103 protein-coding genes, 1 tRNA gene and 1 pseudogene (2 of these 105 only partly in view) are annotated in these 113,944 nt (G+C 68.0%); 59 read left to right on the top strand and 46 right to left on the bottom strand.

Features of this window, described 5'->3' with window-relative positions; genetic code table 11:
* Together G6N23_RS16190 and G6N23_RS16185 are read left to right on the top strand one after the other, a co-directional pair.
* Positions 1–1,184, top strand: the 3' portion of a protein-coding gene (locus tag G6N23_RS16190) for an ABC-F family ATP-binding cassette domain-containing protein (protein WP_085258997.1). The gene continues 403 nt to the left of window position 1, outside the view; only the last 1,184 of its 1,587 coding nucleotides appear in the window; its start codon lies beyond the left edge, outside the window; it ends in the stop codon at positions 1,182–1,184.
* Positions 1,185–1,193: 9 nt separating this feature from the next.
* Entirely contained in the window at positions 1,194–1,613 is a 420-nt protein-coding gene (locus tag G6N23_RS16185; protein ID WP_085258998.1) for a hypothetical protein, read from the top strand.
* A 17-nt stretch (positions 1,614–1,630) separates the two neighbouring features.
* Here G6N23_RS16185 and G6N23_RS16180 read toward each other — a convergent pair whose 3' ends face one another.
* A complete protein-coding gene (locus G6N23_RS16180; protein ID WP_085259029.1) occupies positions 1,631–2,380 on the bottom strand; it encodes a 3-oxoacyl-ACP reductase family protein in 750 nt (249 codons plus the stop codon).
* A gap of 115 nt (positions 2,381–2,495) precedes the next feature.
* On the opposite strand from G6N23_RS16180, the gene G6N23_RS16175 reads away from it, so the two are divergent.
* Positions 2,496–3,047 (top strand): TetR/AcrR family transcriptional regulator, encoded by a 552-nt coding sequence (locus G6N23_RS16175; protein WP_085258999.1) that lies wholly within the window; start codon positions 2,496–2,498, stop codon positions 3,045–3,047.
* 10 nt (positions 3,048–3,057) lie between these two features.
* Here the strand turns inward: G6N23_RS16175 and G6N23_RS16170 are convergent, their stop codons facing one another.
* The 3 genes from G6N23_RS16170 to G6N23_RS16160 are packed head-to-tail and all read right to left on the bottom strand — an operon-like array spanning position 3,058 to position 6,042.
* Complete coding sequence (locus G6N23_RS16170; protein ID WP_085259030.1) at positions 3,058–3,876, bottom strand: TIGR03621 family F420-dependent LLM class oxidoreductase; 819 nt, start codon at positions 3,874–3,876, stop codon at positions 3,058–3,060.
* A gap of 9 nt (positions 3,877–3,885) precedes the next feature.
* Entirely contained in the window at positions 3,886–4,956 is a 1,071-nt protein-coding gene (locus tag G6N23_RS16165) for a poly-gamma-glutamate hydrolase family protein (protein WP_085259000.1), read from the bottom strand.
* A gap of 60 nt (positions 4,957–5,016) precedes the next feature.
* Entirely contained in the window at positions 5,017–6,042 is a 1,026-nt protein-coding gene (locus G6N23_RS16160) for a DUF1214 domain-containing protein (protein ID WP_234808458.1), read from the bottom strand.
* A gap of 313 nt (positions 6,043–6,355) precedes the next feature.
* Here G6N23_RS16160 and G6N23_RS16155 point away from each other — a divergent pair, with 313 nt between their 5' ends.
* Together G6N23_RS16155 and G6N23_RS16150 are read left to right on the top strand one after the other, a co-directional pair.
* Complete coding sequence (locus G6N23_RS16155) at positions 6,356–8,311, top strand: hypothetical protein (protein ID WP_085259002.1); 1,956 nt, start codon at positions 6,356–6,358, stop codon at positions 8,309–8,311.
* 113 nt (positions 8,312–8,424) lie between these two features.
* On the top strand, positions 8,425–10,269 hold the full coding sequence (locus tag G6N23_RS16150) for an alkaline phosphatase family protein (RefSeq protein ID WP_085259003.1): 1,845 nt from the start codon (positions 8,425–8,427) through the stop codon (positions 10,267–10,269).
* A gap of 63 nt (positions 10,270–10,332) precedes the next feature.
* Here G6N23_RS16150 and G6N23_RS16145 read toward each other — a convergent pair.
* Together G6N23_RS16145 and G6N23_RS16140 are read right to left on the bottom strand one after the other, a co-directional pair.
* Positions 10,333–10,408, bottom strand: a tRNA-Arg gene (locus tag G6N23_RS16145).
* Positions 10,409–10,482: 74 nt separating this feature from the next.
* A complete protein-coding gene (locus G6N23_RS16140; RefSeq protein WP_085259004.1) occupies positions 10,483–11,010 on the bottom strand; it encodes a CGNR zinc finger domain-containing protein in 528 nt (175 codons plus the stop codon).
* 80 nt (positions 11,011–11,090) lie between these two features.
* Between G6N23_RS16140 and G6N23_RS16135 the strand changes: the two genes are divergently transcribed.
* Genes G6N23_RS16135 through G6N23_RS16125 form a run of 3 tightly spaced genes read left to right on the top strand, consistent with a single transcriptional unit; the run spans position 11,091 to position 13,740 of the window.
* A complete protein-coding gene (locus G6N23_RS16135) occupies positions 11,091–11,963 on the top strand; it encodes an alpha/beta fold hydrolase (RefSeq protein ID WP_085259005.1) in 873 nt (290 codons plus the stop codon).
* 5 nt (positions 11,964–11,968) lie between these two features.
* Complete coding sequence (locus G6N23_RS16130; protein ID WP_085259006.1) at positions 11,969–12,667, top strand: haloacid dehalogenase type II; 699 nt, start codon at positions 11,969–11,971, stop codon at positions 12,665–12,667.
* A 32-nt stretch (positions 12,668–12,699) separates the two neighbouring features.
* Positions 12,700–13,740: a zinc-binding dehydrogenase gene (locus G6N23_RS16125; RefSeq protein ID WP_085259007.1), complete on the top strand. Its 1,041-nt coding sequence runs from the start codon at positions 12,700–12,702 to the stop codon at positions 13,738–13,740.
* A 38-nt stretch (positions 13,741–13,778) separates the two neighbouring features.
* Here G6N23_RS16125 and G6N23_RS16120 read toward each other — a convergent pair whose 3' ends face one another.
* Entirely contained in the window at positions 13,779–16,784 is a 3,006-nt protein-coding gene (locus tag G6N23_RS16120; RefSeq protein WP_157997508.1) for a PGRS repeat-containing protein, read from the bottom strand.
* A 335-nt stretch (positions 16,785–17,119) separates the two neighbouring features.
* Complete coding sequence (locus G6N23_RS16115) at positions 17,120–17,683, bottom strand: ester cyclase (protein WP_085261204.1); 564 nt, start codon at positions 17,681–17,683, stop codon at positions 17,120–17,122.
* 125 nt (positions 17,684–17,808) lie between these two features.
* Here G6N23_RS16115 and G6N23_RS16110 point away from each other — a divergent pair, with 125 nt between their 5' ends.
* The 4 genes from G6N23_RS16110 (at position 17,809) to G6N23_RS16095 (ending at position 21,612) form a co-directional block, all read left to right on the top strand.
* On the top strand, positions 17,809–18,561 hold the full coding sequence (locus G6N23_RS16110) for an SDR family oxidoreductase (RefSeq protein ID WP_085261203.1): 753 nt from the start codon (positions 17,809–17,811) through the stop codon (positions 18,559–18,561).
* Positions 18,562–18,605: 44 nt separating this feature from the next.
* Complete coding sequence (locus G6N23_RS16105; protein WP_085261202.1) at positions 18,606–19,022, top strand: hypothetical protein; 417 nt, start codon at positions 18,606–18,608, stop codon at positions 19,020–19,022.
* A gap of 111 nt (positions 19,023–19,133) precedes the next feature.
* Entirely contained in the window at positions 19,134–20,810 is a 1,677-nt protein-coding gene (locus G6N23_RS16100) for a GMC oxidoreductase (protein WP_085261201.1), read from the top strand.
* A 160-nt stretch (positions 20,811–20,970) separates the two neighbouring features.
* Positions 20,971–21,612: an SOUL family heme-binding protein gene (locus tag G6N23_RS16095; RefSeq protein ID WP_085261200.1), complete on the top strand. Its 642-nt coding sequence runs from the start codon at positions 20,971–20,973 to the stop codon at positions 21,610–21,612.
* Positions 21,613–21,723: 111 nt separating this feature from the next.
* Here the strand turns inward: G6N23_RS16095 and G6N23_RS16090 are convergent, their stop codons facing one another.
* Genes G6N23_RS16090 through G6N23_RS16070 form a run of 5 tightly spaced genes read right to left on the bottom strand, consistent with a single transcriptional unit; the run spans position 21,724 to position 27,822 of the window.
* Positions 21,724–23,091 carry a TIGR01777 family oxidoreductase gene (locus tag G6N23_RS16090; RefSeq protein WP_085261199.1) on the bottom strand — a complete coding sequence of 456 codons (1,368 nt, stop codon included), beginning with the start codon at positions 23,089–23,091 and terminating at the stop codon, positions 21,724–21,726.
* Between the two features lie 29 nt (positions 23,092–23,120).
* A complete protein-coding gene (locus tag G6N23_RS16085; protein WP_085261198.1) occupies positions 23,121–24,266 on the bottom strand; it encodes an acyl-CoA dehydrogenase family protein in 1,146 nt (381 codons plus the stop codon).
* Positions 24,267–25,496, bottom strand: a complete 1,230-nt coding sequence (locus tag G6N23_RS16080) for an acyl-CoA dehydrogenase family protein (RefSeq protein ID WP_085261209.1) — start codon at positions 25,494–25,496, stop codon at positions 24,267–24,269. It lies immediately after the preceding gene.
* Positions 25,497–25,504: 8 nt separating this feature from the next.
* Positions 25,505–27,043, bottom strand: a complete 1,539-nt coding sequence (fadD5, locus tag G6N23_RS16075) for a fatty-acid--CoA ligase FadD5 (protein WP_085261197.1) — start codon at positions 27,041–27,043, stop codon at positions 25,505–25,507.
* The gene (locus G6N23_RS16070) at positions 27,040–27,822 is read right to left on the bottom strand and encodes an enoyl-CoA hydratase (RefSeq protein ID WP_085261208.1); all 783 of its coding nucleotides are present in this window, start codon (positions 27,820–27,822) and stop codon (positions 27,040–27,042) included. Before G6N23_RS16070 ends, fadD5 begins: the two co-directional genes overlap by 4 nt.
* Before the next feature lie 119 nt (positions 27,823–27,941).
* Here G6N23_RS16070 and G6N23_RS16065 point away from each other — a divergent pair, with 119 nt between their 5' ends.
* The 3 genes from G6N23_RS16065 to G6N23_RS16055 all read left to right on the top strand — a co-directional run bounded on the left by G6N23_RS16065 (position 27,942) and on the right by G6N23_RS16055 (position 31,256).
* On the top strand, positions 27,942–29,153 hold the full coding sequence (locus G6N23_RS16065) for a TetR/AcrR family transcriptional regulator (protein WP_165758703.1): 1,212 nt from the start codon (positions 27,942–27,944) through the stop codon (positions 29,151–29,153).
* Between the two features lie 259 nt (positions 29,154–29,412).
* Complete coding sequence (locus G6N23_RS22620) at positions 29,413–29,613, top strand: 30S ribosomal protein S18 (RefSeq protein ID WP_133055483.1); 201 nt, start codon at positions 29,413–29,415, stop codon at positions 29,611–29,613.
* Positions 29,610–31,256, top strand: a complete 1,647-nt coding sequence (locus tag G6N23_RS16055) for a PPE family protein (RefSeq protein WP_085261195.1) — start codon at positions 29,610–29,612, stop codon at positions 31,254–31,256. Before G6N23_RS22620 ends, G6N23_RS16055 begins: the two co-directional genes overlap by 4 nt.
* A 294-nt stretch (positions 31,257–31,550) precedes the next feature.
* Here the strand turns inward: G6N23_RS16055 and G6N23_RS16050 are convergent, their stop codons facing one another.
* Positions 31,551–31,928, bottom strand: coding sequence for an ArsR/SmtB family transcription factor (locus tag G6N23_RS16050; RefSeq protein ID WP_085261207.1), 378 nt, complete (start codon positions 31,926–31,928; stop codon positions 31,551–31,553).
* Between the two features lie 182 nt (positions 31,929–32,110).
* Here G6N23_RS16050 and G6N23_RS16045 point away from each other — a divergent pair, with 182 nt between their 5' ends.
* The 6 genes from G6N23_RS16045 (at position 32,111) to G6N23_RS16020 (ending at position 39,599) form a co-directional block, all read left to right on the top strand.
* The gene (locus G6N23_RS16045; protein ID WP_372508935.1) at positions 32,111–36,391 is read left to right on the top strand and encodes a cation-translocating P-type ATPase; all 4,281 of its coding nucleotides are present in this window, start codon (positions 32,111–32,113) and stop codon (positions 36,389–36,391) included.
* Positions 36,392–36,411: 20 nt separating this feature from the next.
* Positions 36,412–36,825 (top strand): nuclear transport factor 2 family protein, encoded by a 414-nt coding sequence (locus tag G6N23_RS16040; protein WP_085261193.1) that lies wholly within the window; start codon positions 36,412–36,414, stop codon positions 36,823–36,825.
* Between the two features lie 231 nt (positions 36,826–37,056).
* Positions 37,057–37,527 carry a fluoride efflux transporter FluC gene (locus tag G6N23_RS16035; RefSeq protein ID WP_085261192.1) on the top strand — a complete coding sequence of 157 codons (471 nt, stop codon included), beginning with the start codon at positions 37,057–37,059 and terminating at the stop codon, positions 37,525–37,527.
* Entirely contained in the window at positions 37,524–37,874 is a 351-nt protein-coding gene (locus G6N23_RS16030; protein WP_085261191.1) for a putative PII-like signaling protein, read from the top strand. Before G6N23_RS16035 ends, G6N23_RS16030 begins: the two co-directional genes overlap by 4 nt.
* Positions 37,871–38,239: a fluoride efflux transporter CrcB gene (crcB, locus tag G6N23_RS16025; protein WP_085261190.1), complete on the top strand. Its 369-nt coding sequence runs from the start codon at positions 37,871–37,873 to the stop codon at positions 38,237–38,239. The genes G6N23_RS16030 and crcB overlap by 4 nt, the downstream gene beginning before the upstream one ends.
* Positions 38,240–38,387: 148 nt before the next feature.
* Entirely contained in the window at positions 38,388–39,599 is a 1,212-nt protein-coding gene (locus G6N23_RS16020) for an acyl-CoA dehydrogenase family protein (RefSeq protein WP_085261189.1), read from the top strand.
* Here G6N23_RS16020 and G6N23_RS16015 read toward each other — a convergent pair.
* The 3 genes from G6N23_RS16015 to G6N23_RS16005 all read right to left on the bottom strand — a co-directional run bounded on the left by G6N23_RS16015 (position 39,596) and on the right by G6N23_RS16005 (position 41,865).
* A complete protein-coding gene (locus G6N23_RS16015) occupies positions 39,596–40,336 on the bottom strand; it encodes an SDR family NAD(P)-dependent oxidoreductase (RefSeq protein WP_085261206.1) in 741 nt (246 codons plus the stop codon). The two genes, G6N23_RS16020 and G6N23_RS16015, sit on opposite strands and share 4 nt — an antisense overlap.
* Positions 40,337–40,519: 183 nt before the next feature.
* A complete protein-coding gene (locus G6N23_RS16010; RefSeq protein WP_085261188.1) occupies positions 40,520–40,975 on the bottom strand; it encodes a nuclear transport factor 2 family protein in 456 nt (151 codons plus the stop codon).
* Positions 40,972–41,865, bottom strand: a complete 894-nt coding sequence (locus G6N23_RS16005; RefSeq protein WP_372508937.1) for a class I SAM-dependent methyltransferase — start codon at positions 41,863–41,865, stop codon at positions 40,972–40,974. Before G6N23_RS16005 ends, G6N23_RS16010 begins: the two co-directional genes overlap by 4 nt.
* A gap of 98 nt (positions 41,866–41,963) precedes the next feature.
* Between G6N23_RS16005 and pdxR the strand changes: the two genes are divergently transcribed.
* The 3 genes from pdxR (at position 41,964) to G6N23_RS15990 (ending at position 44,923) form a co-directional block, all read left to right on the top strand.
* Positions 41,964–43,334 carry a MocR-like pyridoxine biosynthesis transcription factor PdxR gene (gene pdxR / locus G6N23_RS16000; RefSeq protein WP_085261205.1) on the top strand — a complete coding sequence of 457 codons (1,371 nt, stop codon included), beginning with the start codon at positions 41,964–41,966 and terminating at the stop codon, positions 43,332–43,334.
* 56 nt (positions 43,335–43,390) lie between these two features.
* On the top strand, positions 43,391–43,819 hold the full coding sequence (locus tag G6N23_RS15995) for an SRPBCC family protein (protein ID WP_085261186.1): 429 nt from the start codon (positions 43,391–43,393) through the stop codon (positions 43,817–43,819).
* Positions 43,820–44,002: 183 nt separating this feature from the next.
* Positions 44,003–44,923: an acyl-ACP desaturase gene (locus G6N23_RS15990; protein ID WP_085261185.1), complete on the top strand. Its 921-nt coding sequence runs from the start codon at positions 44,003–44,005 to the stop codon at positions 44,921–44,923.
* 8 nt (positions 44,924–44,931) lie between these two features.
* On the opposite strand, the gene G6N23_RS15985 is transcribed toward G6N23_RS15990, so the two are convergent.
* The 3 genes from G6N23_RS15985 to G6N23_RS15975 are packed head-to-tail and all read right to left on the bottom strand — an operon-like array spanning position 44,932 to position 48,039.
* Positions 44,932–46,161, bottom strand: coding sequence for an Nramp family divalent metal transporter (locus G6N23_RS15985; protein WP_085261184.1), 1,230 nt, complete (start codon positions 46,159–46,161; stop codon positions 44,932–44,934).
* Positions 46,161–47,237, bottom strand: coding sequence for an NAD(P)H-dependent amine dehydrogenase family protein (locus G6N23_RS15980; protein WP_085261183.1), 1,077 nt, complete (start codon positions 47,235–47,237; stop codon positions 46,161–46,163). The genes G6N23_RS15985 and G6N23_RS15980 overlap by 1 nt, the downstream gene beginning before the upstream one ends.
* A gap of 10 nt (positions 47,238–47,247) precedes the next feature.
* Positions 47,248–48,039: an SDR family oxidoreductase gene (locus G6N23_RS15975; RefSeq protein ID WP_085261182.1), complete on the bottom strand. Its 792-nt coding sequence runs from the start codon at positions 48,037–48,039 to the stop codon at positions 47,248–47,250.
* A 123-nt stretch (positions 48,040–48,162) separates the two neighbouring features.
* On the opposite strand from G6N23_RS15975, the gene G6N23_RS15970 reads away from it, so the two are divergent.
* From G6N23_RS15970 to G6N23_RS15955, 4 genes are all read left to right on the top strand, one after another.
* A complete protein-coding gene (locus tag G6N23_RS15970; protein WP_095173738.1) occupies positions 48,163–49,650 on the top strand; it encodes an HNH endonuclease signature motif containing protein in 1,488 nt (495 codons plus the stop codon).
* Between the two features lie 103 nt (positions 49,651–49,753).
* Positions 49,754–50,359: a TetR/AcrR family transcriptional regulator gene (locus G6N23_RS15965; RefSeq protein WP_085262621.1), complete on the top strand. Its 606-nt coding sequence runs from the start codon at positions 49,754–49,756 to the stop codon at positions 50,357–50,359.
* Positions 50,360–50,470: 111 nt separating this feature from the next.
* Positions 50,471–50,875 (top strand): MmpS family transport accessory protein, encoded by a 405-nt coding sequence (locus tag G6N23_RS15960; RefSeq protein ID WP_085262620.1) that lies wholly within the window; start codon positions 50,471–50,473, stop codon positions 50,873–50,875.
* Positions 50,872–53,754 (top strand): MMPL/RND family transporter, encoded by a 2,883-nt coding sequence (locus tag G6N23_RS15955; protein WP_085262619.1) that lies wholly within the window; start codon positions 50,872–50,874, stop codon positions 53,752–53,754. Before G6N23_RS15960 ends, G6N23_RS15955 begins: the two co-directional genes overlap by 4 nt.
* On the opposite strand, the gene ku is transcribed toward G6N23_RS15955, so the two are convergent.
* Positions 53,687–54,577 carry a non-homologous end joining protein Ku gene (gene ku / locus G6N23_RS15950; RefSeq protein WP_085262618.1) on the bottom strand — a complete coding sequence of 297 codons (891 nt, stop codon included), beginning with the start codon at positions 54,575–54,577 and terminating at the stop codon, positions 53,687–53,689. The genes G6N23_RS15955 and ku overlap by 68 nt on opposite strands.
* A 62-nt stretch (positions 54,578–54,639) precedes the next feature.
* Here ku and G6N23_RS15945 point away from each other — a divergent pair, with 62 nt between their 5' ends.
* Entirely contained in the window at positions 54,640–56,925 is a 2,286-nt protein-coding gene (locus G6N23_RS15945) for an ATP-dependent DNA ligase (protein WP_085262617.1), read from the top strand.
* Positions 56,926–56,928: 3 nt separating this feature from the next.
* Positions 56,929–57,873, top strand: a pseudogene (locus G6N23_RS15940) (fumarylacetoacetate hydrolase family protein); the annotation flags it as partial.
* A gap of 8 nt (positions 57,874–57,881) precedes the next feature.
* Here the strand turns inward: G6N23_RS15940 and G6N23_RS15935 are convergent.
* The 5 genes from G6N23_RS15935 to G6N23_RS15915 form a co-directional block, all read right to left on the bottom strand.
* Positions 57,882–59,996: a cellulase family glycosylhydrolase gene (locus tag G6N23_RS15935; protein ID WP_234808717.1), complete on the bottom strand. Its 2,115-nt coding sequence runs from the start codon at positions 59,994–59,996 to the stop codon at positions 57,882–57,884.
* 113 nt (positions 59,997–60,109) lie between these two features.
* The gene (locus G6N23_RS15930; protein ID WP_157997509.1) at positions 60,110–60,259 is read right to left on the bottom strand and encodes a hypothetical protein; all 150 of its coding nucleotides are present in this window, start codon (positions 60,257–60,259) and stop codon (positions 60,110–60,112) included.
* Between the two features lie 152 nt (positions 60,260–60,411).
* Positions 60,412–61,281 carry a TIGR03619 family F420-dependent LLM class oxidoreductase gene (locus G6N23_RS15925; RefSeq protein ID WP_085262614.1) on the bottom strand — a complete coding sequence of 290 codons (870 nt, stop codon included), beginning with the start codon at positions 61,279–61,281 and terminating at the stop codon, positions 60,412–60,414.
* Between the two features lie 73 nt (positions 61,282–61,354).
* Positions 61,355–62,086, bottom strand: a complete 732-nt coding sequence (locus tag G6N23_RS15920; protein ID WP_085262655.1) for a DUF4873 domain-containing protein — start codon at positions 62,084–62,086, stop codon at positions 61,355–61,357.
* Positions 62,083–62,985 (bottom strand): AurF N-oxygenase family protein, encoded by a 903-nt coding sequence (locus G6N23_RS15915; protein ID WP_085262613.1) that lies wholly within the window; start codon positions 62,983–62,985, stop codon positions 62,083–62,085. Before G6N23_RS15915 ends, G6N23_RS15920 begins: the two co-directional genes overlap by 4 nt.
* 198 nt (positions 62,986–63,183) lie before the next feature.
* On the opposite strand from G6N23_RS15915, the gene G6N23_RS15910 reads away from it, so the two are divergent.
* The 5 genes from G6N23_RS15910 to G6N23_RS15890 all read left to right on the top strand — a co-directional run bounded on the left by G6N23_RS15910 (position 63,184) and on the right by G6N23_RS15890 (position 68,412).
* Positions 63,184–65,946 (top strand): helix-turn-helix transcriptional regulator, encoded by a 2,763-nt coding sequence (locus tag G6N23_RS15910; protein WP_162291747.1) that lies wholly within the window; start codon positions 63,184–63,186, stop codon positions 65,944–65,946.
* A 35-nt stretch (positions 65,947–65,981) separates the two neighbouring features.
* Positions 65,982–66,266, top strand: a complete 285-nt coding sequence (locus G6N23_RS15905) for a hypothetical protein (RefSeq protein ID WP_085262612.1) — start codon at positions 65,982–65,984, stop codon at positions 66,264–66,266.
* Between the two features lie 62 nt (positions 66,267–66,328).
* Positions 66,329–66,730, top strand: a complete 402-nt coding sequence (locus tag G6N23_RS15900) for a phage holin family protein (protein ID WP_085262611.1) — start codon at positions 66,329–66,331, stop codon at positions 66,728–66,730.
* Between the two features lie 18 nt (positions 66,731–66,748).
* Positions 66,749–67,612: an Fpg/Nei family DNA glycosylase gene (locus tag G6N23_RS15895; RefSeq protein WP_085262610.1), complete on the top strand. Its 864-nt coding sequence runs from the start codon at positions 66,749–66,751 to the stop codon at positions 67,610–67,612.
* A 50-nt stretch (positions 67,613–67,662) separates the two neighbouring features.
* Positions 67,663–68,412, top strand: coding sequence for an SDR family oxidoreductase (locus G6N23_RS15890; RefSeq protein WP_085262609.1), 750 nt, complete (start codon positions 67,663–67,665; stop codon positions 68,410–68,412).
* Here G6N23_RS15890 and cysW read toward each other — a convergent pair.
* The 4 genes from cysW to G6N23_RS15870 all read right to left on the bottom strand — a co-directional run bounded on the left by cysW (position 68,393) and on the right by G6N23_RS15870 (position 72,724).
* Positions 68,393–69,214: a sulfate ABC transporter permease subunit CysW gene (gene cysW / locus G6N23_RS15885; protein WP_085262608.1), complete on the bottom strand. Its 822-nt coding sequence runs from the start codon at positions 69,212–69,214 to the stop codon at positions 68,393–68,395. The two genes, G6N23_RS15890 and cysW, sit on opposite strands and share 20 nt — an antisense overlap.
* Positions 69,211–70,113: a sulfate ABC transporter permease subunit CysT gene (cysT, locus tag G6N23_RS15880; protein ID WP_085262607.1), complete on the bottom strand. Its 903-nt coding sequence runs from the start codon at positions 70,111–70,113 to the stop codon at positions 69,211–69,213. The genes cysW and cysT overlap by 4 nt, the downstream gene beginning before the upstream one ends.
* A 631-nt stretch (positions 70,114–70,744) precedes the next feature.
* The gene (gene pgi, locus G6N23_RS15875) at positions 70,745–72,409 is read right to left on the bottom strand and encodes a glucose-6-phosphate isomerase (protein WP_085262606.1); all 1,665 of its coding nucleotides are present in this window, start codon (positions 72,407–72,409) and stop codon (positions 70,745–70,747) included.
* Positions 72,410–72,460: 51 nt separating this feature from the next.
* On the bottom strand, positions 72,461–72,724 hold the full coding sequence (locus G6N23_RS15870; protein WP_234808716.1) for a chorismate mutase: 264 nt from the start codon (positions 72,722–72,724) through the stop codon (positions 72,461–72,463).
* A gap of 248 nt (positions 72,725–72,972) precedes the next feature.
* On the opposite strand from G6N23_RS15870, the gene pcrA reads away from it, so the two are divergent.
* Positions 72,973–75,291 (top strand): DNA helicase PcrA, encoded by a 2,319-nt coding sequence (gene pcrA, locus G6N23_RS15865; protein ID WP_085262604.1) that lies wholly within the window; start codon positions 72,973–72,975, stop codon positions 75,289–75,291.
* Here the strand turns inward: pcrA and G6N23_RS15860 are convergent.
* Positions 75,288–75,848: a hypothetical protein gene (locus G6N23_RS15860; protein WP_085262603.1), complete on the bottom strand. Its 561-nt coding sequence runs from the start codon at positions 75,846–75,848 to the stop codon at positions 75,288–75,290. The two genes, pcrA and G6N23_RS15860, sit on opposite strands and share 4 nt — an antisense overlap.
* A gap of 9 nt (positions 75,849–75,857) precedes the next feature.
* Complete coding sequence (locus G6N23_RS15855) at positions 75,858–76,904, bottom strand: M23 family metallopeptidase (protein ID WP_085262602.1); 1,047 nt, start codon at positions 76,902–76,904, stop codon at positions 75,858–75,860.
* 269 nt (positions 76,905–77,173) lie between these two features.
* On the opposite strand from G6N23_RS15855, the gene sucC reads away from it, so the two are divergent.
* The 3 genes from sucC (at position 77,174) to G6N23_RS15840 (ending at position 80,876) form a co-directional block, all read left to right on the top strand.
* Positions 77,174–78,349, top strand: coding sequence for an ADP-forming succinate--CoA ligase subunit beta (gene sucC, locus G6N23_RS15850; RefSeq protein ID WP_085262601.1), 1,176 nt, complete (start codon positions 77,174–77,176; stop codon positions 78,347–78,349).
* A 2-nt stretch (positions 78,350–78,351) separates the two neighbouring features.
* Positions 78,352–79,254 (top strand): succinate--CoA ligase subunit alpha, encoded by a 903-nt coding sequence (gene sucD, locus G6N23_RS15845; protein WP_085262600.1) that lies wholly within the window; start codon positions 78,352–78,354, stop codon positions 79,252–79,254.
* Between the two features lie 89 nt (positions 79,255–79,343).
* Positions 79,344–80,876 carry an acetyl-CoA acetyltransferase gene (locus G6N23_RS15840; protein ID WP_085262599.1) on the top strand — a complete coding sequence of 511 codons (1,533 nt, stop codon included), beginning with the start codon at positions 79,344–79,346 and terminating at the stop codon, positions 80,874–80,876.
* A 21-nt stretch (positions 80,877–80,897) separates the two neighbouring features.
* On the opposite strand, the gene G6N23_RS15835 is transcribed toward G6N23_RS15840, so the two are convergent.
* Positions 80,898–81,743, bottom strand: a complete 846-nt coding sequence (locus G6N23_RS15835; protein WP_085262598.1) for an LLM class F420-dependent oxidoreductase — start codon at positions 81,741–81,743, stop codon at positions 80,898–80,900.
* A gap of 156 nt (positions 81,744–81,899) precedes the next feature.
* Between G6N23_RS15835 and G6N23_RS15830 the strand changes: the two genes are divergently transcribed.
* From G6N23_RS15830 to G6N23_RS15795, 9 genes are all read left to right on the top strand, one after another.
* Complete coding sequence (locus G6N23_RS15830; protein WP_085262597.1) at positions 81,900–82,796, top strand: DUF5336 domain-containing protein; 897 nt, start codon at positions 81,900–81,902, stop codon at positions 82,794–82,796.
* A 45-nt stretch (positions 82,797–82,841) separates the two neighbouring features.
* Entirely contained in the window at positions 82,842–84,254 is a 1,413-nt protein-coding gene (locus G6N23_RS15825; RefSeq protein WP_085262653.1) for a cell division protein PerM, read from the top strand.
* 74 nt (positions 84,255–84,328) lie between these two features.
* A complete protein-coding gene (locus G6N23_RS15820) occupies positions 84,329–84,784 on the top strand; it encodes a hypothetical protein (protein WP_085262596.1) in 456 nt (151 codons plus the stop codon).
* 34 nt (positions 84,785–84,818) lie between these two features.
* The gene (gene purN / locus G6N23_RS15815; protein ID WP_085262595.1) at positions 84,819–85,445 is read left to right on the top strand and encodes a phosphoribosylglycinamide formyltransferase; all 627 of its coding nucleotides are present in this window, start codon (positions 84,819–84,821) and stop codon (positions 85,443–85,445) included.
* Positions 85,442–87,019 (top strand): bifunctional phosphoribosylaminoimidazolecarboxamide formyltransferase/IMP cyclohydrolase, encoded by a 1,578-nt coding sequence (gene purH, locus G6N23_RS15810; protein WP_085262594.1) that lies wholly within the window; start codon positions 85,442–85,444, stop codon positions 87,017–87,019. Before purN ends, purH begins: the two co-directional genes overlap by 4 nt.
* Before the next feature lie 148 nt (positions 87,020–87,167).
* Positions 87,168–87,353, top strand: a complete 186-nt coding sequence (locus G6N23_RS15805) for a hypothetical protein (protein ID WP_085262652.1) — start codon at positions 87,168–87,170, stop codon at positions 87,351–87,353.
* Between the two features lie 138 nt (positions 87,354–87,491).
* Entirely contained in the window at positions 87,492–87,812 is a 321-nt protein-coding gene (locus G6N23_RS22750; protein ID WP_095173742.1) for a CDGP domain-containing protein, read from the top strand.
* A 111-nt stretch (positions 87,813–87,923) separates the two neighbouring features.
* Positions 87,924–89,699: an N-acyl-D-amino-acid deacylase family protein gene (locus G6N23_RS15800; protein ID WP_085262593.1), complete on the top strand. Its 1,776-nt coding sequence runs from the start codon at positions 87,924–87,926 to the stop codon at positions 89,697–89,699.
* Between the two features lie 3 nt (positions 89,700–89,702).
* On the top strand, positions 89,703–90,290 hold the full coding sequence (locus G6N23_RS15795; RefSeq protein WP_085262592.1) for a TetR/AcrR family transcriptional regulator: 588 nt from the start codon (positions 89,703–89,705) through the stop codon (positions 90,288–90,290).
* On the opposite strand, the gene G6N23_RS15790 is transcribed toward G6N23_RS15795, so the two are convergent.
* A complete protein-coding gene (locus tag G6N23_RS15790) occupies positions 90,270–91,304 on the bottom strand; it encodes an alpha/beta hydrolase (protein ID WP_085262591.1) in 1,035 nt (344 codons plus the stop codon). The genes G6N23_RS15795 and G6N23_RS15790 overlap by 21 nt on opposite strands.
* A gap of 90 nt (positions 91,305–91,394) precedes the next feature.
* On the opposite strand from G6N23_RS15790, the gene G6N23_RS15785 reads away from it, so the two are divergent.
* Together G6N23_RS15785 and G6N23_RS15780 are read left to right on the top strand one after the other, a co-directional pair.
* Positions 91,395–92,786 (top strand): sigma 54-interacting transcriptional regulator, encoded by a 1,392-nt coding sequence (locus G6N23_RS15785; RefSeq protein ID WP_085262651.1) that lies wholly within the window; start codon positions 91,395–91,397, stop codon positions 92,784–92,786.
* Positions 92,779–94,764, top strand: coding sequence for a vWA domain-containing protein (locus G6N23_RS15780; RefSeq protein WP_085262590.1), 1,986 nt, complete (start codon positions 92,779–92,781; stop codon positions 94,762–94,764). Before G6N23_RS15785 ends, G6N23_RS15780 begins: the two co-directional genes overlap by 8 nt.
* A gap of 1 nt (position 94,765) precedes the next feature.
* Here the strand turns inward: G6N23_RS15780 and G6N23_RS15775 are convergent, their stop codons facing one another.
* Positions 94,766–96,124 (bottom strand): PPE family protein, SVP subgroup, encoded by a 1,359-nt coding sequence (locus tag G6N23_RS15775; RefSeq protein ID WP_085262589.1) that lies wholly within the window; start codon positions 96,122–96,124, stop codon positions 94,766–94,768.
* Positions 96,125–96,466: 342 nt separating this feature from the next.
* On the opposite strand from G6N23_RS15775, the gene G6N23_RS15770 reads away from it, so the two are divergent.
* The 8 genes from G6N23_RS15770 to mnhG all read left to right on the top strand — a co-directional run bounded on the left by G6N23_RS15770 (position 96,467) and on the right by mnhG (position 104,471).
* A complete protein-coding gene (locus tag G6N23_RS15770; protein WP_085262588.1) occupies positions 96,467–97,483 on the top strand; it encodes a sensor histidine kinase in 1,017 nt (338 codons plus the stop codon).
* A complete protein-coding gene (locus G6N23_RS15765) occupies positions 97,483–98,139 on the top strand; it encodes a response regulator transcription factor (protein WP_085262587.1) in 657 nt (218 codons plus the stop codon). The genes G6N23_RS15770 and G6N23_RS15765 overlap by 1 nt, the downstream gene beginning before the upstream one ends.
* A 229-nt stretch (positions 98,140–98,368) precedes the next feature.
* Positions 98,369–101,269 carry a Na+/H+ antiporter subunit A gene (locus G6N23_RS15760; RefSeq protein ID WP_085262650.1) on the top strand — a complete coding sequence of 967 codons (2,901 nt, stop codon included), beginning with the start codon at positions 98,369–98,371 and terminating at the stop codon, positions 101,267–101,269.
* On the top strand, positions 101,266–101,730 hold the full coding sequence (locus G6N23_RS15755; RefSeq protein WP_085262586.1) for a Na(+)/H(+) antiporter subunit C: 465 nt from the start codon (positions 101,266–101,268) through the stop codon (positions 101,728–101,730). Before G6N23_RS15760 ends, G6N23_RS15755 begins: the two co-directional genes overlap by 4 nt.
* On the top strand, positions 101,727–103,325 hold the full coding sequence (locus G6N23_RS15750) for a Na+/H+ antiporter subunit D (protein WP_085262585.1): 1,599 nt from the start codon (positions 101,727–101,729) through the stop codon (positions 103,323–103,325). Before G6N23_RS15755 ends, G6N23_RS15750 begins: the two co-directional genes overlap by 4 nt.
* A complete protein-coding gene (locus G6N23_RS15745; RefSeq protein ID WP_085262584.1) occupies positions 103,322–103,849 on the top strand; it encodes a Na+/H+ antiporter subunit E in 528 nt (175 codons plus the stop codon). The genes G6N23_RS15750 and G6N23_RS15745 overlap by 4 nt, the downstream gene beginning before the upstream one ends.
* Positions 103,846–104,127 (top strand): monovalent cation/H+ antiporter complex subunit F, encoded by a 282-nt coding sequence (locus G6N23_RS15740; protein ID WP_085262583.1) that lies wholly within the window; start codon positions 103,846–103,848, stop codon positions 104,125–104,127. Before G6N23_RS15745 ends, G6N23_RS15740 begins: the two co-directional genes overlap by 4 nt.
* Positions 104,124–104,471, top strand: a complete 348-nt coding sequence (gene mnhG / locus G6N23_RS15735) for a monovalent cation/H(+) antiporter subunit G (RefSeq protein ID WP_085262582.1) — start codon at positions 104,124–104,126, stop codon at positions 104,469–104,471. The genes G6N23_RS15740 and mnhG overlap by 4 nt, the downstream gene beginning before the upstream one ends.
* Here the strand turns inward: mnhG and G6N23_RS15730 are convergent.
* The 6 genes from G6N23_RS15730 to G6N23_RS15705 all read right to left on the bottom strand — a co-directional run bounded on the left by G6N23_RS15730 (position 104,456) and on the right by G6N23_RS15705 (position 108,566).
* Positions 104,456–105,073: a class I SAM-dependent methyltransferase gene (locus G6N23_RS15730; RefSeq protein WP_085262581.1), complete on the bottom strand. Its 618-nt coding sequence runs from the start codon at positions 105,071–105,073 to the stop codon at positions 104,456–104,458. The genes mnhG and G6N23_RS15730 overlap by 16 nt on opposite strands.
* A 26-nt stretch (positions 105,074–105,099) precedes the next feature.
* Positions 105,100–105,606 (bottom strand): LpqN/LpqT family lipoprotein, encoded by a 507-nt coding sequence (locus tag G6N23_RS15725; protein WP_157997510.1) that lies wholly within the window; start codon positions 105,604–105,606, stop codon positions 105,100–105,102.
* Positions 105,607–105,625: 19 nt separating this feature from the next.
* On the bottom strand, positions 105,626–105,874 hold the full coding sequence (locus tag G6N23_RS15720; protein ID WP_157997511.1) for a hypothetical protein: 249 nt from the start codon (positions 105,872–105,874) through the stop codon (positions 105,626–105,628).
* A gap of 73 nt (positions 105,875–105,947) precedes the next feature.
* Entirely contained in the window at positions 105,948–107,261 is a 1,314-nt protein-coding gene (locus G6N23_RS22095; protein ID WP_085262579.1) for a putative alpha/beta hydrolase, read from the bottom strand.
* Complete coding sequence (locus G6N23_RS15710; protein WP_085262578.1) at positions 107,258–107,575, bottom strand: DUF2563 family protein; 318 nt, start codon at positions 107,573–107,575, stop codon at positions 107,258–107,260. The genes G6N23_RS22095 and G6N23_RS15710 overlap by 4 nt, the downstream gene beginning before the upstream one ends.
* 76 nt (positions 107,576–107,651) lie before the next feature.
* On the bottom strand, positions 107,652–108,566 hold the full coding sequence (locus G6N23_RS15705) for an oxygenase MpaB family protein (protein ID WP_085262577.1): 915 nt from the start codon (positions 108,564–108,566) through the stop codon (positions 107,652–107,654).
* 68 nt (positions 108,567–108,634) lie between these two features.
* On the opposite strand from G6N23_RS15705, the gene G6N23_RS15700 reads away from it, so the two are divergent.
* Positions 108,635–109,276: a TetR/AcrR family transcriptional regulator gene (locus G6N23_RS15700; protein ID WP_085262576.1), complete on the top strand. Its 642-nt coding sequence runs from the start codon at positions 108,635–108,637 to the stop codon at positions 109,274–109,276.
* Between the two features lie 9 nt (positions 109,277–109,285).
* Here the strand turns inward: G6N23_RS15700 and G6N23_RS15695 are convergent, their stop codons facing one another.
* The 5 genes from G6N23_RS15695 to G6N23_RS15675 form a co-directional block, all read right to left on the bottom strand.
* Positions 109,286–109,885, bottom strand: a complete 600-nt coding sequence (locus tag G6N23_RS15695; protein ID WP_085262575.1) for a DUF1707 SHOCT-like domain-containing protein — start codon at positions 109,883–109,885, stop codon at positions 109,286–109,288.
* A 56-nt stretch (positions 109,886–109,941) separates the two neighbouring features.
* On the bottom strand, positions 109,942–110,730 hold the full coding sequence (locus tag G6N23_RS15690) for an enoyl-CoA hydratase family protein (protein ID WP_085262574.1): 789 nt from the start codon (positions 110,728–110,730) through the stop codon (positions 109,942–109,944).
* The gene (locus G6N23_RS15685; protein ID WP_234808726.1) at positions 110,730–111,833 is read right to left on the bottom strand and encodes an acyl-CoA dehydrogenase family protein; all 1,104 of its coding nucleotides are present in this window, start codon (positions 111,831–111,833) and stop codon (positions 110,730–110,732) included. The genes G6N23_RS15690 and G6N23_RS15685 overlap by 1 nt, the downstream gene beginning before the upstream one ends.
* Positions 111,834–111,904: 71 nt before the next feature.
* Entirely contained in the window at positions 111,905–113,896 is a 1,992-nt protein-coding gene (locus G6N23_RS15680) for an acetyl/propionyl/methylcrotonyl-CoA carboxylase subunit alpha (RefSeq protein WP_085262572.1), read from the bottom strand.
* Positions 113,897–113,904: 8 nt separating this feature from the next.
* A protein-coding gene (locus G6N23_RS15675) for an acyl-CoA carboxylase subunit beta (protein WP_085262571.1) crosses the window boundary here: on the bottom strand, positions 113,905–113,944 show its final stretch. 1,556 nt of this gene lie beyond the right edge of the window; 40 of the gene's 1,596 nt are visible here — the last part of the coding sequence; its start codon lies beyond the right edge, outside the window — the gene reads right to left on this strand; its stop codon occupies positions 113,905–113,907.

The raw sequence follows: 113,944 nt of genomic DNA, 5'->3' as shown, positions 1-113,944 counted from the left end.
TCGGCCTGGGTTCGGCCGACCTCGATCGGCGAGCCGGCGAGTTGTCCGGTGGGGAGGCGATGCTGGTGGCGTTGACCGGTCTGCGCCTGAATGCCGCCCCGATCACCCTGCTCGACGAACCGACCAACAATCTCGACCGCGCCGCCCGTGAACGGTTGGCGCAGCTGGTCGGATCGTGGCCGGGAGCGCTCATCGTGGCCAGCCACGACACCGCGTTGCTGGAGCAGATGAACAATATCGCCGAGCTGTACGACGGGCGGTTGGTCAGCTTCGGCGGCCCCTACAGTGCATGGCGGGCGCATCTGGACGCCGAGCAGGCCGCCGCACGGACCGCCGCCCGCGCCGCCGAACAGCTCGTCAAGGTGGAAAGGCGGCAGCGTGTCGACGCCGAGACCAAGCTCGCCCGACGCAGCAGGGCGGCCCGGACCTCCTTTGCGAACAAGCGTGCCGCGAAGATCGTCATGAACCAGAACGCTTCGAACGCACAGGTTTCGGCCGGCCGGCTGCGCACCGACCTCGACAGGCGGGTGCGCGACGCGCAAGCCGGCTTGGATGCCGCGTCGGCCCGGGTCCGTCACGACGAGCACATCCGCGTCACGCTGCCGGACCCGGACGTGCCGTCCAACCGTCGGCTGGCCGAGTTGCCGGGCAGCGATGGGCCGGTGATCGTGCAGGGGCCGGAACGGATCGCCCTCGACGGCCCGAACGGGGTCGGCAAGACCTCACTGCTGGAGGCGCTGCTGGCCGGTGCGGACGGACGGCTGCTGACCGACCGGGTCGGCTACCTTCCGCAGCGACTGGATCACCTCGATGACACGGTGTCCGCGTTCGACGCCGTGGCGGCGGTGTCCGGCAGCGCGCCGCGGGCGGTGCGCGCCCAGCTGGCCCGGTTCCTGCTGGACGCCGCCGGTGTGGCGCGCCCGATCGGCACCCTGTCCGGCGGTGAGCGGTTCCGGGTGGCACTGGCCCAGCTGCTGCTCGCCGATCCACCCCCGCAGTTGCTGCTGCTCGACGAGCCCACCAACAACCTCGATCTGGCCAGTGTGGATCAGCTGGTGGGCGCGCTGGCCGGCTACCGGGGAGCGTTCATCGTGGTCAGCCACGACGACGCCTTCCTGGCCCGGCTCGGCCTGACCAGGAGACTGAGAATGCCGCACCGCGGTGAACTCATCGAGGCGAGTTAATGTCACGGCATGACTCACTCGCGACCCGGTTGGCTCATCGCGCTGTTCGCCGTGATCCTGTCGGTCAGTGTGTGGCTGCCGTGGCTGGCCACCTCGGCCAACGGTGGCGGGCATGCCAGTGCGATCGGCGGCAGTGTCGGCAGTATCGCGCTGCCGCCGCGCTTCGGCGTCGGCCAGCTCATCGTGCTGCTGGCCGCAGTCCTGCTGGTGGCCGGCGCGATGATCGGCCGGGGGCTCTTCAGCGGGTTGGCATCGGTTGCCGCCCTGGTGATCTCACTGGGTATCGCCGGGCTGGGCTTCTGGTATTACCGGTTGAATGTCGTCGCGCCGATCACGGCCGGATACGGGCTGTACCTCGGCGCGGTCAGCGTGGCCGGGGCGCTGGGCTGTTCGCTGTGGGCGTTGGTGTCAGCAGGGCGTCGCGGTTAGCTCACCGCCACCGGGCGCTACACGGTGAAGCCGCCGTCGACGTTCCAGTTCGCGCCGGTGACGAATCCGGACTCCGGACCCGCCAGGAAGCTCACGATGGCGGCGACGTCACCTACCTGCCCGTAGCGGCCGAGCGGCATGAGCTTCTTCAAGCTCTCGGGGAAGGCGCCGCCGTTGTCGGGGTTGGCATCGGTGTCGATCGGGCCCGGTTGCACGTTGTTGACGGTGATGCCGCGTGGGCCGAGTTCGCGTGCCAGGCCCCTGGTGAACGACGCCACCGCGCCCTTGGTCATGCCGTATACCGAGAACCCGGCGGTCGGAATCCGATCGGCGTTGATGCTGCCGATGTTGATGATCCGCGAGCCCTCGCCCAGGTGCTTCACCGCGGTGCGTGTCGCCCAGAACATTCCGCCGATGTTGACCGCCACGAGGCGGTCGAACTGCTCGGCCGGGAAGTCATCGACCAGCGCCCCGTGCGCGACGGCGGCGTTGTTCACCAACACGTCCAGCCCGCCGAGTTCGGTGGCGGCCTGCTCGACCGCGGCCACCACCTGGGCGGGATCGGCGGAGTCGGCCTGGATGGCAACGGCGCGTCCGCCGCCGGCGGTGACTTCGGCGACGAGCTTGTCGGCCTCGGGCGCTGAGGCCGAATACGTGAAGGCCACCGCGGCCCCGTCGGCAGCCAGTCGTCGTACGGTCTCCGCGCCGATCCCGCGGGAACCTCCGGTGACCAATGCCCGCCGTCCAGTCAGGGGAGCTGTGCTCATCTCGCGGCCTTTCAGGTAATTACGAACCAACATGTTACTTAGTACGATGAGGTCAAAGCTCGACGGCGGCGAATGCATTCCCGCTGTGACCGGAGTCACAGGAGGTGGGGGCGCGATGGCGGTGGGACGGCCGCGCGAGTTCGATCCCGATCAGGTCGAGCACGAGGCGATGAAGCTGTTCTGGGCGCACGGCTTCGACGGCGTCTCGATCTCCGACATCAGCGCCGCGACCGGGGTCAACCGCCGCAGTATCTACGCGGAGTTCGGCTCCAAGGAGAAGCTGTACGAGCGAGCGACGCAGCGGTACGTCGCGGGGCCGGGCGGCTACCTCGTCGAGGCGCTCGCGCTGCCGACCGCGCGCGATGTCGCCGCAGCGATGGTCCACGGGGCGGCCGACACCGTCAGCGGCGACCCGCGCGGATGTCTCACCGTCGACGACGGCCCGGGAGTGGCCGAAATACGCGAGGCATCGGTGCGCCGGCTCGCTGAGCGATTCGACGCGGCGGTCGCCGACGGCGAGCTGTCCGGCGTCGACACGCTGCTGCTTGCCCGCTGGATCGCCACGGTGTGTCAGGGCATCGCGGTCCAGGCGCGAAGCGGAGCGAGCCGCGGGGATCTGCACGCGCTGGCCGGCGTCGCATTGGCGGGTTGGCCGGGCCCGCGTTGAGGCCGGGTGGTCATCGCAGTGCGGCAATGACTTTCGCGAAGGCTTCGGCGTGATTCTGCTGGACGGTGAAATAGCTCAATCCGTACCTGCGGCGGTATTCCCGCAACGCGTCGGCCATCTCATGCGGTGACCCGGACAGCACGGCGGGCATGGCCAGCAGTTCCCGATCCGACAGGGTCGGGGCGAACTGGCGGGTCAGCGACAGGTCGGGCATCCCGGAGGCATCGGTGGGCACTGCCGTGATGGCCAGGTTCAGCTCCAGGGCATCGAACCGATCACCGGCGGCCGCGCGGACAAACGAGACGCGTTCTGCCAGTGCGTCATCCGCGCCGGCTACTCGTGCACCGGTCAGTCCGATGATATCGGCGTGCCGGGCCGCCACGGTGAGCAGCCGATCCCCGCTGCCGGCGATCAGGATCGGCACCCGCGGCTGGTGGGTGGCCAGGTAGGTCGTGACGTGTTCCAGGTACTCGATGCGCCGGGCGCCGCTCGGGAACGGCAGCTCGGCGGCCTCGAACTCCGCGCGGACGTAGCCGGCACCCAGTCCGATCTCCAGTCGGCCACCGGACAACAGGTCCGTGTCGGCGATGTCGCGGGTCAGCAGCGCCGGCTTGTAGAAGCAGGCGTTGAGCACGTAGGTGCCCAGCCGGATCGTCGTGGTGGCCGCCGCGGCCGCGACCAAAGCCGGGAAGGGGGCCGGGGCGCCGAGATGATCGGGCACGTGCAGCACATCGAACCCGGACCCCTCCAGCCGCCGTGCGGTCTCGGCCAGCGCGGCAGCAGACCGGACCGCGTGCAGACCCACGCCGAAGCGAAACTGCTTGTCCACCACTACCTCCTAGGTCTCAAATTGCCAAAGACCGGCCGCGGCCGACAGACCGCGCACCAGCGCCGATGTGACCGGCGACAGGCCGTCCGCGCCGGGTGGCTGGCTGCGGGGACTGATGCCCCGGACCCGTGGTGACAGTTCCAGCTGGGTCCCGCCGCCCCGAACCTGGTTCACCGGATTGGCCGGGTGCAGACCCCGCAAGCCCATCGGGATCGCGTTCAGATCGGTGATGACCTGATAGCCCGGCAGATCCAGGCATCGGGCGACGTGCGCGGCCAGGCTGCGGTTGCGCCCGCCCGCCAGCAGTTGCGTGCTGCGTCCGATCCGGCCGTATCCGTGCAGCGACACCACGACGTCGACATGGTCGAGGAATTCGGCAAGCCGTGCCGACTCGGCGGCGAGGTAGCGGACCGAGGGCAGGTGTCGCGAATATCCGTGGGGATGCCGCACCAGATACACCGAGGCGTCGGCGGCTTCGGCGGCGCGTTCGGCGATCACGTCGGTCATCTGCTCCAGGCCCCCACCGTGAATGGCCAAAAAGCCGAACCGCGACCGTAGTCGGCTCTCCTCTATGACCTCGGGGTCGGCCAACAGTTCCGAGAGTGACTGTGGTGCATTGTCTTTGGCGGGCAGGGTACGCAGTGGCCACTGGGCCGGATCCCAGCGGCGCAGGAATTCGATCCACGACGGGGGCAGCCCATGCTGGACGGCGGCGCTGATGATGCGCTCCAGATAGCCGTCCCGTGGCGCACCGGGCCGCACCCGATGGTCGATATAGACCCACGCCGGGGACGACCCGTCGGTGGTGTGCACCGTCAGCCGATCTCGGCGGTAGCGCACCGGGACGCCCTCGGCGCTGTCCAACGCGGCCAGGTCGCGGTCGGACACCCGCCACAGCACCCCGTGCACCCGCGAACCCGGAAACGGCTCGACGGTGGCCACACCGCGCTGGTTGATCAGCCAGTCGTGGTCGGCCAGCATCGCCGGGCGGGGATCGGACGCCTCGGGGCAGCGGCGCGCCATCTGTTGTGCGCACAGGTTGGACCCGTACGCGAAGTAGGCATGCTGCGTCGCCGGCATTTAGCCCGGTGTCCGCCCGATGAACGCCACAATCAGCAGAGTAACGGTGCTGCGGTGCCGTCACCGTGGCGGACGTGCCGGGGGAGTCGCAGACGGAGGTGGCGGAGGCGGCCGGTTGTCGACGCCGGCCGACTCCTCCGGCTGGGCCGCCGGGAAGACCCATTTCCCGGACAGAATCTCCTGTTGCGGCTGGTAGAGCCGGACCAGGTAGTTCCATCCCGGCGTGATCGGCAGGCAGTTGGTCGCGTTGACCATGTTGGCCGAGCACCCGCCGAACTGGACGGTCACCGATCCGTCCTGCGCCTTCTCCGCGGTGATGTCGTTGACCGAGTATGCCTGCTGTGGATTCTCGGTGAAGTAGCCGTTCTTGTTGTAGACACTGACCGACCAGAAGGCTTTCACCGGAACGTCTTTGACGGTCACCCGGTACACGGTGTTGCCGTCGTTGCGGGCTGGGGTGACGTTGAGGTACAGCGCGTCGGTCTCGGGGTTGCCGCCCCAGGCCGCAGCGGCGCCGATCAGGTGCCGCACCGGGTCGGTGTCGGCCAGGCTGCCGAACATGCCCCGGGTGTCGGGGACGGTCTCGGCCAGCACCAGTAGCGCGTCGCTGACCTTCTTCTGGCTGACCGGATCCCACCGTGGGACCTCGAAGCTGCCGGAGTCCTGCTGGGTCACGGTGATCTGGTCCTGCAACCGGCGGGCCGCGGCCAGATCTGCCGGGTCGTTGGGGTCGGCCAGGATGCGGACGGCGACCATGACGTAGCGGGTGCCGACCCGCTGTCGGTCCAACGTGTGTTCGCCGCTGCCGTAGAACATGTCGGTGACGTATTCGTCCTGGTTGATCACCTGCGCCGACATGTACCGCTGACCGGGATCGGGCAGCGTGATCGTCACCGGAGCGGTCTGCAGGTCGAACACCGCCGCGGAATACAAGGTGTCGCGGTTGGACCGCACCACCAGCTGCCGGTCGATCGGGGTGACATCGCGCTGGTGGAAGAACCGACCGAAGCCGTTCTCGTTGACGACATTGGTGAATTCCTGGTCGGTGACGGCCCGCACGAAGTTGTCCGGCGAGACCAGCACCATGCCGTTGGGCGTGCTGCGGGGCGGCTGGTTCGCCAGCGGGTCCGGACCGGCCTTCGTCACCGTCAGTCCACATCCGGAAAGTGCCAGTACCGCCGCCGTCAGGCCGAACGCAGAAACCCATCGCTTCGACATGCAGCGCAACCTACCTGGCGGCACCGGGCTATGTCGGCAAAAGGTTTCGCGACATGGGCACCCGGAATTCGCGTCGGGCTGTTGCACGCCTTGATCTCCGGACGTATGGTCGCGAATGAGATTTTGCCATTAATTCGATGTGCAAATGGTTAGAGTCTGAATCTAGGGAGCGGCCGTGGCTATGTCCGGGAGCGCCGAGGGCGATCATTCCAGCCGAGTTCGTCGGTACGGGATCGCCGCAGCAGCACTGGGCAGCGCGCTGTCGATGGTGATGAGCACCCCGGCCAGTGCGGGGCCGGCACCCGCGGTGGCATTGACGTCGACGTATGGGTTCCAGCCGGCCATCGATGAGCTGATCGACGCGATGAAGCAGGCGGTCGCCTACGACATGGCACTGCCGTATGCCGTGCCCGGCAGCGAAGACAATCTGATGACGATGCTGCAGAACACCAACTACCAATTGTTCAGCGCCGGCCTGTCGCGCGTCACCGAACTGTTCAACGGCGTGTTTTTTCAATCGCCCGAGGCGATCGCGGGCAATGCCACCGACCCCCGGCAGTATTTCGACTACTTCACCCCCGACATCTACTACCACGTGACCGCCGGCCTGGCGCCCGGCGCGACCTATGCGCTGCACGGAACCCTGGGCGGGGGCACCGAGCACTTCACGGTCAGCACCCAGGCCATCACCGGCGGCTCCGCGCAGACCGTCGAGGACCTGGAACTCGGCCACGGCCTGGTGCTCAATCCCGACGGCACCTTCACGGTGTACATCGGGCCCGAGGCGCCTCCCGGCGCCCTGAACTTCATGGACTCCACCGACGCCACCGTCGGCGGCGCCGCGTCCCTGCTGATCCGGGACATGCTCGGCGACTGGGCGAAGGGGCCCGGCACCGTCACCCTGCAATGCGTCTCCGACTGCCCGCCGTTCTTCGCCATCCCGGAGGGCGGGTTCTTCCCGACCGACGACCCGGTCGCGGCGGCGGTGGGAGGATCCGGCGGCATCACCTCGGTCGACTCGATGCTCACCACGCTGTTCAGTGCCTTCGCCCAGATCATCGGCCCGTTCAACCAGCGGAGCATCGAGGGTGGGGCGTCGGTGGGCATGAACATTCCCGCCAACACCATGCACGACCTGGGTCCGGAGACCAGTTACGGGGCCGGCCTGGCGAGCGCGGTCGTCACCGGCGGCAATTTCGACTTGGATCCCGGTGAGGCGCTGGTCATCAAGGTGCCGAACGTGGATGCCGCCTACGGCGGCATCGAGCTGATGAACGTCTACGGCGGCGCGCTGCCGTATGTGATGGCGCAGACCACGCTCAACCACACCACCACCTACCACGACGCCGACGGCTACACCTATTACGTTGTCAGCGCGACGAATCCGGGTGTGGCGAACTGGCTGGACACCGGTGGCCTCACCCGCGGCGAGATCTTCGCCCGGTTCGAGAACGTCACCGACCCCGATTCCGCGATCGGCCAGGGCGTCACGGCGCAGGTGGTGCCGATCGAGGATTTGGGCTCCTACCTGCCGACCGACACGCCCACCGTCAGCCCCGAGGAATTCGCCGCCGACATGGCCCAGCGGGTGTTCTCCTACGACTACGCACTGGACGTGTCCCGGATGAGCGCCCAACCCGGCTGGGTGATCCAGCATCTGCTGATGAACGGGCTGGCGGGCCTGATGGGCGACGAGAACTACGACGCGGTCTTCGGCAGCGAGCCTTTCACCCCGATCGCCCTGCGGTTCACCGAAGCCTTGAGTCCCAACTGGGATGCGGTGATGAATAGCGTGTTCGACCACCCGATGGAAAGCCTGACCGCGGTGTGGAACGCGTTGCCGCTGCTGGCCAGCGACATCAACCTGCCGATCACGCTGGCGCTGGCCCAGACCGCGCTGTCGGTGGTGATGCCCCAACTGCTGATGCCGGCCATCAACGGCGCGCTGTTCGATCCGAACACCAGCATCCTGGCCGGGCTGCTCAACGCCCGCGACGACCTGGCGACGGTGATCCTGACCGCCAACAACTCCTGGCCGACCGAACTGGGTGAGCAAGCGGCCCACCAATGGGCGAACATGGCGGACCTGATTGCGAACACGCCGAATTGGGACCTGTCGGACCTGTTCGGGGGCTGATCGGCGGGTCAGCCTGTCAGGGTGCTGTGTATTGAGTCTTTTCCGCCGATGAGCAGCTTCCCTGCTTGGTAACTTAAGCCGTTTTATTGCCTCTGCCTGGGGAAGGTTAGGCCATGACTCGTCGACGTCTCAGGTTGCAAGACCCAACGACACGCAAGGCGATGGCCCGCCGGCGGCGGCGCGCGGTTGGGAGGTCGGGCGCGGTCAGCGCGTTTTTGACGGGGGGACTGGCGCTGCTGTCTGCGCCCGAAGCCCAAGCCGACGAGTTCGACGTGATGATCGACCAGGTCCTCACTTCGATCATCGGTTTCTTGGAGCAGGATTCGGTCAGCGCCGTGTTGGGTACGCAGCTCGACACCGAGCTCGTCACCTGGCTCAACGGCCTCGATCCGGTTGCCAGCGTTGACGCGCAGCTGATGAGCCAGAACTTGCTGGTCAACCCCGGCTTCGAAACGGCCGATCCATCCGGGTCGGGCTACAGCGGGGTGACCATACCGGGCTGGACCGAGACCGGCACCCCGACCGTGATCGCCTACGGCACGCCGGTCGGTTATCCGTCGCCGACGGCCTTTCCGCTCCCGACGGCGACGGGGTTGTTCGGCTTTCCACAGGACGCGCCTCCGGGCGGCGGCGATAATTTCGCCGGCGGCGGGCCGGTGGGCACCTCCAGCATCAGCCAGACCGTCGACGTCACCGGCGCGGCCGGAACGCCGTACGCGCTGAGTGCGGATCTCGGCGGCCAAACCTGGAATCCGTCGTACGCGACAGTGCAGGTCAGCTTCCTCGACGCCAACGGCAACGTGGTGGGCACCGGCTCGCTCAACCCCGTCACGGTCTGGGATCGCTGGGGTTTCACCGGGTTTGAGGAACGCGAGATCACCGGGACCGTCCCGGAGGGCGCGGTGGCCGCGAAGGTGACCACCACCTTCACCGACGAAAACCAGTACCTCGGCAACTACAACGGCGCCTACGCCGACAACGAGTCATTCACCGTCGGCGATCCCAACCTCGCCCCGGCACCGCTGACACCACCAACCTCCAATGTCGGCCAACTGGATCACGTGTTCGTGATCTACATGGAGAACAAGGGCACCGACGACATCGTCGGCAGCCCCAACGCCCCGTACATCAACAGCCTGATCAACACCTACGGCTACGCGGACAACTACTACGCGCTGGGCCACCCCAGCGATCCCAACTACTTCCGGGTCCTGGGCGGCTCGGACTTCGGCATCGACTACAACTCCGCCCTGAACTCCATCAACGCACCGAGTCTCATGCAGGAGATGGATCAGGCGGGCATATCGTGGGCCGGCTACGCACAGAGCATGCCCTCGGCGGGCGACCTCGTGTCATCGGGTGACTACTCCGCCGACGAACTGCCCTTTGCCCAGTTCGGCTACGTCTACGGCAACACCCCCGACTACCTGCAGGAGCATTTGCTGCCGCTGCCGCAGTTGTCCACCGATCTGGCTGACCCGAGCACCTTCCCGGGATTCACCTGGATCGCCGCCAACGAGGACAACAACATGGAAGGCCCGGTCGACACGCTCAGCGGCGTTCTCCAGTTCATTGCCACCCAGCTCACCGACCATCAGTACAACGTCGCGGCGGGCGACCAGTTCGTCCAGCAAGAGATCTCCACCATCGAGAACTCGGCACTGTGGACTGACCCGACGCAGAAGGACGCGATCATCCTCACGTTCGACGAGGACAACAACAACCTGTCATTGGGCTTCGGTAACGACGGCAATCACGTTCCGATGATCGTCATCCCGAGCGAGGGCGCCATAACTCTTGGCGGGATGCAATCCGGCCACTTCACCACCGACGACTACTACAACCAGTACAGCCTGATGGCCACCATCGAAGACGCCTTGCGTGGTACGCCCGGAACTCTGGCCCCGCTCACCGACAACGACATGTACGCCTCTCCCATGAACGCCTTCTGGAAGTAAGGGCCACGTGTCAAGGATCAACCGAAGTAACTGTCAACCATCAGCCGAGGTAATACAACGAGTTGGTGCCCCCGGGCAGATTCGAACTGCCGACACCGGCTTTAGGAGAGCCGTGCTCTATCCCCTGAGCTACGGGGGCGCGTGACCAGCAGGGAGAGGCGTTGAGAACTCTAGTGCATGGCGGCGGGGGTGGGCGCCAGGTCGTCGTCGAACTCAATCGCCGGTCGTGGTCTTAGTCCGCTGGTAGTGCCGACGTGCCTTCATGCGGTTGCCGCAGATGGCCATCGAGCACCACCGTGCGGTGTTGGGCTTGCTGCGATCGATCAGAAACAGCCGGCATTCGTCGTTGGCGCACGGGCGAAGGCGTCCGGGACTGGCGATCCGCAACGCATCCCAGGCCAGTAATGCCCGCGCCGCGGCCGGCGACGTCCCGCGGGTGGTCAGTGACCAGGTGAGGCCCTCGTCGCTGAGAGCGGGGGACAGGCCGACTCCGCTGAGGAACGGCGCCAACGCCTGCGGCGTCCGGTCCCCGCGCACCACGTCCTGCAGTGCAGTCCGGATGTCGATGAGGTCCTGTAGCTGCTGTTCGTTTGCCGTGCCGACGTTGTGGGAATCCAACCAGGCTTGTGCTGTGACCGGATCCTCGAGTTCGTCGCGAGCCACGCCGTCGATGACGGGGGTGGAGTTGAGCAGGTCCAAGAGCAGCGCCTCGTCGCCTGGTCCGGCCGCAACGATATCCATATAACCTCCATAAATCCATTGACAGGTTACACCAGAGGTGCTTGACTCCTAACTATCAAAACCGATTTAAGGAGTTAGTCATGGTTTCTGGGGTGCGACACCACTACGCCACCGTCGACGGACACCGGTTGTTCTACCGCGAGGCGGGCAGCAACGATGCACCGGCGATCGTTCTGCTGCACGGTTTTCCCACCAGCTCTTACATGTTCCGGGACCTCATCACCCGCTTGGCCGACCAGTATCGCGTGATCGCCCCCGATCATCTCGGCTTCGGCTACTCCGACATGCCGCTGGTGGCCGAATTCGACTACACCTTCGACAATCTCGCCGACCTCACCCAGCAGCTGTTGGACCAGCTCGGGCTGGACCGCTACGCGATCTACGTTCAGGATTACGGCGCGCCGATCGGCTGGCGGCTGGCGCTGAGCCGTCCGGGATCGATCAGCGCGATCGTCACGCAGAGCGGCAACGGTTATGACGAGGGCTTCATCGAGGGCTTCTGGAAGACCGTCTGGGACTACCAGCGGGAGCAGACCCCCGAGACGGAGGCGGCCATCCGCACGGCGCTGGAGCCGGAGTCGGTGGCCTGGCAGTACCTGACCGGTGCGCCCGATGAGTCGCTGGTCAGCCCCGATACCTGGACCCTGGACAGTGCCCTGTTGTCGCGGCCGGGCAATGACGAAATTCAGCTCAAGCTGTTCCGGGACTACGCCACCAATTCGCCGATGTATCCCGCGCTGCACGACTACCTGCGCACCAGCGGAGTCCCGGTGCTGGCGACCTGGGGACAGGGCGACCCGATCTTCGGGCCGGACGGCGCCCGGGCGTTCAGCCGGGACGCGCGCGACGCCGAAATTCATTTGCTCGACGGCGGCCACTTCTTACTGGAGACCGCCGCAGATGAAGTCGCGCAGTTGATCAAAGACTTCTTGCACCGAGTCAACGGGCGCTGAGCGGCATGGCCGGCGCAGCGCGGCCCGCGGTGCTGGTGTTCGACGTCAATGAGACGCTCATCGATATCGAAGCGTTAGAGCCGCTGTTCGCAAGGCTTTTCGGCCGTCCAGGGGTGCTTCGGGAGTGGTTCGGCCAACTTGTCATCTACTCGATGACCGTCACCCTGGCGGACTGTTACACGGATTTCTTCTCCCTCGGGCAGTCCGCGTTGCGAATGCTCGCCGAGATACACGGAGTCGAGTTGGCCGATGACGACGTGACGGCCGTGGCCGACGCGATGGCCACCATGCCGGCACATCCCGACGTCACTGAAGGGCTGTCGCGACTGCGCGACAACGGCTACCGGTTGGTGGCGCTGACGAACTCGCCGGCCTACCCCGGTCGCCCGACGGCATTGGAAAACGCGGGTCTGGACGGCTACTTCGAGCGCCGGTTCAGTGTCGACGAGCTGCGGGTCTTCAAGCCCGCGACGATGCTGTACCAGCACACCGCGCACGAACTGGGTGTGCGGCCTTCGGCCTGCATGATGGTCGCCGCGCACGCCTGGGACACCATCGGCGCGCAAGCCGCCGGATTCAGCGGCGCCCTCATCACTCGTCCCGGTAACGCGCCGTTGCGGGCGGACGGCATCTACCAACCCGACATCGTCGCGGGCGACCTCGTCGATCTAGCTCGGCAACTGGCGCAGCTTTTCGAAAAATAGTCCATAACAACAATATTCAGAGGAGATCCATCATGGCTACCACGTCCACGACCCCGACTCACCCCGCGGTGGTGCGAGAAGCCGCCGGTGGCCCGACCATGCGGGCGATTGTGCTCGACGGCTTCGGGGGACTGGAGGCCTTGACCTACACCGAGATCCCCAAGCCGCTGCCCAAACAGGGTGAGGTGGTGATCAGGGTCAAGGGGTTCGGCGTCAACCACGCGGAGATGCACATGCGTCGGGGTGAATGGGCCGAAGCCGCAGAAGTCAGCGGTATCGAATGCGTCGGCGTCGTCGATGCCTGCCCGGGAGGGGAATTCCCGGTCGGCGCCAAAGTCGCGGCCCTGATGGGCGGACTCGGCCGCACCATCAACGGCAGCTACGCGCAGTTCACCCGGGTGCGCGCCGACAATGTCGCGCTGATCGAATCGGAGCTGCCGTGGGATCAGCTCGCCGCGTTGCCGGAAACCTACGCCACCGCATGGACCTGCCTGTTCCGCAACCTCGGCCTGACTGCGGGGCAGACCATTGTGATTCGCGGGGCGACATCGTCTTTCGGTCAGGCGGCAGTGAAACTGGCCGTGGACGCGCAAGCGCAGGTCATCGCGACCACGCGTAACCGGGATCGGTTCGGCTTGCTGACCTCCCTCGGCGCCGACCGTGCCGAGCTGGAGACTCCGGACCTGGGCGCCCACATCGCCGAGGCCAAGCAGGTGGACGCCGTTCTGGATCTCGTGGGCAACAGCACGATTCTTGATTCTTTGGACATGCTGCGCCGGGGCGGCACGGCGTGTCTGGCCGGCTGGCTCGGCGGACTGGACCCGATCGCCGACTTCAACCCGCTGCTGCAGATGGCCAGCGGTGTCAACCTCAGCTTCTTCGGCAGCTTCGTGTTCGGCAGCCCCGGCTTTGCGCTGTCGGACGTCCCGCTGCAGGGCATCGCCGACAAGGTGCGCGACGGTCACCTGGAGGCCAGACCCACACATGTCTTCTCCTTCGACCAGATCCGCGAGGCGCACCGGGTCATGGAAAACGGGGAAGCCGCCGGGAAAATCGTCGTGGTCGTCGACTGAGAACTCGCTTGGATTGGTCTGCCCCTCGGCGGGCGGCCTTAACCGTTGTTGGTGCCGGGTTCGCCCGGGGTGCCGGGGGTACCGTCGTCACCTCCGCTAGTGCCATCGGCGCCATCTCCGCCGGTTTGACCGTTACTGCCGGTGCCGCCAGCGCCGCCGACGCCGCCGGCAGCGTTGCCACCGTCGCCGACGAAGCCGCCACCGCCGCCGATGCCACCGTTACCGCCGGTGCCGCCGGTCATCCCGACGCCTCCGGCCCCGCCGGCCGCACCATCCCCGCCGACAGCACCCTGGCCACCGGTGGCGCCGGTGCCTCCGTCACCCCCGTAACCCCCTTCGCCGCCAGTGGTGCCCAGGCCGCCGGCGCCGCCGGCCCCACCATCACCGCCGGCACCGTCGCCGTCGTTGCTGCCGCCGCCTGAGCCGCCAAAGCCGCCGATGCCGCCGTAGCCGCCGTCGGTGCCGTCGCCGCCAGCGCCGCCGGCCCCACCGTCACTGCCGGTCGTGTAGTAGTTGTCGCCGCCGTAGCCGCCCTGACCACCAGAGCCGCCCCCGCTGCCCGCGGAGCCGTTGCCGCCGGCCCCGCCGGCCCCGCCGGCACCGCCCACGCCGCCGGTGCCGATGCCGGTGCCACCCTGCCCGCCGTAGCCTCCGCCGCCGCCACTGCCACCGAAGGCACTGCCGGGCGGGGGGTTCCCGCCGGTGCTGCCGCTGCCAGAGTCGCCGCCTACACCGCCGGCCCCGCCTACACCGCCGTCTTGGGCCGCACCGCCACCGCCACCTCCGCCACCACCGCCGCCGCCACCGCCGGCGGCGGCGTCGGTGGTGGTGCCTCCGGTGCCTCCGTTGCCGCCGACGCCGCCGACGCTACCGGCGCTGCCGTCGGTGCCTCCGTTGCCGCCGACGCCGCCGACGCCGCCGACGCCGCCGGTGCTGCCAAATCCACCGAGACCGCCCCAACCACCGGCCGTCGGGGTGGCGCCATCGGAACCGTTGCCGCCGGTACCACCGCGGCCGCCGTTACCACCGATGCCATCGTGGCTGCCGTCGGTGTTCAGGTAATGGGACCCGCCGCCGCCTCCAAAACCACCCTGAGCAGCAGTGCCGGCGCCCGCGCCGGCGCCGGTGGCATTACCCCCTGCACCGCCGGCACCGGCATCGCCTCCGGCGCCGCCGCTGAAGCCGCCGTAACCGCCGTAGCCGCCGTTACCGCCTTGGCCGCCATCGCCGCCGTTACCGCTGCCGCTCATGTCGCTGGCACCGGCCGCGCCGTCGCCGCCTTTACCGCCCGCGCCGCCGTTGCCGTAGTAGTCGCCGGCACCGCCGTCACCGCCGTTGCCGCCGGCTTGCCCGGTGCCGTCGGCCAGGGTGACACCCTTGCCGCCGTTGCCGCCGGCCCCGCCGTCACCAGGGGTGCCCTCAGCACCGTCTGCGCCATTCGCGGCGCTTGTGTCGTCAGGGCCGACTCCGCCGGCCCCGGCGAGTCCGCCGTACCCGCTGAACCCGCTGTCCCCGCCGTTGCCGCCATTTCCGGCCGCATCGTTGGTGCCTCCGTCGGCACCGTTGCCGCCGTTGCCGCCGTTGCCGGCGTTGCCACCTGCCCCACCGTCGCCGCCGGCCCCGCCGGCGCCATGGTTACCGGCGGCGACGCCTGCGGTCGTGCCACCGGCACCGCCGTTACCGCCCCCGCCGCCGTTACCGCCGAAACCGCCGCCGGTGCCGTCGGTGCCGTCGGCGCCATCTTCGCCGGGCGTAGTGCCATTGGCGCCATCAGTTCCGCTGGCGCCGGCACCCGCGCGGCCGCCATCGGCGCCGATGCCGCCAGCGCCGCCGTCACCGTTAGAACCGGTTCTGCCGTCACTGCCGAAGAGGGCCGCGCCGGTGCCCCCCTTACCCGCGTTGCCGCCGTTACCGCCGTCAGCACCGGTACCGCCGGCGCCGCCGGAGCCGCCCAGGGCGTCCGCAGAGAGCGTGTCCGTTCCGGCACCGCCGACCCCGCCGTTACCGCCGTTGCCGCCGACCCCGCCGTTGCCGCCGTTGCCGCCGTTGCCGAGCCACAGCGAACCGGCGCCGCCGTTCCCGCCGTTGCCGGCGTTGCCGCCTGTCTGGCCGTTGCCGCCGTTGCCGCCGTCGCTTGCGGGGCCGGTGCCTGCGTTCCCCGCCGAGCCGTTGGCGCCGGTGTAGCCGGCTCCGCCGTTGCCGCCGTTGCCGCCGTTCCCAAGCGCTCCTATGCCGAAAAAGTCTTGGACATGGCCGGCGCTGCCGCCGCTACCGCCATTGCCACCGTCGACGACTGTGCCATTGACCAGGCCGCCGGCTCCGCCGTCGCCGCCCCTGCCGCCGTTGCCCATCCACTCGCCGCCGGCGCCCCCGTTGCCGCCGTCGGCGCCGAGGCCGCCCGCTCCGCCGTCGCCGCCGTTGCCGATACCCCCGGCAACTCCGCCGTTGCCGCCGGCCATACCCGGGTCGTTGCTGGCGTCGTAGCCGTCACCGGCGTCGCCGAAGAACAACCCCCCACCTTGACCGTCAGGGTCGGCCATCGTCCCGTCGGCGCCGTCACAGATCAAGCCACAAAAGCCCGGCAGGATCAGCGGCGCAAACAGCTGATTGATAACAGGATTGATCGCTTCACCGAGCGGGCTGTTTATGTAGGCCTCGAGGGCCGCGTGCAGGGGCAGGTAGAAGTCGTTCTGGAAAGCCGTAGCGATAGGGTTCGGATCGCCTGCGGCAGCGACACCCGGCAGTGCAAGGGCAGCGGTGTCCACACCTGACGAGCCGGTAGAGCCGAAGCCAAGAGCGTTCATCAAAGCGTCCCAGCCGGAATCCCCGGTCGGGCCGACGGCGCTCGCCGCGGCGCCGGGTTCGAAGAGGTCGTCAAGCCAGTCCAACCCGAAGAAGTCGGCGCTCGCAGTCGGCGCCAGAGCCAGCGGGGTCAATCCGAACGCCAGGAAGGCACTGGCCGTGGCTCCGAGACCGGCTGCGCGGCGACGGCGTGCCTGGGTCTGACGTGACTTGCCCTGCCGCGTGCTGGGGTGCTGAGCCATGGTCGATCTCCTTAAAGCGACGCGAACAGTGGTGGGTTTTCAATGTGGAACAGGTTCGAGAATCAAAGCATTACGTAAGTCTTTGCCTAATTTACGGAGATGTCAATGTTTTTCCGGAAATGGAACTTGTCGCGTTTCTACGGGCTGTCGCCGCCGCTAGGTGACGTGTCGCTTCGCTGTTGATGGTCGCGCCGAGGTTGCCGTTCACGCCGATCAACGCTTAGAAAATTCTTAGTATCAGCTTCGCTGGTGATGGTCGACCGTCAGGCCCGCCCGGCACTGCTGGAGCACGTCCAGACGGCGGGCCCGCTCGCCGGTCGTCGCGTCGAACACACTCAGGGCGGTGATAAGCCGGCGGCTGGGGTGTTCACCAGAAGCGGGTCGGGCTCGGCGGACATCTTGAGTAGGCCGCGTACCCCGCGGATCACCAGCGGCCAGGTACGCGGATCGCGCAGGTTGAGCCCGCCGAGGAGCTGCTTCAGCATCGACAAGGTGTCGAAGTAGATCCGCTCGGCGATCAGGTTCTCGTTCTCGTCGAAGACGAAGTAGGCCGTCATCCGGGTGCGGTGCCGCGATCCGGTGGCCGGAATACCGCCCAGCGGACCCAAATGTGTTCCTAGGAGCCAGAACTCGACAATCACCGCGTCGGCACTGTGCCGCAGCGCGATGATCTCGTGGTCCTGGTCAGGGAAGGCGACTCGGGTATCGCGATAGTAAGCGCGGACGTCGGTGTCACCGTCGTGCACGGTCAGAGTCGGAATGATCTCGTAGTGCGGGTGGGGGAACGTGGCCAGCACGTCGTCCCAGTCCTGGCGGACCTCGTCATGGAAGTGGTCGAGGACGAGCTTCTCGCGCGCCCGCAGCACGTCCGCGGGCGGAATGGCGAAGCGGTCGGTCATGACGTCCTCCAGATCACTGATTCGCCCGGCTGTGCATCCGATCGTGCCCGTGCGTCCAGCCGTTTTCGGCCAGAATGAACCTGATCGCTCGGGTACGCCGTCAAAATCGGGGAAGGACACCACTCATGAAAGTCGCGGTTGCCGGCGGAACCGGCAAGACCGGGCGCAAGGTCGTCGACCATCTCCGCAACCAGGGACACCGGCCGGTGATACTCGCCCGCGCGCACGGGGTCGACCTACTGCAAAACACCGGCCTCGACACCGCACTCGACGGCGTCGAGGCCATCATCGATGTCACCGATTTCGCGACCATGAACGCCACAAAGGCACAGGCCTCCTTCGGTGCAGCGACCACCAACCTGCTGGCCGCCGCCGAGCGTGCCGGAGTCCGCCACCACGTCGCGCTGTCGATCATCGGCATCGACCGGGCCACCACCGGCTACTACCAAGGCAAGTTGCGCCAAGAGGAAATGGTGAAGGCCGGCCCCGTGCCGTGGACCATCCTGCGGGCCGCCCAATTCCACGAATTCGCCGGCCAAGTGCTCGCGCAGGTGCCGGGCCCGGTCGCGCTGGTCCCGAAAATGCGCTCGCAACCCATCGCTGTCGACGAAGTCGCCGCGCACCTGGCCGGCCTGGCCGCTGGTGAGCCCCAGCACATGGCGCCAGAACTCGCCGGCCCCCGCGTGGAGTCGGTCGTCGATATGGCCCGGCAGTTGATCCGGCGGCGTGCAGAGCACCGCCTGGTCATTCCGCTGCGGCTGCCCGGCGCGGCCGGAAAGGCCATGGCCACTGGCGCACTGCTGCCCACCGAGCCCGGCCCGAGGGGCCGGCAAACCTTTGCCGAGTGGCTGGACGCGCTCACACCGGACGGCAGGTGACCGGCCGGATGTCACAAACTCGTTCGCCGCGTCGTCAGGTGAGTATGAAACCCATCGTGCATCGCATATGTCTGATCTTCCTGACGATCGTCGGAGTCGGCGTCGGAGGGTGGGCGTACTTCGCCCCGCTGAATTGGTACAACACGTTTCCCGGTCTGGGGATGACCTGGCTGCCGGTGCTCGGCCCTTACAACGAGCACTTCGTCAAGGATGTCGGTTCCATGTACCTGGGGCTGGCGGCCCTCAGCGCCCTGGCGCTGTATTACGTGGGCAACCGCGCCGTCGTGGTGGTCACCGCGATCTGCGTGTCGGTTTTCAACATGCTGCACCTGATCTACCACCTCGGCATGTTGCACATGTACGGCCCGCGTGACGCGGTACTCAACGTAGTCGCCCTCAGCCTGGTCCTGGTGGCGTCGCTGCTGTTGCTGGTGCCCGCCCGCAGTCGCGACGGGGGATAGCTCCCCGACCCGGGCACCGCCGCGCCAAAGCTGAGCGAGACCGGTCGGCGACGTGCTTCACTACGCCATAGGACCGCGCCCATTTCGGGCGAACGCATCAGGAGCCCCCACATGACATTTGACTACGACGTGGTGGTGATCGGTTCGGGATTCGGCGGCAGCGTAGCGGCACTACGTCTCACCGAGAAGGGCTACCGCGTCGGTGTGCTGGACATGGGCCGGCGGTGGGCGCCCACCGATTTCCCGCCCAACAACTGGCACGTCCGCAAGGCCATGTGGGCACCGAAACTGGGCTGCTACGGCCCGCAACGCCTCACCGTGCTCGGCAAGACGTTCATCGCCAGCGCAGTCGGCGTAGGCGGTGGGTCGCTGATCTACGGCAACACCCTCTATGAACCGTTGGAGCGGTTCTACACCGATCCGCAGTGGGCGCACATCACCGACTGGAAATCCGAGCTGGCGCCGTACTACGAACAGGCCCGGCGGATGCTCGGGGTGACGCCCACCCCGCACACCACCCCGGCCGACGAGGTGTTGCTGGCGGTGGCCCGTGACCTCGGTGTCGAGGACACCTACCACCCCACCAACGTCGGGGTGTTCTTCGGCGATGAGCCCGGCAAGACCGTCGACGACCCGTTCTTCGGCGGCGCCGGGCCGGCTCGCACCGGCTGCATCGCGTGCGCGCAATGCTTCACCGGCTGCCCGCACAACGCCAAGAACACCACCGAGACCAACTACCTGTATCTGGCCGAACACGCCGGCGCCCGGATCCATCCACTGACCATGGTCACCGACGTGCGACCGCGCGACGGCGGTTATGTCGTCAGCACGGAGCGCACCGGCCGGTGGTTTCGCAAGCACAAACAGGACTTCACCGCGCGCCAGGTGGTCTTCGCCGCGGCCTCGCTGGCCACCCAGCGGCTGCTGCACAAGCTGCGCGACACCGGATCACTGCCGCATCTCTCGCCGCGGTTGGGGGAGTTGACCCGCACCAACTCCGAAGAGGTGCCGGTGGTGCTGGCGCCCGACCGGGACGATTTCGCCCAGGGGGTGGCGATCACCTCGTCGATCCACCCGGAGGCCAACACCCATGTCGAGGTGTGCCGCTACGGCAAGGGATCCAACCTGCTCTCGATGATGGGCACCCATCTGATCGACGGCGGCCCATGGCGTTTCGCCCGGTTGCTGCTGACCATCATGCGGCACCCGGGGCTGCTGCTGCGCAGCATGTTCCCGCGCGGCGCCTCGGAGCATTCGATCATCATCCTGGTGATGCAGTCACTGGACAACTCGCTGACCACCTATCGCAAGCGCGGCCTGTTCGGCACCAGGATGACCACCAAGCAGGGGGGCGGGGAGCCGAATCCGGACTGGATCCCGGTCGCCCACGATGTCGCGCGCCGGATGGCCGAAAAGGTGGGTGGGTTCGCCGGTGGCACCTACCTCGACGCACTCAATATCCCGCTGACCGCGCACTTCATCGGCGGCTGCCCGATCGGTGAGTCCGCGCAGAGCGGTGTCATCGACCCGTATCAGCGGGCCTACGGACATCCCGGAGTCCACGTCGTCGACGGGTCGGCGATCACCGCCAACCTGGGTGTCAACCCCTCGTTCACCATCACCGCGCAAGCCGAACGCGCCGTGGCGTTTTGGCCCAACAACGGCGAGCCGGACCCCCGCCCGCCGCTCGGAGAACCCTACCGGCGCATCGCGCCGGTGTTTCCCCAACACCCGACGGTGCCCGGGCACGCCCCCGGCGCGCTGCGGTTGCCGCTCTCGCCGGCCTGACGCATCGGTCGCTGACCGAACGGAGCCGAGATGACCGGCTTACCCGGCACTCCCATTGACTGACCGAATAATTTGGTGGCCGAACGGGTACCCGGCTCCCGGCTGCAATTGGTGCGCCGGGGAGGGCCACCGTGTGGGTCCGGATGAGCGGAGGCCGTAAATGAGTGGAATCTTCGCGATGGCGAGCGCTGCTCTGCAGGGCGTCGGCTCCCTGGTCGGGTTCCGGAACGGAACCGAGGAACCTTCCTACACGGTCGAACAGCGCACTCGTGATGTGGAGATTCGCCGCTATGGCGAGCGAATCGTCGCTGAGACGATTGTTACCGGTGACGAGGAAGCGGCTCGCAATATTGGGTTTCGGCGGCTGGCCGGATACATCTTCGGCGGCAATCACTCCCGAACGAAGTTCGCGATGACTGCACCGGTCGCCCAAGGCACTGCCTCCCCGGCGGGCGAGCGGATCGCGATGGCCTCTCCGGTGGCCCAACAATCCGCCGTCCCGGGACAATGGGTAATCCGCTTCTTCATGCCGGCCGGCATCACCCTGGAATCACTGCCGGACCCCGACAACTCGGCTGTGCGGCTGGTGCGCTTGCCTGCTGAAACCGTCGCGGTACACACCTTCGCCGGTGATCGCGGTCGTCGTGCTGTGGAAGCACACAGCGTGCAGCTGTTGAACGCCTTGGAGGAATTGGCTTTCCAGCCGGCCGGCGCGCCGCAGGCATGGTTCTACGACCCGCCGTGGACCATTCCGTTGTTTCGCCGCAACGAGATTGCGGTACCTGTCACGAAAAATAATTGACCCCAGGGAGTCACGTGCAGATTTCTACCTTGCTGGGCACCGGTTCGGCGGTGGTCTGGCCAACGCTGTAGGCCGACATCGCCACCGTGCTGTCCGGACACATTGCGGTACTCAATCGCCGCCCGTAGCGGAACGGCCCAACAGATGCCGCAGCAACGGTTCGAGGTCGGGCATGCGGAACCGGTGTCCCGCATCGTGCAGCCGCTCGGGCAGTACTCGCTGGCTCGCGCAGGCGAGTTCACGTGCACCTTGGTCGCCTAGTAGCAGTCGTGGCCCCAGCCGTGGGACGGGCAGGAGGGTGGGCCGGCGCAGCACCCGACCGAGTGTCTTGGTGTACTCGCTGTTGCGCACCGGATCCGGCGCGACGGCATTGACGGCGCCGCGAAGTCCGGTGTCCCACAGGGCGCGATGGTAGATGTCGACCAGGTCGTCGATCCCGATCCACGACAGCCACTGTCTGCCGTCGCCGAGCCGGCCACCCAACCCGGCGGAGAACAGCGGCCGCATCAGGCGCAGTGTCCCGCCTCGCGGTGATTGCACAATGCCGGTGCGGATCCGAACAACCCGCTGCCCGGACTGCTCAGCCGGGGCGAGCGCGTCTTCCCAGTCGGCGACGACCTCGGCGAGAAATCCGTCCCCGCGTTGACTGTCTTCGGTGAGGACTTCGTCGCCGCGGTCATAGCCGTAGTAGCCGACCGCCGATGCGCAGACCAGGGCCGTGGGTTCGCCGGCCTTTCGGGCCACCAACTCGGCGAGCTTGCGGGTCGGCCCGATTCTGCTGTCACGGATCGCACGGCGGTGCTCGGCGGTGAACCGTCCCGCGATCGAGGTGCCGGCCAGGTGAATCACCGCATCGACACCGGCCAACAGATTGCGATCGGGAGCGTCGGGGTTCCACTGCCGCTCGCCGGGATGGCCTGTCGCATGTCGCACCAGGCGGATCACCCGATGGCCCCCGGTGCTCAAGAACGCGGTCAGGGCCGAACCGACGAGCCCCGATGACCCGCTGACCGCTACCGTCATCGGCCCCAGGCCATGTTCTTCGGCGCGCTGGTGGGCGGCGAGATCGTCGGCGAGCTGGCGGTGCCGGTAGATGAACATCGGCCGCAGCATCGACTCGGGTATTGCGGTGTCGACCGTGTCGGTCACGCGCGTTCTGCCGCCACCGAGATCGTCGAACTCGTGGGTGTGCCGCCACTTCAGCGCCAACCGGGTCGGTAGTGACGCCAGGCTGCGGCCCCCGAGCGCATCGACGAAACGCCGCGGCGGGTCGTAGCCGGCCACCTGGTGTTCGGCGACCCAGCGAAGCCCGCCCGGAAGGGCCAGTTCGGCCGTGCCGTCGCGCAGCGAGCCGGCTTCGGCGATCAGATGCATCGGCTGCCACGGCGGGCTCAACCGAGTGAACGCACCCGGCCTCTCGTGCCAGGCGAAGACTTCCGCCTGCGGCGCCGCCACCGTGCTGGAGAAAACCACACCCATGCGTCGACGTTACCGGGAGAAACCTGCTGTCAGCGGGCCGCCGTCAGGCCTGCGTACCGGGCCAGGTGCCGGTCGCGGGAACCGAACTGGTACTCGATCGCGGTGAGCCGTTTGAAGTAGTGCCCGATCGCCAGCTCCTCGGTCATGCCCATCGCGCCGTGGGTCTGAACCGCGCTCTGCCCGATGAACCGGGCGGCACGAGCGACCGTCGCCTTGGCCGCCGATACCGCCCGGGCGCGTTCCCGCGGGTCCGCATCGAGCTTCATGATCGCCAGGTGCTGTGCGGCGACGGCCTGTTCGAGCTCCAGGTACATGTCCACCATCCGATGCTGCAACACCTGGAACGTGGAGATGGGCTGGCCGAACTGCTGACGCTGCTTGGTGTAGTCGACCGTGTCGGCCAGCACCCGTCGCAGGCAGCCCACCGCCTCGGACACGATCGCCGCGGTTGCCACATCAACGGTGTGCTCCAACGCCGGCCATGCCTGGTCCTCGGTGCCCAACAGCGCGTCAGCGGGCAGACGTAGACCGTCGAGCACCAGGTCGGCGGCGCGACGGTCGTCGATGGTGCGCATCGACTCCACGCCGAGACCCGGTGTCGCGGCATCGAGTTCGAACAGGAACAGCGAGATGCCGGTGGTGTCGCGCTGGGCACCCGAGGTCCGCGCGGTCACCAGCAGGTGGGTGGCGATCGGTGCTGCGGCCACCGCGATCTTGGCGCCGTCGAGCACCCAGTGGTCGCCGTCGCGGCGCGCGGTGGTGGCCACGTCGTGCCAAGTGCCCGCCGATGCGGGCTCCTCGGCGGCCACCGCAACGACGGCCTCCCCGAGAGCGATTCGCTCCAAGAGCTGTTCGGCCCGCGGGCCGCCGGCGCGTTGCAGCAGCCCGCCGGCGACAACGACGGTCTCCACGAACGGCTCGATCACCAGGGCATGCCCGAGCGCCTCGGTGATGATCATCAGCTCGACCGCGCCACCACCGAGCCCCCCGACACTCTCGGGCAGAGTCGCGCCCAGGATGCCGAGATCTTCGGCGAAGGCACGCCAGATGTGCGGCTGCCAGCCGGCACCCGTTTTGGCCGCAGCCCGGCTCTTCTCCAAGTCGTAGCGTTCGGCGAGGAACTTGGCGACGGTGATGCGCAGCAGTTCCTGTTCGTCGGTGAACGAGAAGTCCATCTATAACCCCAATGCTGCTTTGGCCAGAATGTTGCGTTGGATCTCGTTGCTTCCGGCGTAAATCGAGCCGGCGCGATCGTTGAAGTAGCGCAGTGGGGCCACCGCCTGCCACGGCTGGCCGCTGACGTAGCCGCTTTCCGGCGCGACGAAGTCGGGCACCGGTCCACCGGGCATGGTCGCGTGCGGCTGGTAGACCCGGCCGCGCGGGCCGGCCGCCTCCAGCGCCAGTTCGGTGATGGTCTGGCTCAGCTCGGTGCCCAGGATCTTCAGCATCGAGGCAGCCGGGCCCGGGTTGTGGCCCTTGGCCAGCGCGGCGATGGTGCGGAATTCCAGGATCTCCAAGATATCGGTGCGAACCCGGACATCGGCCAGCCGCAGCCGGAATCCCGGATCCTCGGCCAGCGGGGTGCCATCCGGACCGGGTTGTCCCGCGGCCTGTTCGGCGACCGCGTCGGCCCATACCTGCAGCATCGGGGCCATCGCACCACCCCGCTCGAAGTTGAGCAGGTATTTCGCGACGGTCCACCCGTCGTCGATCCGGCCCAGCACGTTGGCCTTCGGCACCCGCACCGAGTCGAAGAACACCTGGTTCTGCACTTCCTCGCCGGAGGTCATGACCAGCGGCCGGACCTCGATACCCGGAGTGGTCATGTCGATCAGCACGAAGGTGATGCCTTCCTGCTTCTTCCCGGTGCGCGACGTGCGGACCAGACAGAAAATCCAGTTGGCTTGCACGGCGTGGGTCGTCCAGATCTTGCTGCCGGTGCACACCAGCTCATCCCCGTCATCCACCGCCGCCATGGACAGGGAGGCCAGATCCGAACCGGACTCCGGCTCGGAGTAGCCCTGGCAGAAGAACACCTCACCGGTGAGGATCCGCGGCAGGAACCAGTCCTTCTGCTCGTCGGTACCGAAGCCGATGATCGCGTGGGCCACCATCCTGATCCCCATCGGGGACAGCATCGGCGCGCCGGCCAGCGCGCATTCACGACTGAAGATGTAGTGCTGCAACGGCGTCCAGTCACAGCCGCCGTATTCGACCGGCCACGCCGGTGCGGCCCAACCCCGTTCGTGCAGGATCTCCTGCCAGCGCATGCTCGCCTCATGATCGGCGTACACGCTGGTCATCAGCTGCCCGGCACGACGCAGGTCCGGGGTCAGGTGCTCATCGAGGAACGCGCGAACCTCGTCGCGGAAAGCTGCCTCTTCGGCCGACCAATCCAGATCCACTGCCACTCCTAGGCGTAGGTCTTGCGCAACAGCGGTTTGATCACCTTACCGCTGGCATTGCGGGGCAACTCGTCTACCAGCACGAGATCCTTCGGGTGTTTGTAGCGGGCGAGTCGCTCATTGAGAAAGGGCTCCAGGTCGGTCAGCGTCAGTGACTCCGCAGCGGCGGCTACGGCGTCCAAGACCACAATGGCCACCGGGACCTCACCCCACCGGTCGTCGGCACGACCGATCACGGCCGCCTCCCGAATCGCCGGGTGCTCGAACAGCACGTTCTCCACCTCGGCGCAGTAGATGTTCTCTCCGCCGGAGATGATCATGTCTTTTTTGCGGTCGACGACGTAGACGAATCCCTCGTCGTCGACTCGCACCAGGTCACCGGAGTGGAACCAGTCACCGGCGAACGCCTCGGCGGTGGCCTCCGGCTTGTTCCAGTAGCCCTGCATCATCGTCGGTCCGCGATAGACGATCTCGCCGATCTCGCCGGGGGGCACGTCGTTCATGTCGTCGTCGACCACCCGCGCCGCGATGGTCGGGATCACCTTGCCCACCGAGCCGAGTTTGCGGATGGCGTCGGCGCCGTTGAGTACGCAGGTGATCGGCGACATCTCGGTCTGGCCGAACACCGCCACGTTGAGGGCGTCCGGGAACGTCTCCGCCATCGCCCGCAGCACGGTGTCCGACGCCGGTGCGGCGCCCCAACTGATCACCTCCAGGGCCAGATCCCGTTGCCGCACAGTCGGGTCCGCGCAGATCAGCTGCCACTGCGCCGGAACCAGGAAGACCGAGGTGGCCCGTTCGCGCTCCCAGGCGTCAAGGGTCTCCGCGGCGTTGAACGCCCCGAGTGGGTGAATCACCGTCTTGGTGCCGACCACCAGGTTGGGCGCGATGCTGCCCAGACCGGCGATGTGGAACAGCGGTGCGGCGCAGAAATATACGCTCTCCGGGCTGGTGTGCAGGGCCTGGATGCAGGTCAGGGCTTGGGCCTGCAGGTTCGAATGGGAGAGTATGGCGCCCTTGGGGCTGCCCGTGGTGCCCGACGTGTACATGATCAACGCCGGGGTGTCTTCGCGGACATCGGCGCCCGGATGCGGTGCTCCCGGTTCGGTGATCAGCGACTCGTAGTCGTCGCCGAGTACGACGGCGACATCAAGCCCGACGGTGTTCTTGCGCACCGCGTCGATCAGCGGTGCGAGCAGCTGGTCGGTGATGACGCCCTTGGCGCCGCTGTCGGAGACGATGTAGCTGATCTCGGGGTCGGTGAGACGGAAATTGACCGGCACCGCGATGGCGCCCAGGGCGTTGATCGCCAACACCGACTCGATGTACTCGGTGTGGTTGAGCATCACGACGAGAACGCGATCACCGAAGGAGATCCCGCGGCGGAACAGTGCTGCGGCGAGCCGTTCTGAGCGGTCATGCAACTGGCGCCAGGTGGTATCGATGCCACGACAGCGAAATGCCACCGCATCGGGGCGCATTTCGGCGTGGATCGCCACCTGGTTCATCCAGTGGTTGCGTCGGGAACGCAGTGGCTGGCCGGTCATTCGGCGAACACCGCCTTTCGTTTCTGCAGCATCGCCGTGGCGCCTTCGATGAAGTCCGGCGAGCTCAACAGCTCCACCTGGCCGGCCTTCTCCCGGGCCAGTGCGGCGCCGAGCGAGGCGAGGTTGGTGGCGTTGAGGGCTTGTTTGGTCAATTCCAGAGCACGACGCGGTCCGTGGGACAGCTTCTCGGTGGCCTCGCGCACCTTGGTGTCCAATTCAGCGTCGGCCAGCACCGCGTTGATCAGGCCGGCATCGCGGGCGGCTGTGGCCGGAAGGCGCTCCCCGAGCAGCGCCATCTCGTTGGCCAGTGCTCGCCCGGCGGCCGCGGCGATCAGGGCGGTGGTGCCGCCGTCGGGCATCAACCCGATGTTGGTGAACGACAGCAGGAAATAGGCGCGCTCGGCGGCGTAGACCAGGTCGGCGGCCAGCGCGATCCCCACCCCGACACCGGCTGCCGGGCCGTTGACCCGAGCGATCACCGGTACCGGCGTTTCGGCGATCGCCGTCACCAGCCGCGCGGCGCAGTCCATCACCTCTTCGGGGGTGACCTCGCCGGCGGTGGCGGACAGGTCGGCTCCGGTGCAGAACGCCTTGCCTTCGCCGGTGATGACGATCGCCCGCACCGAGGGATCGCCGGCAGCTTCGGTGAACACGTCGCCAAGGCCCGCCATGGTGGCGTAGTCGATCGCGTTGAGTCGCTCGGGATTGGTCAGGGTGATGTTGAGTACCCGACCATCGCGCGCGGCGGTGAGCTTGGGGGAGGTGGTGCACTCGGACATGGTCAGCCCCACGCCTGGAGTGAACGGATCTGCAACGCGAGCTCCTCTGTGGATGGGAATGTAAATTGTGGTTAACTTATGGGGTGCCGGGCGGAACTGTCAACAACGCGGGACGGCCAGTGTCGACCGGCGGTGGATCCGCGGCCACAACCGCGGTGCGGCGTCGGCCCAAGGACCGCAAGGTCCAGATCGTGCGGGCCGCGGCGCGGGCCTTCAGCGACCGCGGCTATCACGGGGTCGGTGTCGATGAGATCGCCGCCGAAGTCGGCATCTCGGGGCCGGCCCTCTACCGGCACTTCGCCAACAAGTACGCGCTGCTGGTCGCGACGGCCGAGTACGCCGTGCAGACATTGCTGACCGCCGCCCGTAGCGCTGACGACCCGGGCCGCCCCGCACCCGAACGGCTGCGCGCGATCATCGACCTGCTGATCGAGACCACCATCGGGACGCGACATGAGGGCGCGTTCTACCGGTGGGAGCGGCGCTACCTGCAGCCGGCGGACCGCAAGCGCATCCGGGAAAGCTACGACGCGCTGAACGCCGCCATCGCCGAACCGCTGGTCGCCATGCGCCCCGGGCTGCCCGCTGCGGACGCCACGATCCTGGCCGTCGCGGCGCTGAGCGTCATCGGCAGTATCTCGGCGCACCGCACCCGCCTGGCCGCGCCGGCGCTGCACGCGCTGTTGGGCGACCTGTGCTGGTCGGTGTTGACCACCGAGTTGCCTCCGGCGCCGCGTCATGCCGCGCCGCGGCGATCCGAGCGCGGCCTGCCCAGCACCTCCAAACGGGAGCGGCTGCTCACCGAAGCCATCCGGGTGTTCGGGCAGCGCGGGTTCTATGAGGCCAGTATCGAGGAGATCGGCAGTGCCGCCGGTTTGAACGGCTCCAGTGCCTACCGCTACTACCCGAGCAAGGCCGCTCTGCTCGCCGCCGCGTTCCAGCGGGCCGGCGACCGGGTGTTACTGGTGATCACCGATGCCCTGGCCGAGTCGAGCAACCCGCGTGAGGCAGCCACCCGCATCGCTGAGCGCTACACCGCGCTGTCGTTCGCCGCGCCCGACCTGATCAACATCTACTTCGCCGAGTTCGCGAACCTGCCCGAACGCGACCGGGTCCACCTGCGCGGGTTGCAGCGGCAGAACGTCAACGAATGGGCCCACCTGCTCTGTCAGGTCGGGTCGGCCGAGACCGAGGCCGTCTTCCGGGTCCACGCGGCACTTGCCGTCGTCGTCGATATAGGACGCCTGGTTAACTTCGACGACACCGGGGAGCAACGCTGCCGGGTCAACACCTTGATGACCGCCGTGCTTTTCGGCGGCGAGCACCGGTAAGTCGACGCCTGGCAACGGGCCTGGCCGGGCCGTTGCGGTGTACGCGGCGGCCACCAACTGTGTGTTCGCATCCGATGAGCGCCGCCCCCCCCGCCCCTAAATGAAAACCATTGTCAATAAGGCTGTGTCTGCGGTACGGTTCGTCGCAGTCCTTGTTGAAAATGATTTTCAATAACTCGCCATCGTGCAGAGGGGGTTCCGATGTCCGCCCCACCCCGGTCGTTCGCCGCCACGGCGCCTTGCGGGAAGCGCTGACCCCGTGGCCGAAAAATCCAGCAGGGCTCGGCGTGCCCCGAAAAATCCGGCACGAGCCGCCAAGAAGAACCGGCTGACAAAACTCGGCTTGGCCACCCTCGACTACGAGACCGGGACGCTGCGGATCTTCACCTCCGAACGGGGAAAGATTCGCTCCCGGCAGGCCGCCGGGCTCACCGTCGGTGGCCGAGGCGGGGTGCGGTGACGGGTCCGGTGTGGATGGCCGCACCGCCGGAGGTGCACTCGGCGTTGTTGTCCGCAGGTCCCGGTCCAGGGGACCTGCTGGCGGTCGGTGCGGCGTGGTCGATGTTGAGCTCTGAATATGCCGCGACGGCAGCCGAACTCGAGGCGGTGTTGGCCGCGATACAGGCCGGGGCGTGGCAGGGTCCCAGCGCGGAAGAGTACGTAGCCGCCCATCAGCCCTATCTGGCGTGGCTGGCGCAGTCCAGTGCCGACAGCGCGGTCGCCGCGGCCCGGCATGAGAGCGCGGCAGCGGCGTACACCACCGCGCTGGCGGCGATGCCGAGCCTGGCCGAATTGGCTGCCAATCACGCCGTCCACACGGCGTTGGTGGCGACGAACTTCTTCGGGATCAACACCATCCCCATAGCGGTCAACGAAGCCGACTACGTGCGGATGTGGATCCAGGCCGCCACCACCATGACCACCTACGAGGCGGTCGCGGATGCCCAGCTGGCAGCGATGCCCAAAGCCGTGGCAGCGCCGCCGATCCTGAAATCTGATGTCCAGGATTCCGGCAGTGGTGACGACGGTGGCGACAACCCGTTGGGGTTGCCCCAGTGGCTCGTCGACTTGCTGGAGAAGTTGGGCATCGGCAACAGCCAGCTCGCGCATGACCCGACCGTCGTCAACCCGCTCAACACCTTGATCGCCGACGCCTTGAAGAACTTCGGGCTGCACTGGAGCCCCGGCCAGGGCACCCTCAACGGGTTGGACTACGACGCGTACACGGACCCGGGACAGTGGCTGTTCTGGGTGGCGCGATCCCTGGAGCTATTGGAGGACTTCGAGGAGTTCGGGGTGATGTTGACCCAGAACCCGGTGCAGGCTTTCCAGTGGGTGTTCAGCTGGGCGCTGTTCGACTTCCCGACCCACATCCTGGAAGTCGCAACGTTTCTCAGCCAGAATCCGGCATTGTTCGCGGTGGCCGCCGGTGCCGGGATTGCGCCGCTCGGCTCGGCCGGGGGCCTTGCCGGGCTGGCCGGCCTGGCCGGCATACCCCCGCCCGCGATGCCGCTGCCGGCGCCGGCGGCAGTGGTGCCGGATATCCCGCCGGGAGCGGTGTCCGCTTCCCCGGCACCGGCCGTGGCGACACCGCCGGCTCCGGCGCCTGCGCCCGCTCCCGCCGCGCCGGCAGCGGGCACGGTGGCCGGCCCACCCCCGGCACCGCCACCGGCACCGGCCGCGGGAGGGCCCGGTTTCTTCCCGCCCTACCTGGTTCCGCCCGGCATCGGGTCCGGCTCCCAGGTGGCCATCCGCGCCGGCTCGGGCGCCAAGAGGAAGACCGCCGAACCCGACAGCGCTACGGCGGCGGCGGCCGCCGAGGCGCACCGGCGCACCCAGAGACGGCGGCGCCGACGCGCCGGCGCCCGCGACCACGGCGATGAATACCTCGACATGAACGTCGATGTCATGCCCGACTGGCGGTCACCGCCGGACAGGACGACAGTGTCGAGCCGGGGCGCCGGAGTGCTCGGGTTCGCCGGAGCCGAGGGGGAAAGCGGCGCAGCGACAGCGGGATTGGTCACCATTCCCGGCTCTTCACTGGGTGAGGGACCGCGCATGCCACTGCTGCCGACGACATGGGAGTCGGGCCGGGACGGCTGAGCACCCTCGATGCGACGCCGGGTTGAGCCTGGGTGATGCAGCTCTGCGCGCGGCGGCACCGGCCTGCTCAGCCCAGGTGGAAAACGACCTCCAGGGCCAGGAAGCCGAAGATGATCAGCCCGATGATCGCCGCGACGGCCGGGAGCACGAGTACAGGGTCCTTCATGGCTGAAAACGCTATCCAGCCGGCGGTTGCCCAACGCTGAAAAGTGTTGGTGATCACCGGAATGTGGGACTTTGGTCCGTGAGCGCCGACACCGATGACGGCGCATGTGACCCAGTCCACCGGGGCGGTCAGGGACCCCTCGGAGGATCGGGTGCGAGGCTGCCGTCCGGGCCGATGTGGGCGAAGATCTGCTGCAACAGCGTCAGAATGTGCGGGTCCTCGACGGTATAGATGTGATGGCGCCCCGCTTTGCGCGCGCTGATCAGTCCGGCCAGTCGCAGCTTGGTCAGATGCTGGCTCATGGTGGCGACATTGATTCCCGCCCGTCCCGCCAGGGTGGTGACGTCGTAGGCGCCCTGAGCGGCCAGCCAGAGCACGTGTAGGCGCGCCGGGCTGCTGAGCAGTGCGAAGGTGCTCGCAGCCGAGGCCAGTTGGGGCGGGGTCGGCCCGTCGGATCGGGTGGGGGAACCGGCGGTTTCGGGTGGCCGTTCTTCCTGTTTTGCCATTGCGGCATTCATTTTGTCCCAACACCTATCGCAGGCTTCGGCGAACGACACATTCGCATAGTTGCGTAACTATCAAAGTGTCGACAGAATTGGGCCCGTTCCCGCCTCAGATCACACGATTGGTTGCTGTCGAATTGACCCGAACATCGTTGCTGTTGCGCCCGCTCGCCCTCGGAATCCAGGTGACCTCCGCACTCGTCGACGCGTCGGCACGCGGCGCCTCGGCTGCCACCGAGGCGGTGGGAGTCATCGCATCAGCGAGCCTGCAAATCGCCACCGTGCCGGTTCGGGAAGCCGGCCGGCTGCTCTCCGGCGAGACGGCAACGCTGACCCGGCGCTGCTGGAGCGGTACCGATCGCGCGTGGATCGAAGTGCGCGGGCTCACCCACGCCGACGGGACAGACCTCGGGCGCGAGGTGCTCGAGGTGCTCGGCGCACAGCCGGGCGTGGTGTCGGCGCGGCTGAACCGCCCGCTGTCGCGGGTCGTCGTCGAAATTGCAGCCGAGGGCGACCGGGTCTCGCTGAACGACCTGTGCCGCTTGGTCGAAGGCGCCGAGCGGCGTCGTCGCCGGCCCGACGGCCCGGCCTCCACGCCCGGCCCGGACAGCTCGCCACCGGTGGCCCTGCCCGGCGACGGGTTGCCGATGGCGGCCAGGGGAGTGATGGTCGGTGTCAACGCCGCCGGGCTGGCGATCGCGCTGGCCGGCTGGGCGCTGCGGTTACCGCAGGCGCCGGTCGCCGTCGACGCCGCGGCCGCACTCGCGAATTACCAACCGTGGCTGCGTCGACGCCTTGCCGAGCGAATCGGCGCCGGCCCGGCCGACACGGTGCTGTCATTGATCTCGGTGGGCGCGCGCATCGCCACCCTGTCACCGGCCACGCTGGCGGTGGATCTGGCACTGCAGGGCATCAAAGCCGCCGAATGCCAAGCCGGGGCCCAGGCCTGGAACCACCACGAGCCGCACCTGGCCAAGCACGCCGAGCAGGCGGAGGCCCACCTGCCGTGGCGCCCGGTCCCGCTGCCGGAGGGCGCCGCCGACCGCCACGGTAACCGGATGGCGATCGTGCAGCTGGTCGGCGCCGGCTTGGCGGGGGTGTTCTCCCGCAACATCACCGTGGCCGCGACCGCGGCGGTGGTGGCCGGACCGAAAGCCCTGCGCACCACCACCGAATCGTTCGCGGCCACCCTGAGCCGAACGTTGGTCCAGCAGCACGGCGCGCTGCCGCTGCGCCCGGACGGGCTGCGCCGGCTCGACCGCGTCGACGCTGTACTCATCGATCCACGGCTGCTGTGCGACGGGACCACCCGTCACCCACTGGCGACGGCCCTGCTCGCCGAGGCGCGGGCTTCCGGTGCGGAACTGATCACGCTCGACGTCTCCGTGCTGGGCGAGCTGCGCCCGGCATTCGACGACCTGGCCCCGGCCGGCGATGGAACCCTCGACGAGGCGCTCGCCGCCGCGTTGGCCGGCCTGCAGCAGGCCGGTCGCACCGTTGCGGTGCTGTCCTCGACCGCGGCGCAAGCGCTCGCCTGCGCCGATGTCGGTCTGGGCATCATGCCGGATTCCACCGCCGTAGCACCGCCTTTCGTCGCCGATCTGCTGTTGGCGGATCTGGCCGGCGCGTGGCGGGTGCTGCATGCGCTGCCGGCGGCGCGGGCGGCCACCGAACGCGGGATCTCGCTGTCCAACGGCGCCTCGGTGCTCGGGGTGGTGCTCATGGTCCCGGGGGTCGGGGGAAACCGGGGCGTCCGGGGCACAGCAGGCCCCGGGCCGGTCACCGCCGGGGCGGCCGCCGGACTGCTGTCGGGATACCTGTTGGCCCGCGGGGTGTCCCGCACGCCCGCACCGCGGCCCGCGCAGGCCTATGAATGGCACGCGATGTCGATCGACGAGGTCCGCGACATCCTGCCGGCGCCCGAACCGGCCGGGGCCGCCGATGAACTCGCCGCGCCACCGCCGCACATGGCCTGGCAGTTCGTCAAGGCCGTGCGCGCCGAGCTGTCGGATCCGCTGATGCCGGTGCTGGCGTTGTCCTCGGCGGCCACTGCCATGCTCGGCTCCCCGGTCGACGCGATGATGGTCAGCACGGTGCTGATCGGCAACTGCATGCTCGCCGCCGCGCAACAGCTGCAGGCCGAGAACCGGCTGAACCGGCTGCTGGCGCAACAGACCCCGCCTGCGCGTACCGTCGTGCCGGGCGAGCCGAAGACCTACGGCGAGATCGAAGCCGACCGGCTGCGGCCCGGCACCCTGATCGAGGTGCGCAGCAATGAGGTCGTGCCCGCCGACGCGCGGCTGATCGAGGCCACCGACCTCGAAGTCGACGAGTCCTCGCTCACCGGTGAGTCGCTGTCGGTGGACAAGCAGACCGCGGCGACACCGGGCGCCGAACTCGCCGACCGGCGCTGCATGCTCTACGCGGGCACGACGGTCGTCGCGGGCACTGCGCTCGCCCTGGTCACCGCCGTCGGCGCCGACACCCAGGCCCGCCGCGCCGCCGAACTGGCCGCCGGCGAGTTGCCGGTCGTCGGCCTGCAGCACCAACTCAGTCAGCTCATGAGCCGCGCCTTCCCGGCCAGCGCCGCGGGTGGGCTGTTGGTGGGGGTGCTCGGAATGCTGCGCGGCGGCGGCCTCCGCCAGGCCCTGGGCAACGCGATCGCGGTCGCGGTGGCGGCGGTGCCCGAGGGGATGCCGCTGATGGCGACCCTGGCCCAACACGCGTCGGCGCAACGTCTGACCGACACCGGTGCGCTGGTTCGCATTCCCCGCTCGGTGGAGGCGCTCGGACGTGTCGAGGTGGTCTGCTTCGACAAGACCGGAACGTTGAGCGAAAACCGGCTTCGGGTCACCACGGTGCACCCGGTGCCGGGGTACACCGATGACGACGTGCTGCGCTGCGCGGCCAATGCCGCACCGGCACCCGAGGGCGCCCTGCACGCCCACGCCACCGACCAGGCCGTCATCGAAGCCGCCGCCGGCATCGCCGGCCCGATGTGGTCGGCCCCGGACGCGCACCTGCCGTTCCGTTCCGGCCGGGCGTTCTCGGCGTCGGTGTCGGGCCGCGAACTGGTGGTCAAGGGCGCCCCGGAAGTGGTGCTGGCGGCCTGCCAGGGCCTCGGCCCCGATGTCGGCGACCCGGTGGCCGACCTGGCCGCCGGCGGGCTGCGGGTGATCGCGGTGGCGCAGCGCCGACTGACCGCGGCACAGGTGCAGTCGCTGCGCGACGACCCCGACGTCATCACCGAACTGTGCCGCGCCGGATTGGTCCTGACCGGGTTCCTCGGCATCTGCGACACCCCGCGCGCCGAGGCGCCCCAACTGCTCGCCGATCTGGCCGATAGGGGCGTGGCTGTCCGGCTGATCACCGGTGACCACCCCGTCACCGCAACCGCGATCGCCGCCGAGCTCGGTGTGCCGGTCACCGCCGAGCAGGTCATCACCGGATCGGAATGGAACGCGTTGTCGCGCAAGGACCAGGAACGCGCGGTGGCCGACCGGGTGATCTTCGCCCGGATGTCTCCGGAGAACAAGGTGCAGGTCGTCCAGACCCTCGAACGCAGCGGGCGGGTCTGCGCCATGGTCGGTGACGGCGCCAACGACGCGGCGGCGATCCGGGCCGCCAGCGTGGGACTCGGTGTCGTCGCCCGCGGCAGCGACTCGGCGCACGCGACCGCCGACATCGTGCTGACCGACGGCCGGATCAACGCACTGGTGGACGCCATCGACGAGGGCCGACGGCTGTGGCGCGGCGTGCAACTGGCGGTGACCGGACTGCTCGGCGGCAACGTCGGCGAGGTGATCTTCGGTGTCATCGGCAGCGCCCTGACCGGAAGCTCGCCGCTGAACAACCGCCAGCTGCTGTTGATGAACATGCTGACCGACGCGCTGCCGGCCACCGCCGTCGCGGTGAGCACCCCCGCCGGCCCGGCGGGCCGCGTCGTGCACGGCATCGACGAAGCCAAGCTGATGCGTGCGGTCGCCGTCCGGGGTGCCATCACCGGAGCCGCGGCCAGCGCGGCGTGGGGGATGGCTCGCCTTTCTGCTCTACCCGGTGCCCCGCAGCGCGCCGCGACCGTCGCGCTGATCACGCTGGTCTCCACCGAGCTCGCCCAGACACTGGTCGATTCGCGCGCACCGCTGGTGTTGTTCACCGCCGCCGGTTCGTTCGCGGTGTTCGCGGCGATGATCAGCATCCCCGGCATCAGCCAGCTGCTCGGCTGCGCCCCGGTGGGCCCACTGGGCTGGGCGAAGGCCCTGGCATCGACCGGGGCGGCGGTGGCGGCGATCGCCGCGGCTCCGCACCTGCTGCCGGCCGGCCGGGGCGACGCGTCCGCACCGGACAGCCGACCGCAAGCGCCCTCGGCGGGTCCCGGTGCCAGCGTGCAGCTGCTGCGGCCGGCAGCGGCCCGGGAGGACGCAACGCGGGAGCTTGATGCGGCTACCGTGTGGGCCACCGTATAAATCGACTCGGGAGGCGCCGCGTGCACCCTTTCCGGCAAGCCGTCGAGGCCCGCGACGCCGCGGCCATCGAGGCACTGTTGTCCGACGACGTCGTGTTCACCAGCCCGGTGGCCTTCACTCCCTACCCGGGCAAGCCGATCACCGCGGCGATCCTGCGCGCCGTGATGCGCGTCTTCTCCGACTTCCGCTACGTCCGGGAGATCGCCGACCCCGGCGGGCGCGACCATGCGCTGGTCTTCGAGGCCACCGTGGCGGGCAAGCGGCTCACCGGATGCGACTTCCTGCATGTCGACGCGGACGGCAGGATCGACGACTTCATGGTGATGGTTCGGCCGCTCTCGGCGGCCACCGCGCTGGCCGAGGCGATGGCGGCGCAGTTTGAGCAGATCAAGCGCGAAGCCGCCGAGCAGAGCTCACCGCCGAGTCCGCGATGAGCGGCTCGCCGGGTTCGCCGGAGTCCGAGGCCGTCGCGTCCTAGCCCCGCCGAGGGCACACCGCCGGGATCGCAAGGGTTTCCGGCCGCCCGGGCACGTCCGGAATTGTGACTACGGCGCACCGCTGCGCGGCCCGTAACGAGCACGAGCTCGGCTTCGAAGTGGTGAAATGGATCGAGGCCATCAAAACGAGGATCACGAATATTGCGGCTACCGAATGCCATCTGAGCGATGCCGATACCCGAATCCGCCGTGACGCCCGGCGCTGAACTGTTCGTTCGCCGCCGGCGGTCACATGCGGTGCGTGAGCAGGCGCCGGTGGTTGCGGCGGTCGCGCTCGGCGGTGCCGTCGGCGCGTGCGCCCGTTACGGCATCGGTCTGGCATGGCCCACTCCGTCCGGCGGATTCCCTTGGGCCACACTGGTTGTCAATGTCAGCGGATGCGCGCTGATGGGGGCGTTGATGGTGGCGATCACCGAGGTGTGGGTCGGTCACCGGCTGCTGCGCCCACTGCTGGGCACCGGCGTGCTGGGCGGCTACACGACGTTCTCCACGTTCGCCGGTGACGTCGACACCCTTGCCGCCGCCGGTCATCTGGGCCGGGCTCTGCTCTATCTCCTGACCACGCCGGTGCTGGTGCTGGTCGCCACGTGGACTGCCGCGGCCTTTACCCGGCGTCTGATCACCAGGAGGACATCATGACCCAGCTGAGCGGATCAGCGTTGCGCCTGACGGTGTTCATCGGAGAGAGCGACACCTGGCATCACAAGCCGCTGTTCAGTGAGATCGTGCACCGCGCGCGCCGCGCCGGTCTGGCCGGTGCCACCGTCTTCCGCGGGGTCGAGGGTTACGGCGCGTCGTCGGCCATCCACACCACCCGGCTGCTGTCGCTCTCGGAGGACCTGCCGGTCTCGGTGATCGTCGTCGACACCGCCGAACGGATCCGCAACTTCCTGCCGGAGCTGGACGAGCTGGTCACCGAGGGTCTGATCCTCCTCGACGAAGTCGAGGTCGTCCGGCACGTCGGTCGAGCCGGAAACGGCCCGTGAACTGGCTGCTGGTGATCCTCGGCGCCGCGGTGGGGGCGCCGCTGCGATACCTGACCGATCGATTCGTCCAGGCCCGCCATAACACCACGTTCGCGTGGGGCACTTTCACCGCCAATGTGCTCGGCAGCCTGATCCTGGGGTTGCTCACCGGCGCGGCGAGCGCCGGGGACGAGCGGCTGCATCTGCTGATCGGCACCGGCCTGTGCGGGGCCCTGACCACCTATTCGACCTTCTCCTACGAAACGCTGCAGCTGGCCGCCGCCGGAGCCCGGTTCTATGCGATGGCCAATCTGGTGCTCACGTTGACCTGCGGTCTCGGCGCCTACTACGTCGGTGGCATTGCCGTGCAAGCGATCTGGGGCTGATCGGCCGTACTGCTCCCAGCCGGAGATGAGTCACGCCCACCCGGTTGCCGGCACCGGAATTGCTGGACCGACGGGGTCGGCGCGCAGAGAAGGTGCCACAATCAACCCGGCTCGTCCAATGGCCGCCCACGGATTCCCAGGAGACACGATGTCGTTCTCGATAGAACTCAGTGATGACGTGATCGAGGTGCGGGACTGGGTGCATCAGTTCGCCGCCGAGGTCGTCCGCCCGGCCGCCGCCGAATGGGACGAACGCGAGGAGACCCCGTGGCCGATCATCCAGGAGGCGGCCAAGATCGGCCTGTATTCGCCAGAGCTGTTCGCCACCCAGGCCGCCGAACCGAGCGGCATCGGCATGCTGACGGTGTTCGAGGAGCTGTTCTGGGGTGACGCCGGTATCGCGCTGTCGATTCTGGGCACCGGTCTGGCCGCAGCGGCGCTTGCCGGCAACGGAACTCCCGAACAGCTGGGCCGTTGGCTGCCGGAGATGTTCGGCACGGCCGACGAACCCAAGCTGGGAGCCTTCTGCTCATCCGAGCCCGACGCCGGTTCGGATGTCGGTGCGATCCGCACCCGCGCCCGCTACGACGAGGCCACCGGCGAATGGGTGCTCAACGGCACCAAGACCTGGGCCACCAACGGCGGTATCGCCAACGTGCACATCGTGGTCGCCTCGGTCTATCCCGAACTCGGCTCGCGGGGACAGGCCACGTTCGTGCTTCCGCCCGACACCCCGGGCCTGACCCAGGGCCAGAAGTTCAAGAAGCACGGCATCCGGGCCTCGCACACCGCCGAGATCGTCCTGGACAACGTCCGCCTGCCCGCGGACATGATCCTCGGCGGCCGGGAGAAGTTCGAGGACCGGGTCGCCCGCGTCAAGTCCGGCGCCTCCGCCGGGGGCCAGGCGGCGATGAAGACCTTCGAACGCACTCGCCCGTCGGTCGGGGCGATGGCGGTCGGGGTGGCGCGGGCCGCCTACGAATACGCCCTCGAATACGCCTGCCAGCGGGAGCAGTTCGGCCGCAAGATCGGCGAGTTCCAGGCGGTCGCCTTCAAACTGGCCGACATGAAGAGCCGGATCGACGCCGCGCGGCTGCTGGTCTGGCGGGCCGGTTGGATGGCGCGCAACAACAAGGCGTTCGACAATGCCGAGGGCTCGATGGCCAAGCTGGTCGCCAGCGAAACCGCGGTCTATGTCACCGATGAGGCGATTCAGATCCTGGGCGGCAACGGCTACACCCGCGACTACCCGGTGGAGCGGATGCACCGGGACGCCAAGATCTTCACCATCTTCGAGGGCACCAGTGAGATCCAGCGGCTGGTCATCGGGCGGGCACTGACCGGCCTGGCCCTGCGCTAGCCGGCCGTCTTGCCGTTGTCGGTCAGGTACACCGCGCCGTGCACCGCGGCCGCGGCGTCGCTGGCCAGGAATGCGATCACCTCGGCGACGTCGCTCGGAGCGCTCATCCCGCGCGGTGATGCCACCCGCATGACGAGATTGACGTCGGCGCCCTCGGGCAGCTGAAAATTCGTCACCTGCGGGGTCAGCATCCCACCCGGACACACGGCGTTGACCCGCAGCTTCTCCGCGGTGAACTCCACGGCCAACGACCGGGTGAGCCCGACGAGCCCGTGCTTTGCCGCGCAATAGCCCGCCGAGTACGCCTGGCCTTCCACCCCGGCGATCGAGGCGACGTTGACGATGTTGCCGGCCGTCTCCAGCAGGTGCGGCAGACCCGCGCGACACAGATAGAACGGCCCGTTGAGATTGACCGCGAGGTCGTGGGCCCACTCGTCGTCGGTGACACCCAGCGTGTGGCGCATCTGGTGTGCGCCGGCGACGTTGACCAGCACATCGAGTCGGCCGAACTGCGCGACGCACTGCGCAACCGCCGCCGTGCAGGCCTGCGCGGTGCTGATGTCCGTACCGGCGAACCGTCCGCCGGGCACATCGGCGAAGACCGTGGCCAGCCGTTCGGTGTCGCGGGCCACCCCGAACACCGATGCTCCGCGCCGGGCGAACAGCTGCGCCACCGCCGCACCCAGCCCCGAGGAGGCGCCGGTCACCAGTGCCACTTTGCCTGTCAGATCGGTCATGGGCACAACCGTATCCGCTGCCGCTCAGCGCCTTGTGCGCCGACGCAGTGCTGCCCTCCCGAACGCGAGCACCATTCCCGGTGAGGCCAACAGCAGCTTCAGCTCGGTACTCATTGGTCGCGTCCTGGACGAACTCGAGGAACGCGGCGGCATCGGCGGGCCGGCGCCCGACAGCCCGGGCGGTCACCGAGACGTCCATCGAGACCGAACCGCGGCGAAGCCCAGGCGAACACCGGCCCGCAGCACTGCCGCCAGTCCGCTCGGCCGCAGCAGCGCCGGCAATAGCTGCGCCGAATCGCAATACAGGACGCGCCGCCGAACCCGCCCGAGTTCGTCGAGTTCGTAGCGGTCTACCGCGGGCCAGGTCACCGGCCTGCCCCCGAGGGTGCCCCGGATCAGGAATTCGATGTAGACCAGGTTGTCGGCCGAAACCGCCGAATTGACCACGTCGATGTGCAGATCCGGCATCAAGGTGAACACCCGACGCCAATAACTGCCGGCGGCAGCGCGGCCCCGCACCTCGGGAAGCAGCGGCTGGATGTAACAGACATCCGGGTTCGTCAGTGCGTCCAGGCGCTCGAGGCTCGGCGCGGCCCAGGTCTCTGCAAAACGTTGAACGAAAGCGGCGGGTGAGGTCATCGGCCGGTCCGCTCCGCGCAGACCACCCCGAGCCAGTCGTCGGCAGCCAGCCCGCCGGCACGGGTCGGGTCGTAGCGGTGCAGCAGTTCGGTGACCCCGGCGTGGTCGCGGACAGTGAAGCCGTGGGCGGCCAGCAGCGCGTCGAGGCCGGATGCGGTGAATCCGCTGCGGTAGGGCTCGCCACGAGCAGCGACGACCCGGGCGATCCTTCGGGCGCCGGCCCACCGGCTGTCCCCGGTGACAACCGCGGTGTCGACGTAATCGGCGACGAGCCGGCTGCCCGGCGCGCACAGTGTCGCCAGGTCGCCCAGGGTCGCCTCGATCGCATCAGCCGTGAGGTACATGCTGACCCCGAGCCAGACGACCAGGCTGCGCCGTTGCGGGGCGAACCCGCCGGCCAGGAGGCGATCTCGGAGGTTGTCCTGCTCCAGGTCGCAGGGGATCCAGACGATATGGCCGGCGCGTGGCGCGGGCAGCAACCGCTCGGCGGTAGGACGTTTGGCGGCTTGGGTGGTGTGAGCGTCGACTTCGAAGATCGTCACCGAGGCCTGCGCGTTTCGCAGACTGGTGGTGTCGAACCCGGCGCCCAGCAGCACCAGTTGGTCGATTCCTTCCCCGATCGCAGCCGCGCAGACATCGTCGGTGAAGCGGGCCCGCAGCACGATATGGGCGTGCAGCCCGCCCCATCGACGGTCGAAGACCCGCACCGCGGCGCCGGCAAGCCAGCGATTGGTCAGTACGACCCGCAACGCGGGGTGCTCGACGAAATGCCGGGACCAGGGGTCGTCGAGTAGGCGACGGTGTGGTGCCCGCATGGATTCCGCGGCCCGTTGGGCCGCATTGACCTGCGCGGTCAAACTCGCCGTGCTGGTCAGACGTCGACGGGCCAACGGGGCGGGTGCGTTCATGCCGACGACGCTAGGTCGGAAATGGTCTGGGAGTAAGGTCCAATTCTGTGCTGGATTCATGGACCAGTGGGGTGGGCGGGGTGGACCTGCATCTCGAACTCCCCGCCGGGCGCGGTCGGCGCGCAGCTCTGGAGCACGCGCTGCGACAGGCCATCCGAGACGGGCGGCTGGCACCGGGGGAGTCATTGCCGTCCTCGCGGACTCTGGCCGGCCAGCTCGGCGTCGCACGCGGAACGGTGGTCGAGGCCTACACCCAACTGGCCGCCGAGGGTTACCTGCGCAGCCGGCAGGGGTCGGTTACCGAGGTCGCGCGGGGTCCGGGGCTGTTGCCGTCGCCGAGGCCGGTGCCGACGCCACCCCGGGTGGTGGCGGACTTCCGGCTCGGGCGCCCCGATCTGAGCATGTTCCCGCGCGCCGACTGGCTGCGCGCGCTGCGGCGAGCCCTGCACGTCACGCCGCATTCAGAGCTCGGCCCGCTGGACCCGCGGGGTGCACTGCGGCTGCGCACCGAGCTGGCCGGTTACTTGGGCCGGGTGCGCGGTGTGGTCACCAGCCCCGAGCGCATCGTCGTCTGCAGCGGATTCACCCAGGGGCTGCGGCTGGTGTGTGAGGCGCTGGCCGGGGCGGGAGGGCGGTCGATCGCGGTGGAGAATCCGTGCCTGCCCGACCACCGGGCGACCATCGCGGCGACCGGGCTCGGCATCACTCCCCTGGATGTCGACCGGGCGGGGGCGCAGCCGGCCGGGTTTGCCTCCTCCGCGGCCGCGGCGCTGCTCACCCCGGCCCATCAGGCGCCGTGGGGCGCCACGCTGGCCGCCGACCGGCGCGCCGACTTCGTTCGGCTCGCCTCCGCGCGCGGCGGCTACGTCATCGAGGACGACTACGACGGCGAGTTCCGCTATGACCGCCATCCGGTGGGTGCGCTGCAGGGCCTCGCCCCGGAACAGGTCGTCTACGTGGGCAGTGCCAGCAAGAGCCTTGCCCCGGGACTGCGGCTGGGCTGGCTCGCGTTGCCGGCCGATCTGGTGGAGCCGGTGGTCGAGGCCAAGCGGCGCGCCGACCGCGGCACCGACGTGCTCGGCCAGCTGGCACTGGCCGAGATGATCGAGTCCGGGGCGCTGGACCGCCATATCCGGCGAATGAGGCGACGCTATCGCCAGCGCCGGGACGCGCTGGTCGCCACCGCCGCCGACTGCGCTCCGGTGATGCCGATCCAGGGCGTCGCAGCGGGTTTGCACGCGGTTCTGTTGCTGCCCGAGGGGCTGTCGGAATCCGTCATCGTGGACGCCGCGCGGCGACGAGAGATCGCCCTCACCGGTTTGGCTCCGTTCTGGCACGGGCCGGCAGCGGCCCAGGGAATCGTCCTGGGTTACGGCACGCCGCCCGAACGCGACTATCCCCGGGCTTTGGAAGACCTCGGGCGGTTGCTGCGCGACACCACGACCTCGTGACACCGGCCGATCCCGCGGTACCGTCGAGGTCACCTCGGGCACCGCAGGAGTACGCCATGCAATACACCCGTACCGACAGCATCGCCGCCCGCCCGGCCGACGTGTGGGCGGTGTTGACCGACCTCGAGCACTGGCCGGACTGGACGGCGTCGATGCGCGAGATCACCCGGCTCGATGCCGGCCCGCTGTGCGTCGGCAGCACCGCGCGGGTCCGGCAACCCACCGGCCGGCCGATGGTCTGGACCGTCACCGAGCTGGCTGATGAGCGGTCTTTCACCTGGACCGCGTCGACGGCGGGAATCCGGTTCACCGGCTACCACGAGCTCATTCCGACCGGATCCGGTGTCCAGGCCGTGCTGACTTTCACCGTGACCGGTCCGATGGCCTGGCTGGGCCGGTTGCTCGCCGGTGGCCGCGTCCGGCGCTACGTCGACATGGAGGCTGACGGGCTGAAACGGCATTCAGAAGACCGCTCCAGGACGTAGCGGCAATCGCTGGAATGACTGCTGCGGTCCGCGATTCTCGACCGCGGAATGCGCCCGAAGCGCGCAATTCGGAGGTTGACATGTGCCAAGCTCCATGTCTACCGTGGGGCCAAACCTACGGAACCGTAGGTTTGGCCGGGGGGCCAATCGACTGCCCACATGTCGATCCGGGATGGAGCAAACATGACGAACGTTCAGACAGCGCTGCTGCATGAACTGGAACCGATTGTCGAGCAAAACCTCAACCGTCATCTCAAGGCCGCGAAGCCGTGGCTGCCGCACGACTATGTGCCGTGGAGCAAGGGGCGCGACTTCGCGTTCCTCGGTGGTGAGGACTGGGTTCCCGAGGACTCGCCGTTGGACCCGGTCGCCAAGGCCGCCCTGCTGGTCAACCTGCTGACCGAGGACAACCTGCCGTCGTACCACCGGGAGATCGCCACCCGCTTCGGCCGGGACGGCGCCTGGGGCTCCTGGGTCGGACAGTGGACCGCCGAGGAGGGCCGCCACAGCATCGCGCTGCGCGACTACCTCGTGGTCACCCGGGGCATCGACCCGGTCAATCTCGAGAACATGCGGATGCGGCATACCATCGCCGGTTACGACTCCGGTGACAAGACGCCGCTGCAGGCGCTGGCCTACGTGTCGTTCCAGGAACTCGCCACCCGGGTGTCGCATCGCAACACCGGTAAGGCCTCCGGCTGTCCCATCGCCGACCAGTTGCTGGCGCGGGTCGCCCTCGACGAGAACCTGCACATGGTGTTCTACCGCAACCTGATGGACGCGGCCCTGGACATCTCGCCGGACGCGGCCATGTGCGCCATCCGCGACGAGGTGATCGGATTCTCGATGCCCGGGATGAACATGCCCGGCTTCCAGGACAACGCCATCCTGATCGCCAAGGCCGGCATCTACGACATGCGCATCCACCACGACGACGTGGTGCAGCCGGTGCTGCGGTTCTGGAAGATCTTCGAGCGGGAGGACTTCGGTCCGGAGGGCGAGCAGGCCCGCGAACAGGTCGATGGGTTCCTCAAGATGCTCGACGAACGGGCCAAGTACTACGAAGAGAAGGCCAAGGCTCGCGAGAGCGTGCTGAGCTCCTAGCTCCGCCGTCACCCCGTCACGGACAGGTAGATCAGTGCCGCGTTGAGCACGGCGATCACCACCGTGACGGTCCAGCCGAGCGCCGAGGTCAGCCGCCGGTTGGCGTCGGCGCCCATCAGCGTGCGATCACCGGTCAATCGGATCAGCGGCACCAGCGCGAACGGGATGCCGAACGAGAGCACCACCTGGGAGATCACCAGTGCCCGGGTGGGGTCGATCCCGGTCGCCAGGAGCGCCAGCGCCGGGATCAGGGTGATCAGCCGGCGCCACAACAACGGCACCGACACCCGCAGCAGGCCTTGCATGATCATCGCGCCGGCGTAGGCGCCGACCGACGTCGATGCCAGGCCGGAGGCCAGCAGTCCGACCGCGAAGAACAGCGCGACGGTCGGGCCGAGCGCGTCGCCCACCGCGGCGTGCGCACCTTCGATCGTGCCGGTTCCCTCCCGCCCGGCCAGATTCGCGGCCGCCACCACCAACATGGCCAGGTTCACCGTGCCGGCCACCAGCATTGCCAGACCGACATCCCACCGGGTCACCCGCAGCAGGCGTTGCCGCGCGCGTCCGGCTTCGGCGTGGCCATGCCGGTCACGGGCCAGACCGGAGTGCAGATATACCGCGTGCGGCATGACCGTGGCCCCCAGGATCGCGGTCGCCAGCAGCAGGCTCTCGGTGCCGTCGAAGCGGGGCAGCAGACCACCGGCGACGTCGGTCACCGGCGGCGGACCGACCACCAGGCTGGCCAGGAATCCGATCGCGATGATGGCCAACAGCCCGCTGGAGACCTGCTCGAAAGCCCGCGGCCCACGGCGGTCCCCGACGACGAGCAACCCCATCGACACCGCCCCGGTGATCAGTCCGCCCAGCATCAGGGGCAGCCCGAAAATCAGGTTGAGGGCGATGGCACCGCCCACCACTTCGGCGAGATCGGTTGCCATGGCGACTAATTCGGCTTGTAGCCAGTAGGCGATGCGGGTCGGGCGGCGGGCGACACCACCGACCGCCTCGGGCAGTGACAGTCCGGTCACCAGGCCCAGCTTGGCGGCGAGGTACTGCACCAGGCCGGCCATCACGTTCGCGGCGATGATCACCCAGACCAGCAGGTACCCGAACGTCGCGCCGGCACTGACGTTGGCGGCGACGTTGCCCGGATCGACGTAGGCGATCGCGGCGACGAACGCAGGCCCGAGCAGATACCAGCCCGGGTTTCCCCGTACCGGCTTGCCCGTGCTCGTCATCAAGGACGAGCGTAGAGCCCCCGTCCGGTGACCAGCGGTAGATCCAGGGTGGTCCGGATACCCGGTTCGGCGGCCACCACCGCGGGTATCGCATTGACCACCCGCATCGCGGTTGCCACCAGGCCGGCGTGATTGTGGTCCCCGTTGGGGCTGGACAGGCACAGGTCCAGCGCATACGACGGTTCACCGGTCACCTCGACACGGTAGGACCCGCCGGGCTGGGCCGGCTGCGGCCACTCCGGGCACAGGTCTTCACGCAACCGGGTGACGTGTTCGAGGACCACCGCCGCCGCACCGTCAACCATCCCGCGCACCTCGAATCGCAATGCGGCCGCAGTGCCTTTCGCGATGTCACCGGCGGAGATGGAGAAGTCCTCCGGTGCGGGAACCCGAACGTGGGACTGCTCGACCGAGTCGAGTTCGAGGCCGAGTCCGGCCGCGAGCTGGCGCACCACCGAACCCCACGCCAGGCTCAAAACACCGGGCTGCAACAGCATCGGGATCTCGTCCATCGGTTGGCCGAATCCCATGACGTCGAACATGACGGCGGCGCTGTCATAGGTGGCGTAGTCGACGATCTCCATGCAGCGGATCTGCTGGATGCTCTGGCAGGTGCCGGCCAGCGCCAGCGGCAGCAGGTCGTTGGCAAAGCCCGGGTCGATGCCGTTGACAAACAAGCTCGAATTGCCGTTGCGCGCGGCATCTTCCAGCGGGGACAGCAATTCCGGCGGGATCACCTGCCACGGGTACTGCAGGAACACCGCGCTGCTGCCGACAACGTTGACGCCGGCGTCCAGGATGCGCCGGAAATCCTCCAGCGCCTCGCCGAGCCGGTTGTCGGCCAGCGCGGTGTAGACGACGCATTGCGGCTTGGTGTCGAGCACTTGCTGCAGGTCGGTGGTCGCGGTCACGCCGGTCGAAGTGTCCACGCCGGCGAGCTCTGCGGCGTCTTTTCCGGCCTTGGCATCCGAGGAGACCCACACGCCGGTCAGCTCGAATTCGGGGTTGGTGATCAGCGCTTTCAGCGCGTGCACGCCGACGTTGCCGGTGCCGATCTGGGCGACGCGGATGGGCATACGGTGTCCTCTACAGGTCGGGGATGGGCAGATCGAGATTCGGGAACGTAAGGCCCCCGTCGACTTCGAGCACCTTGCCGGTGAGGTAACTGCCGGCCGGCGAGGCCAAATAGACTGCGGCGGCGGCGATGTCGGCCGGCTCGCCGAGCCGGCGCATGGGGGTCACCTTCTCCATCGGCTCGCGCAGTTCGTCGTTGGACGCCACCACATCCAGCGCGGAGGTCAAAATCGATCCCGGTGCGATGGCGTTGACCCGGATGCGCGGGCACAAGTCCATGGCGGCCAGCCGGGTGTAGTGGGCCAGCGCGGCCTTGGCGGTGCCGTAGGCGGCGAATCCGCGCCCGGCCAGCCGTCCCATCGTCGAGGTGATGTTGATGACCGAGCCACCGCCGGAGTGTTCCAGCATCAGCGGCACCGCGGCGCTGGTCAGGGCGTGGGCGGTGCCGACATTGAAGGTGAACGCGTCCTTGAGGTCTTTGGTCGAGGTGGTCAGCAGCATGTTGGGCATGGTGCCGCCGACGTTGTTGACGACGATGTCGAGCTTGCCGAAGGCTTCCACCGCCTCGCCGGCCAGCTTGGCCGTCTCCTCGGGGTGGGCCAGGTCGGCGGCCACGATGTGGGCGCGACGCCCGACGGCTTCGACCTGTTGGGCGACGGTCTCTAGTTGGGATCGGGTGCGCGCGGCGATGACGACGTCGGCGCCGGCTTCGGCGAACGCGACCGCGATCGCTGCGCCTAAGCCCCGGCCGGCGCCGGTGACAACGGCGACGGAGTTATCGAGTCGGAATCTGTCGAGGATCACGTAGGCACGCTAACAAGAATCGGCTGCGAGCTGAAGCACTTTTTTGAAACACGTTCTAATTTGAGTTCTGGGCGTCCGATCGGCGGGGTGCGGGTGTCTGCTGATTCGGGTATTATCGAACATATGTTTGATAGTGGGTTGCCGGGGCCGGAGTCGTTGGCTGATGCCGAGGACAATGCCCTGGTGGCGGCCATCTCGGGGTGGTCCCGGGTGGAGGCCGCGGCGTCGGCGCGCCGGTTGGCGGCGATCGGCGAGTTGGTCGCGCGGCGTACCCGCGGGCGTGACGCGGTGAACCGGTCGCGCTGGTCATGCGATTACTGGGATGCCGCAGCTGCGGAGGTCGCCGCGGCCGAGCAGATCAGCCACGGTATGGCGTCTTCGCAGATGTATCTGGCCTCTGCGCTGCGTGAGCGGCTGCCGAAGGTTGCCGCGTTGTTTTTCGACGGGGCGATCAACACCCGGCTGGTCGCCACCATCGTCTGGCGCACCACGCTGATCACCAACCCCTACCTGCTGCACGCCGTGGACACCGCCCTCGCCGAGATCGCCACCGCTCTTGGACCGCTCTCGGCGGCCAAGACCGCCGCAGCCATCGACGCCCTGATCGACCGGTACGACCCCGACGCCGTCCGGCGCCAGGAGCGGGACGCCCGGGGCCGCGACGTCGTCGTCGACACCCGCAACAGCGAAAACGGCACCACCGCCCTGTGGGGCCGGCTGTTGGCCACCGATGCCACCGCCCTCGACCGGCGCCTCACCCAGTTGGCCCACACCGTCTGCGACGACGATCCCCGCACCCTGGCTCAACGCCGCGCCGATGCCCTCGGCGCCCTGGCCGCCGGAGCTGACACCCTCGCCTGCGCCTGCGCCACCACCGACTGCCCGGCCAGCGGCGCCACCGACGCCCGGGCGGCCAACGTCACGGTCTATGTCCTTGCCGAGCAGGCCGCGCTGGACACTCCGGCCGACCCGGGATTCGGCAACGGCGAGCAACCGCCGATCGCCCCGGCCCCCAAACGCCAAGCACGCCCAGGCCTCTCCGGGCACATCATCGGCGGCGGCACCGTACCCGCGCCCCTGCTGGCCCAGCTCGTCAACAGCGGCGCCACCGTCACACCGCTGGCACACCCGGCCGAGCTGCCGGCCCAACCGCACTACCGGCCCTCCACGGCGTTGGCCGCCTTCGTCCGGGCCCGCGACCTCACCTGTCGATTCCCCGGCTGCGACCGGCCCGCCACCTATTGCGACATCGACCACGCCATCGCTTATCCGTTCGGGCCCACCCACCCCGCCAACCTGCGCTGCCTATGCCGAAAACACCACCTGCTCAAGACATTCTGGACCGGCCCCGGCGGCTGGCACGACGCTCAGCACCCCGACGGCACCGTGGAATGGACCAGCCCCACCGGCCACACCCACATCACCCGACCGGGCAGCACACTGCTCTTCCCCACCCTGTGCATGCCAACCGGCACACCACCGCCAACCACCCCACCAGTCCCACCATCGGCGGGCCGCAGCCTCATGATGCCCACCCGCAAGCGCACCCGAATCCAAAACCGCGCCCACCGCATCAACTCCGAACGCGCTCTCAACAAAGCCCCACCCTGACGTCGATGAACAGCTGAACTCACGCCGGCGGCACCGCACTCCCGCCGCCTATCTGGCGATATCGACTGCGAGCTGAAACGCTCTTTCGAATCGGCGGCACTCTATGGTTGATGCCGTGAGTCAGAACGTCGACCTTGCCGGCACCTCCATCTGGTCGCCGCGCGAAGTCGAGCTGCTGGAAGTCACGCTGCAGCTGTTGCAGGAGAACGGCTACGACCGGTTGACGGTGGACGCGGTCGCAGCGACCGCACGGGCCAGTAAGGCCACCGTGTACCGGCGTTGGCCCTCCAAGGCCGAATTGGTATTGGCCGCGTTCACCGAGGGTATCCGCCAGATCGCCGTCCCGCCCGACACCGGCTCGTTGCGCGGTGATCTGTTGCGGCTGGGGGAGCTGGTCTGCGAGCAGACCACGCGGCACGCCGGCACGTTGCGGGCGGTGCTGGTGGAGGTGTCGCGGAACCCCGCGCTGAACGAGGTGATGCAGCATCAGTTCATCGATCAACGCAAGGCGCTGATGCTCCACATCCTGGGGCAGGCCGTCGACCGCGGGGAGATCGATGCCGCCGCCGTCAACGACGACCTCTGGGACGTGTTGCCCGGATACCTCATCTTCCGGTCTCTGGTGTCGGGCCGGGCGACCACGGCGCGCACGGTGGCGAATCTCGTCGACGAAGTGGTCATTCCGGGCCTGACTCGCGGCGCGCGCTGAGGCGCGCCATCACGAAATAAGCACCGCCGGGCTATTGAGCTGTACGGTTCCGTACCGTACGCTTGGCCGGTGCGCAGTCCGTCGCTTTCCGGCCTGGTCCGGCGGGGGTGGATGGTCATCGTCGCGGTGGCGGTGGTCACCGTCGCGGCGTTCTGCGTCTACCGATTGCACGGCATCTTCGGCTCGCGCGACAGCACCGCGACCTCCAGCGACGGCGGCGAGGAGATCGTCCCGTTCAACCCCAAGGACGTCGTCTATGAGGTCTTCGGTGCGCCGGGTGCGGTCGCCACCATCAACTACCTCGATGTCAACGCCGCCCCACAACAGGTCATCGACGCTCCGCTGCCCTGGCGGTATCAGGAGACCACGACCGAACCGGCCGTCATCGCCGACCTGCGCGCACAGGGCGACGGAAACCTGCTGGGCTGCCGCATCTTCATCGACGGCGAGCTCAAAGACGAAAGGATCGTCGACACCGTGAGCGCCTACACCTTCTGCTTGGACAAGTCCGGATGAGCGAGGACGGCCGACAGCCCTTCTGGCCGCGCATCATTCGCCGTCTGGCACTTCCGATCGTGCTGTTCTGGGTGGCGCTGGCCGCGGTGACGAACAGTCTGGTTCCGCAGCTGGAGGTGGTCGCCGAGGCCCATAACGTGGGGATGAGCTCCCCGGACGCGCCGTCGTATCAAGCGGCCAAGCGAATCGGAAAAGTGTTCCAGCAGTACGACACCGACAGTGCGGCGATGATCGTCATCGAAGGCGACCAGCCGCTCGGCGACGAGGCGCACCGCTTCTACGACACCCTGGTCGCCGAGCTGGAGCGCGACACCGAACACGTCCAGCACATCCAGAACTTCTGGGGCGATCCGCTGACCGCCGCCGGATCCCAGAGCAACGACGGCAAAGCGGCCCTGGCGCAAGTGTTTCTGTCCGGCAGCCAAGGCGAGACATTGGCCAACGAGTCCGTCGCCGCCGTTCGTGACCTCGTCGAGCGCACGCCGGCGCCACCCGGCGTCCATGCCTACGTCACCGGTGCGGCACCGCTGGTCGCCGACCAGTTCGCGGTCGGCAGCGAGGGTACCAATAAGGTCACCGCGATCACCTTCCTGGTCATCGCGGTCATGCTGTTCGCCGTCTACCGCTCAGTGGCCACCACCCTGCTGGCGCTGCTCACCGTCGCCATCGAAATGGCCGCGGCACGTGGCTTCGTCGCGTTCCTGGGCTACCGCGAGATCATCGGATTATCCACGTACTCAACGAATCTGCTCACTCTACTGGCAATCGCGGCAGGGACGGATTACGCGATCTTCATCATCAGCCGCTACCAGGAGGCGCGCGCGGCCGGCGAGGATCCGGAGACCGCGTTCTACACCATGTACCGGGGTACCGCGCACGTCGTGCTGGGCTCGGGTCTGACGATCGCCGGGGCCGTGTTCTGCCTGAGCTTCACCAGGCTGCCGTACTTCCGCACCCTGGGGCTGCCGGCGGCCATCGGCATCTTGGTGGCACTGGTCGCCGCGCTGACCCTCACGTCGGCGGTGCTCACACTGGGCAGCCGCTTCGGCCGTTTCGAACCCACCCGGGCGATGCGTACCCGCGGCTGGCGCCGGATCGGCACCGCCATCGTCCGCTGGCCCGGACCCATTCTGGTGGTGGCGTGCGGGGTCGCCCTGATCGGTCTGCTCGCCCTGCCGGGCTACAAGACGAGCTATGACGCCCGTGAGTACATGCCCGCGCGCGCCCCGGCCAACATCGGCTACGCAGCCGCCGAGCGTCACTTCTCCCAGGCCCGGCTGAACCCGGAACTGCTGATGATCGAGTCAGACCACGATCTGCGCAATCCGGCCTCCTTCCTGGTACTGGAACGGATCGCCAGGGCGGTGTTCCACACACCGGGCATCGCCAAGGTGCAAGCGATCACGCGGCCGCTGGGCACCCCGCTGAAACACACCTCGATACCGTTCGCGGTCGGCCAGGGCAGCGTCGCCCAGACCCAGAACCTCAAGTATCAGATGGACCGGGCGGCCGACCTGCTCAAGCAGGCGGCCGAAGCGGAGAAGTCGATCCACACCCTGGAGCAGCAGTACGCGCTGCAGCAGCAGCTCGCCGATGCCACTCACGCCGAAACCCAGAGCTTTCACGACACCATCGATCTGATGAATGACCTGCGCGACAAGATCGCGAACTTCGACGACTTCTTCCGGCCCATCCGGAGTTATTTCTACTGGGAGCCGCACTGTTTCGACATTCCCGCGTGCTGGGCGCTGCGTTCGGTGTTCGACTTGCAGGACGGCGTCGATCAACTCAGCGAGAAGTTCGAACAGCTCACCGCGACCCTGGACCGGCTGGACGCGCTGCAACCGCAGTTGGTGGGGCTGATCCCCTCCCAGATCGAAAGTCAACAGGTCAATCGTGATCTGGCGCTGAACAACTACGCCACCAATTCCGGGATCAGCGACCAGTCCGCGGCCGCCAACGACAACCCGGCGGCCATGGGCCAGGCCTTCGACGAAGCCAAGAACGACGACTCCTTCTATCTGCCGCCCGAAGCATTCGACAATCCCGAGTTCAAACGCGGCATGAAGCTGTTCCTGTCGCCGGACGGCAAAGCCGCGCAGATGATCATCACCCACGAGGGCGACCCCGCCACCCCGGAAGGCATCTCGCACATCGACCGGATCCGTGACACCGCGAAGGAGGCCGTCAAGGGCACCCCGCTGGAGGGTTCGCACATTTACCTGGCCGGCACCGCCTCGACCTACAAGGACATCGCCGACGCCGCCCGCTACGACCTGCTGATCGCCGGGATCGCCGCGCTGAGCCTGATCCTGCTGATCATGATGGTCATCACCCGCAGCCTGGTCGCCGCGATCGTGATCGTGGGCACCGTCGCCCTCTCGCTGGGCGCCTCATTCGGGCTGTCGGTGCTGGTGTGGCAGTACCTGTTCGGCATTCACCTGTACTGGATCGTGCTGGCCCTGGCCGTCATCCTGCTGCTGGCGGTGGGCTCGGACTACAACCTGCTGCTGATCTCGCGGTTCAAGGAGGAGATCGGCGCCGGCCTGAACACCGGCATCATCCGGGCGATGGGCGGGACCGGGTCGGTGGTGACCGCCGCCGGACTGGTGTTCGCCGCCACCATGGCGTCGTTCATCTTCAGCGACTTGAGGATTCTTGGCCAGATCGGCACCACCATCGCGCTGGGCCTGCTGTTCGACACGCTGATCGTGCGGTCGTTCATGACGCCGAGCATCGCCGCGTTGCTCGGGCGCTGGTTCTGGTGGCCGCAGCAGGTGCGGCAGCGACCCGCGGTGGCGGCTGCAAGCGCTACTTCGCCGCGGCCTTCTTCGCCGGAGCCTTCTTGGCCGGAGCCTTCTTCGCCGGAGCCTTCTTAGCCTGCGCCTTTTTCGCCGGCTCCTTCTTGGCGGCCGAGCGCTTCTGCACGCTGGCTTCCAGCTTGGCCAACAGGTCGGAGACGTCCTCGGTGGCGTCCAGTTCGGCGGGCCGCTCCTCGGGGGTGAACGCCTCGTCGCCTTCGAGTTTGGCCTCGATCAACTCGTGCAGTTGTTCCTGGTAGGTGTCGTGGTAGCGGTCCGGGTCGAAGTCGTCGGCCATCGACTCCACCACCTGCCCGGCCATCTTCAGCTCGGCTGGCTTGATCTCGACCTTGGTGTCCAGCGCCGGGAAGTCCGGATCGCGGATCTCGTCCGGCCACAACAGGGTGTGCACCATCATCACGTCACGTTTGGAGAAGTCCTTGACCCGCAAGGCCGCCAGCCGCGTCTTGTTGCGCAGGGTGAAATGCACGATCGCCACCCGGTCGGTCTCGGCCAGTGTCTTGGCCAGCAGCACATAGGATTTGATCGATTTCGTTCCCGGCTCCAGAAAGTAGCTGCGGTCATAGAGCATCGGGTCCAGATCACTTGCCGGGACGAACTCGAGCACCGCGATCTCATGGTCGCGTTCCTCGGGAAGATTCGCGAGGTCGTCGTCGGTGATCACCACCATCCGGCCGTCGTCGGACTCATACGCGCGCGCGATGTCGGCGTAGTCGACGACTTCGCCGCATTCTTCGCACACCCGCCGGTAGCGGATCCGGCCGTTGTCCTTGGCATGCACCTGACGGAACTTGATGTCGTGGTCCTCGGTGGCGCTGTAGACCTTCACCGGGACGTTGACCAGACCGAATGCGATCGAACCCTTCCAGATGGAACGCATGAGGCCAGTATGCCCACCCGGATGTGCCGATAACCTGCTTTGGCGCGACGTAAGTTGGCTGCATGTCCGCCGAGCCGTTCAAGACGCGGGTGAAACTGACCAACGCCGACAAAGTGCTCTACCCCGCCACCGGCACCACCAAAGCCGACGTCTTCGACTACTACACCCGCATCGCCGAGGTGATGCTGCCGCACATCGCCGGGCGCCCGGCCACCCGCAAACGCTGGCCCAACGGTGTCGAGCAGGACTCCTTCTTCGAAAAGCAACTCGCGTCCTCGGCACCGTCCTGGCTGCGCCGCGCCGCGGTGCAGCACCGCTCCGGGACCACCACCTATCCGATCATCGACGACCCCGACGGCCTGGCCTGGATCGCCCAGCAGGCCGCCTTGGAAGTGCACGTCCCGCAGTGGCGCTTCGAGGCGGAATGGACTCGCGGCGGCGAGGTGATCAAACCCGGCCGGTCCACCCGGCTGGTGTTCGACCTGGACCCCGGTGAGGGCGTGACGATGAGCCAACTCGCCGAAGTGGCACGCGCGATCCGCGATCTGATGGCCGAACTGGACCTGGAGGTGTTTCCGCTCACCAGCGGCAGCAAGGGCGTGCACCTCTACGCCCCGCTGGATCGCCCGGTGGCCAGCGACGGCGCCGTCGCGGTGGCCAAACGCGTTGCGCAACAACTCGAAAGCGCCATGCCGAAGCTGGTGACCGCCACCATGGCCAAGAAGCTGCGGGCCGGCAAGGTGTTCTTGGACTGGAGCCAGAACAACGCGGCCAAGACCACCATCGCGCCGTATTCACTGCGGGGCCGCGAGCATCCGACGGTGGCCGCGCCGCGCACCTGGGCCGAACTGGACGATCCGAAGCTGCGGCAGTTGCGCTACGACGAGGTGCTGGCTCGTGTCGCCCGCGACGGCGACCTGTTGGCCGGGCTGGACCCGCCGCTGAGCAAACCGGACCGACTCAGCCACTACCGGGCCAAACGCGACGCGGCCAAGACCCCCGAACCGGTGCCGGCCGCAGCCCCGGCGCCGGGGGGCGGCAATAGCTACTTCGTTATCCAGGAGCACCACGCCCGCCGGCTGCACTACGACTTCCGGCTGGAGCGCGACGGCGTGCTGGTGAGCTGGGCGGTGCCCAAGAATCTGCCCGACGCCCCGTCGGTCAACCATCTCGCGGTGCGCACCGAAGACCACCCGCTGGAATACGGGAGTTTCGAGGGCACCATCCCCAAGGGCGAATACGGCGCAGGAACGGTGCGCATCTGGGATTCGGGCAGCTATGTGACCGAGAAGTTCGAGGACTCCGCCGAAAAGGGCGAGGTGATCGTCGTGTTGCGGGGCAGTCGGATCTCGGGCCGCTACGCGCTGATCCGGACCGGCGGCGACCAGTGGCTGGCCCACCGGATGAAAGATCAGAAGACGTTCGCCCTCGCCGACCTGGCACCGATGCTGGCCACCCACGGCTCGGTGACTCGCCTCGACCCGGACACCTGGGCCTTCGAGGGCAAATGGGACGGCTACCGGCTGCTGGTCGATGCCGACCGGGGCCGGGTGCGGTTGCGTTCCCGCAGCGGCCGCGACGTCACCGGCGAGTACCCGCAGCTGCGGTCGCTGGCCGCCGACCTCGCCGAACACCACCTCGTGCTGGACGGAGAAGTCGTCGCGCTCGACAGCGCCAGCGTTCCCAGCTTCGCCGCGATGCAGAACAGCGCCCGCTCGACTCGGGTGGAGTTCTGGGCCTTCGACCTGCTCTACCTAGATGGCCGTCCGCTGCTGCGCGCGGCCTACCGGGACCGTCGCCGCCTGCTGGAAACACTCGCGCAGGGGACTGATTTGGTGGTCAAGGACCTGTTGACCGCCGACGGCTCCCAGGCGCTCGAACAGTCCCGCCGGCTGGGTTGGGAGGGCGTGGTGGCCAAGAAATGGGACTCGCCCTATCACCCGGGGCGCCGGTCGACGGCCTGGGTCAAGGAGAAGCACTGGCGGACCCAGGAGGTGGTGATCGGCGGCTGGCGGGCCGGTGAGGGCGCCCGGGGCGGGGGGATCGGGTCGCTGCTGATGGGCATTCCGGCGGGAGGCAAGCTCACCTACGTCGGTCGGGTGGGCACCGGCTTCACCGAGGGCCAACTGGCGGCGCTGAAGAAGAAGCTGGCGCCGCTGCGCGCCGACGAATCACCCTTCGACGCGCCGCTCGGCCGGGCCGACGCCGCCGGGGTCACGTTCGTGCGACCGAGCCTGGTGGGGGAGGTGCGCTACAGCGAGCGCACCGGCGACGGTCGGCTGCGCCAACCGAGCTGGCGCGGACTGCGGCCCGATAAGACGCCCGACGACGTGGTGAGTGAGGATTGACCGGTGCGGTGGGTGACCTATCGAGACGAAAACGGCGAGCGCACGGGCGTACTGGACGGCGAGATGATCCACGCGCTGCCGCCCGGAACGACGCTGCTGGAGCTGATCGGGCTCGGCCCGGACGGGCTGCGCGACGCCGGCGAACGGGCGCTGGGCCAACCGGCGACGGTGCGGGCCGACCAGGTCGCGCTGATGGCGCCGATCCCGCGCCCGCCGTCGATCCGCGACAGCCTGTGCTTCTTGGACCACATGCGCAACTGCCTGGCGGCGACCGGTCGCAGCCGCGTGCTCGACGAGGTGTGGTACCAGATACCGGCCTTCTATTTCGCCTGCCCGGCAACGGTTCTGGGTCCCTACGATGATGTGCCGGCAGCGCCGGGGAGCGCGTGTCAGGACTTCGAACTGGAGGTCGCCGCCGTCATCGGGACGCCGGGGGCGGACCTGTCGGTGGCCGACGCGGAGCGGGCCATCATCGGCTACACCATCTTCAACGACTGGTCCGCGCGCGACCTGCAGGCCCACGAGGGCCGGCTGGCCATCGGCCAGGGCAAAGGCAAGGACAGCGGTGTCACCCTGGGGCCGTATCTGGTCACCCCCGACGAGCTCGAACCCTACCGCCGCGACGGCAGGCTGAGCCTGCATGCCACCGCGATCGTCAACGACGTGATCGTGGGCCTCGGCTCGACCGGCACCATGGACTGGAGCTTCGGCGAGATCATCAGCTATGCCTCGCGCGGGGTGGCGCTGACACCCGGCGACGTCTTCGGATCCGGCACCGTCCCCACCTGCACGCTGATCGAGCATCTCGATCCCGAGGCGCCGCAATCATTTCCGGGCTGGCTACGCGACGGTGACGTGGTGACCCTGCAGGTGCAGGGCCTCGGAGAGATTCGCCAGACCGTGCGCGCCAGCGCCCCGCCGCTGCCGCTGGCGCCGCGGCCCCGGCCCCCGGACGACTAGGTCGTCGCCGTCACCGTCACGTTCACCGTGGCGGCACCGGCGTCGGAGCTGATGATCAGCACCGACGCGTTGGGCCCGGACGTCACATGCCCACCGCTCACGTTCACGGTATAGCCGTTCGGGTACTGATCGGTGGGCACCGAGATGGTGGTCTGCGAACCGGCGCCGAAGGCACCGGAGCCGTCGGCGTGATCGGTGGAGTAGCTGAACGAGAACACACCGTTGTCGAACGACAGCGTTGTCGGGGTGCCCGAAATCAGTTGCGGGTAGGGCTCGGACAGGGCGATCAGCTTGTCGAAGTTGACGTTGTCACCGGTGGGCGGCTGGCTGGGGTCCAGCACCAGGGCTTGGCCGTTCGGTGACGCGCTGGTGATGTCGTTGCCGGTGTAGGCCCACTCGGTCCAGCCCCACAGATACTTGTTGGCGGCCTGCATGCTGGCGGTGATGGTCGGGATGGTGTTGGTGGCGCCGAACTCGGTCAGCAACGCCGGGATGTTATGCGCCTGCGCGTAATCCGCCGCGTTGGCGAACACGACGTCGGCGTTCAGGTCGCAGCCGAAGCTGAGATCGGGGAACAGCGACGTGGTGATGCAGTAGCTGTGGAAGGAGAACACGGAGTTCTCGTCTTCCACCGTGCCCAGGTGCGTCGGCACCGGCAGGCTGCCGAAGAGCGTGGTGGGCTCGAAGAACACCGTCTTGTTCGGGTCGACGGAGCGGATCGCCGCGTCGATCTGGTTGTAGAACGGGGTCAGTTGCTGGCCCTCGAAGTAGGGGTTGCCCAACAGGCTGCCCAGCCAGTTGGTGCCCGCCCACGGTTCGTTCATGATCTCGTAGCCGGCCACGTTGGGGTCGCCCTTGAAGTAGTTGGCGACGGCCTGCCAGGTCTGCGCGTAATGGTTCAGCAGGCCGACGTCGTCGGATGCTTTCGCATTGCCCCAGAACGCATCCCAGGCGTGGTTCTGCGCCGGGTTGAGGAAGTAGTTGCCCGGGAAGCCCATGTCGGGGTTGGGCAGGCCACCGCCATCGGTCGCCCAGCCGGGTGCGCCCTCGCCGCCGAACTCCTCGTTGTAGAGGTCCTGGTGCATGTCCAGGATCGCGACGATCTTGTGCTGGGCCAAGATCTGGACGGTGTTCTGGATCGACGCCAGGTAGTCGTAGTCGATGACCCCGGGCTGCGGTTCCACCGCGGACCAGATGATGCCCAGGCGCACCGCGTTGAAGCCGTTGGCGGCCAGGAACGCGGCGTCGTCCTCGCTGAAGCCGTCGGCGGACGGCTCGTAGGGCGGGATCTTGTAGACCTGGTTGAGCCCGTGCAGCATGACCACCTGGCCGTCGCCGTTGGTGAGCCAGCCGTTGGACACCTCGACCGGGGGAGCCGTCGTTCCGGTGATCCCGTCCGGGAGCGTGCCGAAATGTCCTGCCGCGCCATGGGTCCCGGCCCACAGTCCAGGGTTTCCGCCGGCGCCGCCGAGCGCGGGCAGACCGCTGACGGTATCGCCGTTTCCGGCATCGCCGCCGTTGCCGCCGTTGCCCATCAGCCAGCCGCCCGCGCCGCCGTCACCCCCGGCGGCCCCGGCACCCCCGTGGCCGCCATCGCCGCCGTCGCCGAAGATCCCGGCGGCGCCGCCATGACCCCCGGTGACACCATCGGTGGTGCTGTTCCAGCCCGCTCCGCCGTCACCGAACAGCCAGCCGCCGGGGTCGCCGTCCGGATGGGCTTCGGTGCCGTCGGCGCCGTTTCCGATCACGGTCGACCCGAAGAGCTGGTTGATGACGCCGTTGACCTGCCCGCCCAGCTCGCTGTCGATCCACTTCTCGGCGGCGTCGTGCAGCGCGGTGTAGAAGTCGAAATCCACGGCCGGACCCGGCTCGGCCAGCGCGGCGAATGCGGTATCCCAGTGCTCGGGGGCCAGGAAGGCCTCCCACGCCGCCGAGCTGAACAGCGCGTCGCCGTCGACGGCGCCCGCGGCGGTCAGGAACGGCGTGAACAGCTCGTCCATCGCGTCGTCGAAGTCGGCATGCGCCGCCGGGGCCGAGGGCACGACCAACGCCAGAAAGGCGACGGCCCCCACGAACTTGCTGCCCACGACCTTGCTGCGGTGACGAGCCATGTCGGCAAACCCTTCCCAGGACGCGCACCAATTTCTGAGGTGTGTCTGAGAAGGGTAAACGAGTTACTTACCGTACGGAAGGATTCGCCGTAAAAGGTGCCGGATTGGGTCGATCAGCACTGTGTGGCGGCGCGGATCCATTGGCGGCGGGCATCGCTCTGCCCTGCGTCACAAGAGGCGGCGGCACGCAGCAGGTGAACCGCCCGTTGGTAGTCGCCGTGGCCGTCCCGCGGCTGGGCCGACAGGCAAGTCTGCGTCTTCATCAATACCTCCTGCAGGTCACGCAACGAGAGCTGCAGTACCCGCGGCCGCGGTCGGCGGTCGGCGCGTACGTCCATGTAACGTCGCCGCCGCCCAAACCAATCCCACCGACACAGTGAGGCTGCACACGCCTACGGTCACGATGTGACCGGCGTCACCCGGCCTTGGCGATCACGTGCTCGGCGAAGCGCTCCAGGTTGCGGATCTTGTCGGCCAGCGGCTCGGTGTCGGGACCGACGATGTAGGGCACCCGGAAACCCACGATGACGTCGGTCACCCCTTTGTCCTCCAGGCGCTTGACGCCGTCGAGGGTGAACCCGTCGACCGAGATCACGTGGATCTCGAACGGACCCGTACGGCCTTCCTCCTCACGAAGTTGTTTGAGCCTGGCGATCAGGCCGTCGAGCTCGGCCGGGTCGCCGCCGCCGTGCATCCAGCCGTCGTTACGGGCGGCGCGACGCAGAGCGGCGTCGGCGTGGCCGCCGATCAGGATCGGAATGGGCTGAGCCGGCGCCGGGGTCATCTTGGTTTTCGGGATGTCGTAGAACTCGCCGTGGAATTCGAAGTAGTCGCCGGTGGTCAGTCCCCGGATGACCTCGATGCACTCGTCCATCCGCTTGCCGCGCCGGGCGAACGGCACCCCCATCAGCTCATAGTCCTCCGGCCAGGGGCTGGTGCCCACGCCCAGGCTCAGCCGGTCACCGATCATCGCGGCCAGCGAACCGGCCTGCTTGGCCACCAGGGCCGGCGGGCGGATCGGTAGCTTGATCACGAACGGGGTGAACCGCAACGTGCTGGTGACCGCGCCCAGCGCCGCGATCAACACGAATGTCTCGATGAATGCCTTGCCGTCCAGGAACTCACGGTTGCCGTCCGGGGTGTAGGGATACTTCGAGTCCGACTCGAACGGATAGGCGATGCTGTCCGGGATCGACATGCTGTGGTAGCCGGCTGCCTCGGCGGCTTTGGCGAGCGGAATGTAGTAGCTCGGGTCGGTCATCGCCTCGGCGTAGGTGAACCGCACATCGTCTCCTCGGTCTGTCGGTGGTGTGCTCTTTGCATAGCAGACTCACCGCGGCGACCGTGCGGGATCGTGGCTAGATCCGTGGCAGCATCGCGATTTCGACGTCCTGCAGCGGGAAGGGTGGATATCCGGCAGCGCCGGTCACGGTCAGCGTTCCCCATGGCGTCCGCTCGGCGACGCGTCCCTGCGCGGTGTGTTCGCCGATCCGGATACTGACCTTGGAGCCGGTGGCGTTCACGCCCGGCAGATCCGTGAAAAACATTCCCTGCCAATGGTATTGACCGTCGATCGGATCGAAGTGGCCCGCCAGTCGGACTCGGGTCGGGTAGTCCTCGCCGTTGTGGGTGAGCACGGCCGGCCCGTCGTAGGTCTCGTCGTTGTCCTCATCGAAACCCGCCGAGCCGGTGAGATAGAACCGGGACAGTCCCCGGGTCGGCAGCACCGGGTGCACCCGCAGCCGGGGCGAGCGGGATTCGATACGGCTGGCTCCGCTGCGCTGCATGGACTCGACGAGCCGGGCCACATACCGCGCCTGCCGGCGGGTATGCGGACCCGGGATCCGGAACCGGTTGGGTGTCCCGTGCGCGGCAACGACGTCGTCGCGCGAGGTGGTGGCGTCGATGATCACCCGGGCGGTCAGCACCGCACCGTCGGCGGTGGTCACCGCCCACGTCTCCTCGGCGCTGTCGAATCGGGTGGTCACGTCCGTCCCGGCCGGATCGATCACCCGGGCGCCGTCGAGCAGCCCGTGCAGGCGCGCCGGGTCACCCAGCACGACCACGTCGAGGATGTCGCTGTGGCTCACAGGAAACCGGCCCGCCGCCACATCCGCCGGGCCAGCCGGCCCATCAGGCCCACCTCGGTGAAGAAGGCGGACAGCGGGGCGAACGACGAGCGGCAGGCGGCCTGGAAGTGCGGGTTGGTCCGCGCCACCCGGCGAGCTTCGCGGCCGTCCAGCCCGACCCGCTTGTAGACGATCGGCAGGGTCAACAAGTGGCGGTAGAACGGCCCGCCCACGCCCTGCAGGTTCGCCAGCAGGACACGGCGGTAGCGCGGCATCGCCGGCACGCTGCGCCGCAGGCCGTCGCGCGCGTATTGAATGTGGCGGGCTTCCTCGGTGACGTGGATGCGCATCACCCGCCGGACGATCGGCTGCAGGTCCGGCTCGTCGAGAATCTGGCGTTGCAGCGCATCGAAGATCTCCTCGCCGACCAGGGCCGCGCCCCACAGGATGGGGCCCCGGAAGACGAACGGCAGCGAGTTGATCACGATGCGCTGGTACAGCTTCGGGCGCACCGGGACGCCACCGATGCGGTCGATGGTCTTGCCGAACATCAGCATGTGCCGGGCCTCGTCGCCCAGCTCGGTCAGCGAGTAGTGGGTGGTGCGCGCGGTGGGATTCTTGTGCATCATGTCGCGCAGCAGCGCCTGGTTGAGGATGTTCTCGAACCAGATGCCCGCCGACAGCACGTTGACCAGCTCCTGGCGCGACATCTCGATCTGCTGTTCACGGGTCATCGCCTCCCACAGGCCGGTGCCGTAAAGGCTGCACATCCGAGCCGGCAGGAAGAACTTGTCCGGGTCGATCGGGGCGTCCCAGTCGATGTCGACGACGGGAGCGTAGGACTTCTTCACCGAGCCCTTCAGCAGGCGTTCGGCGAATTCCTCCCGGGACGGTCCATTCGGCCGCACGACAGTGGTCATCGGGGATCCCTTCTCGCTTCGGTCCCCAAAAAATAGGGGGCGCCACCGAAGATGTCAATACCTACGGTACCGGATACCTACGGTACGACGTGAGCGTCGTCACGGGGGTCGAGCGCTCCGGCATCGTCGCGGTCCACCCCACCGGAACCACATGGCAAACCTGTGCCGTCAAGGGTCGCTGCTGCCACAATTGTGGTCGTGAGTACGGGTTTGGCGGACCGAAAGGCTGAGGCCGCGGTGGTGCGCGCCTTCCTGGACCGCGCGCTGGCGGAACCCGGAACCCTCGTGCTCGAAGGCGAAGCCGGGATCGGCAAGTCCACCCTGCTGTGGGAGGCGGCAGAGGTCGCGGCGGCACGGGGGTACCTGGTGCTCACGGCGGTCGGCGCCCCCACCGAGGTCCGCTATGCCTACGCGGCGGTGGCCGACCTGCTCGCCCGCGTCGACGCCGGGGTGCTGGCTGAGCTGCCCGAGGAGCAGCGTGCGGCACTGGACCGCGTCCTGCTGGGCGCGGGCGACGGCCCCGCCGGCAATGAACGGCTGGTCGCGACCGCGTTCCTGGCGGTGATCCGCAGACTGAGTTCGGATACGCCGGTGCTGCTCTGCATCGACGACGCCCAATGGCTGGACATGTCCAGCCAGGTGGTGATCGGGTTTGCGGAACGACGGCTCACCGGCCGGGTCGGTCTGTTGATCACCCTCCGAACCGGCGCACCGGGCGCCGCCAACATGACCTGGCTGAATCCGGGACGTCCCGGGTCGGTGGAGCGGGTGCGGATCACCCCGCTGACGCTGGGCGGCGTGCACGCCCTGATATCCGCGCGGCTGGGGCGTACGTTGCCGCGGCCGTCGATCACCCGGATCCATGAAATCTCCGGCGGCAACCCGTTTTTCGCGATCGAGCTGGCACGGTTCGTTGCCGAGGACCCCGGTCGGGCTGCGTTCGGACTCCCTGATGCCCTGGCCGAGCTGGTGCGCCACAACATCGGATGCCCCGACGGAGACGTCGCCGCTGTGATGCTGGCAGCAGCCTCTGCCGCGCTGCCCACCGTCGATCGGGTGAGTCGCGCCACCGGCATCAGCCCCGACCGCGTCGTCGAGCTGGTCGAATCCGAGCACGCCGGTGAGGTGGTCGAGATCGACGGCAGCCGGATCCGGTTTCGTCATCCGCTGTTCGCCACCGGGGTGTACAGCGCCGCCGGCCCGGCGGCGCGGCGAGCCATGCATCGCCGGCTGGCCGACATCGTCGAGGAGCCGGAGCTGACCGCGCGTCATCTGGCGCTGGCGGCCACCACCGGCGATCCGGACACCGTGCAAGCCCTCGACGCTGCCGCCCAAGCCACCCAGGCGCGTGGAGCACCGGCGGTAGCCGCCGAATTGATCGAGCTCGCAATCAATCTCGGCGGGGACAATCCTGTGCGCCGGTTACGGGCCGCCGAGCAGCATTTCCGCTCCGGGGCACTCGGCGCGGCGCGTGCACACCTGGAATCGACCCTCGACAACCTGCCCCCGGGCGGATTGCGCTGCATGGCGCTGATCGCGCTCGCCGCCATCACCGGCTACGACGAGAGCCTGGTAGCGGGTGCGGACCTGCTCGATCAGGCCATCGCCACGACCGACAACGCGATGCTGCAGTTGCAGGCCCGGCTGCTGCTGGTGCCGACCACCGCCATGATCGGAGAACTCGAGGAATCCGTCCGCCACGCACGCGCGGCGGTGGAGCAAGCCGAACAGCTCGGTATAGGTGCATTGCGCAGCCAGGCGTTGGCGGTCGGCGTGATCGTCGGCTTCGTCCATGGGCTCGGGGTCGATGTTCAGGCGTTACAGCTGGCACTGGAACTGGAGAAGCCGGACGGCGCGACGGTCGCGGCGTTTCAGGCAGCTGCGGTTGCGGCCGTCATCTCCGCCTGGACCGGTGAGTTGGAGGCGGCCCGCTCTCAACTCGACGTGGTCCGGCAGCGGTGTCTGCGCAGCGGCACCGAGATCGACATCCTGTGGGTGGCCCACCACGCCACCATGATCGATCTCTGGGCCGGCCGCTATGCCGACGCGGCGGAAACCGCTGAGGACGCCGTCCAGCGCGCCGAGCAGATGGGCGGCAGGCACGTGCTCACCGAGGCGTGGATAGGTCAGGCCGAGGTTGCCGCCTATACCGGCCGCGCGCAGGATGTCCGCGAGATTACGGAGGTTGCCCTTCGGGTCTGCCGCGCGACCGGGGCCGCGTTGCTGTGCGATGCGGTGGCGAGAGTGTTGGGGTTCCTCGAGGTGTCGCTCGGCGACTACCCGGCTGCGATCAAGGTGCTGGAGCCGCTGCTGGCTTCGTTCGACCCGGAGCAGGGCACCGAGATCGTGGTCGGGGGCCACCTCCCCGACGCCGTGGAGGCCCTCACAGCGCTGGGCCGGCTCGACGAGGCCGAACCACTGGTCGTGGCGCTCGAACGCAATGGCGCCCGTCACGACCGGCCGTGGATGCGGGCCGTGGGCGCTCGCGGGAGCGCCCACTTGCTGGCCGCGCGTGGCGACCTCGACGCCGCCGAGCAGGCCGCGCAGGAAGCGCTGCGGCATCACGAACGGCTTCCCATGCCGTTCGAAAAGGCCCGAACCCAGCTGTTGCTGGGCCAAGTGCAACGGCGCCGCCGTCGCAAGCAGGCCGCCCAGGCCAGCCTGCGCGCGGCCCTGGAGACCTTCGAGCGTCTGGGCGCACCGCTGTGGGAGCGGCGTGCCCGTGCCGAGTTGGACCGGATGACCGCGGCCGGCCGGGGCGCCGACCTGACCCCCGCTGAGCGTCGCGTCGCCGAGCACGCTGCCGCCGGACTGTCCAACAAGCAGATCGCCGCGGAGTTGTTCATCGCACCCAAGACCGTGGAAATGACCCTGAGCAGTGTGTACCGCAAACTGGGCATCCGCTCGCGCGCTGCGCTGTTCGCTGCGCTGAATGCCGCGGATGTCCAGGGAAATCCCTGATTCGCCGGGGCCGCTTCCGCCTTAATGTCGGGGGCGTGAGCGACAGCGAGGCGGCGCGTCAGTGCTTCCTGGTGGAGTGGTACCAACCCGATCTGGTCGACTCGGTCGTCGACGCCGCCATCGATCGGCTCGCCGGCGCCGCCGCCGCCGTGCAGGCCACGCTGCTGGTCGCACTGACCTCGCCCACCGACGAGACCATGTTCGGGGTGATCACTGCCGAATCCGCCGATGCCGTCGTGACGGCCTGCCGAACAGCCGGTTGGCACGTCGACCGGATCACGGCCGGGGTGCGGGCCCGCCTCGGAGCCGCCGGGGGCTGACCGCCGCTCGACATCCCACCGGAACCGCGTCGTCGGCGAGTTCGGCGTGGCAGGATCTGCCCATGGGACCGTTCCTGATCCGCGCCGCACTGACCGGGCTCGCGCTGTGGGTGGTCACCCAGATCGTTCCCGGAGTCGAGATCGTCGGCGGTGACACCACGGTCGCGCGGGTCGGCATCATCTTCGTCGTCGCGTTGATCTTCGGGCTGGTCAACGCCTTCATCAAGCCGGTGGTGCAGCTGCTGTCGATCCCGCTGTACATCCTCACCCTGGGGCTGTTCCACATCGTGATCAACGCGTTGATGCTGTGGATCACCGCGTGGATCACCGCAAAAACCGCCAGGCACTGGGGCCTGTACATCGCCGACTTCTGGTGGGACGCCATCTGGGCGGCGATCGTGCTGTCCCTGGTGAGCTGGGTGCTGTCCCTGGTGCTGCGCGACGCCCGGCGCATCGCCCGGTAACCGGGCAGACTCGAGGGCATGCCCGAACTGCCCGAAGTCGAGGCGCTCGCCGATCACCTGCGCCGTCACGCCGTCGGTTGCACCGTCGGCCGCGTTGATGTGGTGGCGTTCTCGGTGCTCAAGACCTTCGACCCGCCGCTGGCGGCGTTGCACGGCCAGATCGTCACGGGTGCGCATCGCTGGGGCAAATACCTCGGCTTGCAGGCCGGCGATCTGTTCCTGATCGCGCATCTGTCCCGGGCGGGCTGGCTGCGCTGGTCGGACCAGCTGGCGCCGGCGCCGCTGCGGCCCGGCAAGGGACCGATCGCGCTGCGGGTGCATCTGGCGACCCCGGGGCAGGCGCCCGGATTCGACCTCACCGAAGCCGGCACCCAGAAACGCCTGGCGGTCTGGCTGGTCGACGATCCGGACAAGGTGCCGGGAATCGGCGGCCTGGGTCCCGACGCGCTGGAGGTGACAGCCGATGAGCTGGCCGGCCTGCTGGCCGGCAACACCGGGCGCATCAAGACCGTCCTCACCGATCAGAAGGTGATCGCCGGGGTCGGCAATGCCTACAGCGACGAGATCCTGCACACCGCGCGCATTTCGCCGTTCGCGACCGCGGCCAAGCTCTCCGGTGAGCAGCTCGCCGCGCTGCACGAGGCGATGCGCGCCGTGCTCACCGACGCGGTGACCCGCTCCGTCGGTCAGCAGGCCGCCACGCTCAAGGGGGAGAAGCGCTCCGGGCTGCGGGTGCACGCCCGCACCGGGCTGCCGTGTCCGGTCTGCGGCGACACGGTGCGCGAGGTGTCGTTCGCCGACAAGTCTTTCCAGTACTGCCCGACGTGTCAGACCGGCGGCAAGGTGCTCGCCGACCGGAGGATGTCGCGGCTGCTCAAGTAGCCGGACCCCGCGAGTGTTTGAGAGCCGTCGATCCGGGCTAGGCTGCCCGGATGGTTCGTCAGAAGATCCTCATCACCGGGGCAAGCTCTGGGCTGGGAGCCGGGATGGCCCGCGCATTCGCCGCGCGCGGACGCGACCTGGCCCTGTGCGCTCGTCGAATCGACCGCCTCGAGGAACTGAAAGACGAGCTGACGCAGCAGTATCCCGGCGTCAAGGTGGCGGTGGCAGCCCTCGACGTCAATGACCATGACGAGGTGCCCAAGGTGTTCGCCCAGCTCTCCGGCGAACTCGGCGGAATCGACCGGGTCATCGTCAACGCCGGGATCGGCAAGGGCGCCCCGCTGGGGGCCGGGAAGCTGTGGGCCAACAAGGCCACCCTCGAAACCAACCTGGTCGCCGCGCTGGTCCAGATCGAGACCGCGCTGGAGATGTTCAGCTCCGCCGGCAGCGGGCACCTGGTGCTGATCTCCTCGGTGCTGGGCAACAAGGGTGTGCCCGGCGTCAAGGCGGCCTACGCCGCCAGCAAGGCCGGGGTGTCGTCGCTGGGTGAGTCGCTGCGCGCCGAGTACGCCGGCAGCCCGATCAAGGTCACGGTGCTGGAGCCGGGCTATATCGAGTCGGAGATGACGGCCAAGTCGGCGTCGACGATGTTGATGGTGGACAACGAATCCGGGGTCAAGGCGATGGTGGGCGCGATCGAACGCGAAACCGGCCGGGCGGTGGTGCCGCCCTGGCCGTGGGCGCCGATGGTGTGGGTGATGCGCCGGCTGCCGCCGCGGTTCACCAAACGCTTCGCCTGAGCCGCAGGCGGTACACCAGCAGGATCGCCTTCGCGATCAAGAACGCCACGGCGACGCCCATCAGCAGCGTCGACAGTGCGTAGGCGCCGTACTCGGCTCCGCGGTGGTAACGGTCGTTGACCAATAACGTCAGCGTCTGTGAATCACCCGGCAGGTTCGACGCCACCATGATGACGGCACCGAACTCGCCGAGCGTGCGCGCGGTGGTCAGCACAATGCCGTAGGTCAGGCCCCAGCGGATCGATGGCAGCGTGATCCGCCAAAGCGTCTGCCACGAACTCGAGCCCAGCGTCGCCGCGGCCTGCTCCTGTTCGATTCCGACCTCCGTGAGCACCGGCTGAACCTCGCGCACGACGAACGGCAGGGTGACGAAAATGCTGGCCAGTACCATCCCGGGCAGCCCGAAGATGATCTTGATTCCGAGGGTGTTCTCCACGAATCCCAGAGCCCCGGACGAACCCCACAGCGCGATCAGTGCGACCCCCACGATGATCGGCGAGACCGCGAACGGAATGTCGAGGATCGCCTGAAGCACTGATCGTCCCCGAAAATTGGTGCGCGCCAGCAGGATCGATGTAAAAACGCCGAACAACGCATTCAGCGGGACCACGATGACGACCAGCAGCAGGGACAGCTTCAGCGCCGAGACCGCCGCCGGGGTGCTCACCCAGGCCCAGAAGTGCCCGAACCCGGGACGAAATGTCCGGTACAGGATTATCGACACCGGAGCGATCAGCATCACGCCGATATAGGCCAAGACACCGACCCGCAGGAGATGACGCCGCTCCAACCGCGGTGTCATCCGTCCTCCTCCTCCCGTTTGGCCGCACGCCCGCCGACGGTCCGCAGCAAAACCAACACAGCGAACGAGATCGCCAATAACACAATCGATATCGCCGCTGCACTGGTGCGGTCGTCGGTCTCGATCAACGCGCGAATCCACTGCGATGACACTTCGGTCCTGCCGGGCACCGCGCCACCGATCGTCACGACCGAGCCGAATTCCCCGACGCACCGCGAAAACGCAAGCCCGGCCCCGGTCAACAGCGCGGGCCGCAGCGACGGCAGTAGAACCAGGCGGAAGGTCGTCAGACGCGTGGCGCCCAGTGAGGCGGCCGCCTCTTCAGCGTCCCGATCGAGCTCCAGCAGCACCGGTTGGACGGCGCGCACCACCAAGGGCAACGTGACGAAGGCCAGCGCCATCACCACCCCGGCCGGAGTGTGCTGCAGATGAATGCCGACGGGGCTGGCGTTGCCGTACAGGGCCAACATCACCAAGCTGGTGACGATCGTCGGCAGCGCGAACGGCAGATCGATCAGCGCATCGATCAAGCCCTTCCCGACGAAGGCATCGCGCACCAACACCCAGGCGGTCGCCAGGCCGAATACCACGTCGAGCGCGGTCACCAGCACCGCACTCGTCAGCGTGACCCGGAAGGATTCCATCGCCGCGTGTGAGGTGATGGCCAGCCAGAACCCCTGCCAGCCCCTGCCGCCTGCTTGCCAGACGATGGCCGCCAATGGCAGCAGCACGATGACCGACAGCCATAGCGTGGTCACGCCGATGCGAAGCGGCGTGACCATCGATCGCCCGGACGCCGGCGGGTGTGCCGCCGTGGCCGGGATTCCGGCGGCGGCCTGCCGGAAATCTCTGCCGGAGACCCCGGCGTCGATGGTCGCCGGTGCGGTGGACAAATACATGCGGGCCTTCCAACGCCGGATGTTCGGCACGGGTCACTGCCGACAGTGACCACCGAGAACTGGTATCTGCGTCTGAATCGCCGGCAAACCGTTCGGCGAGGAGTCAGCAACAACAGTGCAGCAGCAAAACCACGGCGCTACGCCGCCAGACACCGGATGCCATCTGCATGGCGCGAAGCCTAAAGAACGAGCCGGGAGTCGACATCTCGATCGTTCCGGTGATGGGCTGCCTTCTGGCCCGGGCCGGTGACCCATCCGCTTCCCCGGCAGCGGAGAAGATGCCGGCGAACCCGGCCGCCGCTCGCCGCGGCGCTGCGGAACCCGATCGCCCGGGATCGGCTCGGCCGATACCCCGCCCGCACCCGGCCGCCATCGTCGCGGGTGTGAATTCTGTGGCGAAATCCGTTGCCGACGTGGGAATCCCGATGCGAGGCGCCCATCGCCCCTACTGTGGAAACGACTCGCATCTCGCCGCGGGAAACCGACGGTCGAGAACGGCTCAACGCGGCCCGGCCACAGGGCGTCGCCGATCGGCCGTCTGGAGCGGCGGGCGCCCGAGCCGGCCGAGATCCGCGGTGGCCGGTAAAAAGTCAGGCTGAGAGAAAAAGTCCGCCCGGCGCCGCCCCGGTGACTACTTCGTTCGGCCGCGCTCCACCCGGTAGCGACGCACCAGCGCGTCGGTGGAGCTGTCGGTCTGCGGCTGCGGGGAGGAGTCGTCGGTCAGCACCGGCAGCAGCGCCTTGGCCTGCGTCTTGCCCAACTCCACCCCCCACTGGTCGAAGGAGTCGATGCCCCACACCACGCCCTCGGTGAACACCTGATGCTCGTAGAGCGCGATCAGCTGGCCCAGCACCGAGGGGGTGAGCCGGGAGGCCAGAATCGAGGTGGTCGGCCGGTTGCCCGGCATCACCTTGTGCGGCACGACGTCTGCGGGCGTTCCTTCTGCGGCGATCTCCTCGGCGGTCTTGCCGAACGCCAGCACCTGGGTCTGGGCGAAGAAGTTGCTCATCAGCAGGTCGTGCATGCTGCCGGTGCCATCGGCGGTGGCCAGGTCGTCGAGGGGCTGGGAGAAGCCGATGAAGTCGGCCGGCACCAGCCGGGTGCCCTGGTGCAGCAACTGGTAGAACGCGTGTTGGCCGTTGGTTCCCGGCTCACCCCAGAAGATCTCGCCGGTGTCGGTGACCACCGGGGAGCCGTCGGCGCGGGTCGACTTGCCGTTGGATTCCATGGTGAGCTGCTGCAGATACGCCGCGAAGCGGTCCAAATCGTTTGAGTAGGGCAGCACCGCGCGGGACTGGGCGCCGAAGAAGTTGGAATACCACAGCCCGATCAGGCCGAGCAGCGCGGGCGCGTTGGATTCCAATGGCGCAGTGCGGAAATGCTGGTCGACGACGTGGAATCCGGCGAGGAACTCCGCGAAGCGCTCCCGGCCGATCACCGCCATCACCGACAGCCCGATCGCCGAATCCACCGAGTACCGCCCGCCGACCCAGTCCCAGAAGCCGAACATGTTCGCGGTGTCGATACCGAACTCCTCGACCAGCCCGGCATTGGTGGAGACCGCCACGAAATGCTTCGACACCGCGGCATCGCCCAGGGCGCCGGTCAGCCAGCGCCTGGCCGCGGTGGCGTTGGTCAGCGTCTCCAGTGTCGAGAACGTCTTGGAGGCCACGATGAAAAGCGTTGTCGCGGGGTCTAAACCGGCCAGCTTTGCGATCAGGTCGGCCGGATCGACATTGGAGACGAACCGCGCCGAGACGCCGGCATCGGCGTAATGGCGCAGTGCCCGGTCGACCATCACCGGGCCGAGATCTGAGCCGCCGATGCCGATGTTGACGACGGTCTCGATGCGCTTTCCGGTGGCTCCGGTCCATTCCCCACTGCGCAGCCGGTCGGTGAAGTCGCCCATCGCGTCGAGCACCGCATGCACGTCGGCGATGACGTCCTGACCGTCGACGTTCAGGTCGGCGTTGCGCGGCAGCCGTAACGCGGTGTGCAGCACCGCCCGGTCCTCGGAGGTGTTGATGTGCACCCCGGCGAACATCGCGTCGCGCCGTTCCTCCAGGCCGGCCGCCCGGGCCAGATCGAGCAGCAGGCCGACGGTCTCGTCGGTGAGGCGGTGCTTGCTGTAGTCGATGTAGAGGTCGCCGACGGTGATGGTGAACTTCTCGCCCCGTTCGGGGTCGTCGGCGAACAGCTGACGCAGGTGAGCATCGCCGATCCGCTGGTGGTGCTTGCGCAACGCGTCCCAGGCCGGGGTGGCGGAGATGTCGGGGATCTGTTGAACGGGACTCATTCCCCGACACTAGCGGCGATCGCGAACCCGGCGCAGGCCGGTCAAAGCCGCTTAGTGACCGAGTCGGCCGCGGCCCAGTCGCAGCAGCAGCATCGCCAGGTCTTTGCCGTCCTGGCCGAGCTCGCTGTAACGCTCGAGCACCTTCATCTCCCGGCTGTGCACCAGTCGGGTGCCGCCCGAGGCCATCCGGGCCTTGCCGATCTCCTGCGACACCTCGGTGCGTCGCTTGACCGCGGCCAGGATCTCGGCGTCGAGCCGGTCGATCTCGTGGCGCAGTTCATCGATGTCAGGCAGCTGTTGGGGTTGGGCAGTCATGGGTTCGGACTCCAGATTCTCGCTGTTGGTGTTTTCTGGTCCCATCGGCGATCCGGCCTCACACAACAGACAAGCCCCGGGTCGGCGAAGCGGACCGCGGGGCGCAGGCGTTGCGTCTAAACCACGGGCACCGCTGATCGGTACCCGTAGAAAAATCGACGCTGTGTGTCGCGCACGAAACGAGTCTGCCACTAAGGGCCGTGCCAGCGCAAAGACTGTCGTCTGGCGGCGGTACGTTGGGTTGCGATATGACAGTGCACGCGACTCCGCAAACCGATCACCTGCTCGACGGGCTCAACCCGCAGCAGCGCCAGGCCGTACTGCATGAGGGCTCGCCGCTGCTGATCGTCGCCGGCGCCGGCTCGGGCAAGACCGCGGTGCTCACCCGGCGCATCGCCTACCTGCTGGCCGCCCGGGACGTCGGGGTGGGGCAGGTACTGGCGATCACCTTCACCAACAAGGCCGCCGCCGAGATGCGGGAGCGGGTGGTGTCGCTGATCGGCCCGCGCGCCCGCGTCATGTGGGTATCGACGTTTCACTCCACCTGCGTGCGGATTCTGCGCAACCAGGCCTCGGTGGTTCCCGGGCTGAACTCCAACTTCTCCATCTACGACGCCGACGACTCGCGGCGGCTGCTGTTGATGATCGGCCGCGACATGGGCCTCGACGTCAAACGGCACTCGCCGCGGCTGCTGGCCAATGCGATCTCCAACCTCAAGAACGAACTGATCGACCCCGACCGAGCGCTGGCCGACCTGACTGAAGACTCCGATGACCTGAGCCGGGTTGTGGCTGCGGTGTACGCCGAATACCAGCGCCGGCTGCGCTCGGCCAACGCCCTGGACTTCGACGACCTGATCGGCGAGACGGTCGGCATCCTGCAGGCGTTCCCGGAGATCGCCCAGCATTACCGCCGCCGGTTCCGGCACATCCTGGTCGATGAGTACCAGGACACCAACCACGCGCAGTACGTGCTGGTGCGCGAGCTGGCGGGGCACTCAATGGCGGGTGAACAGGCGAGTGACATCCCGCCGGCGGAGCTGTGCGTGGTCGGGGACGCCGACCAGTCGATCTACGCCTTTCGTGGCGCGACCATCCGCAACATCGAGGACTTCGAGCGCGACTACCCGGACGCGACGACGATGTTGCTGGAGCAGAACTACCGCTCCACCCAGAACATCCTGTCGGCGGCCAACGCGGTGATCGCGTACAACTCCGGACGCCGGGAGAAGCGGTTGTGGACCGACTCCGGTGACGGCGAGCTGATCGTCGGCTATGTCGCCGACAACGAGCACGACGAGGCGCGGTTCGTCGCACAGGAGATAGACGCCCTGTCCGACGCCGGCGCGGTCAACTACTCCGACATCGCGATCTTCTACCGCACCAACAACGCGTCCCGTTCGCTGGAAGAGGTGTTCATCCGCGCCGGCATCCCGTACAAAGTCGTTGGCGGCGTGCGTTTTTACGAGCGCAAAGAGATCCGCGACGTCATCGCCTACCTGCGGGTGCTGGACAACCCAGGCGACGCGGTGAGCCTGCGGCGCATCCTCAACACCCCGCGCCGCGGCATCGGGGACCGCGCCGAGGCGTGCGTGTCGGTGCACGCCGAGAACACCGGCACCGGATTCGCCGCCGCACTGCGCGCCGCTGCCGAAGGGCAGGTGCCGATGTTCAATACCCGCTCCCAGAACGCGATCTCGGCGTTCGTCGCGATGCTCGACGAACTGCGGGCACACCTCAACACGTGCGACGACGACCTCGGCGGGCTGGTCGAGATGGTGCTGGACCGCACCGGTTACCGCGCCGAACTCGAGGCCTCCACCGATCCGCAGGATTTGGCCCGGCTGGACAATATCAACGAACTCGTCAGCGTCGCACACGAATTCAGCATCGACCGGGCCAACGCACTCGCCGAACAGGACAGGCTGGACGAGGAAGAAGACATCCCTGACGTCGGCGTGCTGGCGGCGTTCCTGGAGCGGGTCTCGCTGATCGCCGACACCGACGAGATCCCCGAGCACGGCTCCGGAATGGTCACGCTGATGACCCTGCACACCGCCAAGGGGCTGGAATTCCCGGTGGTGTTCGTCATCGGCTGGGAGGACGGCATGTTTCCGCACATGCGGTCGCTGGGCGATGCCCGCGAGCTCTCCGAGGAACGCCGGCTGGCCTACGTCGGCCTCACCCGGGCCCGGCAACGGCTCTACCTCAGCCGGGCCAAGGTGCGCTCATCGTGGGGCCAACCGATGCTGAACCCGGAGTCACGCTTTCTGCGGGAGATCCCGCAGGAGCTCGTCGACTGGCGGCGCACCGATGCCACCGCGGCGCCGAGCGCCCCGGTCAGCGGTGCCGGCCGGTTCGGTACGCCGCGGCCGGCACCGAGCCGCTCCGGAAACCGGCCGTTGTTGGTGCTGGCGCCCGGGGACCGGGTGACGCACGACAAGTACGGCCTGGGCCGGGTGGAGGAAGTCTCCGGGGTGGGGGAGTCGGCGATGTCGCTGATCGACTTCGGCAGTTCCGGGCGGGTCAAGCTGATGCACAACCACGCGCCGGTGACCAAGCTCTAAAACGACTCCGACAGCCAGCGTCTGGTGGCCGGGTGCAGTGCTGCCGCGACGGTGGCGGCCTGGATGAACGGGATCACGTGCACGATCCCCGGCACTCGGGCGCCCGCGAGGAAAAGACTGCCAAAGGTCAGGAGCGCGACCACGGCACCGATCGCGATCAGGTATCGGCCCAGCGGACGACGCAGCAGCAGCATGATCACCCCGGTCACCGTCGTCACCGCGAACACCAGGCTCAAGAAACCCACTGCGACGCAGAACAGCCGGTCGGTGTGCCACCAGCTGGCAATCAGGTCGGTGGATACCACCGAGGTGGCCCAGCAGCCCACGATGGACAACACGCAGGCGCTGATCGGGACAACGGCCGACGGGGTCTGGGTCGGGGCCGGCCGGGGAGCCACCGGGGGCTGTGCCGCCGGGGGCATCCGCTGCGCACCGGTGACGATCGGGATGGCGCCGGTAGGGGCCCGGCGGATGATGCGGCTGGCAGCACTGGCCGGATCGGTTCCGGAAGGACTCGAGGGGTTAGCACCGGTGGGCGGATGGTGGCGGTCGGTCACCAACCCAGGTTAAGCGAAATTGATCCCGCGCTTGGCGAGCCAAGAAGTCGGGTCGATCCTGCTGGTGCCGTTCTGCAGCACCTCGAAGTGCAAGTGCGGGCCGGTGGAATAGCCGCGGTTGCCCATCTCGGCGATCTGGTCGCCGGCCATGACGCGCTCGCCGACGCTGACCAGCGACCGGTTGATGTGCCCGTAGAGCGTGACCGTGCCGTCGGAGTGACGCAGTTTGACCAGCATGCCGTAGCCGGCGCTGGCGCCGGACTCGATCACCACGCCGTCGGAAGCCGCCAGGATCGGGGTGCCGATGGCGTTGGCGATGTCGATGCCGGCGTGCAGCACACCCCAGCGGTAGCCGAAGTTCGAGGTGAACGCGCCCTGGGTCGGCGCGACGAACAGCGGGCGCTGCAGCCGGGCCTCGCGCTCGGCACGCTCCTGGGCGAAGGCCACGCCCTTGGCCAGCTCCTCGTTGTGCACCACGACATTGGCCGCGGCCTTGACCGTGATCATCTGCATGCCGCGGCTGGAGGTGGTGGTGGTGCCGTCGTTCAGCGTCGTCTTGCTGGCGACCAGTACGGCGGGCCGGGCGACGGCGTCGCCCGAGGGGTGGGTGGCGGCGTGCGCGGCGGCAGCGGCCGCGCCGGCGGCCATCGCGGCGATCATCACGCGGCTCTTGACCGCGCTGGTGGGCTGGCTGCGGTGTTTTCCGCCGCGGCGGACCGGCACACCGGCCGCTTCGCGCGGAAAGCCGTAGACGTACTCGTCCGGGTAGCCGCCGCGGGGGAAGGCCAGCCGCAGGACCGGCATGTTGTCGGTGTCGGTCATGTCGTCCAGCTCCGGCGCCGATAGCACGTCAGCCGAGCCGTCGAAGGCGGCGCCGGTAAACGCGGCGTCGCTGAACGGGGCGTCGTCGAGCCGTCCGAACTCGTTGAAAGGAATGATGTCGGTCACCTCGGCGGGGCTCGGAACAGAAGACCGGTTTGCAGCCGCCGCAGCGCCGTTCCGATAGCGGGAGGTGACCCCGCGAGAAACCGGGCGCATGGGTGATCCGTGCTGCATCAGCCTGGAAGATCCTCTGGTCGTAATCAGAACGTTATAAAGACCTAGACTCGGTGACGGTAACCAGTTCCGCATCCGGTGGCAAGCCATCGGTCAAATCCGGACGCAAATGTGAAACTAATCACGTTTTACGGGCGGTGAGATGTGCCACAGCGATGGTATGGGAGGGCGGAACCTCGCCGCGGGGTCGATACAGTGCCTCGGGAGTTAAATCCTCTTGAATCCGACAGTGCCGGCCTACCGGCTACCCGTAATAAGACAGTGAGCCCATGGATCTTTTCGAGTATCAGGCGAAGGAGCTGTTCGCCAAGCACAACGTGCCCACCACCCCGGGCCGAGTAACCACCACGGCTGAGGACGCCAAGGACATCGCCACCGAGATCGGCCGGCCCGTGATGGTCAAGGCCCAGGTCAAAGTGGGCGGCCGCGGCAAGGCCGGTGGCGTCAAATACGCCGCCACCCCTGAAGACGCGTTCACTCACGCGCAGAACATCCTGGGCCTGGACATCAAGGGCCACATCGTCAAGAAGCTGCTGGTCGCCGAGGCCAGTGACATCGCCGAGGAGTACTACATCTCCTTCCTGCTCGACCGCTCCAACCGCACCTACCTGGCCATGTGCTCGGTCGAGGGCGGAATGGAGATCGAAGAGGTCGCCGCGACCAAGCCGGAGCGGCTGGCCAAGGTGCCCGTCGACGCCGTCAAGGGTGTCGACCTGGCGTTCGCCCGCTCGATCGCCGAGCAGGGCCACCTGCCCGCCGAGGTGCTCGACGCCGCGGCCGTGACCATCCAGAAGCTCTGGGAGGTCTTCGTCGCCGAGGACGCCACCCTGGTGGAGGTCAACCCGTTGGTGCGCACCCCCGATGACCAGATCCTGGCGCTGGACGGCAAGGTCACCCTCGACGGTAACGCCGAGTTCCGTCAGCCCGGCCACGCCGAGTTCGCCGACATCGACGCCACCGACCCCCTGGAACTCAAGGCCAAAGAGCACGACCTGAACTACGTCAAGCTCGACGGCGAGGTCGGCATCATCGGCAACGGCGCCGGTCTGGTCATGTCCACACTGGATGTCACCGCCTACGCCGGTGAGAAGCACGGCGGCGTGAAGCCGGCGAACTTCCTCGACATCGGCGGCGGTGCCTCCGCGGAGGTGATGGCCGCCGGCCTGGACGTCATCCTGGGCGACAAGCAGGTCAAGAGTGTCTTCGTCAACGTGTTCGGCGGCATCACCGCGTGCGATGCGGTGGCCAACGGCATCGTGGCTGCGCTGAAGATCCTCGGCGACACCGCGACCAAGCCGCTGGTGGTTCGGCTCGACGGCAACAACGTCGAGGAGGGCCGGGCGATCCTGGCCGAGGCCAACCACCCGCTGGTGACCCTCGTCGACACCATGGACGAGGCCGCCGACAAGGCCGCCGAGCTGGCGCACGCCGGAAAGGACGCATAAGCATGTCGATCTTCGTCAACAAGGACAGCAAGGTCATCGTCCAGGGCATCACCGGCAGCGAGGCCACCATCCACACCGCCCGGATGCTTCGGGCCGGCACCCAGATCGTCGGCGGCGTCAACGCCCGCAAGGCCGGCACCACCGTCACCCATGAGGACAAGGGTGGCCGGATGATCAAGCTGCCGGTGTTCGGTGGCGTGGCCGAGGCCATGGAGAAAACCGGCGCCGACGTGTCGATCGCTTTCGTGCCGCCGAAGTTCTCCAAGGACGCGATGATCGAGGCCATCGACGCCGAGATCGGCCTGCTGGTGGTCATCACCGAGGGCATCCCGGTGCAGGACAGCGCCTACGCGTGGGCCTACAACCTGGAGAAGGGCGCCAAGACGCGGATCATCGGGCCGAACTGTCCGGGCATCATCACCCCCGGCGAGTGCCTGGTCGGGATCACCCCGGCCAACATCAGCGGCTCCGGACCGATCGGCCTGGTGTCGAAGTCCGGCACGCTGACCTACCAGATGATGTACGAGCTGCGGGACTTCGGGTTCTCCACCGCCATCGGCATCGGCGGCGACCCGGTGATCGGCACCACCCACATCGATGCCATCGAGGCGTTCGAGAAGGACCCCGACACCAAGGTCATCGTGATGATCGGTGAGATCGGCGGCGACGCCGAGGAGCGGGCTGCCGACTACATCAAGGCCAACGTCACCAAGCCGGTGGTCGGCTACGTCGCCGGGTTCACCGCTCCGGAGGGCAAGACCATGGGGCACGCCGGCGCGATTGTGTCCGGTTCCTCGGGCACCGCGGCCGCCAAGCAGGAGGCACTGGAGGCCGCCGGTGTGAAGGTGGGCAAGACCCCGTCGGCAACCGCGGCGCTGGCCCGCCAGCTCCTGGAGAGCCGGTAGCAGTTTCTTGGCGCGAGCAGACGCAGAATCGCACGCAAGCGGTGCTTGCAGCGCGATTCTGCGTCTGCTCGCCATAAAGGGGTGAGTACATGAGCATCGATCCACGCACGCCCGTCGTCGTCGGCGTCGGGCAATCCGCCGAACGCATCGACGACGCCGACTATCGCGTCATGTCGCCGGTCGCGTTGGCCGCCGCCGCCGCGCAAGCCGCCCTGGCCGACACCGGCGCGGTCGCCGAGCAGATTGCGCAAGCCATCGATGCGGTGGTGGCCACCCGGGCGTTCGAGAACTCGATCCCCAAAGCTCCAGCGCCCCTGGGCAAGTCGAACAACTTCCCGCGCTCGGTGGCCCGCCTGATCGGTGCCGACCCGGCTCGGGCCGTGCTGGACAAGGTGGGCGGCCAAGGGCCGCAGAAGCTGCTCAGCGAATTCGCCGGTGAGATCGTGGCCGGCGCCGCCGACGTGGTGCTGCTGTGCGGATCCGACGCGACCTCGACGCTGCGTCACTTCGCCAAAGCCGAAGACAAGCCCGATTTCAGCGAGACCATCGACGGGCAGCTCGAAGACCGGGGCTACGGCCTGGAGGAGTTCGTCGAGCACTACACCGTCATCCACGGACTCACCGGCGCGGCAGTGCAATACGGCCTGCTGGAGAACGCCCGGCGGGCCCGCCTGGGTCTGAGCCCGGCCGACTATCTGCAGGCCATGGGGGAACTGTTCGCCCCGATGACCAAGATCGCCGCGAAGAACCCGTTCTCGGCCTCGCCGGTGGAGCGCTCGGTCGATGAGCTGATCACGATCAGCACCGCCAACCGGATGATCTGCGACCCCTACCCGCGGCTGCTGGTGGCCCGCGACCAGGTCAACCAGGGTGCCGCGGCACTGGTGATGTCGGTCGAGGCGGCCCGGCGCCTGGGTGTGCCCGAAGACCGCTGGGTGTATCTACACGGGCACGCCGACATGCGTGAGCAGCGCCTGCTCGAACGCCCCGACCTGGGCGCCTACCCGGCTGCGGTGGCCGCGACCACCGAGGCGCTCGCGATGGCCGGGATCGGCTTCGACGACGTCGCCGCAATGGATCTCTACAGCTGCTTTCCGGTGCCGGTGTTCAACATCTGCGAGGCCTTCGGCCTGGCCGCCGACGACCCGCGCGGCCTGACCATGACCGGCGGGTTGCCGTTCTTCGGCGGCGCCGGCAACAACTACTCGATGCATGCCATCGCCGAGGCGGTGGCGGCGGCCCGCAGTGCCCCAGGGCAATTCGCGTTCGTCGGCGCCAACGGCGGCATGATGAGCAAATACTCGGTGGGGGTGTACTCGACCGCCCCGGTCCCGTGGACACCGGATCGCAGCGCCGAACGTCAGGCTCTGATCGACGGCGGCGCAGCCGTGGCCGTCACCGAGAGTGCCGAGGGCCCGGCGACGATCGAGACCTACAGCGTCCGCTACGACTGGGAGACCCGGACCGGGATCATCATCGGCCGGCTCGACGCCGACGGCAGCCGGTTCCTGGCGACCACCGAGGACGACGATCTGGTGGCGCTGTTGTCCGACGGTGAGCCGTTGGGGACGCCGATCACGGTGCGCGCCTTGGACTACGGCAACCGCTGCTCGTTGCGCTGAGCGACCCGCCCGCTTCTCGCGCTAGGACAGGCCGAGCTTTCCGGCCAGGCGTTCGACATAGGCGGCGACTTCGTCTTCGGGCTTGTCGGGCAGGCCGAACAGCGCCTCGGTGACACCGATGTCGGCCCAGTGGGCCAGCTTCTCGGGTATCGGCTTGAAGTCCAGCGCCACGATCTGCGGCGCCCCGTCGCGCCCGGCGGCCGCCCAGGTGTCCTGCAGCAGCTTGACCGGTTCGTCGATGTCGAAGTCACGCGGCGTGGTGATCCAGCCATCAGCACTGCGGGCGATCCACTTGAAGTTCTTCTCGGTGCCGGCCGCACCCACGAGCACCGGGATGTGCGCCTGCACCGGCTTGGGCCACGCCCAGCTCGGCCCGAAGTTGACGAACTCACCCTCGAAACAGGCTTCCTCTTGGGTCCACAGTGCCCGCATCGCCTCCAGATACTCGCGCAGCATGGTGCGCCGCCGCCCCGGCGGCACCCCGTGATCGGCCAGCTCATCGGTGTTCCAGCCGAAGCCGACGCCCAGGCTGACCCGCCCACCGGAGAGGTGATCAAGGGTGGCGATCGATTTGGCCAGCGTGATCGGATCATGCTCGACCGGCAACGCCACCGCGGTGGACAACCGCACCCGCGAGGTCACCGCGGATGCGGCCCCCAGACTCACCCACGGATCCAGCGTGCGCATATAGCGGTCGTCGGGCAGCGACTCATCCCCGGTCGTCGGATGCGCAGCCTGCCGCTTCACCGGAATATGAGTGTGCTCGGGCACATAGAAAGTGGTGAAGCCGTGATCATCAGCGAGTTTGGCCGCCGCCGCCGGAGCGATACCGCGGTCACTGGTGAACAACACAAGCCCGTAATCCATATCCGTGATTAGAACGTGTTCCTGTTCGGTGGGCAAACGGGGGGTCCCGTCCGGCGCGGCGCTGACCCACCGGCTCCGGCCGCGAGTGCGCTAGCGTGGATCAACGAACCGCGCCGCACCGCCCACCCGCACCTGCCCCCAAGCACAGGAGAGGTCATGACCTACTCGCCCGGGAACCCCGGCTTCCAGCCTTCCCAGCCACCAGGCTCCTACGGACCATCGACCCCGTCGTTCGCCAAGTCGGCCAGCGATGTCGAGAGCAAGTTGCCGCTGTATTTGCAGATCGTGGTGGTGGTGCTGGGTTTCGGTGTCTACTTGGCGAATTTCGGTCCGATCGTGACCGTCACCGACGGCGAGTACCCGCTGATCCTCAGCGACGCCGGCCACACGGTTCCGCTGGCGCTGCTGGCCGCGCTGCTGGCCGGGGTGAGCCTGCTGCCCAAGACCAAGCTCTACACCGCGGTGATCGCCGTGGTCGCCTCGCTGGGGGCGCTGCTGGCGATTTCGACGATCGCCGAGTCCGGTGACAACTACACGATCGGCTGGGGGTTGTGGCTGGTGCTGACCTTCAGCATCCTGCAGGCCGCCGCTGCGATCGGGTCGTTGCTGCTGGAGGCCGGAGTGGTCACCGCGCCGGCCCCGCGCCCCAAGTACGACCCCTACGCGCAGTACGGGTTGCCGCCGGGGGGCAACTACTACGGCCAGCCGGGTCAGCAGGGTTATGGCCACCAGGGCCAACAGCAGCAGTCGGGATACCCGTCGTACGGCAGTTACCCGTCCAGTGGAGCCTTCGGCGCCCAGTCGGGGCCTTCCACCGGCGGATTCAACTCCGGTCCCCAGCAGGCGCAGTCGGCGCAGCAGGGCCCGCCCACACCGCCGACCGGATTCCCCAGTTTCGGGCAGCCGCAGGCCGGCGGTTCGGGCGCATCCTCGACGGGCGGTCCGGGTGGTTCTTCGACGGGTGGCCAGGGCGGATCCGGTCAGGGCCAGAGCTCGACCGGCGGCCAGCAGTCGCAGGGCGGCTCCGCCCCGTCGGGGCCGGCGCAGACCTAACCCGCGCCCGCGCGCCGAGTTGAACGTGCTCGCAGCGTGACACCGGTGACCGACGGCAAACCAGGTTCGAACCCGACGCGTGACCTGGTGCGGGTCGCGTTCGGCCCGTCCGTCGTGGCGTTGACCCTCATCGCAGCGGTGACGCTGCTGCAGTTGCTGATCGCCAACAGCGACATGACCGGGGCTTCGGGTGCCATCGCCAGCATGTGGCTGGGCGTGCACCAGGTGCCGATCTCGATCGACGGCCGAGAGCTGGGCGTGCTGCCGCTGCTTCCGGTGCTGCTGATGGTGGCCGGAACCGCGCGGACCACCGCGCAGGCCACCTCGGCGGGCACCTCCTGGTTCGTCGTCCGCTGGATCGTGGCCTCGGCGCTGGGCGGCCCGCTGTTGATCGCCGCGGTCTCGCTGGCGGTCATCCACGACGCGGCATCGGTGATCAGCGAACTGCAGACCCCGCATGCCCTGAGCGCCTTCGCGCACGTGTTCGTCGTGCATGCGATCGGCGCCGCGATCGGAGTGGGCTTGCGGATGGGCCGGCGGGCGCTGGCCGAGACGTCGCTGCCGGATTGGCTGGCGGAGTCCGTGCGCGCCGCGGTCACCGGCGTGCTGGCCCTGTGCGGGCTTGCCGGCGCCGTGACGGTCGCCTCCCTGGTCCTGCACTGGGGGACCATGCACGAGCTGTACGCGATCACCGATTCGTTGTTCGGCCAACTCAGCCTGACACTGCTGGCGGTGCTGTATGTGCCCAACGTCCTCGTCGGCGCGGCAGCGATGGCCGTCGGATCGAGCGCGCACATCGGGCCGGCCTTGTTCAGCGCGTTCACCGTGCTCGGGGGCGACATCCCGGCGCTGCCGATCCTGGCCGCGGCGCCCACCCCGCCACTGGGCCCGGTGTGGGTGGCCCTGCTGATCATCGGCGCCGCCTCGGGCGTGGCCGTCGGGCAGCAGTGCGCGCGGCGGCCCCTGCCCCTGCTGCCCGCGCTGGCCAAGGTGCTGACCGCCGCGTTCATGGCGGCAGTGGCGATGGCGCTGCTCGGCTTCGCCGGCGGCGGGCGGCTGGGCAACTTCGGTGACGTCGGGGTGGATCAGGTCACCTTCGGCCCGGCGGTGTTCTGCTGGTTCGCCGCGATCGGTGCGCTGACGGTCGTGATGATCGGCGGTGTCACCCGGGGGGCGGTCCGGATGCCGCCGATGCTGCCGCCGGTTCCGCCCAGCGAGCCCGAACCGGTCCCCGCCCAGGCCGAGGTGGTCGACGTGCAAGACCCCGGCCAGCTCTTCGAGCCCGACGAGCTCTTCGAACCCGACGAGGTCATCGAGGGCGGCGAGCTGAGCTGGACGCCCGAACCCGACCCGCCACGGGCGTCCGAGCCGCACGCACCGACCGAGCCGCCCGGGCCGCTCGAAGACCCCGAAGACCTGATGTTCACCGACGACGACGGATTCAACCGGCCCGGCTAGGCTGCGACCGTACCGGCTGAATTGAGGACTTCAGTCCCTTATATTCCTCGTGCAGTCCTGGTCGCATAGGTGGCATGACTGTGGGCACGGACGTCGCCAGCGACAACGTCAGACCCCGCGCGCGAAATCTGCATCGGCTGGCGGGCATGCGTGTCGAGAAGCTGGCCCAGCTGGTGCTGCCGCCCGGCCACGAGCCGATTCTCGATGTCATGGCGACGATCTGGCTGGACGGCGTCGTGGTCGGGCTTCAGATGTCCGAGGAGAAGACATCGATCGGCTTGTCCAGCGCGCTGGCCGAAGCGCTTTACGAACGGCTGGAAAGCGCCGAACTCTGCAGCGAATACGAGGAGTTCCCCGAGCTGGACGACCGAGACTTCCAGGACCTCGCGTGCCGGCGGGTCGACAAGATCAGCCAGGGCATTCACCCGGCCGGCCACCCCGACGTGATGTGGGACAAGGCCGAAATCTGGACAGACGGCGTGGCGACCGCGCTCAGGATCGTCCGAGACGGAGGCCGGAAGCAGGCCTGATTGCCCGGCGTCCCTGCACGCTAGGCTCCTTGACGTGCAACCGATCCACGTGGCCCCCAGCATCCCGGCCCGGGTGGTGGTACTGGCGTCGGGGACCGGATCGCTGCTCGAGTCGCTGCTGGCCGCGGCGGTGGGCGACTACCCCGCGCGGGTGGTGGCCGTCGGCACCGATCGGGACTGCCGGGCGGTGCAGATCGCCGAATCGGCGGGCTTGCCGGTGTTCACCGTGCGGATGGCCGACTATTCCGACAGGGCGGCCTGGGATCGCGCCCTAGCGGAGGCCACCGAAGCGCACGCGCCGGACCTGGTGGTCTCGGCCGGTTTCATGAAAATTCTGGGATCGGAGTTTCTCACCCGGTTTCTGGGACGCACCGTCAACACCCACCCGGCGCTGCTGCCCGCCTTCCCGGGCGCGCATGCGGTACCCGAGGCCCTGGCCTACGGGGTGAAGGTCACCGGCTGCACCGTGCATCTGGTGGACGCCGGTACCGACACCGGTCCGGTGCTGGCCCAGGAACCGGTCGCCGTCCTCGACGACGACGACGAAGGCACCCTGCATGAACGCATCAAGACAGTGGAGCGCAAGCTCCTGGTGGACGTGCTGGCCGCATTGGCGACCGGCGGCGTGACCTGGACCGGACGAAAGGCGACCATAGGATGACCGACGGCAAGCGAACGATTCGTCGGGCGTTGATCAGCGTCTACGACAAGACCGGCCTGGTCGATCTGGCGGCCGGCCTGCATGCCGCCGGCGTGGACATCGTCTCCACCGGATCCACTGCGAAAACGATTGCCGCCAAAGGTATTCCGGTGACGCCGGTGGAGCAGCTGACCGGCTTCCCGGAGGTGCTCGACGGCCGGGTCAAGACCTTGCACCCGCGGGTGCACGCCGGGCTGCTGGCAGACCTGCGCAAATCCGAGCATGCTGCGGCGCTCGACGAACTGGACATCGCGCCCTTCGAGCTGGTGGTGGTCAACCTCTACCCGTTCAGCGAGACCGTGGACTCCGGCGCCGGCATCGATGAATGCGTCGAGCAGATCGACATCGGTGGGCCGTCGATGATCCGGGCGGCCGCCAAGAACCACCCCAGCGTCGCCGTGGTGGTCGACCCGCTCGGTTACGACGGCGTGCTGGCCGCGGTCAACGCCGGAGGGTTCACCCTCGATGAACGCAAACGCCTGGCGGCACTGGCGTTTCGGCACACCGCCGAATACGACGTCGCGGTCGCCGGGTGGATGTCGTCGACGTTGGCGCCCTTCGAACGGGCCGGAGAACCGCGTCAGGCGATGCCGGAGTGGTTCGGGCGCACCTACCGGCGGACGGCGCAGCTGCGCTACGGCGAGAACCCGCACCAACAGGCCGCACTCTACTGTGACGCCGCCGCCTGGCCGGGCCTGGCTCAAGCAGATCAGCTGCACGGAAAAGAGATGTCCTACAACAACTTCACCGACGCGGACGCCGCGTGGCGGGCGGCCTTCGATCACGAAGAGATCTGCGTGGCGATCATCAAGCACGCCAACCCGTGCGGGATCGCGGTCTCGTCGACTTCGGTGGCCGACGCCCACCGCAAAGCCCACGAATGCGATCCGCTGAGCGCCTTCGGTGGGGTGATCGCGGCGAACACCGAGGTCAGCGTCGAGATGGCGGAGTTCGTCAGCACCATCTTCACCGAGGTCATCGTCGCGCCCGCCTACGAGCCCGGTGCCGTCGAGATCTTGGCGCGCAAGAAGAACATTCGAGTGCTGGTGGCCTCCGAACCGCTGCGTGGCGGCACCGAGTGGCGTCAGGTCAGCGGAGGAATGTTGATGCAGAGCCGTGACGGCCTCGACGCCGACGGCGACGACCCGGCGAACTGGACGCTGGCCACCGGATCACCGGCCGACCCGGCCACGCTGGCCGATCTGGCCTTCGCCTGGCGGGCCTGCCGCGCGGTCAAGTCGAACGCGATCGTGGTCGCAAGCAACGGCGCCACGATCGGCGTGGGGATGGGCCAGGTCAACCGCGTCGACGCGGCCCGCTTGGCCGTCGAACGCGGCGGTGAGCGGGTGGCCGGCGCGGTGGCGGCCTCCGACGCGTTCTTCCCGTTCCCCGACGGGCTGCAGACGCTGACCGCGGCCGGGGTGAAGGCGATCGTGCACCCGGGCGGCTCGGTCCGCGACGACGAGGTGACCGCGGCGGCCACCGAGGCCGGGATCACGCTGTACCTGACCGGGGCGCGGCATTTCGCGCACTGACCCAGCTAGGAAGCGTTGTCGCGCAACATGCTTCTCTGGCGGAGCTAGCGGTTGATGCGGGCCCGGCCCCGGTTTGCTGAAATACCCCGACCACCAGCTCCTCGACGCGGACTTGTATACCCCTATACAAATATGTATAGTGCTATACATGGATAAGCTCAAGCAAGCCAACGCGGCCATCACCACCGCTCGACAGAACCTCGCCGCTGCAATGAAGGCCGCCGAAGCGGCTGCCATCGAAGCGGACGCCAACGGCGTATCCGAGGTCAACATCACGACGCACCTCGGTGTGAACCGGATGACGGTTAGAAAATGGCTGGGCAAGGACAAATGACGCGCGCCCCTCTAGGTCGCGAATTGCCGAAGTCCGTTCTGGCAGGCATGCGCTGCTAGTGAGCGATGCAGATGAGCGGCAACCTGCCTGTCCAGGGTCTATAGGCTTATCAATAGCATTTTCGGGGAGGATCACGCGATGAGAGCGACTGCACTTGCGATGGGGGCGGGCATAGCTGCCACGCTGACGGCTATCCCTGCCGCAAACGGCTATCCCGGCGACCCGATGGGCACAAACTGCGAGTCGAACGCGCTCGGGGCGCTGTACTGCGACGGTCCGGTGCAGCCGGACGGGTCGTGGACCCGGTGCGTAGACGTTTCCGCGCAACCCGTCTACGGCGGGCCCGACGGCGGATGGAACGGATGGACTATGCCGGCGCATCAGTGCTACCACTACGACCCAGCGGAGCCTCCATTCAAACTTGGTCAGCCGGACCATCACATCGGCGATGGGCTCTGAGCAGCGCTGCGACAGCGACGGACGCGGGGCTCGGCATTTCGCGCACTGACCCCTTGACAAAAAGATTGCAGGCGCTCACTATCTATCTTAACTTCGGAGTTGGGAGACGTCGTGGGCTATGACTTGATCATCCGCAACGGACTGTGGTTCGACGGCCTGGGCAACGCCCCGCAGGTTCGCAACCTGGGCATCCGCGACGGTGTCGTCGCCGACATCGTGTCGGGGGAGCTGGATGAAACGGGCTGCCCGGAGGTCATCGACGCGGCCGGTAAGTGGGTGGTCCCGGGCTTCATCGACGTGCACACCCACTACGACGCCGAGGTCCTGCTGGACCCGGGCCTGCGGGAATCGGTGCGCCACGGCGTCACCACGGTGCTGCTGGGCAACTGTTCGCTGTCGACGGTCTACGCCGGCGCCGAGGACGCCGCCGACCTGTTCAGTCGGGTGGAGGCGGTCCCGCGCGCGTTCGTGCTGGATGCGTTGCAGACCCGCAAGACCTGGTCCACACCGGCCGAGTACGTGCGCGCCCTCGATGAGTTGCCGCTCGGGCCCAATATCAGTTCCATGCTCGGCCATTCGGACCTGCGCACGGCGGTGCTGGGGCTGGATCGCGCCACCACCGACGGCGTCGTCCCCACCGATGGCGAGCTGGAGAAGATGGCCGCGCTGCTCGATGCGGGCCTCGACGCCGGACTGCTCGGCATGTCCGGAATGGACGCGGCCATCGACAAGCTCGACGGCGATCGGTTCCGGTCCCGGGCGCTGCCGTCGACGTTCGCCACCTGGCGGGAGCGCCGTCGGCTGATCAAGGTACTGCGCAAACGCGGCCGCATGCTGCAGAGCGCGCCCAACGTCCGTAAGCCGTTGACGGCCCTGAACTTCTTTCTGACCAGCAGTGGGATGTTCGGGCGGCGGAAAGGAGTGCGGATGAGCCTGCTGGTCTCCGCTGACGCCAAGTCGTCGCCGGGCGCGGTACGGGTCTTCGGTCCGGGCGCCCGACTGCTCAACGCCGTGCTCGGCGCCAGCGTCCGGTTCCAGCACCTGCCGGTGCCGTTCGAATTGTATTCCGACGGAATCGATCTGCCGGTTTTTGAGGAATTCGGTGCCGGAACCGCCGCCCTGCACCTGCGCGATCAGTTGGAGCGCAACGCGTTACTGGCCGACACCGAGTACCGCCGCCGGTTCCGCAAGGCCTTCGACCGCAAGAAGTTGGGTCCGACGTTGTGGCACCGCGACTTCCACGACGCGGTGATCGTCGAATGCCCGGACGCGACGCTGATCGGCAAGAGCTTCGGGCAGATCGCCGACGAACGCAAGCTGCACCCGCTGGACGCGTTCCTCGACGTCCTGGTGGAGAACGGCGAACGCAACGTCCGCTGGACCACCATCGTCGCCAACCACCGGCCCAAGCAGCTGGACAAGTTGGCAAACGAGCCGGTGATCCACATGGGGTTCTCCGACGCCGGAGCGCACCTGCGCAACATGGCCTTCTACAACTTCTCGCTGCGGCTGCTCAAACGGGTACGCGACGCCGAGGCAGCCGGACAGCCGTTCATGAGCGTCCAACGGGCGGTGTACCGGCTGACCTCCGAAGTCGCCGACTGGTTCGGCTTCGACGCCGGAACACTGCGCCGAGGCGACCGGGCGGACTTCGTGGTGATCGACCCGGCGGGTCTGACCGAGGCCGTGGACGCCTACCACGAGGAGAAGGTTTCGTTCTACGGCGGCCTGAGCCGGATGGTCAACCGCAACGACGACGCGGTGGTCGCTACCGGCGTGGGTGGCACCGTGGTGTTCCGCAACGGCCAGTTCTGCGAGGGCTACGGCACCACGGTGAAGTCCGGACGTTTCCTGCGCGCCGGATCCCGTGAGCTGCAATCGGTGTAGCGCATGGCCAGAACCCAGCAGGAGCGCCGCGAGGCCACCGTCGCCGGATTGCTCGACGCCAGCATCGCCACCATCGCCGAGATCGGCTACGCCCGGGCGTCGGCCAAGGTGATCGCCGCCCGCGCCGGGGTCTCCGACGGGGCGTTGTTCCGCCACTTCGGCACCATGGGCGACTTCATGGCCGCCACCGCACACGAAGTCCTGCGCCGTCAGCTGGAGCAGTTCGGCAAGCAGGTCGCCGAGATCCCGGCGGAGGTGCCGGCGTTGGAAGCGGTGTTGACGGTGCTGCGTGACCTGACCGCCAACTCCACCAACGCGGTGGTCTACGAGCTGCTGATCGCCGCCCGTACCGACGACAAGCTGCGGGAGACGCTGCAAGATGTGCTGGCCGAATACAGCACCAAGATTTGCGATGCCGCCCGGGTGTTGCCCGGGGCGGACGCGTTTCCGCAGGAGCTCTTTCCGAACCTGGTGGCGCTGCTGACCAACACCTTCGACGGTGCGGCGATCGTGCGCGCCGTGCTGCCGCAGCCGGAGATCGAGGCGAACCGGATTCCGCTGCTGCTGACGCTACTGGATGGCCGTATCTGAGCGTGTCGAGTCGAGACTCGGCGCGGCCGCCGTCACGTAGTCCACGAAGTCGGCGATCTCAGCGATGGCGCGGCGCGCGTCGGGGTTGAAATCGAAGCTGAGCTGGAACATGTGCAGGGCGCGGTCCCAGATCTGCACCCAGTTCGGCACCCCGGCCGCGGTGAGTTTGTCGGCCAGCACGAAGGTGTCGTTGCGCAGCATCTCGTTGTTGGCGACCTGCAGCAGGAACGGTCCCAGGTCGTGCAGCTCCGACTCGGGGGGCATCACCGGCAGCTCGCGGGTGCCGTTCACGGTGGCGAACACCCGGTAGATGAACATGAACGCCATGAACGGGAAGAACGGATCGCGGTGGGCCCGGGCGGCCTGCCGTTTGATCTCCATGTCCGACGACGTCAGCGCCGACATCAACACCTGACCGGCGGGCACCGGAAGCCCGGCATCACGCGCCGTCAGCGCGGTGGTCACCGCCATCAGACCGCCGGCCGAATCACCCGCCATCACAATGCGATCCGCGCTGAATCCGGCGTCCAGCACACGGCGATAGGCACACATGCCGTCGGAGATGGCCTCGTCGACGCCGGCCAGCGGCGCCAAGCGGTAACCGACGTTGAACACCTTCGCGCCGGTGGCTTCCGAGAGCTTGCTGGCGAAGCGGCGGTGCGAATTGAGGCCCAGCGTCACCAGCGCCGAACCGTGGAAGTAGACGATCACCCGGTCCGAGTCGCGGGCGGCCGGCGCCACCACCCACTCCGCCGGACAGTCGGTCAGCCGCTCCCGCGTCACTTCGGTGCCCGGCAGCGCCCGGATGTAGCGCATCGGTAGGTCGATGAGGTCCAGGCGCGCCCGCTGCAATGCGGCGGGCCAGAACCGGTTGATGATCATGCCGATGACCGTCAGCACGGCGATCGATGTGCGCAGAAAGACCGCCGCGCCCAACGCCAGTAGCCGAGCCTGCCAGGAGGCCGGACCGAAATACGTCTGAGTCGGTCGATCACGCCATTCCGATGAGTTCACGGTACCCAGGGTATCGGGTATTTGCCGCGGGATGAAGTGGGACACCGTGACGGACTACCGCGGCCGTCGTAGCGTGGAGTGGTGACCGCGCTGAATACCCCGCACGATCTGCCCACAACACTCGGCGAGCTGCGAGCCGCCGGCCACCGCGAAAGGGGGGTCAAGCAGGAGATCGCCGAGAATCTGCTGGCCCGGCTCGCCGACGGCGAGGACCCGGCCACCCTGTGGACCGGCATCTTCGGTTTCGAGGACACCGTGCTGCCGCAGCTGGAGCGGGCGTTGATCGCCGGGCACGACATCGTGCTGCTCGGCGAGCGCGGACAGGGCAAGACCCGGCTGCTGCGGGCACTGACCGGGCTGCTCGACGAGTGGACGCCGGTGATCGCCGGCGCCGAACTCGGGGAGCACCCCTATTCGCCGATCACTCCGGAGTCGATCCGGCGGGCCGCTGAGCTCGGCGACGCCCTGCCGGTGGCCTGGCGCCACCGCAGCGAGCGCTACACCGAGAAACTCGCCACCCCGGACACGTCGGTGGCCGACCTGGTCGGTGACATCGACCCGATCAAGGTCGCCGAGGGCCGCAGCCTGGGCGACCCGGAGACCATCGCCTACGGCCTGATCCCGCGCGCGCACCGCGGCGTCGTCGCAGTCAACGAACTGCCCGACCTGGCCGAGCGAATCCAGGTGGCGATGCTCAACGTGATGGAGGAGCGCGACATCCAGGTGCGCGGCTACACGCTGCGGCTGCCGCTGGACGTGCTCGTGGTGGCCAGCGCCAACCCTGAGGACTACACCAACCGCGGCCGCATCATCACCCCGCTCAAGGACCGGTTCGGCGCCGAGATCCGCACCCACTACCCGCTGGAGCTCGACGCCGAGGTCGGCGTGATCGCCCAGGAGGCCCACCTGAGCGCCCAGGTGCCCGACTACCTGCTGGCGGTGCTGGCCCGTTTCGCCCGCTACCTGCGCGAGTCGCGGTCGGTGGATCAGCGCTCCGGGGTGTCGGCGCGTTTTGCGATCGCGGCCGCGGAGACGGTAGCCGCCTCGGCGCGGCACCGCGGTGCGGTGCTGGGCGAGACCGATCCGGTGGCCCGGGTGGTCGATCTGAACACCATCGTCGATGTACTGCGCGGCAAGCTGGAATTCGAGTCCGGTGAGGAGGGCCGCGAACAGGCGGTGCTGGAACACCTGCTGCGGCGGGCCACCGCCGACACCGCATCGCGGCTGTTGGGCGGGATCGATGTCGGGCCGCTGGTGTCGGCGGTCGAGCAGGGTTCGGCGGTGACGACCGGGGAGCGGGTGTCGGCCAAGGCGGTGCTGGCGGCGCTGCCCGAGCTGCCGGTCATCGACGCCATCGCGCAGCGCCTCGGCGCCGAATCCGAGGGAGAACGTGCCGCGGCGCTCGAATTGGCTTTGGAGGCGCTGTATTTGGCCAAACGCATCGACAAGACCTCCGACGAGGGCGAAACCGTCTATGGCTAAAGTCCACGGCTCGCGGGCCTCCCGGTACTCCGCCTACACCGGTGGGCCGGATCCGTTGGCGCCGCCGGTCGACCTGGCCGAGGCGCTGGAGGAGATCGGCCGCGACGTGATGGAGGGGACGTCGCCGCGGCGAGCCTTGCAGGAGCTGCTGCGCCGCGGCACCAAGTCCATGACCGGGGCCGACCGGCTGGCCGCCGAGGCGCAGCGACGCCGCCGGGAACTGTTGCGCCGCAACAATTTGGACGGGACGCTGGCCGAGGTCAAGAAACTGCTCGACGAGGCGGTGCTGGCCGAACGCAAGGAGTTGGCCCGCGCACTCGACGACGACGCCCGGTTCGCCGAGATGCAGATCGAGGCGTTGTCACCCTCGCCGGCCAAAGCAGTGCAGGAGTTGGCCGACTACGACTGGCGCAGCGCCCAAGCCAGGGAGTCCTACGAGAAGATCAAGGATCTGCTCGGCCGCGAGATGCTCGACCAGCGTTTCGCCGGAATGAAACAAGCGCTGGAAGGCGCCACCGACGAAGACCGGCAACGGGTCACCGACATGCTCGACGACCTCAACGATCTGCTGGACAAGCACGCCCGGGGTGAAGACACGGCCGACGATTTCCAGCAGTTCATGGACTCCCACGGTGAGTTCTTCCCGGAGAACCCGCAAAACGTCGAAGAGCTGCTCGACTCACTGGCCAAGCGGGCTGCCGCCGCCCAGCGCTTCCGCAACAGCCTGAGCGCCGAACAGCGCGCCGAGCTGGATGCCTTGGCGGAGCAGGCATTCGGGTCACCGTCACTGCAGCAGGCGCTGGGCCGCCTCGACGCGCACCTGCAGGCGGCCCGGCCGGGGGAGGACTGGAGCGGCTCGTCGGAGTTCTCCGGCAACAACCCGCTCGGAATGGGGGAGGGCGCCCAGGCGCTGAGCGACATCGCCGAACTCGAGCAGCTGGCCGAACAACTGTCGCAGGCCTACCCCGGTGCCAGCATGGACGACGTCGACCTGGACGCGCTGGCCCGCCAGCTCGGCGACCAGGCCGCCATCGATGCGAAGACCCTCGCCGAGCTCGAACGCGCACTGCTCAACCAGGGGTTTCTGGACCGCAGCTCCGATGGCCAATGGCGGCTGTCGCCCAAGGCGATGCGCCGGCTCGGCGAGACGGCACTGCGCGATGTGGCACGCCAACTCGCGGGGCGCCGCGGCGAACGAGACCACCGCCGGGCCGGGGCGGCCGGCGAGCTGACCGGGGCGACGCGGCCCTGGCAGTTCGGCGACACCGAACCGTGGAACGTCACCCGCACCCTGACCAACGCGGTGCTGCGGCAGGTTGCCGGCGGTTCAGGCGGCGGGGCGCTGTCGATCAGCGTCGACGACGTCGAGGTGTCCGAGACCGAGACCCGCACCCAGTCGGCCGTTGCTCTCTTGGTGGACACCTCGTTCTCGATGGTGATGGACAATCGCTGGCTGCCGATGAAACGCACCGCCCTGGCGTTGAACCACCTGATCAGCACCCGGTTCCGCTCGGATGCGTTGCAGATCATCGCTTTCGGGCGATACGCCCGCACCGTGACCGCCGCCGAGCTGACCGGCTTGGAGGGCGTCTACGAGCAGGGCACGAACCTGCACCATGCCCTGGCCCTGGCCTCGCGGCACCTGCGCCGGCACCCCAACGCCCAGCCGGTGGTGTTGGTCGTCACCGACGGGGAACCGACCGCGCATCTGGAGGATTTCAACGGGAAGGGGGCGGGCTCCACGGTGTTCTTCGACTACCCGCCGCACCCGCGGACGATCGCGCACACCGTCAAGGGCTTCGATGATGTCGCCCGGCTCGGCGCGCAGGTGACCATCTTCCGGCTCGGTGACGACCCCGGGCTGGCCCGGTTCATCGACCAGGTGGCGCGCCGGGTCCAGGGCCGGGTCGTGGTACCCGAACTCGACGGACTGGGCGCCGCGGTGGTCGGCGACTACCTGCGGTCGCGTCGCCGTTGATTCACCGGGACAGCAGCCGCTGCTTCTGTTCGGCGAATTCCGCTTCGGTCAGGTACCCGGCGTCGTGGAGTTGGCCGAGTTCGCGGATCCCGGCTGCCAGTTCGATGACCGCGTCCGCCGCCGATTGCCGCTGCGGCTCCGCAGATTGCGATGGCGCACCCGATGATTGCGCCGCCGCCGGCTTCGCCTCGGCGGCCGCGGTCACCTTGCCCTGCTGGCCGCGGTTCTGATTGACGGCCCCGGCCAGCGCACTGCCCCCCATGCCCGCCAGCGCCATCTGGCCGAAGGCGGTTCCCAGCCCGGCCGGCGAGACATCGGCGCTGCCGAGCGGCGTCGAGAAGCTGGTGTGCTGGATCTCGGGGGCCACCTGAGCCCAAGTCGGGGGCACCGACAACGCGCCGAGCGGCAGTGCGTGACCGACTTTCACCGACTCGTGGGGCACTCGAAGGTTCTCGGTCGACGGCACGTCCGTCGTCGCTCCCAATTGGCCCAGCGCTTCTATGATGTTTTTCTGGCCTCCGTGAAGCAGATCCTGGGTGTCCAGGATCTCCTGCGAGTCCAGTTCGGCGTAATACATCGCCGCACCCGCCAGCCACACACCGATAATCGACAGCGGCAGGGCGATGCCGATACCCACTTCGTCGGCCGCAATGCCCAGCCAGTCGAAGAACCCGACCGGTACGTCGGCCGGCGCGGGCATGGCCGAGATCGGCGCCGAGGCTTCCGAGCCGGGCCCTGACAGCGTGGAGGCCAGCTGCGACGGCAGGCTCTGCGCCATGTTGCCCGCGGAGTTGGCGGCCGCCGGTGCGGCACCTTGGCCCAGCGGCCCGGCCGGGTTGGCCGTCTGCGGTGGTGGCTGGAACGGCTCCAAGGCGGTGGCGGTTGCCGACAACGACGCGTAGCTGTACATGGCGGTGGCGTCCTGGGCCCACATTTCGGCGTACTGGGCTTCGTTGGCCGCGATCGCCGCGGCGTTCTGGCCCAAGATGTTGGTGGCCAGCAACGCCATCAACGCGGCACGGTTGGCCGCGATCACCGGCGGGGGAACCACCGTGGCGAACGTCGCCTCGTAGGCGGCTACGGCCGCCTTGGCCTGCAGGCCGGTCTTCTCCGCCTGGGCGGAGGTGGCGTTGAGCCACGACACGAAAGGGGTGATCGAGGCGGCCATCGCCGTCGAGGAGGGACCCAGCCATGGCCCGCTCGTCAGCTCGGCGACCACCGACGCATAGGCGGTGGCCGCCAGATGCAGTTCGGTGGCCAGCCCGTCCCAGGCGGTGGCAGCCGAAATCATCGGGCCCGGGCCGGCGCCGGTGTACATCAGGCCGGAGATGACTTCCGGTGGCAACGCCGCGAAATCCATTGCTCAATCCCTGGCGGTTCGCAGCATCTCGACCATGCAGTCGCCGATGACCAGCGGATACGCGCCAGTAATGCGGTTCATCGCAGGTGCATCCCTCCGGTCTGAGGACAGCTGGGGGTCAGCTGGGCTACTGTCGGTCTGATCCTTCGATCTAACCCGTCCAGCGCTCGCCGGAGCGCTTGACACTCCGGGGTGGTTGCGCGTCGCCAACATCGACGCTGCGCTGGACGCGATTCCATTCTCCGAGCGGAAACCGGTCGGTCGCCATGGTGTTTGACCCCCATTCGAGGGGCGCTGCAACCCGTATGGACAAGCGGGGGCTGGGAAGACGATGGTGGTGGCATGCACCGTTGGACAGCGGTCGTCGACAGGTTTCGACGGCGGGCGCACCCCCCTGCGCGTGGGTTGTTTCGCCGGGTCGTGCTGATCAATGGGCTGGTTTTCACGTTGGGCACGCTGGTGCTGGCCATGTCGCCGGCGACCGTTTCGGGGCCCGTTCGAGCGGCCGAGATCCCGGTTCTTCTCATCGGGCTGGCCATCGTGGTGGGCGCCAACGCCCTGCTGCTGCGATCGAGTCTTGCCCCCCTGGATCGGCTCGCCGCGTCAATGCGGCGAGTCGATCCGCCCCATCCCAGTGATCGCGTGCACGACCCGGGCGCCGGCGACCTGCATCACCTCATCGAATCCTTCAACGGCATGCTGGACCGGCTGGAAACGGAGCGGGCCTCGTCCAACGCGTCGGTGCTGACCGTGCAGGAGAACGAGCGGCAGCGCATCGCCAGGGAGTTGCACGACCAGATCGGCCAGACCCTCACCGTCGCTCTGCTCACGCTCAAGCGGGCGGTGGACGCCGCACCCGCGGAGATCCGCGGCGACCTGGGGGACGCGCAGGAGATCGTGCGGGCCAGTCTGGACGAGGTGCGCAGCATCGCTCGCCGGCTGCGCCCGGATGCGCTGGAAGACCTCGGGTTGCGCAGCGCACTGCAGGCGTTGTGCAACCAATTCACCCAGGCGACCGGCATCGACGTCGTCAAACAGATCAGCTCGTACGCCGACCAGCTGAGCCCCGACGTCAGCCTGGTCTGCTATCGCATCGCGCAGGAGAGCCTGACCAATATCGCCCGCCATTCCGAAGCGCAGAAAGCTTGGCTGGACCTGCACATCGATGCCGCATCAAAGCTCACGCTGCGGATCGCCGACAACGGCAAGGGCGGGGTCAGTGCCGAAGGCGCTGGGATCACCGGAATGCGGGAACGTGCCCTGCTGGTGCAGGCCAGCCTGACGGTCACCTCCCCGAGCAACGAGGGGACCGAAGTCCGGCTGACGGTGCCGGCCCGACTGAGTGCGGGAGACCGGTGATGGCGGTACAGCCGGCGCGGATCATGCTCGCCGACGACCACGCCTTGGTGCGCAGCGGGCTACGGATGATCCTGGATGCCGAACCCGACCTGTGCGTGGTGGCCGAGGCGGCCGACGGCTCCGAAGCGCTGGCGGCCCTACAGAACACTCCGGTCGATCTGGCCATCCTCGACATTGCGATGCCGCGGATGACCGGACTGCAGGCCGCGCGCGAGATCAACCGCAGCCATCCCCATGTGCGGGTGCTGATGCTGTCGATGCACGACAACGAGCAGTACTTCTTCGAAGCCCTCAAGGCGGGCGCATCCGGCTACGTGCTGAAATCCGTGGCGGACCGCGACCTGCTAGAAGCCTGCCGGGCGACGATGCGCGGCGAGCCGTTTCTGTACGCCGGTGCGGTGACCGCACTGATCCGGGACTACCTGCACCGCAATCGGCACGGGGAGGACTTGCCGGACAACATCCTCACCCCGCGCGAAGAGGAGGTGCTGAAGCTGATCGCCGAAGGCCTTTCGGCGCGCGAGATCGCCAAGACACTCGGTATCAGCGCCAAGACGGTCGACCGCCACCGGACGAACACCTTGCAGAAGCTCGGCCTTCGCGACCGGTTGGCGCTCACCCGTTACGCAATCAGAGCTGGCCTGATCGAGGCCTGATGAGGGTTCGCCCCCCCGCCGAATGGGTGTTGTATTCCATGGCGCTCAGCCGCATTTTCACGAAAACTGGAATCAGTTGCGGCTGGCGATTCAGGGTACGTTTGAGCTGGACTCGATGCGCCTGTCGTCGCCGCGGCCGGTTGCGGCGCTGTCCGGCGCCGCTCAGGTGTCCGACGTGTCGTACCAGAACTGATTCCGTTGCCGGGATCAATTTGTCCCGTGGAGCGTGATGCTAGCGATACTGCTTGCCCATACTGTCGGCGCGGTTATCGCACCGCTGTTGGTGCGCAGATGGGGCCGGGCGGCGTTCTATCCCCTGGGCTTGATTCCGCTGGTATCGCTGGTGTGGGTGGTGGCGAACTGGCCCGCGGGGCCGGCCGACGATCACCGAACGACGGTGTCGTGGGTGCCCGGGCTGTCGATGAACATCGACCTGCGCTTCGACTCGCTGGCGGCGATCATGAGTGCGCTGGCATTGGGGATCGGCGCTCTGGTGCTGTTCTACTGCGCCGAGTACTTCCGTCCGGTCAGCCCGCACACCGATCTCGACCCGCGGCTGCCCAGCTTCGCCGCGAAGATGATCGGATTCGCCGGCTCCATGTTCGGGCTGATGGTCGCCGACAACATGCTGGCGCTGTACGTGTTCTGGGAACTGACCACGGTGTTGTCGTTCCTGCTGGTCGGTCACTACGCCGAACGTGCCGTCAACCGCCGCGCCGCCATCCAGGCGTTGGTGGTGACCACCGCGGGTGGCCTGGCGATGCTGGTCGGCATCATCATGCTCGGCGAGACGGCGGGCACCTACCTGCTCTCGGAGCTGGTGGCGAGTCCGCCGTCCGGCACGGTGGTCACCGTCGGTGTGCTGCTGGTCCTGGTCGGCGCGCTGAGCAAGTCGGCGATCATGCCGCTGCACTTCTGGCTGCCGGGCGCGATGGCGGCGCCGACACCGGTCAGCGCCTATCTGCACGCCGCGGCGATGGTCAAGGCCGGCATCTACCTGGTGGCGCGGTTGACACCAGGGTTCGCCGACTCACCGGGATGGCGCCCCACGGTGGTGGTCCTGGGCCTGGCCACCGCCCTGTTGGCGGGCTGGCGTGCGATTCGCGAGTACGACTTGAAGCTGGTGCTGGCGTACAGCACGGTCAGCCAGCTGGGGCTGATGATCGTGTTGGTCGGCGCCGGCGGAAACGATCTGATGCTGGCCGGCCTGACCGCGATGTGTGCGCATGCGGCCGCGAAGGCGGCCCTGTTCATGGTGGTGGGGATCATCGACCACGCTACCGGCACCCGTGATCTACGCGAGTTGGCCGGGTTGGGGCGCCGCAGTCCGGGACTGTTCCTGGTCGCCGCGGCGGCCGCCGCCAGCATGGCCGGGGTACCGCCGTTCGTGGGATTCATCGCCAAGGAGACCATCTTCGGGACCGAGGCCCAGGCGCCGACTCTGGGGGCCTCCATTCCCTACGTGCTGGGTGCGGCTGTGCTCGCCTCGATGTTCACCGTGATCTACAGCGCGCGGTTTGTGTGGGGCGGTTTCGCCGGGAAGGGCCGGTCCGAGCCCAGTACCCATGTCGCTGAACTGCACTCGCCGACCGTCGCGTTCATGGCAGCGCCGGCGGTGTTGGCCGTCACGAGCCTGGTCTTGGGGCTGTGGCCGCTGGGGCTCGACTCCGTGTTGCACCGGTACTCCGACACCGTGCCCGACGGCGCGGACTACCACCTGGCGCTGTGGCACGGTCCGGGGCTACCGGTATTCCTGTCGGCGACGGTGCTAGCCGTCGGCGCCGGCATCTTCCTCGCGCGCGGCCCACTGCAACTGTCCCGGTTGCGCCGACTGCCGCTCGGCAAGGCCGATGAACTGTACGACGAGTCCCTCCGGCTGCTCGACGTGGCTGCGGTGCGGTTGACCGCCCTCACCCAGCGCGGCTCACTGCCGTTCAACCAGGCAGTGATCTTCGCGACGTTGATCCTGCTGCCGCTGGGCGCACTGATGCTGGGTGCTCGTGACCGGGTCGATCTGCAGCTGTGGGATACGCCGCTGCAGCTCACCGTCGCAGTGCTGGTAGTCGCCGGCGGGGTCGGCGCCACGCTGGCTCGCAACCGGTTGTCCGCGGTTCTGATGGTCGGGGTGACCGGGTACGGCTGCGCCGTGGCGTTCGCATTCCACGGCGCGCCCGACCTGGCATTGACCCAGCTGCTCGTCGAGACCGTGACCGTGGTGATCTTCGTGCTGGTGCTGCGGACGCTGCCGGCGGAGACGGCGCGTCCGACGATGGAAACGAACCGGCTGTCGCGTGCGGTGCTGTCCATCATGGTCGGCGCCAGCGTCGCTGTGCTCGGGGCCTTCGCGATGGCGGCCCGTACCGGCGAGGGTGTTGCCGGCCTGTTGCCCGAGGCGGCCTATCTTCGCGGGTATGGTGCCAACACCGTCAACGTGATCCTGGTCGATATCCGGGCCTGGGACACCCTCGGGGAGATCTCGGTCTTGCTGGTGGCCGCCACCGGCGTGGCCTCGATGGTGTTCCGAACCCGCCGATTCGGCCGTGCGCCACGGACCGCCGATCCCGATGCCCATCGGATGGACCCGGGAATCGCCACCCCGTACAGCCCCGCGGTCGGGTCTACCACCTGGCTGCGCGGCAGTGCCTACTACGACCCCGATCAGCGATCGCTGGTGTTGGAGGTCGCGAGCCGGGTCATCTTCCCGCTGATCATGGTGGTTTCGGTCTATTTCCTGTTCGCCGGGCACAATAACCCGGGCGGGGGCTTCGCCGGCGGGTTGGCCGCCGGACTGGCACTGGCGCTGCGCTATGTGGCGGGCGGGCGATACGAACTCGGCGAGACGCTGCCGCTGGACTCCGGAAAGATCCTGGGCGTCGGCCTGAGCCTGGTCGGGGGCACGGCCTTGGCGTCGCTGTTCGTCGGTGCGCCGGTGCTGTCGTCCGCGGCGTTTACCTTCACCCTGCCGGTCCTGGGTCAGGTGAAACTGGTGAGTTCGTTGTTCTTCGATCTGGGGGTGTATTTGGTCGTGGTCGGCATGGTGCTCGACGTCCTGCGCAGTCTCGGCGCCCGACTGGATCAGGTGGCCGAGCTGCAACGGCCCGCGCAGCGCTCGGTGGTGAGGGCACCATGACCGCACATCTGGTCCCGTTGCTGATGGCCGCCGGGCTCACCGCCTGCGGGGTGTACATGCTGCTGGAGCGCAACCTCACCCGAGCGCTGCTGGGCCTGATGATGGTCGGCAATGCCATCAATCTGTTGATCATCGATGTGTCCGGGCCGGGCGGCAGCCCACCGATCTACAACAGCACCGAGGGTATGGAGACCGACGCGGACCCGCTGGCCCAGGCCATGGTGCTGACGGCCATCGTCATCACCATGGGCATCGGCGCGTTCGTGCTGGCGCTGATCTACCGCTCCTACCACCTGACCACCGAAGACGACATCGGCGACGACGAAGAGGCGACTCGGCTGTCCCAGCTCTCCGACGAGGAGATCATCGCCGCTGAGGCCGACGACAGTGAACCGGCGGCGCCCGGCGAATTGGACGCCGTCGTGGAAAGCACCGTCGCCGAAAGCGGGGTTTCCCGGTGAGTATCGCTACTGTCCTGGTCCCGCTTCCGGTGCTGTTGCCCACGCTGGGCGCTGCGCTGACCCTCATCGTCGGCCGGCGACCCAAGTTGCAACAGCCGATCACCATCGGTGTGCTGGCGGGAGACGTCGCGGTGACCGCTGCGTTGCTGTTTCTCTCCGACCGAGAGGGCACCTTGGCTTTGCACGTCGGCGGCTGGGGTCCGACCGAGGGCGGACGCGGGCCGCTCGGCATCACCTTGGTGGTCGATCGGTTATCGGCGCTGATGCTGATCGTGTCGGCGGTCGTGCTGCTGGCGGTGATCATCTACGCCATCGGCCAAGGGGTCCGCGACGGTGACGATCGCCAGCCGGTGTCGATCTTCCTGCCCACGTATCTGACGCTGTCCGCCGGTGTCTCCCTGGCGTTTCTGGCGGGCGACCTGTTCAACCTCTTCGTCGGGTTCGAGATGCTGTTGGCCGCGAGCTTCGTGTTGCTGACGATCGGTGCCAGCGCCGAACGGATCCGAGCCGGTATCGGCTACGTGATGGTGTCGATGGTGTCATCGTTGATCTTCCTGCTCGGTATCGCGCTGGTCTATGCCGCAACGGGCACGCTGAACCTGGCTGAGTTGGCTACCCGCACCAACGGCCTGCCCGACGGCACCCGCAGTGCGGTGTTCGCGGTGTTGCTGGTGGCGTTCGGCATCAAAGCCGCTGTCTTCCCGCTGTCGGCCTGGTTGCCCGATTCCTATCCCACGGCACCCGCCCCGATCACCGCCGTGTTCGCCGGCATCCTGACCAAGGTCGGTGTCTATGCGATCATCCGGGCGCATTCGCTGCTGTTTCCCGACGGTGGTTTGGACTCGGTGCTGCTGGTCGGGGCGCTGCTCACCATGCTGATCGGTATCTTCGGCGCCATCGCGCAGAGCGACATCAAGCGGATCTTGTCATTCACGTTGGTCAGCCATATCGGCTTCATGGTGTTCGGGGTGGCGCTGTCGAGCAAGTTGGGCATGACCGGCGCCATCTTCTACGTGATGCACCACATTATCGTGATGACGACATTGTTCTTGGCGGCCGGACTGATCGAACGTCAGGGTGGGGCGTCGTCGCTGAAGCGGCTCGGCGGCTTGGTCGCCAACCCGGTGCTGGCCTTCATGTTCTTGGTCCCGGCGTTCAATCTTGGAGGCATTCCTCCTTTTTCGGGTTTCATCGGCAAGACGGCGGTGCTCCAGGCCGGTGTCGACGATGGGTCGGTGCTGGCCTGGTTCCTGGTGGGCGGTGCGGTGGTGACCAGTCTGCTGACGTTGTACGTGCTGGCGCGGGTGTGGAGCAAGGCGTTCTGGCGCCTGCGTAGCGACGCCCCCGACGGTGAGCTGGTGCGGGCCGCGCCGCCGGTGCTGCTCGACGATGTCGCCGAGGTCGCCTTCGACGACCGCGAGGATGTCGGGAAGATGCCGTTAGGGATGGTGGTGCCGACGATCGCGTTGATCGTGCTGGGGCTGACCTTCACCGTGCTGGCCGGCCCGATCTTCGGCTACACCGAACGCGCTGCAGCCGAGGTACTCGACCGTGGCGAGTACATCTCGGCCGTATTGAGCGGAGGTGTGCCGTGAGGTCGATCGCACTGCGGATCTTTGCGGTGTGCGCCCTAGCCACCATCTGGACGCTGCTGTGGGGCCGCTTCACCGTCCCCAACATCGTCCTCGGGGCAGTGGTCGCCGTGGTCATCATGGTGCTGCTGCCGTTGCCGCCGGTGCCGGTACAGGGCCGGGTGCATCCGTGGTCGGTGCTGCAGCTACTGGGTCTGTTCGGCTGGTACCTGGTGGCCTCGAGTGTCCAGTTGATGTGGCTGGCGATCAAACCCGGGCCCCCGCCGCAGACCGGGGTGTTGCGGGTGCCGCTGAACATCAAATCCGATCTGGTGCTGGTGCTGGCGTCCAGCATCACCACGCTGATTCCCGGATCCATCGTGCTGGAGATCGACCAGGTGCGTCGCATCCTGTATTGCCACGTGATCGATGTCGGAAATGCGCGTTCAGTAGAGCGGTTCTATCACCAGGCTGCGCAAGTGGAGCGACTGTTGATCGCCGCCTTTGAACGCGACTCCGAGTGGCAGCCGGTGGGAGGAAGCGCATGAACGTGATCTGGGGCACCGCTGGCGTGCTGTTGGGGATAGCCGCGGTCATCACCATGTATCGGCTGCTGGCCGGGCCCAGCACGCTGGACCGACTGGTGGCGCTGGACACCCTGGCCGCGATGACGATGTGCGGTATCGGCATTTGGGCCGCCGTCACCCGGGACACCACCGCTACGTACAGCCTCGCGGCGCTGGCGCTGGTCGGATTCATCGGATCGGTCAGTGTGGCCCGCTTCCGGGTGCCCGACACGGCGCTGGACTCGGGGAGGCAGCCATGATCGTCCTCGACGTGGCGGCCAGTCTGCTGGGGCTCGCCGGGGCGGTGCTGGCGCTGACGGCGGCGATCGGGGTCGTGCGCTTCCCGGACACGTTGGCCAGGATGCACTCGGCCACCAAACCGCAGGTACTGGGGCTGATATTGGTGCTGATCGCCGCATTGTTCCGGTTGCGCGGCAGCCACGACGCGGGGATGGTGACCGTGAGCATCATCTTCACCCTGATCACCGCGCCGGTTGTCGCCCACCGGGTAGGCCGACTGGCCTACCAAGAGCAGGACATGACTGAGGTGCTGGCCGTCGACCAGTTGGTCGAGCTCACCGGCGAGGATCAGGCTTCGCGCTGACCCGGGCGCAGCACCGCGACCAGGAAGTCGGAATCATCGGTGAACGGCTTCAGATCCCAGGTGCCCAGCAGCAGGTCGGTGGCGAACCCCGCGGTCGCCGCGTCCTCGAGGAACTGGCCGAACTCATAGTCCCGGTCGGCGCCGAAACCGATCACGGTCCGCCCGTCGTCGGCGCAGTGGGCGCGCAGCCGGCGCAGCACCTCGACACGGGTGCTCGGTGCGACGAACGTCATGACGTTGCCGGCCGACACGATCACGTCGAACGGTTCGGCGACGCCGCGCGCGGGCAGGTCGAGTTCGGCCAGGTCGGCGACGAGATAGCGCGGCCCCGGGTGATCCTGCCCGGCCGCCTCGATGAGCTCGGGGTCCACGTCGACACCGACCACGTCATGACCGGCCGCGGCCAGCTGGCCGGCCACCCGGCCCGGGCCGCAGCCGGCGTCGAGGATGCGGGCGCCACGGGAGGCCAGTGCGTCGACGAAGCGAGCCTCACCGCCCAAATCCTGACCGGCGCGGGCCATTTCGCGGAACCGTTCGATGTACCACTGCGAATGCCCGGGATCGGCGGCGACTTTCTGCATCCAGAGGCTCTGCTCGACCATGGGTGCATTGTTGCAGGGCTGCTGCGTTACCGGTCGGGCAGGCGGACTTCGACCGAATCGAAGATCTGCTGCTTGGCGGCGATGTAGTGCGGGTTCTCGGCGTAGGTGGTCTGGATGGTGACGGTGAGCGCCCAGATCCGGTCTTGGGCGTTCTGCACCGCGACGATCAGGCCGGTCGCGGGCCGGCCCTGCAGGTTGTAGGTGATCGTTCTGCTCGCAAATCCCGACACCGTTCCGGGGACGTCGGTGTCGAGTTCGCCGACGATGTCGGTGACCGCGGCGCCCTCCTTGGCCAGGGCTTGCGACGGAAGTCCGACCTGGCCGGTGAGTTCTTCGCAGGTCACCACCGCGTTGGGCGTAAAGCCGTGCCGGCGCAGCTCCTGGTTGTAGAGCACGCCTCGGATGAGAGTTTCGTCGTTGCCCGGCATGAACTCCCAGCCCGGCGGCTGGCGGAGGGTGATCGTGGGTTCGTCGGGGTCGCGGGGCGCCAATGTGATCGGTTCGGAGCCGGGCTGCTGGTCGGCGGCTTTCACGACTGGTCCTTTCGGTGCGTCAAGAACGAGAGCCAGGCCAGCGTCCGATCGGCCAGCGCTTGCGGATGTAGCCGACGCCGAAGCCCAGGTAGGCGAAGAATGCTCCGCCAACGATCACACCGATCAGGTCGGATACCCCGGGGTTCTTGATCGAGTCGTACAAGCCAAAGGCAAAGAGTGCGGCGCACGCTATCGGTCCGACAAGCCAGTAGAGCCACTTTGACTTCGTGTTCTTGCGGGGGTCAACGGGGATGGCGATGGCAAGCATGACCATCGTGGCAAGAACGGCGATGCGGTCTGAGTTACTGATGGTTATCGATCTCCCTTACCTGTGGGCCAGCTCAGCCGAAGAGGCTCCGCCAAAGACTGTGTGACACATCCGAAATGTCTTCGCCCATCTTCTTCCCGATGTCGCTGCCGATCACGCCGCCGACCACCGCTCCGACGCCGGCGCCGATGACGGTTCCGGGCCCCGGGGCGACCACGGTCCCGAACCAGGCCCCCGCTTCCGCCCCGGTAGTGGCGCCGACCAAGCCACCGCCGATATCACCGACGGTTTTGGGTACGACGTCGACCACGGCTGTACTCAAGGGGACTCCGTTGTCCAGGTCGTTGCTGAACTCGAAGTACCCGTTGGCTCCGGTGACGAGATTTCCGGCGAAACCCAAACGTTTGCCGAATTTCTCGACGTTCTCCAACGCAGTGGTCATCGGGATACCGCCGGGAATGGCGGCACTCGGCGATCCTCCCGGAACGAACCCCGGTAACTTCGCTGGATTGGCGGGTACGTTTGCTCGTTCACCTGCTGCCGCGAGGCCGTCGCCGACGTTGCCCCATTTCCCGCCGACCTGGGCGGGTTGGCGCGGCGGCGCCAATGGGCCCCCGGGACGGGTCATCACCGGAGTCCCGGGCGGTAACCACGGCGGGAAAGCAGCACCGCCCCCGTCGGCGCCCCTACTGACGGGGTCCGTTGGGGCGCCGGTGCGAGGAGACGCTCCCTTGCCCCCGGCCCCGCCGTCGGCCCCTCCAGCCGGCCCGTCCTCGGCGTCGAACTTGCGGATATCAGGGTTGTAGCCGTCCTTGACCCGCAAATTGGTCTGGGCCTGCTGCAGGTTCTTGGAGTAGCCGTCGCGGATGACCGTGGCGTTGTGCAGGGCCGTCGCGGTGTCGTTCTGGGCCAGCTGGCGAGCCTGTGCGATGTCGGCGTCGTGGTTCTGGCCCTGGCTCGCCTGGCTGAGGTAGACCCCGATCTGGGCGTCGAGCACGAGCAGGTTGGCGTTGAGCGCGGTGATGTTGGCCTGCGATGCCGCGCGGGCCTGAGCCAGGTCGGCGGCGATGGTCTCCAGGTCGGCGGCGATCTGGCCGAGTTGTTGATTGGTGGCGTGCAGGCCGTCCTTGACGCGTTGCACTTCGGCGCCGTTGTTGATCGGTTGTTCGCCGTTCTCGCGGTTGTACTGCTGGAAGTGTTGTTGGGCGGTGTGGAAGGTCTGCTCGGCGGCGGTGGCCGAGCCCGCGGCCCGGTGGAACGCCTGGGCGAGGAAGTTGATCTGGGTCGGGCTGCCGGCCTGCAGGCTGTCGTCGAGGGCCCACGGGTCACCGCCGCCGTGGGCGATGAGGTCGGCGATCTGCAGGTGCTGCAGGCTCGGGCGGCTCACTGTCCGGTGCCGCGCCCGGGGATGTCTCGCAGCAGCGTGGCGTTGTGGTCGTCCATGCGGGTGAAGGCCGTGGCGGCGGTGCGCACGTTCTCGGCGATGCCGGTGAGGTTGTGGTGGTGAGCCCGCAGGACGTCGCGGTGGCCGTCTTTGGCACTGCCCAGCGCGGCGTGGAAGGTGTGGGCGGCGTCGAAGTCCCCGAATATGCCGGTGGCCACGCCGGCCAGCCCGAGTCGCTGCGAACCGGTATCGGCGTGTTGCCCGGCGTCATCGGACACGTTGGCTCCGATGCGCAACACCTGCGGGTTGACGTGCATCGCCCGTACCTTTCCGTCTGGTCCGGGCTCAAAGATTACCGACGGATGCGGAGGCGTCAATTCACCTCGACAGCCGTTACACCAGCGGTCGGCCGGTGCGGATGCGCCGGTCCAGATCCCACAGGATCAGGTTGAACGGGAAGGAACGGAGGAACGAAGGCAGCAGATTGTTGACTCCGCGAAGCAGGCCCATCAACCGGTCGAACCGGCGTTGCTTCGCCGCGTCCCACGGCAGCTGCATCTCGTCGCGGAAGCGCTGCGGCAGAAAGCCGGTGGTGATCAACAGGGCGAGCCGTTCGTTCGCCCGCTGCAGCGGTCCGGGCAGGGTCAAGCCGCGCAGCCGGCTGGCCGCGATCGGCCGGAGGTATTCGCGGACCGCATCGTCGATGTGCACTTTGTCCAACTGGTCCTGCCAGTACCGGTCAAAGGCTGCCCGGTCGGTCGGCCACATGTCCTCGGGAACCTGGAGCATGGTGGCCATGGCCTTGCCCTCGTTGTGGTAGTGCCGGTCGGCGTGGTCGTCGTCCATCTCCCCGAGGAAGATGCGGTGGACGTCGACGTTGCCCTTGTACAGGCACGCGCCCACCCACAGCTGCAGATCGCGGTCGAAGGCGTTGTATTTCACCGGGCTATCGCCCGTCGAGCGAACCTGCCGGTGGGCGCTGTTCACCGCCTCACGGAAAGCGGTCTTCTGTTCGTCGGTGCCCTGGGTGGCGACGACCAGGTAGGTGAACGTGGTGCGGGCCCGCTTGATCGGGTGCAGGTCGACGCGCCCGCTTTCGACGCGGCTCTCCAGCACGCCATAGCCCACCTCAGGACGTGCGAGTTGCATGATCACGTTGGCCGGCCCGGCCAACAGCGCCACGCCCATCATCAGGTTGTCGGTGCAGGTGACCTGCGGCAGCAGGGAACGCCGGCGAGGTGCGGGTTGTGCGCTTGTCGAATCGCTCACCGAGCGCTCCACCAGGGGGATCGACTCGCTGACTGTCATAACTGCACCTCGCAAATTGTGAAAACATCGGTTTCCTGATATTGCCGAGTCTCGGGCCCGGTGTCAACATGGTGGGTGTGGGAACCGCCGTGCCGGATCGCCCGTACGGAGGGGTGCAGGCCGCAGACAGGCTGGCTGAGCGGCGAAAACGCCTGCTGACGGCCGGGCTTGATCTGCTCGGTGCCCAGGAGTTGACCGAGCTGACCGTGCAAGGAGTATGTCGCCGTGCCGGGGTGGCGTCGCGCTACTTCTACGAGAGTTTCGCCGACAAGGACGCATTCGTGGCCGCGGTCTTCGACTGGGTGGTCGATGATCTGGCGGCCAGCACCCAGGCCGCCGTGGCCGCGGCGCCCTACGCCGAACAGACACGCGCGGGCATGGCCCACCTCGTGGCGGCCATCGCCGGGGACGGCCGAGTCGGCAGGATGCTCTTCAGCACTCGGCTTACCAGCGCGCTGCTAGTGCGCAAACGGGCGGAATCGAGCGCGCTGTTCGCGATGCTGTCCGGCCGCCACGTCCAGAATGTCCTTCGGGTGCCCGGCAACGACCGGATAAAGGCGGCCGCACATTTCGTGGTCGGCGGGGTGGCCCAGACGATGGGCGCCTGGCTGGGCGGTGAGATACACCTGGATCCCGATCAGCTCGTGGACCAGCTGACCGCACTACTCGGCCAACTCGACGACCCGGAGCTGTACCGGGATCGGTCCTGATCCCGGCCGTCAGCGGCGCGTCTTGCGCGGTTTGCGCTTGATGCCCACCCCGCCCCACAGCGAGAAGCCGCGGACCCGCACCGTCGGTGCGCCCGGGGTGCCCCGGCCCTCGACATGCTGATCGAAGCCACCCATCACCCCGTGGCCCTGGATGTCGACGTTGACTTCCGGCGGCAGCAGGATAGTCTGCCCGCCCATGATGGAGTAGGCGTTGATCTCGACGTCCGTAGCGGTGAAGTCGGCGTAACGCAGGTCGATGACGCCGCCGCCCCACAGTGAGAACGTGGTCAGGCGCTTGGGCACGTTCCACCGTCCGCGCCGCTCGAACGAGCTCAGGATCGCCAGCAGCAGCGTGGAGGGTGCGGGTTTGCAGTCGCCACCGCGGTGTGGGCACACCGAGGAACCCGGAAGGTCGGCGCGCAGTCCGTCGAGCTCGTCGTAGGTCTGCGCCGCGTAGGCCTTGGCCAGCCGGTCCTCGTACTCGCTCATCGGCAGTTGGCCCTGCGCAGCGGCATCGCCGAGCAGCTGCGCCAACTGGATCCGGTCGGTGTCCGCGGCACGCGACGGCATGCCGTTGGTGTCGTGGCTTCGCCGGGTTGAGTTTCTCATCGGCTACAGAGCCTACGACGAACCCATCAGGACGCAAGTACGGTTCACCAAAGTGGCTAAACGGCCCAGTTGGGGGGACGCTTTTGCAAGAAAGCCACCATCCCTTCACGGGCCTCCTCGGAAACGAACATCCGTGCCGAGGCCACGCTGAGCCGCTCCGCGTCGCGGTCGAACCCGTCCAGCACAGCAGCGGTCGTCAATGCCTTAGAGGCCGCCAGCCCTTGCGGGGATCCGAGCCGCAGATCGCGCACCAGACCGGCGACGGTGGTCTCGACGTCGTCGGCCTTGTCCACGGCCAGGGTGATCAGCCCGATCGCCGCGGCTTCGGCTGCGCCGAACTTCTCGCCGGTCAGGTAGTAGCGGGCGGCTGCCCGGGGGGAAAGTTTGGGCAGCAGCGTCAGCGAGATGATCGACGGCGCCACTCCGATCCGGGCCTCGGTCAGCGCGAAGGTGCTGGCCGGTCCGGCGACCGCGATATCGCAGGCGCCGACCATTCCCATCCCGCCGGCCCGCACGTGGCCGTCGACCGCGGCGATCACCGGCCGCGGGCACTCGACGATCGCCCGCAGCAACGCCGCCATTTCGCGGGCCCGGTCGGCGGCCAGGTCGCCCGGATCGCCGCTGGACGCCTCGCTCAAGTCCGCGCCGGCACAGAACGTGTTGCCGGTGTGGCCGAGCACCACCACCCGCACGTTCGGGTCGGCCGCCGCGTCGCGCAGCCCGGCGTGCAGCTGGGCGACCAGCTTCGACGACAGTGCGTTGCGGTTGTGCGGTGAGTCCAGGGTCAGCCGGGCCGAACCGTCGCCGGTGTCCTCCGGCCCAACGTAGGAGACCAGGGTGTCCATCAGTACGACCGTGGCAGGCCCAGCGAGGTCTGCGCGACGAAGTTGAGAATCATCTCCCGGCTCACCGGCGCGATCCGCGCCAGCCGGGACGCGGTGACCGCTGCGGCGATGCCGTACTCCTTGGTCAGGCCATTGCCGCCGAGGGACTGCACCGCCTGGTCGACCGCCCGCGTCGATGCCTCGCCGGCGGCGTACTTGGCCATGTTGGCGGCCTCGGCAGCGCCGAAGTCGTCGCCGGCGTCATAGAGTGTCGCGGCCTTCTGCATCATCAGCTTGGCCAACTGGATCTCGATGTGGTTCGCAGCCAGCGGGTGCGACAGGCCCTGGTGTGCGCCGATCGGGGTCTTCCACACCTGGCGGGTGGTGACGTAGTCGACGGCCTTGCCGATCGCGAAGCGGCCCATGCCCACCGCGCTTGCCGCGCCCATGATGCGCTCGGGGTTCAGGCCCGCGAACAGCTGCGCGATCGCGGCGTCCTCGGAGCCCACCAGCGCGTCGGCGGGCAACCGGACGTCGTCGAGGAACACCTGGAACTGGCGCTCGGGGCTGACCAGCTCCATCTCGATCGGCGTCCAGCTCAGTCCGGGGGTGTCGGTGGGCACCACGAACAGCGCGGGCCGCAGGTTGCCGGTCTTGGCGTCTTCGCTGCGGCCCACCACCAGCACGGCCTGCGCCTGGTCGACGCCGGAGATGAAGGTCTTCTGGCCCTTGAGGATCCAGTCGGACCCATCGCGGCGCGCGGTGGTGGTGATCTTGTGGGAGTTCGATCCGGCGTCGGGCTCGGTGATGGCGAACGCCATGGTCAGCGAGCCGTCGGCGATACCGGGGATCCACCGCTTCTTCTGCTCGTCGGTGCCGAACTTGGAGATGATGGTGCCGTTGATGGCCGGTGAGACCACCATCATCAGCAGCGCGCAGCCGTTCGCCGACATCTCCTCCATGACCAGCGACAGCTCATACATGCCGGCGCCCCCGCCGCCGTACTCCTCGGGCAGGTTGACGCCGATGAAGCCGAGCTTGCCCGCCTCGCTCCACAATTCGTCGGTGTGCTCGCCGGCGCGGGCCTTCTCCAGGTAGTAGTCCTGGCCGTAGTTCTTGGCCATCGCCGCGACCGCCTCGCGCAGCGCTCGGCGTTCGTCGCTTTCGATGAAGCTGGTGTCGCTCGTGGAATCGGTCACAGTGGATCTCCTTCTGCTTCGGACGCTGTTTCGGGTTGTTCGACACGGGCCAGTACGGCGCCGACCTCTACCTGGTCGCCCGGCTTGACGTCGAGTTGAGTGAGCACACCGTCGGACGGTGCGCTGATGGTGTGTTCCATCTTCATGGCTTCCAGCCAGATCAGTGGCTGGCCGGCGCTCACCCGATCGCCGACGGCTGCACCCAGCCGGATCACGTTGCCCGGCATGGGCGCCAGCAGCGATCCCTGCGCGACCGCGGACTCCGGATCGGGGAATCGCGGCAACGCCACCAGGTGGACACCACCGGCGGGGGAGTCGATGTAGATATCCGAGCCGTACCGGGCGACGGTGAACGTGCGGGCGACGCCGGCTGGATCGGCCAGCACCACTTCGTCCGGAGTCGACGAAATCAAGGTGACCTCGCCGACGTTGAGAATCAATCCCGTTCGGGTGAAACGATATTCGATTCGATGCTCGGTGCCGCCGTCGTCGAGATAGGCCTTGGACTGGAAGCCCGAGGCCAGGTTGCGCCAACCGCCGGGAATGGAGCTGAGCACCTGCGCGGTCGCCCGATTATGTGCGGCGTCGGCCAGCGCGGCCGCGATCGCACTGGTCTGCACCGTTGCGGCGTCGGCCAGCGGCGTCGACAGTTCCGCCAGACCGTGGGTGTCGAAGAACGCCGTGTCGGTGGCCCCGTCCAGGAAGGCGGGGTGGCGCAGCACATTGACCAGCAGGTCACGGTTGGTGCGTAAGCCGTGCACCCGGGCTCGTGCCAACGCACTTGCCAGCACCGCCGCCGCCTGAGTGCGGGTGGGCGCATAGCTGATCACCTTGGCCAGCATGGGGTCGTAATGGATCGACACCGTCGAGCCGTCTTCGATGCCGGAGTCCAGCCGGACCCCGGTGTGCTGACACAGTGTGTGGAACCGCGCGGTCACCCCGGGAATGCCGATGGCGTGCACCGGCCCGGCCTGCGGCTGCCAGCCGCGAGCCGGGTCCTCGGCGTAGAGTCGCACCTCGATCGAATGTCCCTGCGCTGCCGGCGGTTCGGTATCGAGGCGGGCTCCGTCGGCCACCGCAATCTGCAGTTCGACCAGGTCGACACCGGTGGTCTCCTCGGTGACCGGGTGCTCGACCTGCAGCCGGGTGTTCATCTCCAGGAAGTAGAACTCGCCGCGGGAGTCGGCCAGGAACTCCACGGTGCCCGCGCCGGTGTAGCCGATCGCGCCGGCGGCCAGCCGGGCGGCCTCGAACAGCTTGTCCCGCATCCCGGGGGTGCGTTCCACCAACGGTGACGGCGCCTCTTCGATGACCTTCTGGTGGCGGCGCTGAATCGAGCATTCCCGCTCGCCGACCGCCCACACCGTGCCGTGCGCATCGGCCATCACCTGCACCTCGATGTGGTGGCCGGTCGGCAGGTAGCGCTCGCAGAACACCGTCGGGTCGCCGAACGCCGAAGCGGCCTCGCGCTGGGCGGCCTCGACTTCGCCTGCCAGGGCGGACAATTCGCTGACCACCCGCATGCCACGGCCACCGCCGCCCGCGGAGGCCTTCACCAGCACCGGCAGCTGTGCGGCGGTGACGGTTGCCGGGTCGAGTTCTTCGAGGACCGGCACGCCCGCGGCGGCCATCATCTTCTTGGCCTCGATCTTGGAGCCCATCGAGGTCACCGCGGCCACCGGCGGTCCGATCCAGGTCAGACCGGCGGCCTGCACGGCCGCGGCGAAGTCGGCGTTCTCGGAGAGAAACCCGTAGCCGGGATGGATGGCGTCGGCGCCGGCGGCCTGCGCCGCGGCGATGATCGCCTCGGCGGACAGGTAGCTGGTGGTCTCCGGCAGGCGCACCTTCGCGTCGGCTTCGGCGACGTGCGGCATGCCCGCATCGGGGTCGGTGTAGACCGCGACCGTACCCAGACCCAGTCGACGGCAGGTGGCGAAGACCCGTCGGGCGATCTCACCGCGATTGGCCACCAGAACAGTGCTGATCATGAGAGTCCTCACATCCGGAAGACGCCGAAGTTCGACGTCCCCTCGATC

It is taken from the genome of Mycolicibacter terrae (assembly GCF_010727125.1).
GTDB classification, from domain to species: domain Bacteria; phylum Actinomycetota; class Actinomycetes; order Mycobacteriales; family Mycobacteriaceae; genus Mycobacterium; species Mycobacterium terrae.
The sequence above is the reverse complement of the archived record's forward strand: the minus strand, read 5'-3'. Positions and strand labels throughout refer to the sequence as shown.

Coding starts and splice junctions, on each gene's coding strand:
- G6N23_RS16185 (WP_085258998.1), top strand. CDS start 1,194: ATGACTCACTCGCGACCCGGTTGGCTCATCGCGCTGTTCGCCGTGATC.
- G6N23_RS16180 (WP_085259029.1), bottom strand. CDS start 2,380: ATGAGCACAGCTCCCCTGACTGGACGGCGGGCATTGGTCACCGGAGGT.
- G6N23_RS16175 (WP_085258999.1), top strand. CDS start 2,496: ATGGCGGTGGGACGGCCGCGCGAGTTCGATCCCGATCAGGTCGAGCAC.
- G6N23_RS16165 (WP_085259000.1), bottom strand. CDS start 4,956: ATGCCGGCGACGCAGCATGCCTACTTCGCGTACGGGTCCAACCTGTGC.
- G6N23_RS16160 (WP_234808458.1), bottom strand. CDS start 6,042: ATGGTGCTGGTCTCGCCGGACAACTTCGTGCGGGCCGTCACCGACCAG.
- G6N23_RS16155 (WP_085259002.1), top strand. CDS start 6,356: ATGTCCGGGAGCGCCGAGGGCGATCATTCCAGCCGAGTTCGTCGGTAC.
- G6N23_RS16150 (WP_085259003.1), top strand. CDS start 8,425: ATGACTCGTCGACGTCTCAGGTTGCAAGACCCAACGACACGCAAGGCG.
- G6N23_RS16140 (WP_085259004.1), bottom strand. CDS start 11,010: ATGGATATCGTTGCGGCCGGACCAGGCGACGAGGCGCTGCTCTTGGAC.
- G6N23_RS16135 (WP_085259005.1), top strand. CDS start 11,091: ATGGTTTCTGGGGTGCGACACCACTACGCCACCGTCGACGGACACCGG.
- G6N23_RS16130 (WP_085259006.1), top strand. CDS start 11,969: ATGGCCGGCGCAGCGCGGCCCGCGGTGCTGGTGTTCGACGTCAATGAG.
- G6N23_RS16125 (WP_085259007.1), top strand. CDS start 12,700: ATGGCTACCACGTCCACGACCCCGACTCACCCCGCGGTGGTGCGAGAA.
- G6N23_RS16120 (WP_157997508.1), bottom strand. CDS start 16,784: ATGGCTCAGCACCCCAGCACGCGGCAGGGCAAGTCACGTCAGACCCAG.
- G6N23_RS16115 (WP_085261204.1), bottom strand. CDS start 17,683: ATGACCGACCGCTTCGCCATTCCGCCCGCGGACGTGCTGCGGGCGCGC.
- G6N23_RS16110 (WP_085261203.1), top strand. CDS start 17,809: ATGAAAGTCGCGGTTGCCGGCGGAACCGGCAAGACCGGGCGCAAGGTC.
- G6N23_RS16105 (WP_085261202.1), top strand. CDS start 18,606: ATGAAACCCATCGTGCATCGCATATGTCTGATCTTCCTGACGATCGTC.
- G6N23_RS16100 (WP_085261201.1), top strand. CDS start 19,134: ATGACATTTGACTACGACGTGGTGGTGATCGGTTCGGGATTCGGCGGC.
- G6N23_RS16095 (WP_085261200.1), top strand. CDS start 20,971: ATGAGTGGAATCTTCGCGATGGCGAGCGCTGCTCTGCAGGGCGTCGGC.
- G6N23_RS16090 (WP_085261199.1), bottom strand. CDS start 23,091: ATGGGTGTGGTTTTCTCCAGCACGGTGGCGGCGCCGCAGGCGGAAGTC.
- G6N23_RS16085 (WP_085261198.1), bottom strand. CDS start 24,266: ATGGACTTCTCGTTCACCGACGAACAGGAACTGCTGCGCATCACCGTC.
- fadD5 (WP_085261197.1), bottom strand. CDS start 27,043: ATGACCGGCCAGCCACTGCGTTCCCGACGCAACCACTGGATGAACCAG.
- G6N23_RS16070 (WP_085261208.1), bottom strand. CDS start 27,822: ATGTCCGAGTGCACCACCTCCCCCAAGCTCACCGCCGCGCGCGATGGT.
- G6N23_RS16050 (WP_085261207.1), bottom strand. CDS start 31,928: ATGGCAAAACAGGAAGAACGGCCACCCGAAACCGCCGGTTCCCCCACC.
- G6N23_RS16035 (WP_085261192.1), top strand. CDS start 37,057: ATGCCGATACCCGAATCCGCCGTGACGCCCGGCGCTGAACTGTTCGTT.
- G6N23_RS16030 (WP_085261191.1), top strand. CDS start 37,524: ATGACCCAGCTGAGCGGATCAGCGTTGCGCCTGACGGTGTTCATCGGA.
- G6N23_RS16020 (WP_085261189.1), top strand. CDS start 38,388: ATGTCGTTCTCGATAGAACTCAGTGATGACGTGATCGAGGTGCGGGAC.
- G6N23_RS16015 (WP_085261206.1), bottom strand. CDS start 40,336: ATGACCGATCTGACAGGCAAAGTGGCACTGGTGACCGGCGCCTCCTCG.
- G6N23_RS16010 (WP_085261188.1), bottom strand. CDS start 40,975: ATGACCTCACCCGCCGCTTTCGTTCAACGTTTTGCAGAGACCTGGGCC.
- G6N23_RS15995 (WP_085261186.1), top strand. CDS start 43,391: ATGCAATACACCCGTACCGACAGCATCGCCGCCCGCCCGGCCGACGTG.
- G6N23_RS15990 (WP_085261185.1), top strand. CDS start 44,003: ATGACGAACGTTCAGACAGCGCTGCTGCATGAACTGGAACCGATTGTC.
- G6N23_RS15985 (WP_085261184.1), bottom strand. CDS start 46,161: ATGACGAGCACGGGCAAGCCGGTACGGGGAAACCCGGGCTGGTATCTG.
- G6N23_RS15980 (WP_085261183.1), bottom strand. CDS start 47,237: ATGCCCATCCGCGTCGCCCAGATCGGCACCGGCAACGTCGGCGTGCAC.
- G6N23_RS15970 (WP_095173738.1), top strand. CDS start 48,163: ATGTTTGATAGTGGGTTGCCGGGGCCGGAGTCGTTGGCTGATGCCGAG.
- G6N23_RS15965 (WP_085262621.1), top strand. CDS start 49,754: ATGGTTGATGCCGTGAGTCAGAACGTCGACCTTGCCGGCACCTCCATC.
- G6N23_RS15960 (WP_085262620.1), top strand. CDS start 50,471: ATGGTCATCGTCGCGGTGGCGGTGGTCACCGTCGCGGCGTTCTGCGTC.
- G6N23_RS15955 (WP_085262619.1), top strand. CDS start 50,872: ATGAGCGAGGACGGCCGACAGCCCTTCTGGCCGCGCATCATTCGCCGT.
- ku (WP_085262618.1), bottom strand. CDS start 54,577: ATGCGTTCCATCTGGAAGGGTTCGATCGCATTCGGTCTGGTCAACGTC.
- G6N23_RS15945 (WP_085262617.1), top strand. CDS start 54,640: ATGTCCGCCGAGCCGTTCAAGACGCGGGTGAAACTGACCAACGCCGAC.
- G6N23_RS15935 (WP_234808717.1), bottom strand. CDS start 59,996: ATGGCTCGTCACCGCAGCAAGGTCGTGGGCAGCAAGTTCGTGGGGGCC.
- G6N23_RS15930 (WP_157997509.1), bottom strand. CDS start 60,259: ATGAAGACGCAGACTTGCCTGTCGGCCCAGCCGCGGGACGGCCACGGC.
- G6N23_RS15915 (WP_085262613.1), bottom strand. CDS start 62,985: ATGACCACTGTCGTGCGGCCGAATGGACCGTCCCGGGAGGAATTCGCC.
- G6N23_RS15900 (WP_085262611.1), top strand. CDS start 66,329: ATGGGACCGTTCCTGATCCGCGCCGCACTGACCGGGCTCGCGCTGTGG.
- G6N23_RS15895 (WP_085262610.1), top strand. CDS start 66,749: ATGCCCGAACTGCCCGAAGTCGAGGCGCTCGCCGATCACCTGCGCCGT.
- G6N23_RS15890 (WP_085262609.1), top strand. CDS start 67,663: ATGGTTCGTCAGAAGATCCTCATCACCGGGGCAAGCTCTGGGCTGGGA.
- cysW (WP_085262608.1), bottom strand. CDS start 69,214: ATGACACCGCGGTTGGAGCGGCGTCATCTCCTGCGGGTCGGTGTCTTG.
- cysT (WP_085262607.1), bottom strand. CDS start 70,113: ATGTATTTGTCCACCGCACCGGCGACCATCGACGCCGGGGTCTCCGGC.
- pgi (WP_085262606.1), bottom strand. CDS start 72,409: ATGAGTCCCGTTCAACAGATCCCCGACATCTCCGCCACCCCGGCCTGG.
- G6N23_RS15870 (WP_234808716.1), bottom strand. CDS start 72,724: ATGACTGCCCAACCCCAACAGCTGCCTGACATCGATGAACTGCGCCAC.
- pcrA (WP_085262604.1), top strand. CDS start 72,973: ATGACAGTGCACGCGACTCCGCAAACCGATCACCTGCTCGACGGGCTC.
- G6N23_RS15855 (WP_085262602.1), bottom strand. CDS start 76,904: ATGCAGCACGGATCACCCATGCGCCCGGTTTCTCGCGGGGTCACCTCC.
- sucC (WP_085262601.1), top strand. CDS start 77,174: ATGGATCTTTTCGAGTATCAGGCGAAGGAGCTGTTCGCCAAGCACAAC.
- sucD (WP_085262600.1), top strand. CDS start 78,352: ATGTCGATCTTCGTCAACAAGGACAGCAAGGTCATCGTCCAGGGCATC.
- G6N23_RS15840 (WP_085262599.1), top strand. CDS start 79,344: ATGAGCATCGATCCACGCACGCCCGTCGTCGTCGGCGTCGGGCAATCC.
- G6N23_RS15835 (WP_085262598.1), bottom strand. CDS start 81,743: ATGGATTACGGGCTTGTGTTGTTCACCAGTGACCGCGGTATCGCTCCG.
- G6N23_RS15830 (WP_085262597.1), top strand. CDS start 81,900: ATGACCTACTCGCCCGGGAACCCCGGCTTCCAGCCTTCCCAGCCACCA.
- G6N23_RS15820 (WP_085262596.1), top strand. CDS start 84,329: ATGACTGTGGGCACGGACGTCGCCAGCGACAACGTCAGACCCCGCGCG.
- purH (WP_085262594.1), top strand. CDS start 85,442: ATGACCGACGGCAAGCGAACGATTCGTCGGGCGTTGATCAGCGTCTAC.
- G6N23_RS15805 (WP_085262652.1), top strand. CDS start 87,168: ATGGATAAGCTCAAGCAAGCCAACGCGGCCATCACCACCGCTCGACAG.
- G6N23_RS22750 (WP_095173742.1), top strand. CDS start 87,492: ATGAGAGCGACTGCACTTGCGATGGGGGCGGGCATAGCTGCCACGCTG.
- G6N23_RS15795 (WP_085262592.1), top strand. CDS start 89,703: ATGGCCAGAACCCAGCAGGAGCGCCGCGAGGCCACCGTCGCCGGATTG.
- G6N23_RS15780 (WP_085262590.1), top strand. CDS start 92,779: ATGGCTAAAGTCCACGGCTCGCGGGCCTCCCGGTACTCCGCCTACACC.
- G6N23_RS15775 (WP_085262589.1), bottom strand. CDS start 96,124: ATGGATTTCGCGGCGTTGCCACCGGAAGTCATCTCCGGCCTGATGTAC.
- G6N23_RS15770 (WP_085262588.1), top strand. CDS start 96,467: ATGCACCGTTGGACAGCGGTCGTCGACAGGTTTCGACGGCGGGCGCAC.
- G6N23_RS15765 (WP_085262587.1), top strand. CDS start 97,483: ATGGCGGTACAGCCGGCGCGGATCATGCTCGCCGACGACCACGCCTTG.
- G6N23_RS15760 (WP_085262650.1), top strand. CDS start 98,369: ATGCTAGCGATACTGCTTGCCCATACTGTCGGCGCGGTTATCGCACCG.
- G6N23_RS15755 (WP_085262586.1), top strand. CDS start 101,266: ATGACCGCACATCTGGTCCCGTTGCTGATGGCCGCCGGGCTCACCGCC.
- G6N23_RS15740 (WP_085262583.1), top strand. CDS start 103,846: ATGAACGTGATCTGGGGCACCGCTGGCGTGCTGTTGGGGATAGCCGCG.
- mnhG (WP_085262582.1), top strand. CDS start 104,124: ATGATCGTCCTCGACGTGGCGGCCAGTCTGCTGGGGCTCGCCGGGGCG.
- G6N23_RS15730 (WP_085262581.1), bottom strand. CDS start 105,073: ATGGTCGAGCAGAGCCTCTGGATGCAGAAAGTCGCCGCCGATCCCGGG.
- G6N23_RS15720 (WP_157997511.1), bottom strand. CDS start 105,874: ATGCTTGCCATCGCCATCCCCGTTGACCCCCGCAAGAACACGAAGTCA.
- G6N23_RS15710 (WP_085262578.1), bottom strand. CDS start 107,575: ATGCACGTCAACCCGCAGGTGTTGCGCATCGGAGCCAACGTGTCCGAT.
- G6N23_RS15705 (WP_085262577.1), bottom strand. CDS start 108,566: ATGACAGTCAGCGAGTCGATCCCCCTGGTGGAGCGCTCGGTGAGCGAT.
- G6N23_RS15700 (WP_085262576.1), top strand. CDS start 108,635: ATGGTGGGTGTGGGAACCGCCGTGCCGGATCGCCCGTACGGAGGGGTG.
- G6N23_RS15695 (WP_085262575.1), bottom strand. CDS start 109,885: ATGAGAAACTCAACCCGGCGAAGCCACGACACCAACGGCATGCCGTCG.
- G6N23_RS15690 (WP_085262574.1), bottom strand. CDS start 110,730: ATGGACACCCTGGTCTCCTACGTTGGGCCGGAGGACACCGGCGACGGT.
- G6N23_RS15685 (WP_234808726.1), bottom strand. CDS start 111,833: ATGGCCAAGAACTACGGCCAGGACTACTACCTGGAGAAGGCCCGCGCC.
- G6N23_RS15680 (WP_085262572.1), bottom strand. CDS start 113,896: ATGATCAGCACTGTTCTGGTGGCCAATCGCGGTGAGATCGCCCGACGG.